99 protein-coding genes, 1 tRNA gene, 1 other RNA gene, 3 pseudogenes and 1 riboswitch (2 of these 105 only partly in view) are annotated in these 113,284 nt (G+C 67.8%); of the genes and pseudogenes, 65 read left to right on the top strand and 39 right to left on the bottom strand.

Annotated elements, in window-relative coordinates; genetic code table 11:
* The 3 genes in view from BW949_RS10295 to BW949_RS10285 are tightly spaced (at most 14 nt apart) and all read left to right on the top strand, a layout consistent with a single transcriptional unit that may run on beyond the window.
* Positions 1-933: the 3' portion of a UDP-3-O-(3-hydroxymyristoyl)glucosamine N-acyltransferase gene (locus tag BW949_RS10295; RefSeq protein ID WP_076365778.1), read on the top strand. 159 nt of this gene lie to the left of the window's left edge; 933 of the gene's 1,092 nt are visible here — the last part of the coding sequence; its start codon lies off the left edge, out of view; its stop codon occupies positions 931-933.
* A gap of 14 nt (positions 934-947) precedes the next feature.
* Positions 948-1,232 (top strand): acyl carrier protein, encoded by a 285-nt coding sequence (locus BW949_RS10290; RefSeq protein WP_076365776.1) that lies wholly within the window; start codon positions 948-950, stop codon positions 1,230-1,232.
* 4 nt (positions 1,233-1,236) lie between these two features.
* Positions 1,237-2,445, top strand: coding sequence for a beta-ketoacyl-[acyl-carrier-protein] synthase family protein (locus tag BW949_RS10285; protein ID WP_076365774.1), 1,209 nt, complete (start codon positions 1,237-1,239; stop codon positions 2,443-2,445).
* 259 nt (positions 2,446-2,704) lie between these two features.
* Here BW949_RS10285 and BW949_RS10280 read toward each other — a convergent pair whose 3' ends face one another.
* The gene (locus tag BW949_RS10280; RefSeq protein WP_076365772.1) at positions 2,705-3,382 is read right to left on the bottom strand and encodes an invasion associated locus B family protein; all 678 of its coding nucleotides are present in this window, start codon (positions 3,380-3,382) and stop codon (positions 2,705-2,707) included.
* A 514-nt stretch (positions 3,383-3,896) separates the two neighbouring features.
* Here BW949_RS10280 and BW949_RS10275 point away from each other — a divergent pair.
* The gene (locus tag BW949_RS10275) at positions 3,897-5,438 is read left to right on the top strand and encodes a helicase HerA-like domain-containing protein (protein WP_076365770.1); all 1,542 of its coding nucleotides are present in this window, start codon (positions 3,897-3,899) and stop codon (positions 5,436-5,438) included.
* A 12-nt stretch (positions 5,439-5,450) separates the two neighbouring features.
* On the opposite strand, the gene BW949_RS10270 is transcribed toward BW949_RS10275, so the two are convergent.
* The gene (locus tag BW949_RS10270; RefSeq protein ID WP_076365768.1) at positions 5,451-5,735 is read right to left on the bottom strand and encodes a DUF6477 family protein; all 285 of its coding nucleotides are present in this window, start codon (positions 5,733-5,735) and stop codon (positions 5,451-5,453) included.
* Between the two features lie 209 nt (positions 5,736-5,944).
* Here BW949_RS10270 and BW949_RS10265 point away from each other — a divergent pair, with 209 nt between their 5' ends.
* The 4 genes from BW949_RS10265 to BW949_RS10250 all read left to right on the top strand — a co-directional run bounded on the left by BW949_RS10265 (position 5,945) and on the right by BW949_RS10250 (position 9,860).
* Entirely contained in the window at positions 5,945-7,069 is a 1,125-nt protein-coding gene (locus BW949_RS10265) for a DUF6456 domain-containing protein (protein WP_076365766.1), read from the top strand.
* Positions 7,070-7,176: 107 nt separating this feature from the next.
* Positions 7,177-7,773, top strand: coding sequence for a hypothetical protein (locus BW949_RS10260; protein WP_076365764.1), 597 nt, complete (start codon positions 7,177-7,179; stop codon positions 7,771-7,773).
* A gap of 40 nt (positions 7,774-7,813) precedes the next feature.
* Positions 7,814-8,812 (top strand): lipoyl synthase, encoded by a 999-nt coding sequence (gene lipA, locus BW949_RS10255; RefSeq protein WP_097177032.1) that lies wholly within the window; start codon positions 7,814-7,816, stop codon positions 8,810-8,812.
* A 7-nt stretch (positions 8,813-8,819) separates the two neighbouring features.
* On the top strand, positions 8,820-9,860 hold the full coding sequence (locus BW949_RS10250; RefSeq protein ID WP_076365760.1) for a DUF475 domain-containing protein: 1,041 nt from the start codon (positions 8,820-8,822) through the stop codon (positions 9,858-9,860).
* 41 nt (positions 9,861-9,901) lie between these two features.
* Here BW949_RS10250 and BW949_RS10245 read toward each other — a convergent pair whose 3' ends face one another.
* The 8 genes from BW949_RS10245 to BW949_RS10210 all read right to left on the bottom strand — a co-directional run bounded on the left by BW949_RS10245 (position 9,902) and on the right by BW949_RS10210 (position 21,822).
* Positions 9,902-11,119 (bottom strand): glycosyltransferase family protein, encoded by a 1,218-nt coding sequence (locus BW949_RS10245; protein ID WP_076365758.1) that lies wholly within the window; start codon positions 11,117-11,119, stop codon positions 9,902-9,904.
* A 41-nt stretch (positions 11,120-11,160) separates the two neighbouring features.
* Complete coding sequence (locus BW949_RS10240; protein ID WP_076365756.1) at positions 11,161-11,937, bottom strand: HAD-IIB family hydrolase; 777 nt, start codon at positions 11,935-11,937, stop codon at positions 11,161-11,163.
* A gap of 109 nt (positions 11,938-12,046) precedes the next feature.
* Positions 12,047-13,789, bottom strand: coding sequence for an alpha-amylase family glycosyl hydrolase (locus BW949_RS10235; RefSeq protein ID WP_076365943.1), 1,743 nt, complete (start codon positions 13,787-13,789; stop codon positions 12,047-12,049).
* A gap of 948 nt (positions 13,790-14,737) precedes the next feature.
* Positions 14,738-17,056 (bottom strand): ATP-dependent Clp protease ATP-binding subunit ClpA, encoded by a 2,319-nt coding sequence (gene clpA / locus BW949_RS10230; protein WP_076365754.1) that lies wholly within the window; start codon positions 17,054-17,056, stop codon positions 14,738-14,740.
* Positions 17,057-17,261: 205 nt separating this feature from the next.
* A complete protein-coding gene (locus BW949_RS10225; RefSeq protein WP_083947711.1) occupies positions 17,262-18,494 on the bottom strand; it encodes an HPP family protein in 1,233 nt (410 codons plus the stop codon).
* 133 nt (positions 18,495-18,627) lie between these two features.
* The gene (gloB, locus tag BW949_RS10220; RefSeq protein WP_076365750.1) at positions 18,628-19,398 is read right to left on the bottom strand and encodes a hydroxyacylglutathione hydrolase; all 771 of its coding nucleotides are present in this window, start codon (positions 19,396-19,398) and stop codon (positions 18,628-18,630) included.
* A 577-nt stretch (positions 19,399-19,975) separates the two neighbouring features.
* The gene (locus tag BW949_RS10215; protein ID WP_076365748.1) at positions 19,976-20,767 is read right to left on the bottom strand and encodes an inositol monophosphatase family protein; all 792 of its coding nucleotides are present in this window, start codon (positions 20,765-20,767) and stop codon (positions 19,976-19,978) included.
* A gap of 149 nt (positions 20,768-20,916) precedes the next feature.
* Entirely contained in the window at positions 20,917-21,822 is a 906-nt protein-coding gene (locus BW949_RS10210; RefSeq protein WP_076365746.1) for a LysR family transcriptional regulator, read from the bottom strand.
* A gap of 91 nt (positions 21,823-21,913) precedes the next feature.
* On the opposite strand from BW949_RS10210, the gene metF reads away from it, so the two are divergent.
* The gene (metF, locus tag BW949_RS10205) at positions 21,914-22,780 is read left to right on the top strand and encodes a methylenetetrahydrofolate reductase [NAD(P)H] (RefSeq protein WP_076365744.1); all 867 of its coding nucleotides are present in this window, start codon (positions 21,914-21,916) and stop codon (positions 22,778-22,780) included.
* Between the two features lie 225 nt (positions 22,781-23,005).
* Here metF and BW949_RS17575 read toward each other — a convergent pair.
* Positions 23,006-24,179, bottom strand: a pseudogene (locus BW949_RS17575) (type III PLP-dependent enzyme).
* A gap of 226 nt (positions 24,180-24,405) precedes the next feature.
* Between BW949_RS17575 and BW949_RS10195 the strand changes: the two are divergent.
* Positions 24,406-24,837, top strand: coding sequence for an Lrp/AsnC family transcriptional regulator (locus BW949_RS10195; protein WP_076365742.1), 432 nt, complete (start codon positions 24,406-24,408; stop codon positions 24,835-24,837).
* A gap of 84 nt (positions 24,838-24,921) precedes the next feature.
* Here BW949_RS10195 and BW949_RS10190 read toward each other — a convergent pair whose 3' ends face one another.
* A complete protein-coding gene (locus BW949_RS10190) occupies positions 24,922-26,904 on the bottom strand; it encodes a lytic transglycosylase domain-containing protein (RefSeq protein WP_076365740.1) in 1,983 nt (660 codons plus the stop codon).
* A gap of 322 nt (positions 26,905-27,226) precedes the next feature.
* Between BW949_RS10190 and dapA the strand changes: the two genes are divergently transcribed.
* Positions 27,227-28,099, top strand: coding sequence for a 4-hydroxy-tetrahydrodipicolinate synthase (gene dapA, locus BW949_RS10185; protein WP_076365737.1), 873 nt, complete (start codon positions 27,227-27,229; stop codon positions 28,097-28,099).
* Between the two features lie 113 nt (positions 28,100-28,212).
* On the opposite strand, the gene BW949_RS10180 is transcribed toward dapA, so the two are convergent.
* Positions 28,213-30,681: a heavy metal translocating P-type ATPase gene (locus BW949_RS10180; RefSeq protein WP_076365735.1), complete on the bottom strand. Its 2,469-nt coding sequence runs from the start codon at positions 30,679-30,681 to the stop codon at positions 28,213-28,215.
* 175 nt (positions 30,682-30,856) lie between these two features.
* Between BW949_RS10180 and BW949_RS10175 the strand changes: the two genes are divergently transcribed.
* The 6 genes from BW949_RS10175 to rfbA all read left to right on the top strand — a co-directional run bounded on the left by BW949_RS10175 (position 30,857) and on the right by rfbA (position 35,349).
* A complete protein-coding gene (locus BW949_RS10175) occupies positions 30,857-31,060 on the top strand; it encodes a YgaP family membrane protein (protein WP_076365733.1) in 204 nt (67 codons plus the stop codon).
* A gap of 167 nt (positions 31,061-31,227) precedes the next feature.
* Complete coding sequence (locus BW949_RS10170) at positions 31,228-31,851, top strand: L,D-transpeptidase (protein WP_076365731.1); 624 nt, start codon at positions 31,228-31,230, stop codon at positions 31,849-31,851.
* A 102-nt stretch (positions 31,852-31,953) separates the two neighbouring features.
* A complete protein-coding gene (gene rfbC, locus BW949_RS10165; protein WP_076365729.1) occupies positions 31,954-32,517 on the top strand; it encodes a dTDP-4-dehydrorhamnose 3,5-epimerase in 564 nt (187 codons plus the stop codon).
* Positions 32,517-33,632, top strand: coding sequence for a dTDP-glucose 4,6-dehydratase (gene rfbB, locus BW949_RS10160; RefSeq protein ID WP_083947710.1), 1,116 nt, complete (start codon positions 32,517-32,519; stop codon positions 33,630-33,632). The genes rfbC and rfbB overlap by 1 nt, the downstream gene beginning before the upstream one ends.
* Positions 33,629-34,486 carry a dTDP-4-dehydrorhamnose reductase gene (gene rfbD, locus BW949_RS10155; RefSeq protein ID WP_076365727.1) on the top strand — a complete coding sequence of 286 codons (858 nt, stop codon included), beginning with the start codon at positions 33,629-33,631 and terminating at the stop codon, positions 34,484-34,486. Before rfbB ends, rfbD begins: the two co-directional genes overlap by 4 nt.
* A complete protein-coding gene (gene rfbA, locus BW949_RS10150) occupies positions 34,483-35,349 on the top strand; it encodes a glucose-1-phosphate thymidylyltransferase RfbA (protein WP_076365725.1) in 867 nt (288 codons plus the stop codon). Before rfbD ends, rfbA begins: the two co-directional genes overlap by 4 nt.
* Before the next feature lie 93 nt (positions 35,350-35,442).
* Here the strand turns inward: rfbA and BW949_RS10145 are convergent, their stop codons facing one another.
* Both BW949_RS10145 and BW949_RS10140 read right to left on the bottom strand, forming a co-directional pair.
* Positions 35,443-35,871 carry a hypothetical protein gene (locus BW949_RS10145; RefSeq protein WP_076365723.1) on the bottom strand — a complete coding sequence of 143 codons (429 nt, stop codon included), beginning with the start codon at positions 35,869-35,871 and terminating at the stop codon, positions 35,443-35,445.
* A 110-nt stretch (positions 35,872-35,981) separates the two neighbouring features.
* Positions 35,982-37,184 (bottom strand): pyridoxal phosphate-dependent aminotransferase, encoded by a 1,203-nt coding sequence (locus BW949_RS10140; protein ID WP_076365721.1) that lies wholly within the window; start codon positions 37,182-37,184, stop codon positions 35,982-35,984.
* Between the two features lie 79 nt (positions 37,185-37,263).
* Between BW949_RS10140 and BW949_RS10135 the strand changes: the two genes are divergently transcribed.
* The 3 genes from BW949_RS10135 (at position 37,264) to BW949_RS10125 (ending at position 38,835) form a co-directional block, all read left to right on the top strand.
* Positions 37,264-37,653 carry a helix-turn-helix domain-containing protein gene (locus BW949_RS10135; protein WP_076365719.1) on the top strand — a complete coding sequence of 130 codons (390 nt, stop codon included), beginning with the start codon at positions 37,264-37,266 and terminating at the stop codon, positions 37,651-37,653.
* A 10-nt stretch (positions 37,654-37,663) separates the two neighbouring features.
* The gene (locus BW949_RS10130; RefSeq protein WP_076365717.1) at positions 37,664-37,954 is read left to right on the top strand and encodes an FAD assembly factor SdhE; all 291 of its coding nucleotides are present in this window, start codon (positions 37,664-37,666) and stop codon (positions 37,952-37,954) included.
* A 383-nt stretch (positions 37,955-38,337) separates the two neighbouring features.
* Positions 38,338-38,835 (top strand): MarR family winged helix-turn-helix transcriptional regulator, encoded by a 498-nt coding sequence (locus BW949_RS10125; RefSeq protein ID WP_179747543.1) that lies wholly within the window; start codon positions 38,338-38,340, stop codon positions 38,833-38,835.
* 790 nt (positions 38,836-39,625) lie between these two features.
* Here BW949_RS10125 and BW949_RS10120 read toward each other — a convergent pair.
* Complete coding sequence (locus tag BW949_RS10120) at positions 39,626-40,102, bottom strand: RrF2 family transcriptional regulator (protein WP_076365715.1); 477 nt, start codon at positions 40,100-40,102, stop codon at positions 39,626-39,628.
* Between the two features lie 162 nt (positions 40,103-40,264).
* On the opposite strand from BW949_RS10120, the gene BW949_RS10115 reads away from it, so the two are divergent.
* The 10 genes from BW949_RS10115 (at position 40,265) to tsf (ending at position 53,161) form a co-directional block, all read left to right on the top strand.
* Positions 40,265-41,593, top strand: a complete 1,329-nt coding sequence (locus BW949_RS10115; RefSeq protein ID WP_076365713.1) for an NAD(P)/FAD-dependent oxidoreductase — start codon at positions 40,265-40,267, stop codon at positions 41,591-41,593.
* An 18-nt stretch (positions 41,594-41,611) separates the two neighbouring features.
* The gene (locus BW949_RS10110; RefSeq protein WP_076365711.1) at positions 41,612-41,971 is read left to right on the top strand and encodes a DUF5368 domain-containing protein; all 360 of its coding nucleotides are present in this window, start codon (positions 41,612-41,614) and stop codon (positions 41,969-41,971) included.
* 199 nt (positions 41,972-42,170) lie between these two features.
* On the top strand, positions 42,171-43,214 hold the full coding sequence (locus BW949_RS10105) for an SLAC1 anion channel family protein (RefSeq protein WP_076365709.1): 1,044 nt from the start codon (positions 42,171-42,173) through the stop codon (positions 43,212-43,214).
* Between the two features lie 446 nt (positions 43,215-43,660).
* Positions 43,661-45,490: an ABCB family ABC transporter ATP-binding protein/permease gene (locus BW949_RS10100; protein ID WP_076365707.1), complete on the top strand. Its 1,830-nt coding sequence runs from the start codon at positions 43,661-43,663 to the stop codon at positions 45,488-45,490.
* Positions 45,491-45,826: 336 nt separating this feature from the next.
* Complete coding sequence (locus BW949_RS10095; RefSeq protein WP_076365705.1) at positions 45,827-46,474, top strand: tetratricopeptide repeat protein; 648 nt, start codon at positions 45,827-45,829, stop codon at positions 46,472-46,474.
* Positions 46,475-46,617: 143 nt separating this feature from the next.
* The gene (locus BW949_RS10090; RefSeq protein ID WP_143524439.1) at positions 46,618-47,868 is read left to right on the top strand and encodes an outer membrane protein assembly factor BamB family protein; all 1,251 of its coding nucleotides are present in this window, start codon (positions 46,618-46,620) and stop codon (positions 47,866-47,868) included.
* Between the two features lie 256 nt (positions 47,869-48,124).
* On the top strand, positions 48,125-49,609 hold the full coding sequence (gene der, locus BW949_RS10085; protein WP_076365701.1) for a ribosome biogenesis GTPase Der: 1,485 nt from the start codon (positions 48,125-48,127) through the stop codon (positions 49,607-49,609).
* Positions 49,606-51,207, top strand: a complete 1,602-nt coding sequence (locus BW949_RS10080; RefSeq protein ID WP_235816269.1) for an alpha/beta fold hydrolase — start codon at positions 49,606-49,608, stop codon at positions 51,205-51,207. The genes der and BW949_RS10080 overlap by 4 nt, the downstream gene beginning before the upstream one ends.
* 176 nt (positions 51,208-51,383) lie before the next feature.
* The gene (gene rpsB, locus BW949_RS10075; protein WP_076365699.1) at positions 51,384-52,145 is read left to right on the top strand and encodes a 30S ribosomal protein S2; all 762 of its coding nucleotides are present in this window, start codon (positions 51,384-51,386) and stop codon (positions 52,143-52,145) included.
* Positions 52,146-52,282: 137 nt separating this feature from the next.
* Positions 52,283-53,161 carry a translation elongation factor Ts gene (tsf, locus tag BW949_RS10070; protein ID WP_076365697.1) on the top strand — a complete coding sequence of 293 codons (879 nt, stop codon included), beginning with the start codon at positions 52,283-52,285 and terminating at the stop codon, positions 53,159-53,161.
* 195 nt (positions 53,162-53,356) lie between these two features.
* Here tsf and BW949_RS10065 read toward each other — a convergent pair whose 3' ends face one another.
* Positions 53,357-55,057 carry an ABC transporter permease gene (locus BW949_RS10065; RefSeq protein WP_076365695.1) on the bottom strand — a complete coding sequence of 567 codons (1,701 nt, stop codon included), beginning with the start codon at positions 55,055-55,057 and terminating at the stop codon, positions 53,357-53,359.
* A gap of 137 nt (positions 55,058-55,194) precedes the next feature.
* Here BW949_RS10065 and BW949_RS10060 point away from each other — a divergent pair, with 137 nt between their 5' ends.
* Positions 55,195-56,073 (top strand): hypothetical protein, encoded by an 879-nt coding sequence (locus tag BW949_RS10060; protein WP_076365693.1) that lies wholly within the window; start codon positions 55,195-55,197, stop codon positions 56,071-56,073.
* A 104-nt stretch (positions 56,074-56,177) separates the two neighbouring features.
* Here BW949_RS10060 and BW949_RS10055 read toward each other — a convergent pair whose 3' ends face one another.
* The 7 genes from BW949_RS10055 to BW949_RS10025 form a co-directional block, all read right to left on the bottom strand.
* A complete protein-coding gene (locus tag BW949_RS10055) occupies positions 56,178-57,116 on the bottom strand; it encodes a 2-hydroxyacid dehydrogenase (RefSeq protein WP_076365691.1) in 939 nt (312 codons plus the stop codon).
* 58 nt (positions 57,117-57,174) lie between these two features.
* Entirely contained in the window at positions 57,175-58,314 is a 1,140-nt protein-coding gene (gene rodA, locus BW949_RS10050; protein ID WP_076365689.1) for a rod shape-determining protein RodA, read from the bottom strand.
* A 20-nt stretch (positions 58,315-58,334) separates the two neighbouring features.
* The gene (gene mrdA, locus BW949_RS10045) at positions 58,335-60,281 is read right to left on the bottom strand and encodes a penicillin-binding protein 2 (protein WP_076365687.1); all 1,947 of its coding nucleotides are present in this window, start codon (positions 60,279-60,281) and stop codon (positions 58,335-58,337) included.
* 15 nt (positions 60,282-60,296) lie between these two features.
* Complete coding sequence (locus BW949_RS10040; protein ID WP_076365685.1) at positions 60,297-60,836, bottom strand: rod shape-determining protein MreD; 540 nt, start codon at positions 60,834-60,836, stop codon at positions 60,297-60,299.
* Positions 60,833-61,771 (bottom strand): rod shape-determining protein MreC, encoded by a 939-nt coding sequence (gene mreC, locus BW949_RS10035; RefSeq protein WP_076365683.1) that lies wholly within the window; start codon positions 61,769-61,771, stop codon positions 60,833-60,835. The genes BW949_RS10040 and mreC overlap by 4 nt, the downstream gene beginning before the upstream one ends.
* 259 nt (positions 61,772-62,030) lie before the next feature.
* Complete coding sequence (locus tag BW949_RS10030) at positions 62,031-63,068, bottom strand: rod shape-determining protein (protein WP_076365681.1); 1,038 nt, start codon at positions 63,066-63,068, stop codon at positions 62,031-62,033.
* A gap of 191 nt (positions 63,069-63,259) precedes the next feature.
* Positions 63,260-64,879 carry an FAD-dependent oxidoreductase gene (locus BW949_RS10025; protein ID WP_076365679.1) on the bottom strand — a complete coding sequence of 540 codons (1,620 nt, stop codon included), beginning with the start codon at positions 64,877-64,879 and terminating at the stop codon, positions 63,260-63,262.
* Between the two features lie 229 nt (positions 64,880-65,108).
* Positions 65,109-65,200: riboswitch (glycine riboswitch) on the top strand.
* Positions 65,201-65,353: 153 nt separating this feature from the next.
* Between BW949_RS10025 and gcvT the strand changes: the two genes are divergently transcribed.
* From gcvT to gcvP, 3 genes are all read left to right on the top strand, one after another.
* Positions 65,354-66,481 (top strand): glycine cleavage system aminomethyltransferase GcvT, encoded by a 1,128-nt coding sequence (gene gcvT, locus BW949_RS10020; RefSeq protein ID WP_076365677.1) that lies wholly within the window; start codon positions 65,354-65,356, stop codon positions 66,479-66,481.
* Positions 66,482-66,491: 10 nt separating this feature from the next.
* Positions 66,492-66,845, top strand: a complete 354-nt coding sequence (gcvH, locus tag BW949_RS10015) for a glycine cleavage system protein GcvH (RefSeq protein WP_076365675.1) — start codon at positions 66,492-66,494, stop codon at positions 66,843-66,845.
* A 216-nt stretch (positions 66,846-67,061) separates the two neighbouring features.
* Positions 67,062-69,896, top strand: a complete 2,835-nt coding sequence (gene gcvP / locus BW949_RS10010) for an aminomethyl-transferring glycine dehydrogenase (protein ID WP_076365673.1) — start codon at positions 67,062-67,064, stop codon at positions 69,894-69,896.
* A gap of 32 nt (positions 69,897-69,928) precedes the next feature.
* Here gcvP and BW949_RS10005 read toward each other — a convergent pair whose 3' ends face one another.
* Positions 69,929-70,141 (bottom strand): hypothetical protein, encoded by a 213-nt coding sequence (locus BW949_RS10005; RefSeq protein WP_076365671.1) that lies wholly within the window; start codon positions 70,139-70,141, stop codon positions 69,929-69,931.
* Positions 70,142-70,216: 75 nt separating this feature from the next.
* Between BW949_RS10005 and trxC the strand changes: the two genes are divergently transcribed.
* Positions 70,217-70,651: a thioredoxin TrxC gene (gene trxC, locus BW949_RS10000; protein WP_076365669.1), complete on the top strand. Its 435-nt coding sequence runs from the start codon at positions 70,217-70,219 to the stop codon at positions 70,649-70,651.
* A 175-nt stretch (positions 70,652-70,826) separates the two neighbouring features.
* Here the strand turns inward: trxC and BW949_RS09995 are convergent, their stop codons facing one another.
* From BW949_RS09995 to BW949_RS17570, 3 genes are read right to left on the bottom strand one after another with little or no spacing between them, the layout of a single operon-like run.
* Complete coding sequence (locus BW949_RS09995; protein ID WP_076365667.1) at positions 70,827-72,122, bottom strand: citrate synthase; 1,296 nt, start codon at positions 72,120-72,122, stop codon at positions 70,827-70,829.
* A gap of 60 nt (positions 72,123-72,182) precedes the next feature.
* Positions 72,183-73,583: a glutamate--tRNA ligase gene (gene gltX / locus BW949_RS09990; protein ID WP_076365665.1), complete on the bottom strand. Its 1,401-nt coding sequence runs from the start codon at positions 73,581-73,583 to the stop codon at positions 72,183-72,185.
* Between the two features lie 55 nt (positions 73,584-73,638).
* Positions 73,639-73,770 (bottom strand): hypothetical protein, encoded by a 132-nt coding sequence (locus BW949_RS17570; RefSeq protein WP_268875848.1) that lies wholly within the window; start codon positions 73,768-73,770, stop codon positions 73,639-73,641.
* A 1,239-nt stretch (positions 73,771-75,009) separates the two neighbouring features.
* Here BW949_RS17570 and BW949_RS09985 point away from each other — a divergent pair.
* Positions 75,010-77,241 carry a ComEC/Rec2 family competence protein gene (locus BW949_RS09985; protein ID WP_235816268.1) on the top strand — a complete coding sequence of 744 codons (2,232 nt, stop codon included), beginning with the start codon at positions 75,010-75,012 and terminating at the stop codon, positions 77,239-77,241.
* 43 nt (positions 77,242-77,284) lie between these two features.
* Here the strand turns inward: BW949_RS09985 and BW949_RS09980 are convergent, their stop codons facing one another.
* Positions 77,285-77,758 (bottom strand): SspB family protein, encoded by a 474-nt coding sequence (locus tag BW949_RS09980; RefSeq protein WP_076365663.1) that lies wholly within the window; start codon positions 77,756-77,758, stop codon positions 77,285-77,287.
* A 210-nt stretch (positions 77,759-77,968) separates the two neighbouring features.
* Here BW949_RS09980 and ssrA point away from each other — a divergent pair.
* Positions 77,969-78,318: a transfer-messenger RNA gene (ssrA, locus tag BW949_RS09975) on the top strand.
* 224 nt (positions 78,319-78,542) lie between these two features.
* Here ssrA and cowN read toward each other — a convergent pair.
* The 3 genes from cowN to BW949_RS09960 form a co-directional block, all read right to left on the bottom strand.
* Positions 78,543-78,821, bottom strand: a complete 279-nt coding sequence (gene cowN, locus BW949_RS09970; RefSeq protein ID WP_076365660.1) for a N(2)-fixation sustaining protein CowN — start codon at positions 78,819-78,821, stop codon at positions 78,543-78,545.
* A gap of 86 nt (positions 78,822-78,907) precedes the next feature.
* Positions 78,908-79,588, bottom strand: a complete 681-nt coding sequence (locus BW949_RS09965; protein WP_076365658.1) for a Crp/Fnr family transcriptional regulator — start codon at positions 79,586-79,588, stop codon at positions 78,908-78,910.
* A gap of 106 nt (positions 79,589-79,694) precedes the next feature.
* Positions 79,695-80,726 carry a patatin-like phospholipase family protein gene (locus BW949_RS09960; protein ID WP_076365656.1) on the bottom strand — a complete coding sequence of 344 codons (1,032 nt, stop codon included), beginning with the start codon at positions 80,724-80,726 and terminating at the stop codon, positions 79,695-79,697.
* Between the two features lie 349 nt (positions 80,727-81,075).
* Between BW949_RS09960 and BW949_RS17565 the strand changes: the two genes are divergently transcribed.
* Positions 81,076-84,054, top strand: a complete 2,979-nt coding sequence (locus BW949_RS17565; protein WP_076365654.1) for a calcium-binding protein — start codon at positions 81,076-81,078, stop codon at positions 84,052-84,054.
* A gap of 114 nt (positions 84,055-84,168) precedes the next feature.
* Here the strand turns inward: BW949_RS17565 and BW949_RS09950 are convergent, their stop codons facing one another.
* Positions 84,169-84,669 (bottom strand): hypothetical protein, encoded by a 501-nt coding sequence (locus tag BW949_RS09950; RefSeq protein ID WP_076365652.1) that lies wholly within the window; start codon positions 84,667-84,669, stop codon positions 84,169-84,171.
* Between the two features lie 564 nt (positions 84,670-85,233).
* Between BW949_RS09950 and BW949_RS09945 the strand changes: the two are divergent.
* A pseudogene (locus BW949_RS09945) lies at positions 85,234-85,477 on the top strand (transposase); the annotation flags it as partial.
* 618 nt (positions 85,478-86,095) lie between these two features.
* A tRNA-Ser gene (locus tag BW949_RS09940) sits at positions 86,096-86,185 on the top strand.
* A 299-nt stretch (positions 86,186-86,484) separates the two neighbouring features.
* Here the strand turns inward: BW949_RS09940 and BW949_RS09935 are convergent.
* On the bottom strand, positions 86,485-87,411 hold the full coding sequence (locus BW949_RS09935) for a GIY-YIG nuclease family protein (protein ID WP_235816267.1): 927 nt from the start codon (positions 87,409-87,411) through the stop codon (positions 86,485-86,487).
* 49 nt (positions 87,412-87,460) lie between these two features.
* Here BW949_RS09935 and BW949_RS09930 point away from each other — a divergent pair, with 49 nt between their 5' ends.
* The 5 genes from BW949_RS09930 to BW949_RS09915 are packed head-to-tail and all read left to right on the top strand — an operon-like array spanning position 87,461 to position 93,522.
* Entirely contained in the window at positions 87,461-87,640 is a 180-nt protein-coding gene (locus BW949_RS09930; RefSeq protein WP_076365648.1) for a type II toxin-antitoxin system Phd/YefM family antitoxin, read from the top strand.
* Positions 87,641-87,682: 42 nt separating this feature from the next.
* Positions 87,683-89,257, top strand: coding sequence for a type I restriction-modification system subunit M (locus BW949_RS09925; protein WP_076365646.1), 1,575 nt, complete (start codon positions 87,683-87,685; stop codon positions 89,255-89,257).
* Entirely contained in the window at positions 89,254-89,937 is a 684-nt protein-coding gene (locus BW949_RS17185; protein ID WP_200805139.1) for a restriction endonuclease subunit S, read from the top strand. The genes BW949_RS09925 and BW949_RS17185 overlap by 4 nt, the downstream gene beginning before the upstream one ends.
* A complete protein-coding gene (locus tag BW949_RS17180; protein ID WP_200805138.1) occupies positions 89,915-90,502 on the top strand; it encodes a restriction endonuclease subunit S in 588 nt (195 codons plus the stop codon). Before BW949_RS17185 ends, BW949_RS17180 begins: the two co-directional genes overlap by 23 nt.
* Entirely contained in the window at positions 90,499-93,522 is a 3,024-nt protein-coding gene (locus BW949_RS09915; protein WP_076365644.1) for a type I restriction endonuclease subunit R, read from the top strand. Before BW949_RS17180 ends, BW949_RS09915 begins: the two co-directional genes overlap by 4 nt.
* Positions 93,523-93,540: 18 nt before the next feature.
* Here BW949_RS09915 and BW949_RS09910 read toward each other — a convergent pair whose 3' ends face one another.
* From BW949_RS09910 to BW949_RS09895, 4 genes are read right to left on the bottom strand one after another with little or no spacing between them, the layout of a single operon-like run.
* The gene (locus BW949_RS09910; RefSeq protein WP_407947263.1) at positions 93,541-93,924 is read right to left on the bottom strand and encodes a hypothetical protein; all 384 of its coding nucleotides are present in this window, start codon (positions 93,922-93,924) and stop codon (positions 93,541-93,543) included.
* 26 nt (positions 93,925-93,950) lie between these two features.
* Positions 93,951-95,273 carry a recombinase family protein gene (locus BW949_RS09905; RefSeq protein ID WP_076365640.1) on the bottom strand — a complete coding sequence of 441 codons (1,323 nt, stop codon included), beginning with the start codon at positions 95,271-95,273 and terminating at the stop codon, positions 93,951-93,953.
* Positions 95,270-95,725 (bottom strand): DUF2924 domain-containing protein, encoded by a 456-nt coding sequence (locus tag BW949_RS09900; protein WP_076365638.1) that lies wholly within the window; start codon positions 95,723-95,725, stop codon positions 95,270-95,272. Before BW949_RS09900 ends, BW949_RS09905 begins: the two co-directional genes overlap by 4 nt.
* A complete protein-coding gene (locus tag BW949_RS09895; protein ID WP_076365636.1) occupies positions 95,722-95,925 on the bottom strand; it encodes a hypothetical protein in 204 nt (67 codons plus the stop codon). Before BW949_RS09895 ends, BW949_RS09900 begins: the two co-directional genes overlap by 4 nt.
* 159 nt (positions 95,926-96,084) lie before the next feature.
* Between BW949_RS09895 and BW949_RS16840 the strand changes: the two genes are divergently transcribed.
* The 15 genes from BW949_RS16840 (at position 96,085) to BW949_RS09820 (ending at position 108,354) form a co-directional block, all read left to right on the top strand.
* Entirely contained in the window at positions 96,085-97,323 is a 1,239-nt protein-coding gene (locus tag BW949_RS16840) for a hypothetical protein (RefSeq protein WP_076365634.1), read from the top strand.
* Positions 97,292-98,221 carry a hypothetical protein gene (locus tag BW949_RS09885; RefSeq protein ID WP_076365632.1) on the top strand — a complete coding sequence of 310 codons (930 nt, stop codon included), beginning with the start codon at positions 97,292-97,294 and terminating at the stop codon, positions 98,219-98,221. Before BW949_RS16840 ends, BW949_RS09885 begins: the two co-directional genes overlap by 32 nt.
* Before the next feature lie 108 nt (positions 98,222-98,329).
* The gene (locus tag BW949_RS09880) at positions 98,330-98,923 is read left to right on the top strand and encodes a sigma factor (RefSeq protein ID WP_076365630.1); all 594 of its coding nucleotides are present in this window, start codon (positions 98,330-98,332) and stop codon (positions 98,921-98,923) included.
* Positions 98,924-98,936: 13 nt separating this feature from the next.
* Positions 98,937-99,293, top strand: a complete 357-nt coding sequence (locus BW949_RS09875) for a hypothetical protein (protein ID WP_083947703.1) — start codon at positions 98,937-98,939, stop codon at positions 99,291-99,293.
* Positions 99,294-99,391: 98 nt separating this feature from the next.
* Complete coding sequence (locus BW949_RS09870) at positions 99,392-99,685, top strand: hypothetical protein (protein ID WP_076365933.1); 294 nt, start codon at positions 99,392-99,394, stop codon at positions 99,683-99,685.
* Positions 99,685-100,203 (top strand): hypothetical protein, encoded by a 519-nt coding sequence (locus BW949_RS09865; RefSeq protein ID WP_083947702.1) that lies wholly within the window; start codon positions 99,685-99,687, stop codon positions 100,201-100,203. Before BW949_RS09870 ends, BW949_RS09865 begins: the two co-directional genes overlap by 1 nt.
* Positions 100,204-100,304: 101 nt before the next feature.
* Positions 100,305-101,162 (top strand): ATP-binding protein, encoded by an 858-nt coding sequence (locus BW949_RS09860; RefSeq protein WP_076365628.1) that lies wholly within the window; start codon positions 100,305-100,307, stop codon positions 101,160-101,162.
* 21 nt (positions 101,163-101,183) lie between these two features.
* The gene (locus BW949_RS09855) at positions 101,184-101,933 is read left to right on the top strand and encodes a hypothetical protein (protein ID WP_076365626.1); all 750 of its coding nucleotides are present in this window, start codon (positions 101,184-101,186) and stop codon (positions 101,931-101,933) included.
* Positions 101,934-102,015: 82 nt separating this feature from the next.
* Entirely contained in the window at positions 102,016-102,246 is a 231-nt protein-coding gene (locus BW949_RS09850; protein WP_076365624.1) for a hypothetical protein, read from the top strand.
* Between the two features lie 140 nt (positions 102,247-102,386).
* Complete coding sequence (locus BW949_RS16835) at positions 102,387-102,614, top strand: DUF6511 domain-containing protein (RefSeq protein WP_097031834.1); 228 nt, start codon at positions 102,387-102,389, stop codon at positions 102,612-102,614.
* Positions 102,615-102,624: 10 nt separating this feature from the next.
* Positions 102,625-102,834 (top strand): hypothetical protein, encoded by a 210-nt coding sequence (locus BW949_RS09840; protein WP_076365620.1) that lies wholly within the window; start codon positions 102,625-102,627, stop codon positions 102,832-102,834.
* The gene (locus BW949_RS09835; RefSeq protein ID WP_235816266.1) at positions 102,831-103,724 is read left to right on the top strand and encodes a hypothetical protein; all 894 of its coding nucleotides are present in this window, start codon (positions 102,831-102,833) and stop codon (positions 103,722-103,724) included. The genes BW949_RS09840 and BW949_RS09835 overlap by 4 nt, the downstream gene beginning before the upstream one ends.
* Positions 103,721-104,470 carry a hypothetical protein gene (locus tag BW949_RS09830; protein ID WP_076365618.1) on the top strand — a complete coding sequence of 250 codons (750 nt, stop codon included), beginning with the start codon at positions 103,721-103,723 and terminating at the stop codon, positions 104,468-104,470. The genes BW949_RS09835 and BW949_RS09830 overlap by 4 nt, the downstream gene beginning before the upstream one ends.
* Positions 104,467-105,786, top strand: coding sequence for an ATP-dependent DNA helicase (locus tag BW949_RS09825; RefSeq protein WP_076365616.1), 1,320 nt, complete (start codon positions 104,467-104,469; stop codon positions 105,784-105,786). Before BW949_RS09830 ends, BW949_RS09825 begins: the two co-directional genes overlap by 4 nt.
* Before the next feature lie 9 nt (positions 105,787-105,795).
* On the top strand, positions 105,796-108,354 hold the full coding sequence (locus BW949_RS09820) for a VapE domain-containing protein (protein WP_076365614.1): 2,559 nt from the start codon (positions 105,796-105,798) through the stop codon (positions 108,352-108,354).
* Positions 108,355-108,425: 71 nt separating this feature from the next.
* Here the strand turns inward: BW949_RS09820 and BW949_RS16830 are convergent, their stop codons facing one another.
* The gene (locus BW949_RS16830) at positions 108,426-109,469 is read right to left on the bottom strand and encodes a glyoxalase superfamily protein (RefSeq protein ID WP_143524438.1); all 1,044 of its coding nucleotides are present in this window, start codon (positions 109,467-109,469) and stop codon (positions 108,426-108,428) included.
* Between the two features lie 459 nt (positions 109,470-109,928).
* On the opposite strand from BW949_RS16830, the gene BW949_RS09810 reads away from it, so the two are divergent.
* The 5 genes and pseudogenes from BW949_RS09810 to BW949_RS17350 all read left to right on the top strand — a co-directional run.
* A complete protein-coding gene (locus BW949_RS09810) occupies positions 109,929-110,450 on the top strand; it encodes a crossover junction endodeoxyribonuclease RuvC (RefSeq protein ID WP_076365610.1) in 522 nt (173 codons plus the stop codon).
* Complete coding sequence (locus BW949_RS09805) at positions 110,447-110,647, top strand: hypothetical protein (protein WP_076365607.1); 201 nt, start codon at positions 110,447-110,449, stop codon at positions 110,645-110,647. Before BW949_RS09810 ends, BW949_RS09805 begins: the two co-directional genes overlap by 4 nt.
* Entirely contained in the window at positions 110,640-111,065 is a 426-nt protein-coding gene (locus tag BW949_RS09800) for a DUF6362 family protein (RefSeq protein ID WP_076365605.1), read from the top strand. The genes BW949_RS09805 and BW949_RS09800 overlap by 8 nt, the downstream gene beginning before the upstream one ends.
* Before the next feature lie 432 nt (positions 111,066-111,497).
* Positions 111,498-112,874 (top strand): site-specific DNA-methyltransferase, encoded by a 1,377-nt coding sequence (locus tag BW949_RS09795; RefSeq protein WP_076365603.1) that lies wholly within the window; start codon positions 111,498-111,500, stop codon positions 112,872-112,874.
* Positions 112,816-113,284, top strand: a pseudogene (locus BW949_RS17350) (DNA cytosine methyltransferase); its annotated part runs 98 nt beyond the window's last position; the annotation flags it as partial. The gene BW949_RS09795 and the pseudogene BW949_RS17350, both read left to right, overlap by 59 nt.

Here is a 113,284-nt window from a genome sequence, read left to right as displayed (position 1 = left end):
GGCGCCCGCGCGGCCATCCTGTGGGAGGGCGCGGATTGGCAGGGGCTTGGGCTGGCCGGCGCCATCTTCGTGGCGCGCCCGCGCATGGCCATGGCCGGGCTGAGCCGCGCCTTCGATCCCGGCCCCGAGATCGCGCCGGGCATCCACCCGACCGCCGTCATCGACCCCGGCGCCGAGATCGGCATCGGCGCGGCCATCGGTCCCTTTGTCGTGATCGGGCGCGGCGCGCGCATCGGCATGGGGGCGCGGATCGGCGCGCATGTCTCGGTGGCCGAGGGCGCGGTGATCGGCGCGGATTGCCTGCTTCATCCGGGCGTGCGCATCGGGGCCCGGGTGCAGATCGGCGCGCGTTTCATCGCCCATTCGAATGCCGTGGTCGGCGGCGACGGCTTCTCCTTCGTCACGCCGGAAAAGAACGGCATCGAGATGATCCGCGAAACCCTGGGCTCGCGCGAGGAGATCCGCCCGCAATCCTGGACCCGCATCCATTCGCTGGGCACGGTCGAGATCGGCGATGATGTCGAACTGGGCGCCAATGCCACGGTGGACCGCGGCACCGTCCGCGCCACGGTGATCGGCGCGGGGACCAAGCTCGACAACATGGTGCATGTGGGCCACAACGTGCTGGTCGGGCGCGACTGCCTGTTCTGCGCGCAGGTGGGCATTGCCGGATCCACCCGGATCGGCGACCGCGTGGTGCTGGCCGGGCAGGTCGGCGTGTCGGACAACATCTTCATCGGCGATGACGTCATCGCCACCGGCGCGACCAAGGTCTTCTCGAACGTGCCGGCGGGGCGGGTGATGATGGGCTCGCCCGCGGTCAAGATGACCAGCCATATCGAGGCCACGAAGAACATCCGCCGTCTGGGCCGTTTGTTCGCAACCGTGGCCGAGCTTCGTGAAACCGTTGCAAAACTGAGCGAAAAGGCCTGAACGGGAATCGGATCATGGGGACCAACGTGCAAGACCGGATCATTGCCATCATTGCCGAACAGGCTGTCGTCGAGCGTGCCGACGTCACGCCCGAGACCACGCTCGAGTCCCTGGGCATCGACAGTCTGGGGCTGGTCGAGACCATCTTCGCCATCGAGGAAGCCTTTGATATCTCGGTGCCGTTCAATGCCAACGAGGGCGAGCGCAACGATATCGACCTGACCTCGGTCGGCGCGGTCGTGCGCGCGGTCGAGGATCTGATCGCCGCCAAGGGGGGCGCCAGCGCGGCCTTTGCCTGATCCCATGCGGCGCGTCGTCATCACCGGAGCGGGCAGTATCAACGCGCTGGGGCGCGACATTGCCGAAACGAAACAGGCCATGGCCGAGGGGCGCTGCGGGATCGGTCCGCTCGATATCCGTGATGTCGACCGCCTGTCGATCCGCATCGGCGCGCAGGTGCGCGACTTTGACCCGGCAGCGCATTTCGACCGCCAGAAGCTGGGCCTGCTGGACCGCTTTGCGCAATTCGGCCTGATCGCCGCGCGCGAGGCCGTGGCCCAGGCCGGCATCCGCTTTGACGGGGCGGCGGGTCTGCGCGCGGGCGTGGTGATGGGCACGGCCGGGGGCGGGCTTGGCACCTCGGACGACAGCTACCGCGCCGTCTACGAGGAAGGGAAGAACCGCGTTCACCCCTTCGTCGTGCCCAAGCTGATGAACAACGCCGCCGCCAGCCATATCAGCATGGAATTCGGGCTGATGGGCCCGTCGTTCAGCGTGGCGACCGCCTGTTCCAGCTCGAACCACGCCATGGGTCTGGCGATGCAGATGATCCGCGCCGGCATGGTGGATGTGATGCTGGCGGGGGGCTCGGAATCCATGCTGTGCTTTGGCGGGATCAAGGCCTGGGAAGGGCTGCGGGTCATGTCGAAGGACGGCTGCCGCCCCTTCAGCGCCGAGCGTAACGGCATGGTCCAGGGCGAGGGCGCGGGGGTCTTCGTCTTCGAGGAGCTTGAGCATGCCCGCGCCCGCGGCGCCGAGATCCTGGCCGAGGTGGCGGGTTTCGCCATGAGTTCGGATGCGGGCGATATCGTCATGCCCTCGGCCGAGGGCGCCGAACGCGCCATCACCGGGGCGTTGCGCGATGCGGGGCTGGACCCCGCCGATGTCGGCTATATCAACGCCCATGGCACCGGCACCGCGGCCAATGACAAGACCGAATGCGCCGCCATCGCGCGGGCCTTCGGCGCCCATGCCGATCGGGTCATGGTGTCCTCGACCAAATCCATGCATGGCCATCTGATCGGGGGCACCGGCGCGGTCGAGCTGATCGCCTGTCTCCTGGCGCTGAACGAGGGCATCGTGCCGCCCACTATCGGCTATGGCACGCCCGACCCGGAATGCCCGCTGGACGTGGTGCCGAATGTCGCGCGCGAGGCGCGGGTGGATGTGGCGATCTCGAACGCCTTTGCCTTTGGCGGGCTGAACGCGGTGCTGGCGCTGCGCCGCATCTGAACCCCGGATCTGAACGCAAGCCCCTGCATATGCGTGACGCCGTGCCCGCTTGCGCGACCCTTGGCGCGGGTGATTCGCCGCACGCCCTTTCTGAAATGGGGACAATGCCTGCGGAATGCGGGCAATGTTTCCCATTCGTTGTTTCGCAAATGGAAACGGTTTTCTGCGCCCTGCCGCCCGCCCCAATGCAAGACACCGCCCCGAGGGGGCGGTGTCGCAGGGTGTGGGCCAGTGGCCCCATGTGCCTGGTTCTGTAGGCTCAGTTCTGGGCGGGTTGCTGCGCCTTGGCATTGGCGGCCACGATCGCATCGAAGCCCGCGGTGAACCCGGTCAGCGAGACCTTGAGGTCCACTTTCTCGTCGGGGGCGGCCAGCGGCACGATGGTCAGCGTGGCGACATTGCCGCGCTTGAAGCCGTTGATCTCGGCCTGGGTGAAGCCGATGCGCGCCACACAGCCCACGCGGGTGCAGAAGGTGAACGGATAGACCTTGGGTTCGGAATTGTCGACGCGCATGGTGATGTTGCGGGTCAGCAAGGTCTCGAGCGGGGTGACGATGGTCGCGCCGGCCGCGGCCTGCTGGCCCCCCGGCAGGTTGAACAGGCTGATCTCGGCCACGGAATTGCCGGCCTCGTCATTGAGAAGCTGGTAAAGCTGGCAGGGGTCGTTGCCATCGGCGGTGCGCACGCATTGCACCTGCCAATCGCCTTTGGTTTCGGCCACATAGGGCGTGCCGGGCGCGTTCGGATCGGCTTCGGCGGGGGCGGCCTCGGTCGCAACTTCCGGCGCGGCGGTCTCGGACGGGGCGGCCTCGGGGGCGGCGGTTTCGGCGTCTGCGGTCGCCTGGTCTTCCGCCGGCGCACCCGCATCCTGCGCCTGGGCGGTTCCGGTCAGGGCCAGCATCAGCGCGATCGCAAGGGGTTTCGAAAACTCTGCCATGGTGTCCTTCCGTTCGGAACGTTTGGTGAAGATGGCCTTAGCACGCGGACCCGGCGCTGTCAGGGCCAAAACACCCGTGCCCGTGGGCGGGTGCGGAAAGCTGCCCAAGGACGCGCGGGCAGGGCGGCCGCCGCGTGCCGCGGCGCGATTGCCGCCGCCGCTGAAGGCGCGACACCCGTGACCGGCGGGCCCGCCAAAAGAAAAAGGGCCGGCAAAGCGACCCTTTTTCGTCTTCTCCCTGTCGGACTGCCGACTTCTTGACTGTGCAGACGCTAGCCAGCCCCGCGCGTGGCGTCAACAGCAATCAAATCTGACTCTTCGGTTCGGAAAAAAAGACCGCGCTTCAAAGCGCGGCCAGTCTGACAGGGAGGAAGTTCGCCCGGCCCAGATGGACACTGGACCGGACCCCTCCTCTATGGCACGAAATGGTTAACAACTCCTTCGACCGCAGGGGCGGCGCCGATCCGGGCCGGCCTGCGGGACGGGGCGCGCGCATGGCCGTGGGGGGCAAGACATGACAGGCAGCATCTTCGTCGGGGGCGGGGGGGCCGGTCATGCCGAGCCCCAGGCGCTGCTTCTGAAATACGCCAACCGCCACGGGCTGATCGCGGGGGCCACCGGCACCGGCAAGACGGTCACCTTGCAGATCCTGGCCGAGGGCTTCTCGGCGGCGGGGGTGCCGGTCTTCCTGTCCGACGTGAAGGGCGATCTGGCGGGGCTGGCGCTGCCGGGCTCGGATCAGGCCAAGCTGCACCCGGCCTTCATGGCGCGCGCCGCGACCATCGGGCTCGAGCTTGCCTACACGGCCTTTCCCGTCGTCTTCTGGGATCTCTTCGGCCAGCAGGGCCATCCGATCCGCACCACGATCACCGAAATGGGGCCGCTTCTGCTGGCGCGTCTTCTCGACCTGACCGAGGCGCAGGAGGGCGTTCTGAACATCGCCTTCCGCATCGCCGACGAGGAAGGCTTGCCGCTTCTGGATCTCAAGGATCTTCAGGCGATGCTGGTCTTCGTGGGCCAGAACGCGCGCGAGATCGGCTTGCGTTACGGCAATGTGGCGCCGGCCACGCTGGGGGCGATCCAGCGCCGGCTGATGGTTCTGGAAACGCAAGGTGCGGCGGACTTCTTCGGCGAGCCTGCGCTCGATCTGCGCGACATGATGGCGGTGGGGGCAGATGGGCGCGGGCGGGTCAACATCCTGGCCGCCGACCGGCTGATGACGTCGCCGCGGCTCTATGCGACGTTCCTGCTGTGGCTTCTGTCCGAGTTGTTCGAGGAACTGCCCGAGGTGGGCGACCCCGACAAGCCGCGGCTGGTCTTCTTCTTCGACGAGGCGCATCTTCTCTTTGACGATGCGCCGCGCGCGCTGGTCGACAAGGTGGAACAGGTCGCCCGACTGATCCGTTCGAAGGGGGTGGGGGTCTATTTCGTCACCCAGAACCCCGGCGATGTCCCCGAGGATATCCTGGGCCAGCTTGGCAACCGCGTGCAGCATGCGCTGCGCGCCTTCACCGGGCGCGACCAGCGCGATCTCAAGCGCGCGGCCGAGACCTATCGCGCCAATCCCGCCTTCGACACCGAGACCGCGATCCGCGAGGTCGGCACCGGCGAGGCGGTGACCTCGTTTCTGGAAGCCAAGGGCGTGCCGGGGATGGTGGCGCGCACGCTGATCCGGCCGCCGTCCTCGCGTCTGGGCCCCTTGAGCCCGGCCGAGCGGCGGCTGTGCGTGGCGGCGTCACCGCTGGCGGGGCGCTATGAGGCCGCGCTGGACCGCCAATCCGCCTTCGAGATGCTGGCCGCCCGCGCCGAGGCCGCCGCCCGCGCCGCCGCCGAGGACGCGCCGCGCGCGACCGGCGATGACGGCCAGGGCTTTCGCCAGGCCCGCCGCTACAGCCCCGGCGCCCCCGCGCGCAAGGCCGCGCCGAGAAAGACCCCGGCGCGGCGCGGCGACACGATCGCCGAAGCCTTCGGCAAGAGCTTTGCGCGCCAGCTGGGCAGCAAGGCCGGGCAAGCGCTGGTGCGCGGTGTTCTGGGCTCGCTCTTCAAGGCGCGCTGAGCCCGCCCGCGCTCAGCCGTGCGGGGCCACCAGCCGCGCCTCGCCCATCAGCGCCACCAGGATTGCGATATGGCGGCCGGGGTCATAGCCCGGCCCCGCCCCCTGGCGCGCGATTTCAAGCCGCGCCTCCTCGGCCAGCAGGATCTCGATGGCCTGGGGCGGCGTCGGCACGATCTGCGCCCGCATCAGCCGCTTCAGGTCGCGCCTTCGGTTATAGTCGCGCAACGCAAAGCGCGCGGCCCGGATCAGAAGACGCGGGCGCCGCAGGCTGGCAAGGGTCTGCATGGGATCTGTCATGGTCCACCTCCCGTAAGGGGGACCAGTGAAGCACAACCAAGGCGGGTGTTGCGTTAATCAAATTCTACCGAGCGCCGAGGTAGGCAATATTTAGGATTTGAGAACAATTGTCGGGTTCTGCCCGTTTCTTAACGCACGGGTAATGATTGCAGACCAAGGTTAACGTAAGCTTAAGAACGCCCGCCAATGCACTGAAAACAGGACAAAGGATGTCGTCGCTGAACCGCTCGCCACTGCCGTGGCCGGCCTGGGTTCCGCCCGGCGCGCGCCTCTATCTGCGTCACACCGAGGACGGTCTTCCCATTCGCCAGCTTGCCCGCGAGGAAGGATGTGCCCCCTCGACGGTCTTGCGCCGCATTCGCCGGATCGAGTCCCGGCGCGACGATCCCCTGTTCGATGAGGCGCTGGGGGCCCTGGCCCGGCGGCGTGCACGCAAGGCCCTGGTCTGCCCCAACCCCAAGGGAGACCCTGTGATGAGTGCTCATGCCCGCCGCGAGATGCCCCGCATCGACGAGGAGACCCTGACGCGCGAGGCCCGGCGTATCCTGCGCCGTCTTGCCGAACCCAACGCCGGCCTTCTGGTCGCCCCCGATCTCGACAAGGCCGTGGTCCTGCGCGGCACCGTGCGCACCGCGGTGATGGACCGCGCCGTGGCGCAGGCCTTCGCGCTCAAGGACTGGATCACGGCGGTCCAGAGCGGGCGGGTGACACGCTACGAGATCTCGACGGCCGGGCGCGCCGCGCTCAAGCGGTTTCTCGAGGCCGACGCCCTGGCGCGCAACCCCGGTTTCGCCGAGGCGCAGGCGCATTTCGAGGGCGGTTTCGCCGGCCAGCACCGCGTCTGGGGGATGCGCGACATCCCCGACGAGGCGGGGCGCCCCCCGCGCCGGCTGCGCGCCAATCTGGCCGAAAGCCCGCTGAGCGTGCTGGCGCGGCGGCGCGACAAGGAGGGGCGGCCCTTTCTCAGCCCCGAGCTGGTGGCCGCCGGCGAACGTCTGCGCGAGGATTTCGAACTGGCGCAGATGGGACCGCGCGTGGCCCAGAACTGGGAGCGCTTCCTGACCGCGGGCGAGCGCGGCTGCTACCGCCCCGAGGCGACGGGCGGCGGTGCCGAGCGCGCCCGCGAACGCGTGGCCGCGGCGCTGCGTGATCTGGGGCCGGGCCTGGGGGACATGGTGCTGCGCTGCTGCTGCTTTCTCGAGGGGCTGGAAACGGCGGAAAAGCGGCTGGGCTGGTCGGCGCGTTCGGGCAAGATCGTGCTGCGCATCGCGCTCGAGCGGCTCAAGCGCCATTACGACGACACCTATGGCGGCGCCAGCCCGCTGATCGGCTAGCCCGCGCCGCAAGGGTGGGGGCGCATGGGGCGCCTGTGCATAACTTCGCCTGTGCAGGGGCGCGAGCGCGGGCAATCTGGGCCGCACATGCGGCCCGGAGGCCCCTCATGACCACCCCTGACGCCCCGCCCGCGGCCCTTCCGGTCACACTGCGCCCGCGCTGGGGTGTGCGCACGTGGCGGCTCATGCTCGTGAATGCGCTGTTCACGGCGATGGGGCTCGCGCTTTATCTGAAGACCCGCGCGCCGGGTGATCTGGTGGGGCTTCTTTTCTTTGGCGGGCTTCTTCTGGTCATGGTGGGGGCCCGCCTGGCCGGGCTGCCGCGGCTGAGCCTGGCGCCGGGGCGGCTCGAGTGCCAGTCGCTGCCGGGCCGCCGTCTGGTTCTCGATCTCGACGCCCATGCCCGCCCGGTCCTGGTCCACCGCTCCGATCGCGGCCTCTATCACCCCTGGCTCGAGATCGTGCCGCTGGCCGAAGGGGGCGCGCCGCGCATGCTGTCGATCCGCGCCTTTGCCGACAGCCCCGCCGCCGCGGCCGCGCTGCTGGCGCGGGTCAATGCCGCCGCTGCCGCCAGCCCGCCCGAGACCGTCGAACAGACCAACCGCCGGCGGGCGGTCTGGGCGCGCAGCGCGCTGGTTCTTCTGGTGGGGATGCTCCTGATCGTGCCGGCACTGTCCCTCTGGCTGCTGATTTTCAATCCTTAGGTGATCGGGCGCGAGATTGTATCGCGCGGGGTTTCACACTATGTCGGGCGCATGCCGCAGCGAAAGGACGCCCCCCGTGCGCGATCTGAAGAAACCCGACGAGCGCCACCCCGAAAAGGCCCACCGGCCCGATCAGGCCCAGCCCCGCAAGCCCGCCTGGATCCGGGTCAAGGCGCCGTCCTCGCAGGGCTACAAGGACACGCGCGAGATCCTGAAGTCGAACCGGCTGCACACGGTCTGCGAGGAAGCGGGCTGTCCCAATGTCGGCGAATGCTGGAGCCACGGGCACGCCACCATGATGATCATGGGCGAGATCTGCACCCGCGGTTGCACCTTCTGCAACGTCGCCACCGGCCGGCCCGAGGCGCTCGACCCGTTCGAGCCGGGGCGCGTGGCCGATGCGGTGGCCAAGCTGGGGCTGCGCCATGTCGTGCTGACCTCGGTCGACCGCGACGATCTTGAGGATGGTGGCGCCGAGCATTTCGCCCAGACCATCCGCGCCATCCGCCACCGCGCCCCCGAAGCCACGATCGAGGTGCTGACGCCCGATTTCCTGCGCTGCGGTCCTGCGGCGCTGGAAACCGTCGTGGCCGCGCGCCCCGATGTCTTCAACCACAATCTGGAGACGGTGCCGGGGCTCTATCCCTCGGTGCGGCCGGGCGCGCGCTATTTCCATTCGCTGCGCCTTCTTCAGCGCGTCAAGGAGATCGACCCCGACATGTTCACCAAATCGGGGATCATGGTGGGCCTGGGCGAAACCCGCGAGGCCGTCCTTCAGGTCATGGACGACATGCGGGCCGCCGACATCGACTTCCTGACCATCGGTCAATATCTGCAACCCACGCCCAAGCATCATGCCGTGGCGCGCTTTGTCACCCCCGAGGAATTCAAGTCCTATGAGACCGCCGCCCTGGGCAAGGGCTTCTCGGTGGTCTCGGCCACGCCGCTGACGCGCTCGTCCTATCACGCGGGCGAGGATTTCGCCCGACTGCGCGCGGCCCGCGCCGCGCGGCTCGACGCCGCTGCGCAGAAGGGCTGAGCAGATCATGACTTCCGCATTCGCCTATTTCCGCTGGCCGCTGATCGTCACCCTGGCCGGGCTGGTGCTGGCCTTCTGGCTGGGCCTGGGGTTCTCGGGCAGCTTCGCCGGGGCAATGTCCTTCTTCCTGATCGCCGCGGTGCTGGCGGTGCTGGAGATCTCGCTCTCGTTCGACAATGCCATCGTCAATGCCAACAAGCTTCAGGAGATGACGCCCGCCTGGCAGCGCCGCTTCCTGACCTGGGGCATATTGATCGCGGTCTTCGGCATGCGGATCCTGTTTCCGCTGCTGATCGTGGTGGTGGCGGCGGGGATCGGGCCCTGGCAGGCGGTGGTTCTGGCGTCCACGCAACCGGCCGAATATGCCCGCATCATCGGCGAGGCCCATCTGTCCATCGCCGCCTTTGGCGGGGCTTTCCTGATGATGGTCGCGCTCAATTACTTCATCGACGAGGGCAAGGAGGTCGACTGGATCGCCGCGTTTGAACGGCGTCTGCGACGGCTGGCCTCGGTGCGCGGGCTCGAGGTGGCGCTGGTGCTGGCGGTGACCATGGTCTTCGTTGCCATCCTGCCCGAGGAAAAGGGCCAGACCTTCCTCTTTGCCGCCGTCTCGGGGCTTTTGACCTTTCTCGGGGTCGAGGTGCTGGGCCAGGTGCTCGACCAGCGCGGCGCGGCGGTGGGCACGGCTGCCCGCGGCGGGCTGGGGGCGTTTCTCTACCTCGAGGTGCTGGATGCCTCGTTCAGCTTCGACGGCGTGATCGGGGCCTTTGCACTGACGCAGAACCTCTTTCTGATCGCCATCGGGCTGGGGATCGGGGCGATGTATGTGCGGTCGATGACGCTGATGCTGGTCGAGCGGCGGACTCTGGCGCAGCTGCGCTATCTCGAGCACGGCGCCTTCTGGTCGATCTTCATCCTCAGCGTGATCATGTTCGCCCAGACGCTGTGGCATATCCCCGAGATGGTCACGGGCCTTCTGGGTGCGGGGTTCATCGGGCTGTCGCTGCTGTCCTCGCTCGACCATAACCGCCGCCACAAGGCCTGCTGACAGGGCCTGCGCCCGTGCCATGCATGGCCGGGGGCCGGGGCTCACGGCACGGCGTTGTCCTCGGCCACCGCGCGGCGCAATTGCTCCATCAGATCGGGGTTGGCGGCCTGCACGCGCGACCAGTTCGGGATGAAGGGCGTCTCGGTCGGGTTGTCCAGGAACACCGCCCCCGCCTCGACGATGTTCATGGCAAACAGCTCGACCGTCTGTTCCTCGACATGGCGGTCCACCGACAGCCCGTTCATCTTGGCGTCGTTGTAATACATCTCCATGAGGTCCAGCGCGCGCCGGTAATAGGTGGCCTTGAGCGTGCGGAAGAATTCGGGCGAGAACACCACCCCGTCGGTGGCCAGCTTGCGGAAGATCGCCTTCGAGATGTCGATCGACATGCGCGACAGGCCGGCGGTGGCATCCTCGGCCGACAGCGGCTGATGCTTGTGGTCATAGCGGTCCGAGATATCCACCTGCGCGATCGCGTGCCGCGAAAGGTTCCGCCAGACCTCGGACAGAACGCCGATTTCAAGGCCCCAATCCGACGGGATGCGCATGTCGGGCAGGATCGCCGTGCGCATGGCGAATTCGCCGGCCAGCGGATAGCGGAAGCCGTGCAGATATTCGAGATAATCGCGGTGCCCGCAGCAGCTTTGCAGCGCCAGGATCAGCGGCGTGACCAGAAGCCGGGTGACGCGGCCGTTCAGCTTGCCGTCGGCAATGCGCGGGTAATAGCCCTTGCAGAACTGATAGGGAAAGCCGGGGTTGGCCACCGGATAGACCAGCCGGGTCAGCATGTCGCGCGAATAGGTGACGATATCGCAATCATGCAGCGCCACCACGTCCGAGTTGCGGCAGGCCAGCGCATAGCCCACGCAATACCACACGTTGCGCCCCTTGCCCGGTTCGGACGGATGCAGCCCTGTGTTCTGCATCGCGGCCTGGATCTCGCGCAGGCGGGGGCCGTCGTTCCACAGGATCTCGTGGCGCTGGGGCAGGCGCGCGAAATAGGACCGCGCATGGTCGAATTGATCGGCATCGGCCCGGTCCAGCCCGATGATGATGTGGTTGATGTAGCGCGCTTCCATCAGCTCATCGAGAATGCCGGCCAGCGCGGGGGTCTCCAGCTCGGAATAGAGCGAGGGCAGGATCAGCGTGATCTTGCGGTGCTGGGCGAAAAGTTCGAGCTGGGCCTCGAGCTGGCGTGCGGGAACCTGCGAGATCCCGTGCAGCGTGGCGACGGCGCCGTTCTGATGATAATCGGCCATGTCCAGTCCTTTCGCGGTCTGTCCGGGGCGCGGCGGCGGCGTCAGGTGGCGCCGAGCCGGTCGAGAAGGGCGCCGAGGGCGGTGGCCCAGCCGGCCGGGCCGGGCTGCGCGGCGCGCGTGATATGGGCCGCGGGGCCTTCCTCGCCGGGTAGCGTGGGCAGGCCCGCATGGGCAGGATTGGGGATGACGATGCCATGATCGGCCGTCTCGAGCAGCCCCATGTCGTTGGGTGCGTCGCCAAGTGCCACCGTGGCGCTGGCCTGAAGCGCGCGCGCGATCTCGCGCAGGCGGGCGCCCTTGTCGGCGCCGAAGGACAGCGTCATGAAGCGCCCGCCGCGCGTGGCCGAAACGCCGGCGCGGTTCAGGGCGGTGACGAAATCGGCTTCGGCCGCGGGCGGGCCGCCGAAAAGCCCGGGCTCGGAAAAGTCGCGCCGCGCCGCGGCTTCGGCGGCCTCTGGGGAAAGGCCCGTGCGCGCGGCGATCTCGGCCACCGACCAGTCGGAAAAGCCGCGGAAGGGCGCGCGGGTCTCGGCCCGCACCCGGCGCAGGATCGCCAGAAGCTGGGGATGGCTGCGCGCCTCGGTGACCGCATCGGCCTCGGCCGGTAAAAGGCCTGCGCCGTTTTCCACGATCGCGGGACATTGCGCAAAGCCCATCTGGGCGCGCAGCGGCGCAATCTCGGCCGCCGTCTTCGACGAGGCCAGGATCAGCGCATGCCCGCCCGCGCGCAGCCGCTCAAGCACCGGGCGCGCCGGGCTCCAGTCATAGGTTTCATGGTCGAGAAGTGTGCCGTCCAGATCGGAAAATACCGCGATCATGCCTCTGTCACGCTGTTGCCCCGGTTCGTTGGCAAGCCGCGCGCCGCGCGCGGCCTTGTCCGGGCACAGCCTGTCATGCCGGGCGGGCGGTGAAAACCCGAAAACGGCCCTAGCGGCGGCGGGCGCGGGCCGGGCGCGGGCGGTTGGTGATCCAGCGCGACTGATAGGGGGCCAGGGTGATCTCGCCCATGGGGGCGATGTCCTCGCCGCTCAGCAGATCCCACCAGCTGCTGCCCTCGATCAGGTTCAGCGACATGGCGGGCAGGGACTGCGCCGTGGCGGTCAGGTTCGAGAGCGCGAAGATGGATTGCGCGCGGTCGCTGCTCTGGCGCCAGATGCCGAAGATCTCGTCGCCCAGTTGCAGGGTGAATTGCGTGGCATTGGGATGAAAGGCGGGCTGGCGCGCGCGCAGCCGCATCATCCGCTTGATCTCGTTGAAGATGCGGGTGTGGCGGCTTTTGGGGTCGGCCAGCGCCTTGCGCAGATCGTCGTAATTCCAGCGCGCGCGGTTGATGGCGCGGTTATAGCCCAGCTTCTCGACGCCGGCGTAATCGTTGCCGGTGGCCAGCAGCGCATGGATGTAGAAGGCCGGGATCCCCTCGAGCGCCATCACCAGCGCCTGCGAGCACAAGAACCGCGCAATGCCCAGATCGTCGCGCCCCGCCCGCGTGCCCGAGAGCGCATCGAACAGCGTCACGTTCAGCTCGTAGGGCTTGCGCGAGCCATCGGGCATCGTGCGCCACGACACCAGCCCGCCGAAGCCTTGCACCGTCTCGATCATCTCGGCGATCTCCTCTTCGGGGATCAGCCCCTCGGCCGGGCGCAGGCCGATCCCGTCATGGCTGGCGGTGAAATTCAGATAGGTGCAGCCGGCCTGCGCGGGGGGCATGCCCATCTGCCAGGTCTTGAGATAGCGCGCGGTGCCGAATAGAAGCGCATGCAGGATCAGCGGCGGCGCGGGGAAATTGTAGACGACATGCGCCTCGTTGCGGTTGCCGAAATAGCTCAGGTTCTCGGCATTGGGCACGTTGGTTTCGGTGATCAGGATCACCGGCTCGGCGGCGTAATCGCACAGAAGCCGCATCAGCCGCACGATCTCGTGGGTCTGGGGCAGGTGGATCGAGGGCGTGCCCTCCTGTTTCCAGACGAAGGCCACCGCATCGAGCCGCACCGTGCGCACGCCGTGATCGACATGGGCGCGCAGGATGCGGATGAAGGTTTCCAGCACGTCGGGGTTGGAAAAGTCGAAATCCACCTGGTCGTGGCTGAAGGTGCACCACAGATGCCGCGTGCCGCGGGCGGTCTCGACCGCGCGCAGCAGCGGATGGGCGCGCGGGCGCACCACGGCGGACAGATCGGCGTCGGGGTCGGCCTCGCGGTAGAAGCGGTCATAGGGCGGATGGCCCTGGAGATATTCGGAAAACCACTTCGACTGGCTCGACCCATGATTGAGCACCAGATCCGACATCAGCCGGAAATCGGCGGCAATGCGCTCGATATCGGACCAGTCGCCCAGGCGGATATCCACGGTCTCGTAATCGGTGACGGAAAAGCCGTCGTCCGAGGTGAAGGGGAAATAGGGCAGGATATGCAGCCCCGGAAAGGCGCCCGACAGATAGGTGCGGGCGAAATCGTGCAGCAGCGTCAGCGGGCGATGCGTGCCGTCCTCGATCGTGCCGGCATAGGTGATGACATAGGCGTCCCTGGGCCCCCACATCGGTGCGGTCAGCTTGCGCGCGGTGGTGCGGGGGTGCTGGCCGTCGGGCCAGAAGGCGGCGGCCATGCGCCGGGCCAGCGCCTCGGCATCGGCGTCGGGGTAGATGGCGCCCAGATGGTGCATCAGCCCGGCCATCAGCTTGCGCGGCAGGGGGGCGGCGGCGGGGGGCGGGGACGACAGCGCCGACAGCGCATCCTGCGCCGGGCCGGTCACGATTGGAGCGTTGGTCATGGGGGCAGGTTCGGCCAGCTTCCGCGCGATGGCAAGAGGCGGGCGCGGCTGGCCGGGCGCTTTGCGCGCGCCCTGCCGCGGGATTGGGCGCGACGGGGCCGGGACGCCCGCGGATCGGGCGCGGCGCCCGTGTCAGCGTGTGCGGCTTGGCCCTCTGCGCGGTCCCGCGGGCGCGGCGCCGCCGGGGACAGATCCGGCCCGAACAGGTCGTCTTCGACGGGGGGCGTGGGGGCGCAGGGGCTGTTCGAAGGCCGCGGGGGCGGGGCTGCTTCCGCAAGGCGTGCGGCACGATCGGCGGATCGTGCCACCGTCCCGGCCGGGACGGCACCGGCGGGTTCGATGCCGGACGGGCCCACTGCGGGCCCTGGGCATCGTGGCGGTGAGGCCGCGGCACGGGAGGCGTGCCTGCGGTTCGGGCCTGTGGTGTCGGGCCCGCGCCAGGCGGCGAAAGGGCCGCGCGCGATGCGGGAGGCGGCGCGCATTGGCGGGGCCTATGAAACGGCGCCTTGTCTGACACAGCGGGGCCTATGAAGCGGGGCTTGCGAAACGGGGGGGCATGAAACGGGGGGCCCATGAAAAGGCCACGCACAGGAAAAGGCGGCGCGTCTGTGATCGGGCAGAGGAAAGGGCGGTGCCCGTGCGAGCAAGGCGCGGATGTGAGAGCAAGGCGCGGATCGAAGAGCGGTGCCTATGAGACCGCGGCCAATATGAAAGCGGATACGAAAAGGGCGGAGCCCAGGGAAGGGCACCGCCTTGATCGGGAGGTCGGAGCCGCGGCGCGCGACGGCCTGGCCTCGGATGGCCAATGGCTCCGCTCTGATGGACGCGGGCCGAGGGGCCCGCGCGCGGGGCTCAGCCGGCCGTCAGAAGCGGCGGGCGCGAGCCCGAGAGGCGGGGCTTCTGCGGCTCCTCGATCTCGAGGGCGATGCCCTCCTCGTTGCGCACCACGCGCACCAGGCCACCCTTCATCAGCTTGCCGAACAGCAGTTCCTCGGCCAGCGGCTTCTTGATGTGTTCCTGGATCACGCGGCCCAGCGGGCGGGCGCCCATCTTGTCGTCATAGCCCTTTTCGGCCAGCCAGTCCGAGGCCTCGGGCGTCAGCTCGATCTGGACATTGCGGTCCAGAAGCTGCGCCTCGAGTTGCAGGACGAACTTGTCGACGACCTGCAAGATCACCTCACGCGGGAGCGGGGCAAAGCTGACCACCGCATCCAGACGGTTGCGGAATTCGGGCGTGAAGGTCCGCTCGATCGCCGCGGTATCCTCGCCCTCGCGCCGTTCCCGGCCGAAGCCGATGGCGGCCTTGGCCAGTTCGGCCGCACCCGCGTTCGAGGTCATGATCAGGATCACGTTGCGGAAATCCACCTGACGGCCGTTGTGGTCGGTCAGCTTGCCGTGGTCCATGACCTGCAACAGGATGTTGTAGACATCCGGATGCGCCTTCTCGATCTCGTCGAGCAACAGCACGCAATGCGGGTTCTGGTCCACGCCATCGGTCAGCATGCCGCCCTGGTCGAAGCCGACATAGCCGGGGGGCGCCCCGATCAGGCGGCTGACGGCGTGTTTCTCCATGTATTCCGACATGTCGAAGCGCAGCAGCTCGACGCCCAGGGTGTTGGCCAGCTGCTTGGCGACCTCGGTTTTGCCGACGCCGGTGGGGCCGGCAAAGAGATAGTTGCCGATGGGCTTCTCGGGCTCGCGCAGGCCGGCCCGGGCCAGCTTGATCGCCGAAGACAGCGTCTCGATGGCCTTGTCCTGGCCGAAGACCACGCGCTTGAGCGTCTTTTCCAGATCGCGCAGCACCTCGGCATCGTCCTTCGACACGCTTTTCGGCGGGATGCGGGCGATCTTGGCCACGACGGCCTCGATCTCCTTGGCGCCGATGGTCTTGCGCCGACGGCTCTCCGCGACCAGGTGCTGGGCTGCGCCGGCCTCGTCGATCACGTCGATGGCCTTGTCGGGCAGCTTGCGGTCGTGGATGTAGCGCGCCGACAATTCCACCGCCATGCGGATCGCGTCATTGGTGTAGCGCAGATCGTGGTGTTTCTCGAAATAGGGTTTCAGCCCCATCAGGATCTTGACCGCATCGGCCTGGCTGGGCTCGTTGACGTCGATCTTCTGGAATCGCCGCGACAGCGCGCGATCCTTTTCGAAATGCTGGCGGAATTCCTTGTAGGTGGTCGAGCCCATGCAGCGCAGCTTGCCGCCCTGGAGTGCCGGCTTGAGCAGGTTCGAGGCATCCATCGCCCCGCCCGAGGTGGCACCGGCACCGATCACGGTGTGGATCTCGTCGATGAAGAGGATGGCGTCGGGATGCTCCTCGAGCTCCTTGACGACGGCCTTCAGGCGTTCCTCGAAATCGCCGCGATAGCGGGTGCCGGCCAGAAGCGCGCCCATGTCCAGCGAATAGATCGTGGCGCCCGACAGGATGTCGGGGGTTTCGCCGCGCGTGATCTTGAGGGCCAGCCCCTCGGCGATGGCGGTCTTGCCGACGCCGGGATCGCCGACCAGCAGCGGGTTGTTCTTGCGCCGGCGGCACAGCACCTGGATGCAGCGCTCGACCTCGGGCTCGCGCCCGATCAGCGGATCGACCTCGCCCTTCGAGGATTTGGCGTTCAGGTCCACGCAATACTTGGCCAGCGCCGAGTCGCGGTTCTCCGACGGGTTGGGTTCGGATTTGGCCCCCTCGGCCTCGGCGCCGATCACCGGGCGCGCTTCGCCGAATTCGGGATCCTTGGCCACGCCGTGGGCGATGAAATTCACCGCGTCATAGCGGGTCATGTCCTGTTCTTGCAGGAAATAGGCCGCGTTCGATTCGCGCTCGGCGAAGATGGCGACCAGGACATTGGCCCCCGTCACCTCGGTCCGGCCGGAGCTTTGCACATGGATGGCCGCGCGCTGGATCACGCGCTGGAAGGCGGCGGTGGGCACCGCCTCCGAGCCTTCGACATCGGTGACAAGCGTCGAGAGATCGTCGTCGATGAATTCGGTAAGGGTCTGGCGCAGCTCGTCAAGATCGACGGAACAGGCCCGCATCACGCGCGCCGCATCGGGTTCGTCCAGCAGGGCAAGCAGCAGGTGTTCCAGCGTGGCCAGTTCATGTCGGCGGGCATTGGCAAGCGCCAGTGCACCGTGGATGGCCTGTTCGAGCGTGGTCGAGAACGAAGGCAAGGCGTGCTCCTTTCCTGGTGGCCGATTGTCGCGGGGCCGCAGGTTCAGCGTGACCGCATATGGTTAAAGTTCGGTGGAAACGCCCCGCCTTCAAGGGGGATTCGGGGAATTTCTGCTTATGGTTTACGCTTTGCGCGAATTGTGATCGGCGCGAAGGCCCTGCCGCCCCCTGTCGGGCATCGCTGCGACGGGCTGTCGCATTGGTCTAGCGCGCGGAGGCCGTGTCCGGCGCGGGGGCGTCCTTCGCACCCGGCTGCGTGGGCGGGGGGCCTGCGGGGGCTTCGGGGGACGTGGTTTCGGGGGACGTGACTTCGGGCGGCTGGGGCGCGTTGGGTAGCCGCACCCGGTGGAACATCAACATGAGCACGTCGGTGCGGGTGATCAACCCCAGAAGCCGGCCCTCGGGCGCGCCGGCTTCGGTCACCGGGACGGCCTGTTCATGGCTGCTGCTCAGCCGGGCCAACAGCACGCCGACGGGCAGGTCGGGGGCGACCGGCACCACCGGGCGCGCCAGATCGCGCGCGCGCAGGCCGGGGCGCCCTTCGGACAGCGCGCGCAGCACCGGCCCCTGAAAGATCATGCCCCGCAGCTTTCCGCGTTCGACCACGGGCAGCGATTTCAGATCGTGAAACCCCATCAGCTGCGCGATCTGCACGAGGCGCGTCATCGGCGTGACGGTCAGCAGCACGCGGGTCATCACCTCGTCGCAGCGGGTGGCGCCGAAGCGGGTCTCGGCGACCAGCTCCTCGGCCTCGGCCAGCATCCGGCCCAGGTCGGCGGCGCCGAGGTTGCTTGACTGGTTGAAACGGTCCAGAAGCCCCTCGAGCGCGGCGGTATCCAGGTTGGAGGGCCGGTCGCTGCCCGGTGCGGGCGCGGCCGGGGGCGCCAGCCGGCGCAGCGGATAGACCCGCCCGGTCAGCCGGTTATAGAGCACCGCCAGCGCCACCAGCGCGCCGGTCATCACCGCCACCGGCATCAGCGGGAACCACAGGTCGGGCGGGTGCCCGGCCTCGGCCTCGAGCGAGACGAAGAGCGCGATCGCCGCGCCGGGCGGATGCAGCGCGCGCAGGCTTGACATGGCGATGACGGCGGCGCCCACGGCCATGCCCTGGGTCAGCGGCGGGTCGGTCAGATGCGCCACGATCAGGGCGGCGGTCGCAGCGATGGTGTTGCCCGCCACCGCCGACCAGGGCTGGGCCATCGGGCTGTTGGGCAGACCGAAGGCCAGCACCGCCGTGGCGCCCAGCGGCGCGATCAGATAGATGCCGGTGCCGCGCGGATCGGGCAGCAGCGTCACCAGAAGCGCGGCGATGGCGATGCCGATGCCCGCGCCCAGGCCCGCACGCAGCGCCTCGGTCTGGGCGATCCGCCCCATCGCCGGCCCCAGTGCCGTCAGGCGGCGCAGAAGGGGGCGGGCGGGGGCAGGGGGCGGTGTCATGAGCGCAGGTTTTCCGTGTCGCGGGAGAGATGAGCCAAGCCTAGCATTGCGCGCGCGCAGAGGCGACCCCGCGGGGCGGGCCAGGGTGAAGACATCGTTGACCTTGGCCCGCTTGGGCCCCCTTCAGGGGCCCTCAGAACCGGTCCTTGCGGGCGCGCAATTCGGCCAGGACGGTGCTGTCGTCGGCCTCGGGGCCCATCCCGATGGCGGCGCGCAGGCCGGGGTCGGCGGTGCGCAGATAGGGGTTGGTGCGCAGCTCGAGCGCCAGCGTCGCCGGCAGCGTCGGCTGCCCCTCGGCCCGCAGCGCGCGCACGCGCGCCATCCTTTCCAGAAGGTCGGGGTGGTCGGGCTCGAGCGACAGCGCGAAACGGCCGTTGGCTTCGGTATATTCATGCCCCGAGCAGATCTGCGTGTCGCCGGGCAGCGCCGCCATGCGTGACAGCGTGTCCTGCATCTGCGCCGCGGTCCCCTCGAACAGGCGCCCGCAGCCCCACGACATCAGGCTGTCGCCCGAAAAGAGCAGCCGCGCCTGCGCGAAGTGATAGGCGACATGGCCGATGGTGTGGCCCGGCGCATCCATCACCGTGACCTGCTGCATGCCCACGGCCAGCGTCTGGCCCGGTTCGACCGCATCCGACAGAAGCGGCAGACGATGGGCATCGGCCGCCGCCCCGATCAGCCGCGCGCCGGTCGCCGCCTCGAGCATGGGCGCCCCGGCGGTATGATCGGCATGGTGATGCGTCAGCAGGATATGGCTCAGCTTCCAGCCGCGATCATGCAGCGCGCGCAGGATCGGGGCGGCTTCGGGGGCGTCGATCAGGGTGGTGGTGTCGGTGCCGTGGTCATGGAGGAGCCAGGCGTAATTGTCGGTGCGACAGGGGATGGCGACGAGGGTGAGGGACATTCGGAACGGAATTCAGCTTGAGGGGCCGATGGGGCGCCGGGGGGCGCTCGTGCGGCCGGGAGGGAGGGTTTCCGCCCAGAGCTAGCGCGAACAGCCCGCCATTGCCAGCGGCGCGGGGCCGCAGCCGCGGACGGTCTGTGGAAGGGCGCGCGGGGGGAGGGTGCGCCGGAGGGAGGGCGAGAGAGCGCAGGCCCGCGTGTGGGGCTGCGGGGACCGGCGTGCGCGTGGGGGGGGAACGGCTGGCGCAGGTTCCGCCCGGCGGTCGGGTGCGCATCACCGGCGCGCGCGTGGGCGGGGACACGAAATCGCATCCACGCTGACTTCGGCCCCCGTTCGGGCATCACCTTCGCGCGCCTGGGCGGGGAGTCGGGGGCAAGACGCGGGCGGTCCGGTCCCCCGCAAGACGGAGAGCCGCGCGGACGCGTAGCCGCTGCCGCGCCGCCCTGCCGGTGTGGGGGCCCGCCAGTGTTGGCCCGCCAGTGTTAGGCCCGCCAGTGTTGGGCCGCCTGGGTGTGGGCCCGCCGGTGTGGGGGTCTGATAGCGTGTGGGGGCGCTGCCCGGGAACGGGGCGGCGGGGTCAGTCGGCCTGACGGATGATCTTGCAGAGCGGGTCGAACAATTCGGCATTGGCCGCGATCACCCCGCCCGAGGCGAAGATCTCGCGCCCCTCGCGCACGGGGCCGATGAAGCCGCCCGCTTCCTTGACCAGAACCAGGCCCGCGGCCATGTCCCAGGGCTGGATCCCGCGTTCCCAATAGCCTTCGTAGCGGCCGGCGGCCACATAGGCCAGGTCAAGCGCTGCGGCCCCGAAGCGACGCACGCCGGCACAGGCGGGCATCAGCCGCGCCAGATCCTGAAGCGTGGCGGGCAGGGTGGGGCGCCCGGCAAAGGGAATGCCGGTGGCAAAGATCGATTCGATCATCCTGTTCCGCCCCGACACCCGCAGCCGCTGTTCGTTGAGAAACGCGCCCGCGCCCTTTTCGGCGACGAACATCTCGTCCTTGGCGGCGTCGAAGATCACCCCGGCGACGATCTCGCCCTTGTGCTCGAGCGCGATCGAGATTGCCCAATGCGGCAGCCCGTGCAGGAAGTTGGTGGTGCCGTCCAGCGGATCGACGATCCAGCGGCGGGTGGGATCCTCGCCGTCGGCCTCACCGGTTTCCTCGCCCAGCCAGCCATAGGAGGGACGCGCGCCGCGCAGCTCTTCCTTGATGATGCGTTCGGCCTCGCGGTCGGCGCGGGTGACGAAATCGCCCGCCGCCTTGGCCGAGACCTGAAGGTTCTCGACCTCGCGGAAATCCTTGACCAGGGTGCGGCCGGCCTTGCGGGCGGCCTTGATCATCAGGTTGAGGTTCGCGCTGCCTTGCATCTCTCACGGTCTCCGATCCTTGAAAGCGGCTCTATAGGGGGTCTTGGGCGTCTTGGAAAGATCGTGCGGGGGGGCAGGGTGAAAAACTGCCCCTGCGCGATGCGGCCCGATCACGCGGCCCCCTCATGCCCCCCGATCATGCGTCCAGATCATGCCCGTTGCAGCTTGACCGGCTCGCTGCGCGCCAAGCGCAGGAAATGGGCCATGTAGGGCAGGGTGGCATCGGCGTCGCGCGTCGCGGCATAGAGCCTGCGCCGCAGCCCGGTCCGGGTGATCGGACGGGTGATGTAATCGGGCTGGGTCTTGACCTCGCGCAGCACCCAGTCGGGCAGCACCGCCACCCCCCGCCCCGAGGCCACCAGAAGCAGGATGACCGCCGTCATCTCGACCTGCCGCACGCCCCGCGGCTCGACCCGCGCCGGCCCCAGCAGCTCGGTGAAGACATCGAGCCGCTGACGCTCCATGGGATAGGTCAGCAAGATCTGGTCGCGGAAATCCTCGGCCGTCACGTAATCGCGCGCGGCCAGCGGTGAATTGGCGGGGGCCACCAGCATCGGCTGATAATCGAACAGCGGATGAAAGGTCAGCCCGGCGCTGTCCTCGGGGTCCGACGAGATCACCAGATCCACATCCTCGCGCAAGAGCGCGGGCAGCGCGCCAAAGGCCAGGCCGGGGCGGATATCCACATCGACATCGGGCCAGGCGCGGCGGAACTGCTCGAGCACCGGAAACAGCCAGTCGAAACAGGCATGGCATTCGATGGCGATATGCAGCCGCCCCGTCTTGCCCATGCGCAGCGCCTCGAATTCGGCCTCGGCGGCCTCGATCTCGGCCAGCACCACCTCGGCCAGACGCAACAGCCGCTGCCCCGCCGCCGACAGCCGCAAGGGCTTGGAACGGCGCACGAAAAGCTCGACCCCCACCTGGTCCTCGAGGCCCTTGACCTGATGGCTCAGCGCGCTTTGGGTGATGTGCAGCATCTCCGCCGCCCGCGCCAGCCCCCCGGCCCGGTGGATCGCCTGAATGGTCCGCAAATGCCGCAATTCGAGATGCATCTTGAGGTGCGCCTCATCATCATTTTCAATATTATGAGTTTGTCTCACGAAGGCGTTTCTGGCACAAGAGGCCATCGCAAAGGGGAAAGCCATGTCCAGACCGCGCGTCAGTTTCGAATTCTTCCCGCCGCAAACGCTCGATGCCTCGTTCCGTCTGTGGGAGACGGTGCGCGCGCTGGCGCCGATCGGGCCCGAGTTCGTCTCCGTGACCTACGGGGCCGGCGGCACCACGCGCCAGCTGACCCATGAAGCCGTGACCACGATCGGCAAGAATTACGGGCTCGACGTGGCCGCGCATCTGACCTGCGTCGAGGCCACCCGCGCCGAGACCATGGAGATCGTGAACGCCTATGCCGAGGCCGGCGTGACCCAGATCGTGGCGCTGCGCGGCGATCCGCCCAAGGGCCATGGCGCCTTTACCCCCCATCCCGAGGGCTTTGCCTCCTCGATCGAGCTGATCGGGGCGCTGGCCCGCGACGGCCGCTTCACCATCCGCTGCGGCGCCTATCCCGAGCCCCACCCCGAGGCCCGCGACGCATCGGCCGATGTCGAATGGCTCAAGCGCAAGATCGACGCCGGCGCCTCGAGCGCGATCACCCAGTTCTTCTTCGAGGCCGAAACCTTCCTGCGCTTCCGCGATGCCTGCGCCGATGCGGGCATCCACGCCCCGATCATCCCCGGCATCCTGCCGATCCAGTCCTGGGCGGGCACGAAACGCTTTGCCGAACGCTGCGGAACGTCGGTTCCGGGCTGGGTGGAGGCCGCCTTCGAGACCGCGATCCGCGATGGCCGCGAGGAGACGCTGGCGCTGGCGATGTGCACCGAATTGTGCGACCGGCTGTTGGGCGAGGGCGTGGAGGATCTGCATTTCTACACGCTGAACCGGCCCGGCATGACGCTCGATGTCTGCGCCGCGCTGGGGCTGGCGGCGCCGGGCGCGCTGGAAGCGGTGGCCTGAGTCTTGAGGGCCTGAGTCGAGAAGGTTTGAGTCGAGAAGGCTTGATAGGGCCGCATCTGCGCAACCAAGAAACAGGAAAGGGGTCGCTGCGGCGGCCCCTTTTCGCATTTGCTGGCCTGTTGCCCCTGCGGGGACGGATGTCCCCGAATGGCAAGGGCCGCCCCTGATGTCGGGGCGGCCCGTTTGAAATGGAGGCTCCAGCGGCCCTGCGGCCGTGGGGGCGCCTCAGGCGGCGCGGGCGCTGTCGCGCGCCCAGGCGGTGTCGAGCGACAGCGCCGTCACGATCACCATCTGGCCAAAGCCGTTGAAGCGCGTGTTGGTCGCGCTGCAATAGGCGCCCATGCCGTGGAAGACCACATGGTCGCCCTCGGCCAGATCCGCGGGCAGCATCACGTCGCCCGGCAGACGGTCCACGCTGTCGCAGGTGGGCCCGAAGACGATGCGCGGCAGCGCCTCGGCGGTGCGGGCCACGCCCTCGGGCGAGATCACCTCGATGCGGGTGATGTTGCCCACCAGCGGCAGTTCGGCCAGCCCGCCATAGATCCCGTCGTTCAGGAAGACGTGCTGGTCGTCGCGCAGCGCCTTGACCGTGGTGATATGGGTGAAGGCATCCGCCACGAGGCCGCGGCCGGGCTCGCAGACCAGCGCCGGGCGGTCGGCGCCGAAGGCCTCGGCGGCAACGCGGTCGATCAGCGCGAAGATGGCGTCCAGCTGGGGCAGCCCGTCGTGGGTGCGGTGCGAGGGGAAGCCCCCGCCCACGTTCAGACGCGCGGCCTTGATGCCGGCGGTGCGGCAGATCTCGGCGGCGGTGCGGATATAGGCATCCCAGGCCATCGGGTCGGTGCATTGCGTGCCCGGATGGAAGGTCAGCGACGGGATGAAGCCGGCCTCGGCCACGCGCGCCAGCAACTCGGCCGCCAGATCCGCGGTCGCGCCGAATTTCGCGCCGAAGTTGTAGGCCGCCCCCGCCACCGGCAGCTTGAAGCGCACCGTGATCTCGCAGTTCTCGGTGGGCACCAGTTCGATCAGCTTTTCCAGTTCGGAGCGGCTGTCGACCGACCAGCTTTTCACGCCGGCATTGACGGCATGCAGGATCTCGCCGCGCGCGCACGGGGTTGTTGTAATGCAGCGCCGCACCGGGGGCGAGGCGCGAGATCAGGTCGATCTCGGCGGGCGAGGCCACGTCAAAGCCGCGGATGCCGGCGGCGACGAGGTTCTCGATCACCATTTCTTCCGGGTTCGACTTGACCGCATAGGTCACCATGCCCGGAAAACCCGCCACGAACCGGCGCGCGGTGGCCTGCAGCGCGGTCGGCGCGAACACCAGGACCGGGTGCTGGGGGGATTGGGTGCGGATGATTTCGATCGGGTTGGACCAGATCGTTTTGGACAGTCCCATCGGCGTTCTCCTGTGCCAACAAGACGCATTTGTCTCTTGCCCCGGCGGACGGGTTGGGAGCCGCTTGCGCGTTCAAACCAACCAGGCCAGGTGCGTATGAGCCGCCCTTTCACCTGTTCTACGAGTTTCCGCGATATGAGGCACAAATCTGACGGCGGGAAGATTTGATTTGCGCGAAAATATCGTCATAATGACGAAAATCATGTGAGAATGATAGGTGTTGCCGATGGATGACCTCGATGCCCAGATCCTGCGCCATCTGGGGGGCGATGCGCGGCTGTCGCTGGCGGTTCTGGCGCGGCGGCTGAAGGTGGCGCGCTCGACCGTGCAGGCCCGGCTCGAGCGTCTGGAGAGCACCGGGGTGATCGCCGGATACACGCTCAAGTTGGGCGAGGCCGCGCGCGCGAGCCGCCTTCAGGCCACCGTCCTTCTGACCATCGACCTGCGCATCCAGGCCCAGATCGTGACCAGGCTGAAGGCCATTGCCGGGGTCGAGCGGATCATGTCGACCTCGGGGCGGGTGGACCTGCTGCTTCAGATCGCGGCGCCCTCGCCGGTCGAGCTGGACCGCATTCTCGATGCCGTGGGCGAGATGGCGGGCGTGCGCTCGTCGGAAAGCTTCATCCACCTGACGACCAAGCTTGACCGCACCGTCTGAGGCGGCGCGGGCGGCGTGTCGGGTCCGCGGTGTCGGCCGGTGCGGGGGCCGGGTTCGGGGGCGGGCGCAGCGGGCGGCACCGGTTCAGGGGCGGGCAGCTCCGTGCCCGCGCAGATCCGCGATCGGGTCGAGACGGCGTGCGCCGGTCAGCCGCGCGCGATAGATCGGCAGCGCCTCGAGCACGCGCATGACATAATTGCGCGTCTCCGAATAGGGGATCATCTCGACCCAGTCGATCACGTCCACCGCCCCGTCGCGCGGATCGCCCATCTCGGCCACCCAGGATTTCGTGCGGTTGGGCCCGGCGTTGTAGCCCGCCGCGACCAGCGCCATCGCATCCCCGAAATCATCGCGCAGATGGCCCAGATAGGCCGCACCCAGCCGCGCGTTATAGGCCGGGTCGCGCAACAGCCGGCCGGCGTCATAGGGCAGGGCCAGCTCGTCCGCCATCATCTTCGCCGTGGGCGGCATCAGCTGCATCAGCCCGCGCGCCCCCGAGGGCGAGACCACCTGCGGGTCGAATTCCGATTCGCGGCGGATGATGGCCAGCACCAGCTCGGGCGGCACGCCGTCGGGTGCAAGGCTTGCGGGGTCGAAATCGGGCAGCGGGTAATAGGCCCCGCCCAGCACCGTGCCGCGCAGCGCCGCCGCCTTGGCCACGCGCACCGCCAGATGCGGATGCGCCCAGTCAAGCGCCAGCCGCCCCAGCCGCGCCAGCCCGTCGGTGTCGAGATCCTCGGCCAGTTGCAGGAAGAAACGCTCGGCCAGATCGGGGGCGCCTGCCGCCTGCAACAAGACCCCGGCCTGAAAGCGCGGATCCTGCACGAAGGCGGCGCTGCGCCAGTCGGGCAGGGGGGCGGGTGCCGCCAGATCGGCCGCCAGCGGCAGGTCCAGCCGCGCCGCCGCCAGCTGGCCGTAATAGGCCGTCTGCCAGCCGGCGGCGCGGGCGTATTCGGCGCGCGCGGCTGCGGTCCGGCCCGCGGCCTCGTGCGCGCGGCCCTGCCAGTAAAGCGCGCGCGACAGGCTGATCGGGCTGGACACGGCCGCCTCGAGCGCGCGGAAATGGGTCAGCGCGGTGTCGGTCTGGCCCAGCCGCAGCGCGGCATATCCGGCCAGCCATTCCAGTTCGGCGAAATCGCTGCCGCCGCTCAGATGGTGATGGGCGGCCAGATCATGGGCTTCGGCGGGGCGGCCTTCGCGCAGGGCCTCGCGCGCGAGCCAGGCCCGCAGCCCGGCCCAGAGCGCGGGATCGCCCAGCGCGCGGGCCGAGCGCGAGCGTTCGCGCAGGATCTCGACCGCGCCTGCCTCAAGGCCGTGGCGCGCCCGCCAGCGCGCCCGGTCGCGCGCCAGCCCCGCTGACGCCGCGCGGCTTTCGGGCACCGCCGCGATCAGCGCGTTGACGTCGCCGGTTTCGGTCTGAAGCGCGATGCGCGCCGCGGCCACGGCGGCGGTGTCGGGGCTGGCCAGCACCAGCATGCGCCGTGCTTCGTCGGGACGGCCGGCATCGAGCAGCATCGCCAGCCGCCCGTCGTGATGCGCCGCAAGCTGCGGGCCGGCGGCCTCCAGCATCCGCGCCTGATCCTCGGCCGAAAGCCGCAGGCTGCGCCAGGCGGCGACCAGCACGCGGGTCGCGGCCTCGGGGTCGTTCGTGGCCCTGTGCGCGGCGGCCAGCGCCAATGCGCCCGTGGCGGTCAGGGGCGCGCGCGTGCCGAAGAAGGCCAGCGTCTCGGCGGCGGTGGCGTCGTCCAGGGTGGCCTCGGCCCGGCGCAGCAGCAGGTCCATTCCCGGCCAGTCGGGGTGGCGGCGAACGAAGGCGGTGTAATCGGCAAAGCGCCCCGCGCCCGCGCGCAGCCGCTGCCATTCGATGATGTCGCGCGCCAGCGGCCCCGAGGCGCGCGCCGCCGCCGCCGCCGCGTCCCAGTCGCGCCCGCCCGCAGCCTGAAGCGCGGCGGCCAGCGCGGCCGGATCGTCGGCGCGGGCCAGTGTCGCGGGGAAGACCGCGAGCACCAGCGCCAGCGGGCGCAGGCGGGACAGAAGATGGCGAGAGGATCGGGGTGAACGGGTCATGGCGCTCATGTGGGGATGCGGGGCGGGGCTGTCGAGAGGCGGGGGCGTTTCGGGCGGGCGTCACGGCCGGCATTTCGGAGGGGCGGCGTGTGGGGCAGTGCGGGGGCGGGCAGGACGGCACGGGCCGCGGGGCGTGCGCGCACCGGGGCGGACATCCTTGGTGCCAAGGCGGCGAAAAAGGCGCAAGAGTGAAACTTGGCAAGTCCCGCGCCCTCGTCTAGGTTCCGCGCGATTTCCCGCCCGATTCCGGGCGCCTTTCGGGGGCCGCCGGCCCTCTCCCTCACACCATCGGCTTTCTCGAAGCCCAGATCAGGAGCGTGTCATGTTCAAAGGGTCCTTTCCCGCATTGGTCACGCCGTTCAAGGACGGCGCGCTGGATCTGGACACGCTCAAGAAGCTGGTCGAGTGGCATATCGCCGAGGGCAGCCACGGTCTGGTCCCCGTCGGCACCACCGGCGAGAGCCCGACGCTGAGTCACGAGGAACATCGCCGCGTGATCGAGGAGGTCGTGCGCGCCGCCGCCGGCCGCGTGCCGGTGATCGCGGGGGCGGGATCGAATTCGACCACCGAGGGGATCGAGCTGATCCAGCATGCGCAATCGGTGGGCGCCGATGCCGCGCTGGTGGTCACGCCCTATTACAACAAGCCGACGCAAGCCGGCATGATCGCGCATTTCACCGCCATTCATGACGCCAGCACGCTGCCGATCATCATCTACAACATTCCCGGCCGGTCGGTCGTGGACATGACCCCCGAGACGATGGCCGAGCTGGCGCGCCTGCCGCGCATCGTGGGGGTGAAGGACGCCACCGGCAAGATCGAGCGTGTGTCGATGCAGCGCGCGCTCTGCGGGCCGGAGTTCGTGCAATTGTCCGGCGAGGACGCGACCGCGCTCGGGTTCAATGCGCATGGCGGGCAGGGCTGTATCTCGGTCACGGCGAATGTGGCGCCCAAGCTCTGCGCCGAATTCCAGGAGGCGACGCTGGCGGGCGATTACGCCCGTGCGCTGTCCTATCAGGACCGGCTGATGCCGCTGCATCAGGCGATCTTCCTCGAACCGGGGCTGGCCGGCGCGAAATACGCCATGTCGCGGCTGGGGCTGTGCGCCAACGAGGTGCGTCTGCCGCTTCTGCCGGTGACCGCGCCCACCGCCGCCCGGATCGACGCCGCGATGGCCCATGCCGGGCTGATCTGAGTTCCCGCGCGGGACAGGCGGAACAGGACAGGGAAAGGGCCCCGCGGCGGCGTGCCGGCGGGGCCCTTTTTCGTTGTCCGGGGGCGTCTTGGGGGCTCACGTGTCTTGGGGGCTTATTCGGCGCGGAAGGTGCGCAGGCGCAGCGCGTTCGAGACCACGAAGACCGACGACAGCGCCATCGCCCCCGCCGCCAGCATCGGCGACAGGCCGGGCCCGCCGAAGGGCACCAGCACCCCCATCGCCACCGGCACCAGCGCGGCATTATAGGCAAAGGCCCAGAACAGGTTCTGGCGGATGTTGCGCATCACCGCGCGCGACAGCGCCACCGCGCGCAGCACGCCGCGCGGATCGTCCTGCATCAGCACGACCTCGGCGGCCTCGATCGCCACATCGGTGCCCCCGCCCGGCGCGATGCCGACATCGGCCGCGGCCAGGGCCGGGGCGTCGTTGATGCCGTCGCCCACGAAGGCCAGCGTGCCTTCGGCGCGCAGGGCTTCAAGCGCGGCCAGCTTGTCCTCGGGCAGGGCCTCGGCCACCACCCGCGCGATCCCCAGACGGCCGGCCACCACCTCGGCGGTGGCGCGCAGATCGCCCGTCACCATCGCCACGCCCAGGCCCCGCTTGCGCAGCCCCGCCACCGTCTCGGCCGCGCCCGCGCGTTCGGGATCGGCCAGACCCATCAGCGCCACGGCTTCGCCCGCGACAGCCAGCCAGACGGGCGTGCGCCCCGCCGCGGCCAGATCCGCGGCCGCCGCGGCAAGGGGGGCGGTGGCGATCCCGGCCTCGTCCAGCGCGCGGGCATTGCCGATCAGCACCGCCTTGCCCGCCACCTCGGCCGACAGGCCCCGGCCGGGGGTGGCGGTGACCTTGCGCGCGCGGGGCGGGGTCAGGCCGGCCTCACGCGCGCGGGCCACCACCGCCGCGGCCAGCGGATGCTCCGAGCGCGCCTCGGCGCCTGCGGCCAGCGTCAGCGCCTCGGTCTCGGTCCAGCCGTCGGCCAGGATCAGATCGGTGACGCGCGGCGCGCCTTCGGTCAGCGTGCCGGTCTTGTCGAAGGCCACCCAGCGCGCCTCGGACAGCCGTTGCAGCGCGTCGCCCCGGCGAAACAGCACCCCCATCTCGGCGGCGCGCCCGGTTCCCACCAGGATCGAGACCGGCGTCGCCAGACCCATCGCGCAGGGGCAGGCGATCACCATCACCGAGATCGCCGCGATCAGCGCGGTGCCGAAGGCCGCCCCCGCCAGAAGCCACACCCCCAGCGTCAGCGCCGAAAGCCCCAGCACCACCGGAACGAAGACGCGGGTGACGCGATCGACCAGCGCCTGCACCGGCAGCTTGGCGCCCTGCGCGGCCTCGACCATGGCGATGATGCGCGCCAGGACGGTCTGGCCGCCGGTGGCGGTGACGCGCATCACCAGGGCCGCGGGGCCGTTGACGGTGCCCCCGGTCAGCGTGTCGCCGGGGGATTTGCCGTTCGGGCGGGCCTCGCCCGTCAGCATGGATTCGTCGACCCAGCCGGTGCCCTCGATCAGTATGCCGTCGCAGGGGATGCGCCCGCCCGGCGCGATCAGCACCTCGTCGCCGCGGGCCAGCTCGGCGGCGGGCACCTCGATCTCGGTGTCGCCGCGCCGCAGCCGCACCCGGTCCGGCGTCAGCGCCACCAGCCGCGCGATGGCCGCGCCCGCGCGCCCGCGCGCCCGCGCCTCGAGCCAGCGCCCCATCAGGATCAGCGTGACGATCATCGCCGCCGCCTCGAAATAGACGTGGCGCTGATCGGGCGCGACCAACCCCGGCGCCACGGCGACAAGGCCGGAATAGCCCCAGCCCGCAAGCGCCCCCAGCGCCACCAGCGCGTTCATCTCGGGCGCCCCGCGCCAGAGCGCGGGCAGCCCCGTCGTCAGGAACATCCGCCCCGGCCCGAAAAGGACCGCCGTCGTCAGCACGAACTGGATCGCCCAGTTGAGCGGCGTGCCCAGGGTGGTCTCGATCGCGGCGGCAAAGCCGGGGATCATGTGCCCGCCCATCGCCAGCACGAAGACCGGCGCGGTCAGGGCTGCCGCCAGAAGGAAGCGGCGGCGCAGGGTCTCGGCCTCGGCGGCCTGACGTTCGGCCAGGGTGGGGCCCTGGGTCTCGGGGTCGGGCAGATGGGCGGGATAGCCCGCCGCGGTGACGGCGCGGGCCAGCTCGGAGGGGGTGACCGCGCCTTGGGCATACTCGGCCTCGGCGAGGCCCGTCACCGGGTTCACGCGCGCCGCGATCACGCCGGGGCGGGCGCTCAGCGCGGTCTCGACGCGGGCAGCACAGGCGGCACAGCTCATCCCCTCGACCGCCAGCCGCGCGGTGGCCAGGCTGGCCGGATAGCCCCCGTCCTCCAGCGCCGCGACCAGCGTTTGCGCGCTTGCCGGGGCGCCAAAGCGCACCCGCACCTTGCGCGCAACCAGATTGGCCTCGGCCGCCTCGACGCCGGCAACCGCGCCCAGCAGACGCTCGACCCGCCCCGTGCAGGCGCCGCAATGCATGCCCTCGACCAGAAGCGTGACCTCGGCGCCTGCCGTCTGCGATTCTCCCGCCGTTGCGTCCATTGCGCCCGTTCCCCTTGTCCGGCTCGTCTGCCCCCAGACAGAGCAGGCGGCGCGCCGGGGTCAAGGCCGGTGCCAATGTCGTGAATATATATTCTTGATATTGAATTTGTAGATGCGTGGTGATAACTGCGGTTCTGCAACACCGTTTCAACATTGTTTCGCAAGGAGACCCCCCATGTCCCTCGACCGCGCCGTGATGGCCTTTGCCGGCTCGATGATCCTGCTCAGCCTGCTGCTGGCCTATCTGTTCTCGCCCTATTGGATGCTGTTCACCGCCTTCATCGGGGCGAATCTGATCCAGGCGTCGTTCACCGGTTTCTGCCCGGCGGCGATGATCTTCTCGCGCCTTGGCATCAAGCCGGGCTGCGCGTTCGAATAAGCGCGCAGGGGCGTGGCCCTTTAGCTGCGGGTGCGCTTCCGCGCGCATGGCGGGCGCGGCATCATGGCCGCGCCCGTCTGCATTCTGGCGGTGGCGGCGGTCTGGGTGCTTGCGAGCGGGCGGGGCATTGGGCAAGATTCGGCCAGCCACCCGATCCGGAGACCCAGATGTCCGCTTCCGTCGACCGCCGCCTTCTGCTGAGCGCCGCGCTGGCTGCCGTGCCGCTGGCCGCACCCGCGCTTGTGCCCGCCCCCGCCGCGGCCGAAGGGCGGCGCCCCGCCGCCAAGCCGGCCGTGACGCCCGAAACGGCGCCGCAATGGCCGATCGCGCCGCAGTTCTATCCCACCAAGGTCTGGGTGCGCCCCGAATTCACGCCGGGCAGCATCGTGGTGCTGTCCGATCAGTTCTTCCTCTATCACATCTATGCCCCGCGCCGGGCGATCCGCTATGGCGTGGCCGTGGGCCGGGGCGAGCTGAAATTCCGCGGTCAGGCCGAGGTGGCGCGCAAGGTCGAATGGCCCAGCTGGCGCCCGACCCCGGAGATGATCGCCCGCAGCCCCAAATATGCCCGCTACGCCGACGGCATGCCGGGCGGGCCGCGCAACCCGCTGGGGGCGCGCGCGCTCTATCTGTTCCAGAACGGGCACGATACCGCGATCCGCATCCACGGCACGACCGAACCCGCAAGCATCGGCCATGCCGTCTCGAACGGCTGCATCCGCATGGTCAACGACCACGTGATCGCGCTTTACGACAGCGTTGAACTGGGCACCCCCGTCACCGTCTTCTGAACCGGGGCGGCCTTTTCCCGGCAGGCGGGCCGGGCGGCTTGCCTTGCCGGGGAGGCTGGCTTAACACCGGGCGCGGCCCCGATGTCCAAGGAGTTCTGCGGCATGCACATCGAACGGACCGACCTGCCGGGCGTGCTGATCGTGACGCCGCGCCGGTTCGGGGATGCGCGCGGCTTCTTCGCCGAGACCTGGAACCGGCGCGCCTTTGCCGCCGCGGGGCTGGATCTGCCCGATTTCGTGCAGGACAACCATTCCCTCTCGCACGAGGCGGGCACGCTGCGCGGCCTGCATTTCCAGGCGCCGCCCGCGGCGCAGGGCAAGCTGGTGCGCTGCGGGCAGGGCGCGCTTCTCGATGTCTGCGTGGACATTCGCCGCGGCAGCCCGAGCTATGGCCGCTGGACCGCGGTCGAGCTTTCGGCCGCGAACGGGCGCCAGATCTGGGTGCCGCCGGGCTTTCTGCATGGCTTCGTGACGCGCGCGCCCGACACCGAGATCATCTATAAATGCACTGAATATTATGCGCCCGAGACCGAGGGCGCTGTCTTGTGGTCGAGCCTCGGCATCGACTGGGGCCTTCTTGGCGCGCCGATCCTGTCGGACAAGGATGCCGCCGCCGTGCCCTTCGACCGCTTCGACAGCCCCTTCGTCTGGCAAGAGGAGATGTGATGAAGATTCTGGTGACAGGCGGGGCGGGGTTCATCGGCTCGGCGGTGGTGCGGCTGGCGGTGGGGCGCGGGCATCAGGTGGTCAATGTCGATGCGCTGACCTATGCCGCCTGCCTCGAGAACGTGGCGCCGGTGGCCGACAGCCCGCTCTATGCCTTCGAGCAGGCCGACATCCGCGACCGCGCCGCGATCGAGGCGGTGCTGGCGCGCCATCAGCCCGATGCGATCATGCATCTGGCCGCCGAAAGCCATGTCGACCGCTCGATCGACGGGCCGGGCGATTTCATCGAGACCAACATCACCGGCACCTACAACATGCTCGAGGCCGCGCGCGGCTATTGGATCGGGCGCGGTCGGCCCCAGGACTTCCGCTTCCACCATATCTCGACCGACGAGGTCTTCGGTTCGCTGCCCGCGGACCCTGCGGTGAAATTCACCGAAACCACCCCCTATGATCCGCGCAGCCCCTATTCGGCCTCGAAGGCGGCGTCCGACCATCTGGTGCGCGCCTGGGCCGAAACCTATGGCCTGCCGGTGGTGCTGACCAATTGTTCCAACAATTACGGCCCCTACCATTTCCCCGAAAAGCTGATCCCGGTCATCATCCTCAACGCGCTGGCCGGCAAGCCGCTGCCGATCTATGGCGACGGCTCGAACATCCGCGACTGGCTCTATGTCGAGGATCACGCCGACGCGCTTCTTCTGGTGCTGGAGAAGGGTGCGCTGGGCCAGAGCTACAACATCGGCGGCGAGAACGAGCGCACCAACCTCGAACTGGTGCGCACGCTCTGTGCCATTCTCGATGCCAAGCGGCCGAAGGCGGACGGGGGCTCCTATGCCGATCAGATCACCTTCGTGACCGACCGGCCCGGCCATGACGCGCGCTATGCCATCGACCCGAGCCGCATCCGCGACGAATTGGGCTGGCGGCCCAGCGTGACGGTCGAGGAGGGGTTGGAGCGCACCGTGCAATGGTATCTGGACAACGAGGCCTGGTGGCGCCCGCTGCAGGCGCGCCACGGCGTCGGCCAGCGGCTGGGCACGGGCACGGGCGGCACTGCTGCCGCGGGCACGGGCGTGACGGGCACGGGCGCCACGGGCACGGGCGGGGCATGATCCTGGTCTTCGGGCGCCACGGGCAGCTGGCCTCTGCCCTTCAGCGCCTTGCGCCCGAGACGACGCGCTGTCTCGACCGTTCTGCGGCCGATCTGGAAGACCCCGCCGCCTGCGCCGCCGCGATCCGCGCGGCGCGGCCGCGGGCCGTCATCAATGCCGCAGCCTTCACCGGGGTCGATGCCGCCGAAAGCGCGCCCGAAACCGCCCATCGCGTCAATGCCGAAAGCCCCGCCGCCATGGCCCGCGCCGCGGCCGAACTGGGCGCCCCCTTCGTGCAGGTCTCGACCGATTACGTCTTCGACGGCCGCGGCGACACCCCCTGGACCCCCGCGGCCCCGACCGGCCCCCTGGGCGTCTATGGCGCCAGCAAGCTGGCCGGCGAGGCGGGCGTGCGCGCTGCGGGCGGGGTGCATGCGATCCTGCGCACCTCGTGGGTGTTCTCGGCGGTGGGGCAAAACTTCGTGCGCACCATGCTGCGGCTGGGCGCGACCCGGCCCGAGGTGTCGGTGGTGGCCGACCAGATCGGCGGGCCGACGCCTGCCGACGATCTGGCCGCGGCCTGCCTGCGCGTGGCGCGCGGGCTCTGCGACGACCCGTCGCGCACGGGGACTTATCATTTTGCCGGCGCGCCGGATACGTCTTGGGCAGGCCTTGCCCGCGAGATCTTCGCGCAGGCCGGGATGGCGACCCGCGTCGCGGAGATCCCGACCACGGCCTATCCGACGCCCGCGCGCCGGCCGCTCAACTCGCGGCTGGATTGCCGGAGCACGAATGCCGCATTCGGCCTGCCGCGCCCGGACTGGCGCAAGGGGCTGGCCCGGGTGCTGAAGGAACTGGGAGAGGCACGACCATGACACGCAAGGGCATCATTCTGGCGGGCGGCTCGGGGACGCGGCTCTATCCGATCACGCAGGCGGTCTCGAAGCAGCTTCTGCCCATCTACGACAAGCCGATGATCTATTATCCGATCTCGGTGCTGATGCTGGCCGGCATCCGCGAGATCGCGCTGATCACCACGCCCGAGGACCAGGCCCAGTTCATCCGCCTTCTGGGCGATGGCAGCCAATGGGGCCTGCGCTTCGAATGGATCACCCAGCCCAGCCCCGACGGGCTGGCCCAGGCCTATATCCTGGCCGAGGACTTCCTGGCCGGGGCGCCTTCGGCGATGGTGCTGGGCGACAACATCTTCTTTGGGCAAGGGTTGCCGCGGCTTCTGGCGGCGGCGGATCAGCGCGCAAGCGGCGGCACGGTCTTCGGCTATCGCGTCGCCGATCCCGAACGCTATGGCGTGGTGGATTTCGACGCCGAGGGCCAGGTCCGCGCCATCATTGAGAAACCCGAGGTGCCGCCGTCGAATTATGCCGTCACGGGGCTCTATTTCCTCGACGGCACGGCGCCGGCGCGCGCGCGCGAGGTCCGGCCTTCGGCGCGGGGCGAGCTGGAGATCACCACGCTTCTCGAGATGTATCTCCACGAGGGCAGCCTGTCCGTCGAACGCATGGGCCGCGGCTATGCCTGGCTGGATACCGGCACGCATGGCAGTCTGCTGGATGCGGGGAATTTCGTGCGCACGCTCGAGGCACGCCAGGGTCTCCAGACCGGCTGCCCCGAGGAGATTGCGCTCGATCAGGGCTGGATCTCGCGCGCGGCCCTGGCCGAGATGGCCGAGCGCTACAAGAAGAACAGCTACGGCAAATACCTCAAGTCGCTGCTCTAGGGGGCAGGGCCGGACGGTTTGCCAGAGGCGGTCGGGGCGCGGGCCCTTTCTGCGCAGCCCGTGCGGGCCCGCCGCCCGCGCCTGCGGCGCCGCTCAGTCGTCCGCGCCCTCGGCGCCGGGGCGGTCGCGCATCAGCCGTTCGGCCTTGCGCCGCACCAGCACGCTGCGCAGGTCATGCATGGCCATAAGCAGCGCGTCGGTCACATCCTCGAGCTGGGCATCGGTGGCCTTGGACTGCGCCCATTGCGTGGTCAGGTTCAGGTGATCCACGGCGCGGTGGATGTCGTCGATGTCGCGCTGGGCCAGCAGCGCCACGCGCCGTTCCAGCCAGTCGCGGATCGTGGCCATGTCGCGCGGGCTGAGGCTGCGGTCGCCCTGCGGCCGGATCTCGCCGTTGCGCACGTTGACCACCGCAATCTGGTCCATCTCGATGCGCCGCTGGCGGTTTTCCGTGTCCACCCGGAACACGGCGGCGCCGTTTTCGCGGATACGGAAATAATATTCCGGCAAATCGCCTGACATGATGCGCGGTTCTCCGGTGCGCGGATCCCGACCGGCGGCAACGGGCGCCTGTCACAGCGCCCGGTTGCGGACGGCCGGTCGGGGGATGGTTGGACTTGTGTGACGGACCCTCAGGTCATGCCCTCGCAAAACACCTTGATCCGTGCGCAGGCCTCGGCCAGCACGGCATCCGATGTAGCGTAGCTGATGCGGAAGGCTGGCGAAAGCCCGAAGGCCGCGCCGAACACGACGGCCACGCCGGCCTCGTCCAGAAGGGCCGCGGCAAAGGTCTCGTCGCTGTCGATGCGGGTGCCGGCGGCGGTCGTGCGCCCGATCAGCCCCGCGATCGACGGATAGACATAGAAGGCGCCCTCGGGGGTGGGGCAGTCGATGCCGGGGCAGGCGCTGAGCGCCGACACCACCAGATCGCGGCGGCGTTCGAAGGCGGCGCGGCTTTCGCGGACGTAATCCTGCGGCCCCTCGAGTGCCGCCACCGCCGCCCATTGCGAGATCGCGCAGGGGTTCGAGGTCGACTGGCTCTGGACCTTGGCCATGGCCTTGATCAGCGTCTCGGGGCCGCCGGCATAGCCGATCCGCCAGCCGGTCATCGCATAGGCCTTGGAGACGCCGTTGCACGTCAGCGTGCGCGCGGCCAGGCCCGGTTCGACCTGGGCGGGGGTGACGAACTCGAAGCCGCCGTAGGTCAGGTGTTCATACATGTCGTCCGAGAGCACCCAAACATGGGGATGGCGCATCAGCACATCGGTCAGCCCGCGCAGCTCGGCCGCCGAATAGGCCGCGCCCGACGGGTTCGAGGGCGAGTTGAAGATGACCCATTTGGTCTTGGGCGTGATCGCGGCCTCGAGCGCCTCGGGGGTGATCTTGTAGCCGGTCTCGCGCGGGCCCTCGACGAAGACGGGCGTGCCGCCGGCCAGAAGCACCATGTCGGGATAGCTGACCCAATAGGGCGCGGGGATCACCACCTCGTCGCCGGGATTGAGGGTGGCCACCAGCGCATTGAAGAGCACCTGCTTGCCGCCCGAACCCACGGTGATCTGCGCGGGGGTATAGCTCAGCCCGTTCTCGCGGGCGAACTTGGCGCAGATGGCGGCTTTCAGCTCGGGGATGCCGTCGACGGCGGTATATTTGGTCTCGCCGCGGCGGATGGCCTCGATGGCGGCCTCCTTGATGTGCTCGGGGGTGTCGAAATCGGGCTCGCCCGCGCCCAGGCCGATCACGTCGCGGCCCGCGGCCTTCAACTCGCGCGCGCGCGACGTCACCGCGATGGTGGGAGAGGGTTTCACCCGCGCCAGCGTGTCGGAAAGGAAGGCCATCTGGGGATCTCCGGTTTGAATCTGCCGGACCCATGTCTTAGGCTTGGCCGGACAGGCGTTCAAGCGGGAAGGACAGGTCATGCCGAGCGACACCGAAGAAGGCTGGTATTCCGACGAACAGGCGACGCTGGGCGACCGCCTGGCGGCCGCGCGCGAGGCGGCGGGGCTGAGCCAATCCGAGCTGGCCGCGCGGCTGGGCGTGCGTGCGCGCACGTTGGCGTCGTGGGAAAACGACACCGCCGAGCCGCGCGCCAACCGGTTGCAGATGCTGTCGGGCATGCTGGGGGTGTCGCTGGTCTGGCTCTTGACGGGCGAGGGCGAGGGGGTCGACCCCGAGGAAATCCAGACCCCCGGCGCGGCGGCGGCGCTTCACGAGCTGCGCAGCCTGCGTGCCGAGATGGCCGACATGGGCGTGCGCATCGGGCGTCTGGAAAAGAAACTGCGCACCATTCTGGTGCAGGCAAGCTGAGAGGGCCGGAATGGTCGGGAACGGAACGGAGAGCGCCGAGGCGCGTCTCAAGCGGATGCGCATGCGCAGCTGGCGGCGCGGCACCAAGGAGATGGATCTGGTGCTGGGGCCCTGGGCGGATGCCAGGCTGGCCGGGCTGAGCGCGGCCGAGCTTGAGGTTTATGACGCGCTTCTGGGCGAAAACGATCAGGATATATTTCCCTGGATTCTGGGCACGCAGCCCTGTCCCGAGCGCTATGCTGCGTTGATCGCCGAGGTGGCCGATTTCGCCCGTCGCCGCATGGAGAGCGCCGCGCTCTGATTTCCGTCCCGCAGGGCCTGCGCGGCGGGATGCGGGTGCGGCGGGGCGGATCATGTCAAAACCCCAGTCGGAAGGGCCCGGTGGCTGCGCCCGCGCGCGGCGCCGGGCCTTTTTCGGCTGCGGGCCAAGGGCTTTCGGGGCGGGGAAGGATGAGGTGTTGCGCCACGCTGGCGCGTGGCGCCCGGCGGCGCGGGGCCCCCGCAGCCTTGCGGCCGCGGGGGCCCCGCGCCAGGGGGCGCGCAAGGGGGCCGCGGAATGTCCTGGGGCCATCACGTCAATACGTCTGAACCTTTTCGACAATTGGCGAACATTTTTCTGCGCTTAACCGAAATTTTGTCATTTTCTCGCACCTTCGCTCTTGGAAGCGATGGGCGGAGAACAACATGACGATGCAAAGCACGATTGCGGAGGCCCCGGCGCAGGACTTCCTCGACAGCTACCTTGACAGCCTTTCTCTGGTGGAGCGGCTCCACCGTCTTCTGCTCGATGTCATCAAGGACGAGTTCGAGCGTCTGGGAATTCTCGAGATCAACGCCGTTCAGGCGCTTTTGCTGTTCAACATCGGCGACAACGAGGTGACGGCGGGCGAGCTGAAATCGCGCGGCTATTATCAGGGCTCGAACGTGTCCTACAACCTCAAGAAGCTGGTCGAGGCTGGCTACATGCACCACCAGCGCTGCGAGATCGACCGCCGCTCGGTCCGGGTGCGTCTGACCCCGCGCGGGCGCGAATTGCGTCAGGCGGTCGGCGACCTGTTCGCGCGGCATTCCGAACAGCTGACCTCGCGTGCGGGGATGTCCCCCGAAAATCTCGAGGATCTGAATCGCCGCCTGCGCCGGATCGAACGATTCTGGACCGATCAGATCCGCTACATCTACTGATCCCCCTTGAAATTGATGTTTCATACCTGGTCCGGCGGGATGTGATCCCCCGGATCGGCTGAGCCGCATTGACGTCCTGACCTGCGGTCCGGTTCGGCCGGCCTGTCCCTGTTGCGGGTGCGCCCTTGCGGCGTTTGCGTGATGCCGGGCCGGGCGGTCGGGTGGGGCGGCCGGGTGTGCCCTTGCCGGCTGTGGCTGGACCGTATTTTCGTGCGCCAGATCTTGGTGGGCCGGATTGGGTGGGCCAGAAGCTCGTGGGCCAGGCTCTCGTGAGCCTGAGAGGCCGGCCAGAGATAGAGGGCCAGAGATAGAGGGCCAGAGATGGAGGGCCCGAGGCCAGGACGGGTCGCCGTTCCGGGGGGGGGCGCGAGTGGGGCGGCCCGTGTTCGGAGCCGTGAGAGAGGGGCGCTTGAACGCGGGCGCGCTTGCGCGGCCTGGCCGTATCCGATGCCGGTTCAGACCATGCGGGCGGGGTCGGGGCGCGCTGGACTGGGGCAGGCCGGCCCACGACATGGTGGACGGGGGCAGGCCGGCCCCGGACATGGCGGCCCCGGATATCCCGACCCACGACATGCGAGACTGAGACATGTCGGGCTGGGACATCCACGAGGGGGGGAGGCCGGGCTGTCACAGGTCGGGCTGGGGCAGCGAGGCCGGAGCGCGGTCCAGGCCCGTGCCGCTCATTCGTGCCGCTCATTCCGGACAGAGGCGCTGCCCCTTTCCGCCAGGGAAGACAGTGAGAGCGGGCGGCTTGCGCAGAGCCGGCCTGGGCGGGGACGGTCTGGGTGGGCTAGGCTCCGGCGGGGCCGTCGCAGGCGGGCAGGGGGCGGCCCTCGACCAACTTGAGGATATGGATCAGGCCGTGGTTCTCGGCCACCAGATCCGACAGGTTCACCTTGTCGAGCGCTCCGTAGAAGGCCTCGAGCGCGGCCTCGAGTGCATCGCGGAACCGGCAGGTGCCGATCAGCGGGCAGGTGTTGGTCGCGGCATGGAAGCATTCGGCGAAGGGCATCCCGGTCTCGAAGGCGCGCAACACCGCGCCCACGGTGATCTCGGTGGCCGGCCGCGCCAGCCGCAAGCCCCCCGAACGCCCGCGCTGGGTCTCGACAAACCCCTTCTGCGCCAACGTGTTGACCACCTGCGCCAGATGGTTCTCGGAGGCGTTGCAGACCTCGGCGATCTCGCATTTGCGGACCACCCGCCCGTCGTTGACCGCGCAGAACATCAGTGTGCGCATGGCAAGATTGGTGCGGGTCGTAAGTCGCATAGGCGTCCGATCGGGTCCGGTTCTGTCAGGTGAGGCGTTCTATCTTGAACCGGATCACAATAAAAAGATACATCTTTTTTCTCTATTCAATCCGGCTGCGCTGATATATGCACGAATGCGAATGTCAGGGAGAGACATTCGGTCAAGTCAGGGAGAAGTCGAATGACCGAACGCACCTCTGCGCCGCGCCTGTCGCGCCGGGCGCTGATGGGACTGGGCGCAGGCGCCGCGGCGCTGGGGGCCTTGCCCGTGGCCGCCCCCGCGCAGACGCCCGCACCGGTGAAGACCGCCGCGCGAATCGTGATCCTGGGCGGGGGGGCGGCGGGCACCGCCATGGCCAACCGTCTGGTCCAGCGTCTGGATGGCGCCGAGATCACGGTGGTCGACGGGCGTGCCCAGCATTGGTATCAGCCGGGCTTCACGCTGATTGCTGCGGGGCTCAAGCCGTCGGGCTATTCGGTCTCGCGCACGGGGGAATGGCTGCCCTCCGCGGCGCGCTGGGTCAACGAGGGCGCGGCCGCCATCGACCCCGATGCCCGCCGCGTGACCACCACCGGCGGCGAGGTGCTGGAGTATGATTATCTGGTGCTGGCCTGCGGGATGGTGCTGGATTGGGACGCGGTCGAGGGCTTCGAGAAATCGCAGGTGGGCGCCAACGGGATCGGCGCGGTCTATGCCGGCCCCGAGGAGGCCGCGGCCACCTGGAAGGCGATGGACAATTTCACCGACAAGGGCGGCATCGGGCTTTTCGGCCGTCCCGCGACCGAGATGAAATGCGCCGGGGCGCCGCTGAAATATACCTTCATTACCGACGATTACCTGCGCCGCAAGGAGCACCGCGATACCTCGCAGGTGATCTATACCGCGCATAACGACACTCTGTTCTCGGTGCCGATCGTCAACGAGAAGGTCAAGCTGCTCTTCCGCGAACGCGGCGTGGACACGCGCTGGCACCATGTGCTGCGCGGCGTGGATGCCGGCGCCCGTCAGGCTCATTACGACACCCCCGAGGGCCGCAAGGTTCTGGATTTCGACTTCATCAACGTCATCCCGCCGATGCGCGCGCCGCAGGTGATCCGCGATGCGGGCCTGTCCTGGGCCGACCGATGGGTCGATCAGGGCTGGGCCGAGGTCGACCCCGAGACCCTGCGCCACCGCCGCTATGCCAACATCTTCGCCGTGGGCGATGTGGCGGGCGTGCCCAAGGGCAAGACCGCGGCTTCGGTCAAGTGGCAGGTGCCGGTGGTCGAGGATCACCTGGTCGCCGACATCAACGGCCGCGCCGGCACCGCGGTCTACAACGGCTATACCTCCTGTCCGATGATCACACGCATCGGGCGTGCGATGCTGGTCGAATTCGACTATGAGAATAACCTGACGCCGTCCTTCCCGGGGGTGATCTCCCCGCTCGAGGAATTGTGGATCTCGTGGCTGATGAAGGAAATCGCCCTGAAGCCGACCTACAACGCGATGCTGCGCGGCCTGGCCTGAGCGCGAAAGGACAACGACATGAAGGAATTGACCCTTGCGACGCTGATCGCGGTCTTCGAGGAAATCTATGGCCGCGGCCTGTTCTGGTCGCTGGTGGTGATCTCGGGGATCATCACCGTGGCCTTCGTGGCCGTGCTGATCCGCGACCGCGGCATCGCCTCACGCTGGCTGGTGCGGGCCGAGATCACGGCCCCCCTGGGCGCGGTGGCGGCGGTGTGGTTCGTGCTGTGGTTCACCAATTCGCATCTGGCCGATATTGGCGGGCCGATCGACTGGATCGTGATCGCCTGGATCGCGCTGGCGGGGGGCGGCGGGCTGACGCTGCTGAGCTATACCGCCCAGGCGATCCTGGGCCACGCCCCCCGCGCCAAGACCTGAGGGCTGTCCCTCTCCACGCTGCCGCGGGCCGGGCAAGCGGGTCCGGCCCGCGGCAGATCCACCCCCGGAGCGCGTGCGCAGTCTCCGGGGGTGGCCTTTTGAAGGGCGGCGCTGCCGCCCGACTGCACCAAATGGGCGGGAACGCCCGAATGACCCCATCGGGCGGTCACGCCCAAGGATTAGGATCGACGAGGAAACCATGAGCCAACCTGCCGCATCGGCGTCCCCCGCGGGCGCCCCGGACGCCGCAGCCCACGAGTCGCGGCTGAAGCATTTTCCGATCACCTTCTTTGCCACCTCGATGGGGCTTGGGGGCTTCACGCTGGCGCTCAAGGCCGGCGCGGCGCCGCTGGGTCTGGGCATGCAGCCCTTCCAATACGCGCTCTATGCGACGCTGGGCGTCTTCGGCCTGGTGGCGCTGGTCTACCTTCTCAAGGCGTTGCTGCATCCCAAGGCCGTCTCGGGCGAATGGCACCACCCGGTGCGGCTGGCCTTCTTCCCGACCTTCTCGGTGTCGATCCTGATCATCGCCACCGCGCTGATGAGCGTCTCGCGGCCGCTGGCCGAGATGGCCTGGTGGGCAGGCACCGTGCTTCAGGGCGTGCTGACGCTGGCGGTGATCTCGGGCTGGATCGGCACGCGGTCGTTCCAGCACGGCCATCTCAACCCGGCGTGGTTCATCCCGGCCGTCGGCAACGTGATCGTCCCGGTGGCGGGGGCGCCGCTGGGCTATATGGAGATCTCGTGGCTGTTCTTCTCGGCCGGGATGATGTTCTGGTTGGTGCTGCTGACGCTGGTCTTCAACCGGCTGATCTTCCACGATCCGCTGCCGGGCCGTCTGCAACCGACCTTCGTCATCATGATCGCGCCGCCGGCGGTGGCCTTCATCGCCTGGATGCGCCTGCATGGCGTGGCGCCGGTGACGCCGGGCGCGGTGGGGATGCATGCGGGCGTGGACGCCTTCGCTCATGTGCTGCTGAGCATCGGCTATGTCTTTGCCGCGCTGGTGGTGGTGCAGCTTCCGCGCATTCTGCGGCTGCCCTTCGCGCTGTCCTTCTGGGCGCTCAGCTTCCCGGTTGCGGCGCTGACCATCGCCAGCTTCCTTTACGCCGAGACGGTGCATTCCCAGCCGCATCTGATGATCGCCACCGGGCTTCTGGCGGTGCTGGCGGTGCTGATCGTGACGCTGGTGGTGCGCACGCTGGTGGCGATCCTGCGCCACGAGATCTGCCACCCCGAATGATCGGGGCCGCGTGGGGAAGGGGCCGCATGCCCCTTTCCCGCCGGGGCGCCGTCGGGGACGCCCCATTCGGGCGCCGTCTCCGGGGAGGGGGGCGTCTCCGGGGCGCCACCTCCGGGGCCCTCTCTTCTCTTGCGAACCTGCGCGCCGCTCCTGGCGCCAACGCGTGGCCGGCGCGCCCGGAAATTTCCCCGATCGCACCCGTTTCGGCCGCGAAAGTCCTGCAAGATCGGCGTCTGCGCCCGCGCGCCTGCGGGGCGGTCATCTGGTGCACCAGCGGCGGGCATTGGCTCTGGCGCTTGGGGGCCGCCGCGTCTAAGGTGCCGCCGCTCCGGCGCAAAGGGCCGGGTTCCGGCGCGGGCGGCTCCACCCGACAGAGCCAAGGCCCGCCCGGCCCGTTTCGCCATTGCCGCGCAGCCATAGCCGTTCAGTTCTCGCAAGGATCAGCCATGCCGCCCAGCCAGATCACCCGTTCGGGCCCCGTCACCTCTGACGAACGTGCACGCAGCCTGCGCACGATCCGTTCGGTGGTGCCCTACCTCTGGCCCGAGGATGCGCCCTGGGTGAAGAAGCGCGTCGTGCTGGCGATGCTGGCGCTTCTGGCGGCCAAGATCGTGTCGGTCTCGACGCCCTTCCTCTACAAGGCGGCGGTCGATGCGCTGGCGGGCGAGGCGCCCTCGGGCGAGACGCTCCTGATGCTGGGGGCGGTGGGGCTGACGCTGGCCTATGGGCTGGCGCGGCTGATGACGGTGGGCTTTGGCGAATTGCGCGACGCGCTCTTCGTGCGGGTGTCGCAGCGCGCGCTGCGGGCGCTGGCGCTCGAGACCTTTTCGCATATTCACAGGCTGAGCCTGCGCTATCACATCACCCGCAAGACCGGCGGGCTGTCGCGCATCATCGAACGCGGCGTCAAGGGCGTGGATTTCCTTCTGCGCTTCATGCTGTTCTCGATCGGGCCGCTGGCGCTCGAGCTGACGCTGGTGGCGATCATCTTCGCGGCGGTCTTCAACCTGTGGTACATGGCGGTCGTGGTGGCCACGATCTGGGCCTATGTGACCTTCACCTTCCGCGTCACCGAATGGCGGGTGCAGATCCGGCGGCGGATGAACGAGCAGGACACCGAGGCCAACCAGAAGGCCATCGACAGCCTGCTGAACTATGAAACCGTCAAGTATTTCAACGCCGAAACGCGCGAGGCCGAACGTTATGACGCCTCGATGCGCCGCTATGAAGGCTATGCGGTGCGCACCGGGCAATCGCTGGCGGTGCTGAACTTCGGGCAGTCGATGATCATCACCGCGGGGCTGGTCGCGGTCATGGTGATGGCGGCGCAGGGCGTGCAGGCGGGCCAGTTGACGGTGGGCGATTTCGTCATGGTCAACGCCTACATGATCCAGATCACCATGCCGCTGGGCTTTCTGGGCACGGTCTACCGCGAGATCCGCCAGTCGCTGACCGACATGGGCGAGATGTTCGACCTGCTGCACCAGCCCGCCGAGATCCAGGATGCCCCCGACGCCAAGCCGCTGGCGGTTTCGGGCGGGCGGATCGAATTCGACGATGTGGCCTTTGGCTATGATGCGGCGCGTCCGATCCTGCGGGGCTTCTCGCTGACCGTCGAGCCGGGGCAGAAGGTGGCGCTGGTCGGGCCCTCGGGGGCGGGGAAATCGACCATCGGTCGGCTTCTGTTCCGCTTCTATGACGTGACCGGGGGCGCCGTGCGCATCGACGGGCAGGATCTGCGCGCGATCACCCAGGACAGCCTGCATGCCGCCATCGGGATCGTGCCGCAGGATACGGTTCTGTTCAACGACACCATCCGCTACAACATCGCCTATGGCCGCGACGACGCCACCCAGGACGAGATTGAGGCCGCCGCGCGGGCCGCGAGGATCCATGATTTCGTGATGAGCCTGCCCGAGGGCTATGACACCACGGTGGGCGAGCGCGGGCTCAAGCTGTCGGGGGGCGAGAAGCAGCGCGTGGGGATTGCGCGCACGCTTCTGAAGAACCCGCCGATCCTGCTTCTGGACGAGGCGACCTCGGCGCTGGACACGCAGACCGAGCGCGACATCCAGGTCAGCCTGAAGGCGATGGGCAAGGGGCGCACGGTGCTGACCATCGCGCACCGGCTGTCGACCATCGTCGATGCCGATCTGATCGTGGTGATGGAGCAGGGGCGTATCGTCGAGCAGGGCCGCCACGAGGCGCTTCTGGCGCAGGGCGGCCGCTATGCCGCGATGTGGGCGCGCCAGTCGGCCGAGGAAGATGTCGCCTGAGAAGGGGGCCTGAAAAAGGGGCGGGGCAAAGGGGGGAGCGTCCCGCCGCCCCATCGAGGGGCGCCGGGCCGCCGGGGGCGGGGCCCCCTTGCCCCCCCCCGCCTATTCCAAACCGCCTATCCCCACGCGCCTGTCCTTTCGGCGCGCCGATCCCCCGGAACGTGGGGAAACGCCAGGCTCGGTCGGCCCCTCCCGCGGCGGGATCGCGGCGCGGCGCGGGCGGTGGTAACGGCTTGTGGCCGGGCGTGATTTGCGGTTATGACGACCCCCGAGAGCGCGCGCAGGCGCCCCGGCCGGGGGCATGCGTGCCGCCCGGGAGCCTGTGCGGAGGGGACGATGAGCGAGACCGACAGCTTCATCGAGGAAGTGAGCGAGGAAGTTCGCCGCGACAAGCTGTTTGCGCTGTTCCGCCGCTATGGCTGGATCGGGATCGCGGGCATTGTCGGCATCGTCGGCGCGGCGGCGTTTCTGGAATGGCAGCGCGCGCGCAATGACGCCGAGGCGCGGGCCTTCGGTGATGCCGTCCTGGGGGCGGTTTCCGCCGACGCCGATCCCGGTGCCGCGCTCGAGGCGATTGCGGCGACGGGCGCGCGCGACGGCATCCGCAAGCTTCTGCTTGCGGCCGATCGCATCGAGGCGGGTGACCGCGCGGCGGCGCGTGCTTTGCTCGAGGCGGTGGCGGACGATCCCGCCCAGCCCGAGAGCCTGCGGCAGCTGGCACGTCTCAAGGCGGTGATCGTGGCCGGGCCCGATCTCGCCCCGGCCGAGCGCGACGCGGCGCTGGCGGGGCTGGCGCAGGCGGGCGCGCCCTATCGCCTTCTGGCGCTGGAGCAGCAGGCGCTGGCGCTGGTGGAGGCGGAGCGTCCCGACGCGGCGATCACCCTGGCGCGCGAGATATTGGCCAGTGCCGATGTGACGCCGGACTTGCGCCGGCGGGCGGCAGAGTTGATTGTGGCGCTGGGTGGCGAGGCCGACGCGTCCTGATCGGGCGCGGGTCTTGCCGGCAGGGCTCCGCCGGGCGCGGGGCGGCAGGCGCAGGAAAGGAACGGGCGGTGAAGCGGTTTCAATCCCTGGCCCTCGGGGCCGTGATCGCAGCTTTGGCCGGATGCAGCGGGGGCGACGATCCCTTGCCCGGCATCCGTCTCGATCCGCGTGAGGCGCTGGATCTGGGCGTGAACGAGGCCCCGGCCCCCGCGGCCGAAGCCGCGCGCGTGCCGCTGGCGCTGCCGGCGCCGCAGGCCCGCCCCGACTGGCCTCAACGCGCCGGCGGCCCGGACCATGACATCGGCCACCGGGCGCTGTCGCCGGCCCCGCAGGTCGTCTGGACGGCCCCCATCGGCGCGGGCGAAGGCCGCCGCCGCCGCATGCCGGCCCAGCCCGTCGTGTCGGGCGGGCGCATCTTCACGCTGGACGCCGAGGCGCAGCTGACCGCCACCTCGACCGCGGGTGCCACGCTCTGGAGCGTGGATCTGACGCCGCCGGGCGAGAAGAAGGGCGAAGCTTCGGGCGGCGGCATCGCGGTCGCCGGCAACCGGGTGTTCGTGACCTCGGCCTATGGTGTGCTCGAGGCCTTTGACGCCACCACCGGCGCGCGCCTCTGGGAACAGGATTTCGACGCCCCCGTAGGCGGCGCGCCCACCGTCGCCGACGGCCGGGTCCATGTGCTGGCGCGCGACGGCTCGGTCTGGGCGGTCGAGGCCGGCAACGGCAAGGTCGTCTGGCAGCAGCCGGGTCTGCCGGGGCGGTCGGGCGTCACCGGGGCCTCGGCGCCGGCGGTCAGCGGCGGCGTCGTCGTCTTTCCCTTTGCCACGGGCGATCTTCTCGCGCTCGAGGCCGCGACCGGCGCGCCGAAATGGCAAGGCCGCATCGCCGGGCGCCGCATCGGGCGCGCCTTTGCCGCCTTCACCGACGTGACGGGCGATCCGGTCATCGCCGGCGGGCGCGTCTATGCGGGGTCGTCCTCGGGGCGGACCGTGGCCATCGAGGCCGCAACCGGCCAGCCGCTGTGGAACGCGACCGAGGGCACCTCGGGGCCGGTCACGGTGGCGGGGGGCTCGGTCTTCCTGGTGTCGGACGAGGGGCGGCTCCTGCGGCTTGACGCGGCCACCGGCGACGAGATCTGGGCGGTCGAACTGCCCTATTACGTCAAGGCCAAGATCAAGAAGCAATCCACGATCTACGTGCATTACGGCCCCGTTCTGGCGGGCGGCAAGCTGTGGCTGGCCAGCTCGGACGGGATCATGCGCGCCTTCGACCCGGTGACGGGGGCGCCTGCGGGCCAGATCGAACTGCCCGAAGGCGCGGCCTCGGCCCCGGTCGTCGCGGGCGGCGTGGCCTATGTGCAGGGCGTCAAGGGCGACCTGATCGCCCTGCGCTGAGGCGCGGGCCCCCCGGCCCGCCCAGGTCGCCTGGCCCGCCGAAGCCGCCGTTCCTCCCGGCGCGCAACCGGCCGTGCCCACGCCGCCGCGCCCGGCCCCTGGTGCAGGTCGCGCCCTTTGCGCGGGCCCGCGCGCGCCTCGGGTCTTTGCGGCGCGCGCGTTCCGGTGTAGGACGGACCCTCTGCCCCGTGTGCCTTGCGCACGGGCGTTCGCGCACGGATGGGCCGTGCGCCCCTGATCGTGCGGATTTCGAGCCATGAGTTTTACCCTTGCCATCGTCGGGCGGCCCAATGTGGGCAAATCGACCCTGTTCAACCGGCTGGTGGGCAAGCGGCTGGCGCTGGTCGATGACCAGCCCGGCGTCACCCGCGACCTGCGCGAGGGCGACGCCCGCCTGGGCGACCTGCGCTTCGTGGTGATCGATTCGGCCGGGCTCGAGCTGGTCGAGGACGACAGCCTTCAGGGCCGCATGCGCCGGCTGACCGAACGCGCCGTGGACGAGGCCGATGTGTGCCTGTTCGTGGTCGATGCGCGCGCCGGCGTGACCCCGGCCGACGAGATCTTCGCCGATATCCTGCGCAAGAAGAACGCCCATGTGATCCTGGCTGCCAACAAGGCCGAGGGCCGCGCGGGCGAGGGCGGCGTTCTCGAGGCCTATGCGCTGGGACTGGGCGAGCCGCTGCGCCTGTCGGCCGAACACGGCGAGGGGATGGACGAGCTCTATCACATCCTGCGCCCGCTTGCCGCCGAGATCGAGGCCCGCCGCCCCGGCCCCGAGGTCGATGTCGCCGTCAGCGACGAGGATGCCGAGGCCGAGACCTATCACGCCCCCAGCGCGGCGCGCCCGCTGCAACTGGCGGTGATCGGGCGCCCCAATGCCGGCAAGTCCACCCTCATCAACCGCATCCTGGGCGAGGACCGCCTTCTGACCGGCCCCGAGGCCGGCATCACCCGCGACGCGATCTCGGTCGGCACCACCTTCATGGGCACGCCGATGCGCATCTGGGACACGGCGGGCATGCGCAAGAAGGCGCGCGTCACCGACAAGGTCGAGAAGCTGTCGGTCGCCGACGGGCTGCGCGCGGTGCGCTTTGCCGAGGTGGTCGTGGTGCTTCTGGACGTGGGCATTCCCTTCGAGCAGCAGGATCTGCGCATCGCCGATTTTGCCGAGACCGAGGGCCGCGCCGTCGTGGTGGCGGCCAACAAATGGGATCTCGAGGAGGACAAGCCCGCCAAGCTGAACGCGCTGCGCGAATCCTTCGAACGCCTTCTGCCGCAGCTGCGCGGGGCGCCGCTGGTCACCGTCTCGGCCAAGACCGGCAAGGGGCTCGACCGGCTCCATGCCGCGATCCTGAAGGCGCATGAGGTCTGGAACCGCCGCGTGACCACCGCCAAGCTCAACCAATGGCTCTCGGCGATGACCGAGGCGCATCCGCCGCCCGCGCCGGGCGGGCGCCGCATCCGGCTGCGCTACATGACGCAGGTCAAGACCCGGCCGCCGGCCTTCGTGGTCATGGCCACCCATACCGACGCCATCCCTGAGGCCTACGGGCGCTATCTCGTCAACGGTCTGCGCACCGACTTCGACATGCCGGGCACGCCGATCCGGCTGATCTTCCGCGACCAGGGGGCCAAGAACCCCTACAAGGAACGCAAGAAATCCACCCCCTCGCGGCTGCGCAAGCATGTCGAGGCCGGCGCCACCCGGACGAAAGGGAAACCCCGCGGGGGCAAGGCGTGACCTGGCGCGGGCGGCTCTTGCAACTGGGGCGCCTGCTGGTGGCGCTGATGGCGGCCTATGTGATCGGGGCCGCGGTCTTTCACCTCGAGGCGCCGCGGCAGGGGATTGCGATCACCCCGGTCGACATCGCCGGCACGCCCGCGCGCTTCTATCAGGCCGAAGGGGCGGGGCCGGCGCCGGTGCTGGTCGTGGCGCATGGCTTTGCCGGCTCGGAACGGCTGATGCAGGGGATCTCGCTGGCCGTGGCGCGGGCGGGATATGGCGTGCTGGCCTATGATCTGGCCGGGCATGGCCGCAACCCCAACCCGATGAGCGGCAACCTGACCGAGGTCTCGGGCGCGACCCAGACACTTCTGGCCGAATTGCGCCGCGTGGGCGAGAAGGCCCGGCGCCTGGGCGACGGGCGCATCGCGGTCCTGGGCCATTCGATGGCGACCGACATCGTGATCCGTTACGCCGAGGAAACGCCCGATGTGGCGGCCACGGTGGCGGTGTCGATGTTCTCGCCCGCGGTGACGGCCGAGGTGCCGCGCAACCTGCTGGTGGTGGACGGGGAATGGGAAAGCCGTCTGATCGCCGAGAGCGAACGCGTCCTGCGGCTGCGCGCGGGGCCCGAGGCGGGCGCGGGGCAGACCTATGGCGATCCGTCCGCGGGCACGGGGCGGCGGCTGGCGCTGGCGCCCAACGTCGGGCATCTGGGCGTGCTCTATTCCCCCGCGACCCAGGCCGAGACCGTCGCCTGGCTGGACGCCACCTTCGGGGCCGCGCCTGCGGGGGGGGCATGGCGTGCGGGGGGCGCGCCGGCGCTTGAGGCGGGCCCGGCCCCCGCCATGCGCGCGCCCGATCAGGTGGTGACCAACCGCATGGGCCCCTGGATCACCGCCCTTCTGAGCGCGGGGATCGCGCTGGGCTGGCCTTTGGCGCGGGCGCTGCCGCGGGGCCGCAAGATCGGCGCGGGGCTTTCCTGGCGGCAGCTCTGGCCGGTGATCGTGGTGCCGATGCTGGTGACGCCGCTGCTCTTGCGGGTGGTGCCGACAACCTTCCTGCCGGTGATCGTGGGCGATTACCTGGCCATGCATTTCCTGACCTTCGGCCTTCTGACCGCGGCCATGCTCTGGGCGCGGGGTGTGCGCATGCCCTATGTGCCACCAGGCAAGGGGCGGCGGCTGGCGCTCGCGTCGCTGGCCACGGTGGCCTTCGGCTTTGCCGCGCTGATCCTGCCGTCGGACCGCTATTTCACCTCGTTCCTGCCGGTGCCGGCGCGCTGGCCGTTCATGGCGGTGCTGCTGGCGGGGACCTTGTCGTTCTTCTGGGCGGTGGAATGGGCCACGCGCGGGCGCGGAGCCGCGCGCGGCGGCTATGCGGCGATGAAACTGGCGTTTCTGGTGTCGCTGGGGATCGCCGTCGCGCTGGATTTCGAGCGGCTGATGTTCCTGGCCATGATCGTGCCGGTGGTGGTGGCGTGGTTCATCATCTACGGGATGATCTCGGGCTGGGTCTATCGGCGCACGGGCCACCCCTTCGTCGGCGCCACCGCCAATGCGATTGCCTTTGCCTGGGCGATCGGCGTGACCTTCCCCTTCCTTGCGGGGCATTGAGCGCAAAAGACACCGCCTGCGCGCCCGAAGGGCTTGCCAAGCGCGCCGAAGCGGGTTAAGGCGCGCGCACTTCACAGGCGGGGCCGGGCTGGCCGGGGGAGACATCCCCGTCAGTCCACCGGTTGGGGGCAACCCCTGAAGACCCCGCCGCGGCGCAAACCGGAAAGGAACAGGACATGGCGCTTCCCGAATTCTCGCTGCGTCAGCTGCTTGAAGCTGGCGTTCACTTCGGCCACCAGACGCAACGCTGGAACCCCCGCATGGGCGAGTTCATCTATGGCGAGCGCAATGGCATCCACATCATCGACCTGACGCAGACCGTCCCCATGCTGGACGCCGCCCTTCAGGTCGTGCGCGACACCGTGGCCCGCGGCGGCCGCGTTCTGTTCGTCGGCACCAAGCGCCAGGCCTCGAAGGCCGTGGCCGAATCCGCCGAGAAATGCGCGCAATACTACATGAACCACCGTTGGCTGGGCGGCACCCTGACCAACTGGAAGACCGTTTCGCAATCGATCAACCGCCTCAAGGAGATCGACGAGAAACTGGCTTCGGGCGCCGAAGGCCTGACCAAGAAGGAACGTCTGGGCATGGAACGCGAGCAGGCCAAGCTTCAGGCCTCGCTGGGCGGCATCCGTGACATGGGCGGTCTTCCCGACCTGCTGTTCGTCATCGACGTCAACAAGGAAGATCTGGCCATCCTGGAAGCCAAGAAACTGGGCATTCCGGTCGTGGCCGTGGTCGACACCAATTGCTCGCCCAAGGGCGTGGATTACATCATCCCCGGCAACGACGACGCCGCGCGCGCCATCTCGCTTTACTGCGATCTGGTCAGCCGCGCCGCGCTTGACGGCATGAGCGCCCAGCTGGGCGCCGCCGGCGTGGATCTCGGCGCGCTGGAAGAAGCGCCCGCCGAAGCGGCGGTCGAGGAAACCGTCTGAGCCGGCTTTGGGCCGCGTGCGTGTCCCGCGCGTGGCCTGACCCCCCGCGGCGGGCCGATCCTGCCGCTTGCGTCAAGCAAATGTCATCGGGCGGGGCTATTCCCCGCCTGACCCATAATTTCAGAGGAGATCTTCGGATGGCGATCACCGCCCAGATGGTCAAGGAACTGCGCGAAACCACCGGCGCAGGCATGATGGATGCCAAGAAGGCGCTGACCGAAACCGACGGCGACATGGAAGCCGCCATCGACTGGCTGCGCACCAAGGGTCTGGCCAAGGCCGCCAAGAAATCGGGCCGTGTCGCGGCCGAGGGCTTGGTGGGCGTGGCTGTCGACGGCGGCGTGGGTGTCGCGGTCGAGCTGAACTCGGAAACCGACTTCGTGGCCAAGAACGCCGACTTCCAGAAGCTGGTGTCGGGTGTGACCTGTGCCGCGCTGGGTGTCAGCGACCTCGAGGGCCTCAAGGCCGCCTCGCTGGGCGAGAAGACCGTCGAAGCCACGATCACCGACGCCATCGCCGTGATCGGCGAGAACATGACCCTGCGCCGCATGGTCCGCGTCGAGGGCGAGACCGTCGTCTCCTATGTCCACAATGCCGCCGCCGAAGGCATGGGCAAGATCGGCGTGCTGGTCGCGCTGAAAGGTGCCGACAACGGCATCGGCAAGCAGATCGCCATGCATATCGCCGCGACCTCGCCGGCGTCGCTGTCGGAAGCCGATCTGGACCCGGCGCTGGTCGAGCGCGAGAAGGCCGTTCTGACCGAACAGGCGCGTGAATCGGGCAAGCCCGAAGCCGTGATCGAGAAGATGATCGTCGGCCGCATGGCCAAGTTCTTCGAGGAAGTGACCCTTCTGGGCCAGAAATTCGTCATCAACCCGGACGTGACCGTGGCCCAGGCGGCCAAGGATGCGGGCGTCGAGGTTCTGGCGTTCGCGCGCGTGGCCGTGGGCGAAGGCATCGAGAAGAAGGAAGAGGACTTCGCCGCCGAGGTGGCCAAGACCCTTCAGGGCAACTGAGCGCGCGCGGGGATCTGCCCGCGCCGCCGCGACGCCATGCACCGCCCGCAGCCCCGGCTGCGGGCGGTTTCGTTTGTCGGGGCCGGGGCTGGTGGCGATGCGCTGCAAGAACAGGGCAGGGGGCCAGCGCCGCGTCCAGCCTGTCGCGCGCGTCTCTTCGGGGGGCGGTCTGCGAAAGGGGGCGCGTTTGGGGGCTCAGCCCCGTTCGCGCAGGTTCATCCGCGCCAGCAACGCCGCCGCTGCCAGCCCCACCGCCATGACCAGAAGGGCCGCCGGTGCGGCCTCGCCCAGTTTCTCGAGGCTGGCCTTCTCGTGCATGCGCGTGGCGAGCGTCTCGTAGTTGAAGGGGCGCAGAAGCAGCGTCGCGGGCAATTCCTTGACGCAATCGACGAAGACCAGCAGCAGCCCCGATCCCACCGATCCCGCCATCAGCGGCATGTGCACCCGCCGCAGAACGCCGCCCGGCCCCTGTCCCAGCGCCCGCGCCGCCATCGGCAGCGACGGCGAGATCCGCCCGAAGGCGCCGTCGACCGCGCCCTGGGCAATGGCGAAGAACCGCACCACGAAGGCCAGCACGATGGCAAAGGCCGATCCCGTCAGCAAAAGGCCGGGGTCGTGCCCGCTCAGCCCCTCGATCAGGTCGGCCAGCCCGTGATCAAGGCGGGCCAGCGGGATCAGGATGCCCACCGCCAGCACCGCCCCCGGCGCCGCATAGCCCAGTGTCGTCAAAAGGCCAAGGCCCCGCAGCGCGGCAAATCCGCCGATGCGCATGCCATAGACCATGAAGATCGCGCCTGCCATGGCCGCGGTGGCCGCCAGCCCGCCGGTGGCCACCGTGTGCCACAGTGCGCGCGCCAGACCCGGCCCGAACCAGGCCTCGGGATGGGCCAGCGCCTGCGCGCCGATCACTCCCACCGGCAGCACGAAGCCAAGCGCCACCGGCAGCGCGCAAAGTCCCGCCGCCACCGCCGCCGCCGGTCCCCGCAGCCGCTGGCGCACCAGCGGGCGGGGGTGGCGCGCCGAATGATAATGCCGCGCGCGCGCCCGCCCGGCCTTCTCGGCCCCCGCCAGCAGCGCCACCGCCACAAGGATCAGCGTGGCGATCTGGGCCGCGCCGGCGGCATCGCCCATCTCGAGCCAGGTCGAGAAGATCCCCGTCGTCAGCGTCTGAACGCCGAAATAATCGACCACGCCGAAATCGGCCACGCTTTCCATCATGGCGATGGCCGCCCCTGCCGCCACCGCCGGGCGCACCAGCGGCAGACCCACGCGCAGGAAAACCCGGCCCGGTCCCGCGCCCAATGCACGGGCCACCTCGAAGGCGCCGCCGGGCTGTTCGCGCAAGGCTGCCCGCGCCAGCAGGTAGACATAAGGATAAAGCGCCGCCGCCAGCACCAGCGCCGCAAAACCGCGCGATCGGATCTCGGGAAACCAGTAGTCGCCCGGCCGCGCCCAGCCGAAGGCCGCGCGCAGCCCGCTCTGCACCGGGCCGGCATATTCCAGGAAATCGACCAGCGCATAGGCGCCCACATAGGCCGGGATCGCCAGCGGCATCAGCAGCGCCCATTCCAGCACGCGCCGGCCCGGAAAATCATGCACCGCCACCAGCCAGGCCGGGATCGTGCCCATCACCGCCGTCCCCAGGCCCACGCCCGCGGCAATGAAGGCGGTGTTGCCCAGATAGCGCGGCAAGGGCCCGGCCCAGAGCCGCGGCCAGATCTCGGGGTCGGCCCCCGAGGCCAGGACCAGCACCGACAGGATCGGCGCCAGCACCAGCGCGGCAATCAGCGCCGCGCCCAGAACCCAAGGGCCCGCCCCGCGTCCCAACCCGCGGGCCGGCGCCCTGATGCCCGGCTGCCCCGGCGCGATTTCCTGAGAGAAATGATCGGACGACATGTCGCAGGGGTACAGGAAAGCGGTTTTCCTGTCCATGCATCCGCTGTTAAATAAGTTCAACCAGAACCGGGCCAGGATCCGGGAACGAGAACACGCGCAGGGGACCGGGGCGACCGGGCCGGCAAGGGGTGGGTTGCATGCAGATCGTCTTTCACCTGGGCACGCATTTCTCCGACGAGGGGCGGCTCTTGCGCGCGCTCGCGGCCAATGCCGGCCCGCTCGAGGCCCAGGGCTGCATCGTCCCGCCGCCCGCGCGCTACCGCGAACCCATCCGCGAACTTCTGAACGCGCTGCGTGGTGCGCCGGCCGATGCCACCGCCCAGGAGACGCTTCTCGACACGATCACCGAACATGACGATTTCGCCCGGCTGATCCTCAGCCACGAGAATTTCATGGGCTTTCCGGTGCAGGTCGTCTCGCCCCAGGGCTTCCACGCCCAGGCCGGCCAGCGTCTTCAGGCGCTGTGCAACCTCTTTCCCGGCGCCGAGACCGAGTTCTTCATGGCGCTGGTCAATCCCGCGACCCTGATGCCCGCCATCGTCCGCTTTGCCCAGCGCAAGTACAGCTATGATCAGATCATGGCCGGCCAGCCCCCCGAAGATCTCCGCTGGGCGCCGGTGGTGCGCGAGATGCTCGACGCGATCGGCGGGCGCAAGCTGGTCCTGTGGTGCAACGAGGACACGCCGCTGATCTGGCCCGAGGTGCTGCGCCGCATCGCGCTCCAGCCCCCCGAAGCCGCGTTCGACGGCGATTTCGCCGTGCTCGCCGCGATCATGGCCCCCGAGGGGCTCGAACGGCTCAAGGCCTATCTGGCCAGCCATCCGCCCAAGACCCCCCTCCAGCGCCGCAAGATCGTCTCGGCCTTCCTTGACAAATATGGTCTCCCCGACCGGATCGAGGTCGAGGTGCCGCTCCCCGGCTGGACCGAGGAACTGGTCGAACTGGTCACCGCCCGCTACGAAGCCGACGTGGCCGAGATCGCGGCCCTGCCCGGCGTCGAATTCCTCGCCCCCTGAACGCGTCTTCCCCCGCGCCTCTTTCGAGCTGGCCCAAATATCCCGGGGGTGAATTTGCGCGCGCTTTGCGCGCAAAGAGGGGGCAGCGCCCCCTTCCGCGTGCCTCAATATCCCCGCGCGCGGTCGACCAGATGCAAAAGCGGCAATCCCGCCCGATCCCGCGCAATGTTCTCGGCAATCACCCCCGCCGCCGAAACCGGCCGCGTCTCGGCCGCCACATGCGGGGTCACGGTCACCCGCGGATGCGCCCAGAACGGATGTTCGGGCGGCAGTGGCTCGGTGCGGAACACATCCAGCGTCGCCTGCGCCACCTGACCCGTCTCCAGCGCCGCCAGAAGGGCCGCCTCGTCGATCAGGCTGCCGCGTCCGGGATTCAGGATCACCGCGCCCTTCGGCAGCATCGCCAGCCGCCGCGCGTCCATCAGATCCACCGTCTCGGGGGTCTGCGGCAAGAGAAGCACCAGGATCTCGGCCCGCGCCAGCGCCGCGGGCAACTGCGCGGGACCGGCCAGACACGCCACGCCGTCAATCGCCTTTGGCCGCGCGCTCCAGCCCGTCACGCGGAAGTTCAGCGCCGCCAGCATCCGTGCTGCGGCCGATCCCAGCGCACCCAGCCCCAGCACCGTCACCCCGCGCTCGCGCGCCAGCGGCGGCACGATCCCGTTGCGCCAGACCCCGTCCTGCCCGGCCAGATGCGCGTCGATCCCCAGATGCGCGCGCAGCACATGGCCCGTGACCCATTCCACCATGCCCTCGGTCAGGCCCGGATCGACCATCCGTGTCAGCGGCTGGGTCAGGGTGGGGTTGGCGATGATCCGCTCGACCCCGGCCCAGAGGCTCAGCACCGCGCGCGCCCGCACGAAGGGCGTGAAATCCGACACCGCGCCGCCGGGCGCATAGATCAGGTAATCGACCGTCTCGGGCGCCACCTCGCCGGGCCGGCGCAGCCGTGCGTCGATCCCGCGCGCGGCCAGTTCGCGCGCCAGATGTTCCTCATAGGCGGGCCAGAGCCGGTCAGGCGCGGCAAACAGGATCTCGGGCATGTCGGTCCTTTCGGGGCTCGGGCTCAGGGCTTGGGGTGGGGCAGGGGCGCGGCGCGCCTCAGCGCGGGCGGTGCACATGGGCGCTTTGCACGATGCCGAAGGCCCACAGCAGGATCAACATCGCCGTGCCGCCATAGCTGACCAGCGGCAGCGGCACGCCCACGACCGGCATCAGCCCCATCACCATCGACATGTTGACCGCGAAGAACAGGAAGAAGGTGCCCGCGATCCCGATCGTGACCAGCGACGAATAGCGATCCCGCGCCGACATCGCCGTATGCAGGCAGAAGCCCAGGATCAGCGCATAGAGCATCAGCAGCGAGAACGCCCCCACGAAGCCGAATTCCTCGGCCAGGGTGGTGAAGATGAAGTCGGTGTGCTTCTCGGGCAGGAAGTTCAGCCGGCTCTGGGTGCCCTGCATGAAGCCGCGCCCGCCCCAGCCGCCCGAGCCCAGCGCGATCTGCGCCTGCATGATGTTGTAGCCCGCCCCCAGCGGGTCCGAGCCGGGGTCAAGAAAGGTGTCGATGCGGCGGAACTGGTAATCGTGCAGCAATTGCCAGGGCGTGCCGCGGCTTTCCAGAACGGCAAAGACCAGCCCGCCCACCGCCGCCAGGACGGTTCCGAAATACCACAGGCTGACGCCGGCGGCGAACATCACCACACCGCCGCCCATCAGCAGCAGGATCGCCGTGCCAAGGTCGGGCTGGCGCAGCACCAGCGCCGTCGGCACCAGGATCAGCGCCGCCGCCGCCGCCACCCATTGCGGCTTGGACACCTTGTCGACATCGAGCCAGTCGTAGAAGGCGGCCAGCATCATCACCAGGGTGATCTTCATCAGCTCGGAGGGCTGAAGGCGCAAGGGCCCGATCTCGAGCCAGCGCTGCGCCCCCATGCCGATATCGCCGAACAATTCGACCGCGATCAGCAGCACCAGCGCCACCCCGTAGCCCAGCGCCGACAGGTTGCGCCACAGCCAGATCGGCACGAAGGCCGCCGCCAGCATCACCGCCATGCCCAGGCCAAAGCGCTTCATCTGCGGCTCGGCCCAGATCTCGGGGCGTCCGCCCGAGACGGAATAGAGCATGACAAAGCCCGCCGAGGCCACCGCCGCCAGCAAAAAGACCAGCGGCCAGTTGATGAACAGGATCTTGCGCCAGCCCACCGGCACGGTCTTGAGGTTGCTTTCGAGATAGCTCATCTGCGCTGTCCCCTCCCGCGTCAGGCCCGGCTGGGCGTGGTGTCGGGCTTGAGCCCCGGATCGACCAGATCGAGATCGCGCCGCTCGTTCTCGATGCGCCAGCGCTGGCTGGACGGATAGGCCGAGAGCGGCGGCAGCCCGCCATGCAGCGCAAAGAGCAGGATGTCGCGGGCGATGGGCGCGGCCACCGCCGAGCCGCCGCCGCCATGCTCGACCACCAGCGCCACGGCATAGCGCGGATTGTCCACCGGCGCATAGCACACGAACAGCGCGTGGTCGCGCCGCTCCCAGGGCAGGTCGGCGTTCGAGATCACCCCGCGCGCGCGTTCGGCCGCCGAGATGTTGCGCACCTGCGAGGTGCCGGTCTTGCCGGCCATGCGCATCTCGGCCAGCATGATCTTGGCGCCCTTGGCCGTGCCGCGCGCCGAATTGACCACCATGTCCATGCCGCGCCGCACCGCGGCCAGATGCTCGGGCTTGATGTCGAGCGGCGCGGCCTCGGGGTTCGGGACCTCGACCCCGTCGATCGAGCGCACCACCCGCGGCACGATTTCCCGCCCGCTGGCCAGCCGCGCGGTCATCACCGCCAGTTGCAAGGGCGAGGCCAACACATAGCCTTGCCCGATCGAGGCGTTCAGCGTGTCCCCGATCAGCCAGTCGGTGTCGTAGCGCTCGCGCTTCCAGGCCTTGTCGGGCGCGATCCCCTGCGCCACCGCCGACAGCGGCAGGTCGTGGCGCGTGCCCAGACCCAGCTTGCGCGCCATCTCGGCGATGCGGTCGATCCCCACCTTCTGCGAGATGTCGTAATAGAACACGTCGCAGCTCTGCTCGAGGCTCTGGGTCAGGTTAAGATGCCCGTGCCCGGCGCGCCGCCAGCAGTGGAACTTGCGCCCGCCGACCTCGAGATGGCCGGGGCAATAGACGGTGTCGTCCAGCCCGATCACGCCGGCCTCGAGCGCGGCCAGCGCGCTCACCATCTTGAAGGTCGAGCCGGGCGGATAGAGGCCTTGCACCGACTTGTCGGCCAGTGGGCGGTGATCGTCGTCCTGAAGCGCGCGGTAGTCGCGCGTGGAGATGCCGCGCACGAAGAGGTTGGGGTCGAAGGCCGGTGCCGAACTCAGCGCCAGCAGATCGCCCGAACGGCAGTCGATCACCACCGCCGCGGCGCTTTCATCCCCCAGCCGTTGCAGCGCGTAGTTCTGAAGCCGGTAATCCACGGTCAGCTGCACATTGGCGCCGGGGGTGCCTTCCTCGCGCGACAATTCCCGCATCTCGCGGCCGCCCGAGTTCACCTCGACCCGCCGCGTGCCGGCCTTGCCGCGCAACATCTCCTCGAGCTTGGCCTCGACGCCGGTCTTGCCCAGCTGGAAGCGCGGGATGCGCAGCACCGGGTCGGGATCCTCGATCTTGGACAGGTCGTAATCCGACACCGCGCCGACATAGCCCACCACATGCGCGAAATCGGGTCCGCGCGGATAGAGCCGCGACAGCCCGACCTCGGGGGTGACGCCGGGCAGGGCGGGGGCATTGACCGCGATGCGGGCGAATTCCTCCCAGCTCAGGCGCTCGGCCACGGTGATGGGCGAATTGGGGCTGCGGCGGTGCAATTCGTCGGCGATCTCGGCGGCCTCGTCATTGCCGAGCGCGATCAGACGGCGCAGCCGCGCCAGCACCAGATCCACGTCGCCCGCATCCTCGCGGGTGATGGTGACGCGGTAATTCTGTTCGTTGCCGGCCAGCAGCACGCCGTTGCGGTCGTGGATCAGCCCGCGCGCCGGCGGCAAGAGGCGGATCTTGACCGAGTTGCCTTCGGCCAGCAGGCGGTATTCGTCGGCGCGCTCAAGCTGCATGGCGCGCATGCGCAGCGTCAGCGTGACCACCATCGCCGCCTGGAGCCCGCCCAGCATCAGCCCGCGCCGCGAGATCGTGGCCTGCGAGATGGCGTTGTCGCGTGGCGATCGGCGCATGCGTTCCCCCGTTCCCTAGAGCCGGCGCCCGAAGGCGTCGACCTCGCCCGGCGCGGCGCGGCGCAGACCCAGCAGCAGATGCGACACCCCCACCACCGCCGGATAGGCCGCCACCGTCGCCAGATATTCCAGCAGCGCCAGCCCCAGGGGCGGCTGTGGCACGAACAGTGCGGTCAGGATCAGCCGGTCGGCGACCAGCATCGCCGCCATGACGCCGCTGACCACCAGCCATTCCAGAAGAAAGCCCAGATCGCGCATCCCAGCCTCGCGGGTGCGCAGGATCTCGGTCGCGGCCAGCACGATCGCGGCCCACAGCCCCGGCGGGCGCAGCGTCAGCAGGTCTTCGGTGAAGAAGACCGCCGCAATGGCCAGCGCGGGGACATATTCGGGCCGGCGCAGCAGCCAGGCGAAGGTCAGCGCCAGCATCAGATCGGGGCCGGGCCAGCCGCCCGCGCCCACCGACAAGGGCAGCATCTGCCAGAAGATCAGCACCCCCAGGATGCCGAGATAGAGCGCCTGATGCCACAGCCGCTGGCGGGTGATCGGGTCGATCATGGCGCCGTGCCCCCTGTGGCCCCCGCCTGAGCACCGGCCTGTGCCCCGGCCCCGCCGGTCTCGGCGGCCACGCTCTCGGGCGAGGGCGGGATCAGCGGGCCGGCATCCTCCAGCCGCTCGGCCGGATAGGAGCGCAGCACCCGCAGATAATCCAGCCGTTCGTAATCGGCGGCCAGCCGCACCCGCAGCCGGCGGTCCGAGGCCAGCGCGACCTGGCCCACCAGAAGGCCCGCGGGAAACAGATCGCCGTCGCCCGAGCTGACCACCCGGTCGCCGGGGCGCACCTGGTCGGGATGTTCGATGAATTCCAGCGTCGGCAGCGCGGTGTTGTCGCCCGAAAGGAGCGCGCGTTGCCCCGAGGGCTGGATCGTGACCGGGATGCGGCTTGAGGTGTCGGTCAGCAGGATCACCCGCGCCGTGGTGGCGCCCACCCCCGAGATCCGGCCCACAAGCCCCAGCCCGTCCATCGTCGCCCAGCCGTCCACCACGCCGTCGCGCCGGCCCACGTTCAGAAGCACCGACTGCCGGAAGGGCGAGCCGCTGTCGGCCATCACCACCCCCGAGACCGAGGTCAGCTTGGGGTCGAGCCGCAGCGCGTTCTGCGCCAGCAGCTTGGCGTTTTGCTGTTCCAGCTGAACGGCGGCCTCCTTCCAGGCGCGCATCTGCTGCAATTCGCGGCGCAGCTGCTGGTTCTGTTCGTAGATCCGGCCATAGGACTGGAAGCCCTCGACCATGTTGACCAGCGTCGTCACCGGCGCCATGGCCCAGTCGAAGCTGGGCACGAAGCGGTCCACGAAGGCCACCCGCAGCCGCTCGACGCGCGGGCTGTCGATGCGCCAGGCCAGGAAGATCGCGGTCAGAAGGACAAGCGTCACCACCACGAAGATGCGGCGCAACGGGCGGGCATAGTCGAACTGGTCGTTATCGCGTGCCATCTTGGCCTCGCTCGGGCTTCGCCGGCCGCGGCCGGCGATTGGGCTCGGGATCTGCCGGCCAGGGCCGGCGGAGGGATCGTCCGGCCGCGGCCGGTGAGGGCGCCGCCGGACCGGGCGGGGTCTTGCGCCGCCGCGCCCGACGTCAGGTCACGTCGTCAGGCGCAGCGGAAACGTCTGGCCCCGCCGGCCCCTGACGAGGCGGGCGGGACCAACGGGCCGTTTCGCAGGGGCATCCGGCCGGACCGGCCCCCGCCGCGGATCAGCTGTCGTAGTCGATGACGTGGCGCAGCTGTTTTTCGTATTCAAGCGCCTTGCCGGTGCCCATGGCCACACAATTGAGCGACTGATCCGCGATCGAGATCGACAGCCCGGTCTGTTCGCGCAGCGCCAGGTCCAGCTCGCCCAGAAGCGCGCCGCCCCCCGTCAGCATCACGCCGCGGTCGACGATATCGGCGGCCAGATCGGGCGGCGTCGCCTCGAGCGCGATCATCACCGCCTCGCAGATCTGCTGGACGGGCTCGGCCAGCGCCTCGGCGACCTGGGCCTGGGTGATCTCGGTTTCCTTGGGCACGCCGTTCAGCAGGTCGCGCCCGCGCACCAGAAGGCTGGCGCCGCGGCCGTCATCGGGCATGCGCGCGGTGCCGATGGTGATCTTGATGCGCTCGGCGGTGGATTCGCCGACCAGCAGGTTCTGGTTGCGCCGCAGATAGGAAATGATCGCCTCGTCCATGCGGTCGCCGCCCACGCGCACCGACCGCGCATAGACGATATCCCCGAGCGAGAGCACCGCGACTTCGGTCGTGCCGCCGCCGATGTCCACCACCATCGAGCCCGTGGGGTCGGTGATCGGCATGCCCGCGCCGATGGCCGCGGCGATGGGTTCGGCGATCAGCCCGGCGCGGCGCGCGCCTGCCGACAGCACCGACTGGCGGATGGCGCGTTTCTCGACCGGGGTGGCGCCATGGGGCACGCAGACGATGATCTTGGGCTTCGAGAAGGTCGTGCGCTTGTGCACCTTGCGGATGAAATGCTTGATCATTTCCTCGGCGCTGTCGAAATCGGCGATCACGCCGTCGCGCATCGGCCGCACCGCCTCGATCGAGCCGGGGGTCCGGCCCAGCATCAGCTTGGCGTCCTCGCCCACGGCCAGAACCTGCTTCTTGCCGTCCTTGACGTGATAGGCGACCACCGAGGGTTCATTCAGGATGATGCCCCGGCCCTTGACGTAGACCAGCGTGTTGGCCGTCCCGAGGTCGATTGCCATGTCGGACGAAAAGAGCCCGCCGATACCTGCCATCTTGTCTGCCTCATCCACATAAGAACAAGCGCCCGACTCGGGGGAGGGGCGCGGTTTGCGCACATATAGGCCCGTGGCCGGGGGCGGGGAAGGGAAAATGCCCCCCCGCCGCCTGACGCGGCCGCCGCGTTTCCCGGCGTGCCGCGCAGGGTGGCGGTTATCCGCCAAGGTGCCCGATCGAGCCGTTCGGCCTAGACGTTGCGTTCGGGCGGGAATTTCACGTTGTACTTGGCCATGTAGGGCTCGAAATATTCGCGGAAGGCGGGGAAACCCTCGGCCAGCTTCAGGAAGGCCTCGCGGTCCAGCTCCAGCAGTTTGGTGTCCTCGATCGCGTGAACGGTCGTCTCGCGCCGCGTCGCCCCCAGGATCAGCCGTTCGCCGAAATGCCCGCCGGGGCCGATGATGCGCTTGGAGACCTTGCCGGTGGCGGCGTCCTCCTTGGTCATCTCGACGGCGCCGGAAATCACCATGTAGAACCCGTCCGAGCGGTGCCCGGCCTCATAGACCTTGTCGCCGGCGCGGAAATAGATGTGGCGCACGCCGGGCGGGGTTTCGGTGCGCAGCTGCACCACCGAGCGCGGCGACAGCCCGTCGAGCATCCAGTTCAAGAGCACCTGGATGCGGGTGGCCAGCCCCGGCAGGAACATCAGGTAATAGGAGCGCCACAGCAGCCAGGCCGGAAAGCCGGTCAGCTCGAGGCCCATCACCTGCGCCACGCCGCGCCGCGCCCCCAGCGAGGCCAGCGCCCCGCGCGAGCGATAGGCAAAGGGTTCGAGCGGCGCGCCGTCGATGGCCGCGGCCACGTTCTCGGCCAGGCGCTTGGCCTCGCGCACCGCAAATTGCGCGGTGGGGGGGGCATAGTCGCGCGGGCCCTGCGGCGCATCCGTCAGCGGGATCGACGCGCAATCGCCCAGCGCCCAGATGTTGTCGGTGCCCTCGACGCGCAGCGTCCGGTCCACCTTGATGCGGCCGCGCTCGACCGGCAGGTTCATCCGCCGCACCACCGCCGAGGGCGCATTGCCGATGGTGGCGACGATGGTGCGGGTGTCGATGATCTCGCCCTTGTTGGTGACCAGCTGCGTGCCCGTGGCCGAGGCGATGCCGGTGCCGGTCATGATCTCGATGCCATGCGCCTCGAGCTGGGCGCGCGCATAATCGCCCAGCTTGGGCGACATCTCGCCCAGGATGCGGTCGGCGAATTCCAGCACGATCACCCGCACTTCCTCGGGCTTGATGCCGGGATAGAAGGGCAGCGAGCGGTCGATCAGCTCCTTCATCTCGCCCACGGTCTCGACCCCCGAAAAGCCGCCGCCCACCACGCAGAAGGTCAGCGCGCCGCGCTTGGTCTCGGGCACGCGCGACACCTGGGCATGTTCGAGCTGCTCGATGACATGCCCGCGCAGCCGCCGCGCATCCTCGAGCGTCTTCATCTTGAGCGCATGTTCCTCGAGGCCGGGCATCCGCGACAGATCCACCGACTGGCCCAGCGCGACCACCAGATGGTCGAAGGCGACCTCGGTCGGGCGGCGCTGGATGCCCTGGAAGAGGGTCACGATGCGGCGCTCGAAATCGACGCTTTCCACCACCGCCTTGCGGACATAGACGCCCTTGAGCAGGAAGCGCAGCGGCGAGACCGCATGGGCGGGCGTGATCGAACCCGCGCCGACCTCCGGCAGCAGCGGCTGGAACACGAAGTAGTTTTCCGCGTTGACCAGTTCGATCTCGTAGCCGGCGCCCAGGCGGCGGCGCAGGGCCCGCGCCGCATACATCCCGCCGAAGCCGCCCCCCAGAACCACGATGCGCTTGGTCATGGGCCGATTCTCCTCTGTCACGGGGTCCTGTGTCCTCGATAGCCCCTCGGGGCGCCGATGTCTCTAGCGGTGCGCGGGGCAGGGGGCGGGAAGGGGCCGTGAAATCACCCGCGAAGGGCGGTGTTGCCCCGGCCGCAGCCGGACGCCGGGGCGTCGTCTTTGCGGGCCGATGGGTCGATTTCGTTCCTTCCCTCTTGCCAGCGCCCCCGGTGCCCCTGTAGCAGTGATCGGGTCGGAATCGGGAGAATCCGGGGGCAACCCCGGTGCCGAAGGAGCAACCGCCCCGGTAAACTCTCAGGCGCAAGGGACCGTTCCGACCGAGGACTCTGGAGAGAGGCGCAGCGCGCCCGCCGAAGGGATAACGATCTCAGGCGCCCGCCGGTGCAGGCAGGGCAAGGACAGAGGGGGCATCGACGGCGGCATGGGGCCGCCAGGGATGCCGGGCATTTTCGGCACGACATGGAAGGGGCGGTCATGGCCGGAACGGCGGGATCGGATCACGACGGATTGGCATGCACGGGCCTGCATGGCCTGCATGTGGAGCTGGGCGCCAAGATGGTGCCCTTTGCGGGATATGACATGCCCGTCAGCTATCCCATGGGGGTCTTGCGCGAGCATCTGCACACGCGCGCGGCCGCGGGGTTGTTCGATGTGGGGCATATGGGGCAGGTGATCCTGCGCGGCCCCGACCGGGTGGCGGCGCTGGAACGGCTGGTGCCGGCCGATATCGCCGGTCTGGCCGAGGGCCGCCAGCGCTATGCGCTGTTCACCACCCCCGAGGGCGGCATTCTCGACGATCTGATGGTGGCCAACCGCGGCGATCACCTGTTCCTGGTGGTCAACGCCGCCAACAAGGCCGCCGATCTGGCGCATCTGGCCGCCACGCCCGGCCTCGAGGTCACGCCGGTCACCGACCGCGGGCTTCTGGCGCTCCAGGGCCCGCAGGCCGAGGCGGCGCTGGCCCGCCTGGTTCCCGGCGTGGCCGCGATGCGCTTCATGGATGTGGCGAGCCTTGACTGGCAAGGGGCCGAGCTGTGGATCTCGCGCTCGGGCTATACCGGCGAGGACGGCTTCGAGATTTCCGTGCCGGCCGCGGCGGAACGCGATCTGGCGCGCGCGCTTCTCGATCAGCCCGAGGTGGCACCGATCGGGCTTGGGGCGCGCGACAGCCTGCGGCTCGAGGCGGGGCTGCCGCTGCATGGCCATGACATCGACACCACCACGACCCCGGTCGAGGCCGCCCTGGGCTGGTCCATCGGCAAGGCGCGGCGCACCGGGCCGCGCGCGGGCGGCTTTCCCGGCGCGGATCGCATTCTGGCCGAGCTGGAAACAGGCGCGCCCCGCCGCCGGCTGGGCCTGCGCCCCGAGGGCCGCGCCCCCATGCGCGAGGGCACGCCCCTGTTCGATGCGCCCGAGGGCGGGCGGGCGCTGGGCCAGGTTGCCTCGGGCGGCTTTGGCCCCAGCCTTGAGGCGCCCCTGGCCATGGCGCTTCTGCCCGCAGACATCGCCCCCGGCGCGCAGATCTGGGGCGAGGTCCGCGGCAAGCGCCAGCCCGCCCAGGTCGTGTCGCTTCCCTTCGTTCCGTCCCGTTTCAAACGCTGAGGCTCTTCCGATGAAATACACCGAAGAACATGAATGGCTGCGCCCCGAGGGGGATCTGGTCGTGGTGGGCATCACCGCCCATGCCGCCGAACAGCTGGGCGATGTGGTCTTTGTCGAACTGCCCGAACCGGGGCCGGTCGAGAAGGGCGCCGAGATCGTGGTGATCGAAAGCGTGAAGGCCGCCTCGGATATCGTGGCCCCGCTCGATGGCGAGATCGTCGAGATCAACGAGGCCCTGGCCGAGACGCCCGGCCAGATCAACGAAGCCCCGCTTGAGGCCTGGTTCTTCAAGATCCGGCCCGCCGACCCCGCCGCGCTCGAGGGCTTCATGGACGAAGCCGCCTATAAGGCCCTGATCGGCTGAGGCGCGCCCGCAGTCCCCGTTGCCGGTGGGCCCCGTCGCGCGTGGCCCCCGTCGCGCGCCGCCCTGACGCCGGCGGCGGGGACAGCCCGCGCGCCGTGCCGCCCCGAAAGACCTGTGTCGCGCCCCCGGCCGGGGGCGCGTGCCCTCCGCCTGCATTCGCCGGGGACCGTTCGCACGCGGCCCCGCCCTGTCCCCCCCCGTGCCCGAGGCCATGCGATGACCTTCACGCCCACCGATTATTGCAGCTATGATTTCGCCAACCGCCGCCACATCGGCCCGTCGCCCGCCGAGATGGACGAGATGCTGCGCACCGTGGGCGCCGACAGCCTCGAACAGCTGATCGACGAGACCGTGCCGCCGGGCATCCGCCAGGCCGCGCCGCTGTCCTGGGCGCCCCTGACCGAATTTGCCGCGCTCGAGAAGCTGCGCGCGGTGGCGGCGAAGAACCGGGTGATGACCTCGCTGATCGGGCAGGGCTATCATGGCTGCGTCACGCCGCCCGCGATCCAGCGCAACATCCTGGAAAACCCGGCCTGGTACACGGCCTATACCCCCTATCAGCCCGAGATCGCGCAAGGCCGGCTCGAGGCGCTGCTGAACTTCCAGACGATGGTCGCCGATCTGACCGGCCTGCCGGTGGCCAATGCCAGCCTGCTGGACGAGGCGACGGCCGCGGCCGAGGCCATGACCATGGCCCAGCGCGTGGCCAAGTCGAAGGCGCGGATCTTCTTCGTGGACGAGAACTGCCACCCCCAGACCATCGGCGTCATCCGCACCCGTGCCCGGCCGCTGGGCATTGAGGTGCTGGTGGGCGACCCCGGCGCGATCGAGCCCGAACTGGTCTTCGGGGCGATCCTGCAATATCCGGGCACCTACGGCCATCTGCGCGACTTCACCCCCGAGATCGAGGCGCTGCACGCCGCCGGCGCGGTGGCGGTGGTGGCCTGTGACCTCTTGGCGCTGTGCCTCGTCAAGGAGCCGGGCGCGATGGGGGCCGATATCGCCATCGGTTCGGCGCAGCGCTTCGGCGTGCCCATGGGCTATGGCGGCCCGCATGCCGCCTTCATGTCCTGCCGCGACGCCTACAAGCGCGCCATGCCGGGGCGCATCGTGGGGGTGTCGGTCGATGCCAAGGGCAACAAGGCCTATCGGCTGTCGCTCCAGACCCGCGAGCAGCACATCCGCCGCGAGAAGGCCACCTCGAACGTCTGCACCGCGCAGGCGCTGCTGGCGGTGATGGCCAGCTTCTATGCGGTCTTCCACGGGCCGAAGGGGCTGCGCGCCATTGCCGAGCGAGTGCATTTCACCGCCCAGACCCTGGCCAATGCCCTGCGCGAGGCCGGCGCCCATGTCCGGCCCGGCCATTACTTCGACACGATCACCGTCGAGGTGGGCGTGGGCCAGGCCGGCATCCTGGCCGCGGCCGAGCAGCGCGGCATCAACCTGCGCAAGGTCGGGCGTGACCGCGTCGGCATCACCGTCGACGAGACCACCGGCCCCGAGGTGGTGGCGCGCGTGCTCGATGCCTTCGGCATCCACGAGGCGCCCGAACCCGCAACCGGGCTGGCCTTTCCCGACAGCCTGCTGCGCCAGAGCGCATATCTGACCCACCCGGTCTTTCACATGAACCGCGCCGAATCCGAGATGATGCGCTACATGCGCCGGTTGTCGGACCGCGATCTTGCGCTGGACCGGGCGATGATCCCGCTGGGCTCGTGCACGATGAAGCTCAACGCCGCGGCCGAGATGATGCCGATCACCTGGCCCGAATTCGCGTCGCTCCATCCCTTCGCTCCGGCCGATCAGGCGGCGGGCTACCGCGAGGTGATCGAGGATCTGACCGCCAAGCTGTGCGAGATCACCGGCTATGACGCCTTCTCGATGCAGCCCAATTCCGGCGCGCAGGGCGAATATGCCGGGCTGATGACGATCGCCGCCTATCACCGCGCGCGCGGGCAGGGCGGGCGCAACATCTGCCTGATCCCGGTGTCGGCGCATGGGACCAACCCGGCCTCGGCGCATATGGCGGGGATGAAGGTGGTGCCGGTCAAGGCCATGCCCAACGGTGATATCGACCTCGAGGATTTCGCCGCCCGCGCCGCCGAGGCCGGCGAGAACCTGGCCGCCTCGATGATCACCTATCCCTCGACCCATGGCGTCTTCGAGGAAACCGTCCGCCGTGTCTGCGAGATCACCCATGCCTATGGCGGGCAGGTCTATCTGGACGGGGCCAACATGAATGCGCTGGTGGGGCTGGTCAAACCCGGCGAGATCGGCGCCGATGTCAGCCATCTCAACCTGCACAAGACCTTTGCCATCCCGCATGGCGGCGGCGGTCCGGGCATGGGGCCGATCGGGGTGCGGGCGCATCTGGCGCCCTATCTGCCGGGCCATCCGGCCACCGGCGGCGCCGAGGGGCCGGTGTCGGCCGCGCCCTATGGCTCGGCCTCGATCCTTCTGATCTCGTGGGCCTATTGCCTGATGATGGGGGGCGACGGGCTGACCCAGGCGACCAAGGTGGCGATCCTGGCGGCCAATTACATCGCGGCGCGGCTCAAGGGGTCGTATGAGGTGCTGTTCATGGGCAACCGCGGCCGGGTCGCGCATGAATGCATCCTGGACACACGGCCCTTCGCCGATCACGGCATCACCGTCGATGACATTGCCAAGCGGCTGATCGACAACGGCTTTCACGCGCCCACCATGTCCTGGCCCGTGGCCGGAACGCTGATGGTCGAGCCCACCGAATCCGAGACCAAGGCCGAGCTGGACCGCTTTGTCACCGCGCTTCTGGCGATCCGCGACGAGATTGCCGCCGTCGCCGCCGGCGAGATCGCGGCCGCGGATTCGCCCCTGCGTCACGCCCCCCACACGGTCGAGGATCTGATCGCCGACTGGGACCGCGTCTACAGCCGCGAGGCCGGCTGCTTCCCGCCCGGCGCCTTCCGCGTGGACAAGTACTGGCCGCCCGTCGGCCGGGTCGACAACGCCTATGGCGACCGCAACCTGGTCTGCACCTGCCCGCCCGTCGAAAGCTACGCCGCCGAATGACCCGGTGACGCGCGGCAAAGGCGCCGGGCGTTTCAGCCGATCCTGTCCGGCCGCGTCCTGCGGCCGGGCAGGTCGGCTTCGGTGAAGCTGACGCCATGGGGGGCCAGAAAGGCCGCAAAGCGCGCGATCTTGATCTCCATCGAACAGGTGCCCGCGGCGGTGCTTTCGGCGCGGGCATGGGCGGCGCGCAATTCGGCCTGGCGCGCGGGCGGCAGGTCGCGGAAGGGGATCAGCGGTTCGGTCATGGGGCTCTCGCGGCTCTTGCATTCCGGGCGTCGGGCTCCGATATATTCTGCAACTCGAATATGACGGAGGCAAGAATGTCCGGCGTGAAGATGGTGTGTTTCGACTGTGGGCAGATGAACCGCGTGCCCGCTGACAAGCTGACGGGGGCGGCCAAATGCGGCACCTGCGGGGCGCGGCTGATCTCGGGCAAGGTGGCGGCGCTGGACGGGCCGGTCTTCGAGAAGGCCGCGCGCGGCGACGAGATGCCGCTGGTGGTGGATTTCTGGGCCGGCTGGTGCGGGCCCTGCCGGATGATGGCGCCCGAATTCGCCAAGGCGGCCGAGGCGATGGCGGGCAAGGTGCGCTTTGCCAAGGTCGATACCGAGGCCAACCCGCAGATTTCGGCCAAGATGGGCATCCGCGGCATTCCCGCGCTGATCCTCTATCGCAACGGCCGCGAGGTGGCGCGTGCCGCCGGCGCCCGGCCTGCGGCCGAGATCGTGAAATTCGCGGGCCAAGCGACGGGGTAACCCGTCCGCGTCTTTAAATACTGACGGGGTAACCCGTCGCGTTCTGGAAATATGGACGGGGTAACCTGTCCGCGTTCTTGAAAGGCCGTCGGGGTCACCCGCCCGCGCCGCCCCCAACGAAAAAGGCCCGGAAGTCATGCTTCCGGGCCTTTCGTCCTGGGATCGGGCGCAAACCTCAGCGGTTCTCGACCTCGACATAGGCCCGGCGAGGCTTGCCGACATAGAGCTGGCGCGGACGGCCGATCTTCTGGTTCTCGTCGCCCAGCATTTCCTTCCACTGCGAGATCCAGCCCACGGTGCGCGACAGCGCGAAGATGGGCGTGAACATCGAGGTCGGGAAGCCCATCGCCTCGAGGATGATCCCCGAATAGAAATCGACGTTGGGGTAGAGCTTCTTCTCGACGAAATAGGGATCCTCGAGCGCGATCCGCTCCAGCTCCTTGGCGACCTGAAGGGTGGGGTTGTCCTTGATGCCCAGAAGGCCCAGCACATCGTCGGCGGCCTGTTTCATCACCTTCGCGCGCGGGTCGAAGTTCTTGTAGACCCGGTGGCCGAAGCCCATCAGGCGGAAGGGATCGTTCTTGTCCTTGGCGCGGGCGATGTATTCGGGGATCCGGTCGACGCTGCCGATCTGGCGCAGCATCTCCAGGCAGGCCTGGTTGGCGCCGCCATGCGCGGGCCCCCACAGGCAGGCGATGCCGGCGGCCACGCAGGCGAAGGGGTTGGCCCCCGACGAGCCCGCCAGCCGCACGGTCGAGGTCGAGGCGTTCTGCTCGTGATCGGCATGAAGCGTGAAGATCAGGTCCATCGCATGGGCGAGGATCGGGTCGACCTCGTATTTCTCGGCCGGGACCGAGAAGCACATGTGCAGGAAGTTCGCCGCATAATCGAGATCGTTGCGCGGATAGACGAAGGGCTGGCCCAGCGAATACTTGTAGGCCATCGCCGCGATCGTCGGCAGCTTGGCGATCATCCGCAGCGCGGCGACCTCACGCTGCCAGGGGTCGTTGATGTCGAGGCTGTCGTGATAGAAGGCCGACATCGCACCGACCACGCCGACCATGGTGGCCATGGGGTGGCTGTCGCGGCGGAACCCGCGGAAGAAATAGTGGATCTGTTCGTGCAGCATCGTGTGACGGGTCACGCGGCGCTCGAAATCCTCCATCTGGGTGCGGGTCGGCAGTTCTCCGTAAAGCAGCAGGTAGCAGACCTCGAGGTAATGCGATTTCTCGGCGAGCTCCTCGATCGGGTAACCGCGATAGAGCAGCTCGCCCTTGTCACCGTCGATATAGGTGATGGCCGATTCGCATGACGCGGTGGAGGTGAAGCCCGGATCGAAGGTGAACACGTCGCCTTGCGCGTAGAGCTTGCGGATGTCGATCACGTCGGGCCCGACCGTGGGGCTGAGGATCGGCATCTCGATGGATTTCTCTCCAAAGCGCAACGTTGCGGTCTTGCTCTTGTCGGCCATGTCAGCTCCTTTTGCTCGCCGGCCGGGGGCCGGTGTGACCTTCGCGCGGTGCCGCGCGCGTCAGGACGCCTGATCGGACAGACGTCCCAGACTTTCCTCGCGGCCCAGCACCAGCATCATGTCGAAAACGCTGGGGGTCGCGGTCCTTCCGGCAAGGGCGGCGCGCAGGGGTGCCGCGATCTTGCCAAGGCCCAGTCCGTGCATCTCGGCGATCGTGCCGACCGCGGTCTCCAGCTCTTCACGGGACCAGCTAGCACTTTGCAGGGGCTGCGTCAATTCGCCCAGTATACCACGGGATACAGCATCCAGCGCCTTGGCCGCCTTCTCGTCGATGTCGACGGGCCGGCTGATCGTCGCAAAGCGTGCCTTTTCAACAAGATCGACGAATGTCTTCGCGCTTTGCTTGAGGAAGGGCAGCGCCGCGAAAAGACGGTTTCGTTGCGTCTCGTCCAGGGCGGGGGCGCCGGTTGCGGCCAGATATGCCTCGATTTCGGGCATCAGATCCGTCTCGGCGCTGGCCGACAGGTGCTGGCCGCAGATATTGGCCAGCTTCTTGAAGTCCAGCCGCGCCGGTGCCCGCCCGATTCCCGGCAGGTCGAACCAGTCGCGGGCCTGCGCATCGGTGAAGAATTCGTCGTCGCCGTGGCTCCAGCCCAGCCGGCACAGATAATTGCGCATCCCCGCCGCGGGATAGCCCATGGCCTGGTATTCCTCGAGCCCGACCGCCCCATGACGCTTGGACAGCTTCTTGCCGTCGGGGCCGTGAATCAGCGGGATATGGGCGAAGACGGGGATGTCCCAGCCCATCGCGGCATAGATCTGGGCCTGTCGCGCGGCGTTCGTCAGATGGTCATCCCCCCGGATCACATGGGTCACGCCCATGTCGTGGTCATCCACGACCACGGCCAGCATGTAGGTCGGCGTGCCATCCGAACGTAACAGCACCATGTCGTCGAGCTGGTCGTTACGGAAGGTCACCGGGCCCTGCACCGCATCCTCGATCACCGTGGCGCCGTCGCGCGGGGCCTTGAGGCGGATGACGAAGGGCGCGTCGGGGTGGGTTTCGGGGGCGGCGTCACGCCAGGGGCTCTGGTAGAGCGTCGAGCGCCCCTCGGCCTTGGCCGCCTCGCGGAAGGCGGCGATTTCCTCCTGCGTGGCAAAGCACTTGTAGGCATTGCCGCGGGCCAGCATCTCCTGCGCGACCTCGGCGTGGCGGTCGCGGCGGGCGAATTGGCTGATCGGTTCGCCGTCCCAGTCGATGCCCAGCCATTCGAGGCCCTTGAGAATCGCCGCCGTCGCCTCGGGGGTCGAGCGTTCGCGGTCGGTATCCTCGATGCGCAGCAGGAACCGCCCGCCGCGTCCGCGGGCATAGAGCCAGTTGAAAAGCGCGGTGCGGGCGCCCCCGATATGCAGATAACCGGTGGGAGAGGGTGCAAAACGGGTGACGACGGGTGCGGACATGATCGGTTGTTAACCTTTCAGAAACCATAATGAGCGTAGTGTTCACGAGCGATCCTTAGGCAAGCCCCTCTCGATAGGCAAGGCAGGGGCGGGCAATGGCGGGCAGAACGTCCGCGTCAAGGAAGGTGCGTGTCAGGTCGGGGAACATCGTACCGGCGCGCACCGTCGGGTTTCGTTCGCGCAGCATCGGGCGCGGACGGGTCCGGATCCCGATGGGGGAAGGTGGCTCCTTCGCCCGGACGGACAGGGGTCGGGGCGCGCTGGCAGGCGCGCCCTCCGACGGACCTGGGGCGTCGGACGTTTGGACCGGGGTTGGTGATCTACCCGGTTGGTCCATGACTTTCGGTCCCGCCTCTGGCTCGGGGCGGGACCGGTCTTCCCAAGCCCCGGCACAGGGGGCAGGGCACCACCAGAGCCACGGCGCGCACGCGAAGGCGCGCCCAAGAACACGGAAACGAGGCAGTTTTCATACAGGCAAGATCCCGCGCGGGCGATGGGCGAGCGAAGGAGCCGCCCGGTCCGGGAAAGGCCCCCCCAGGCAGGGGCCGCCGCGGGTCGGACGATCCTTTGCGCGGGGCGCGTTGCGTCATGGCCCCCGGATTGCGGCTGTCCCGGGGCCGCGGGTCCGGCCCTTCGCTGCGCGGACAGGTGTCGGTCGCATGCCGGGCGCAAGACCCGGACGGCCGGCGATGTCGATGTGCCGCCAGAAGACCCCGGACAGGGGCGCGCGGCGGCGCAGCGGCAAGACGTCACGGAAGGCAACGACAGTAAGGACGCAACGGCCCGCCAAGAAGGCCACCCCAAGACCCACTGCCACCAAGCCCCCCGCCCAAGATCCCCGCAGCGGGATGGCGGCCCGGCCTCGGGTGGCAGGCCACGCCCGCGCAAGGTGGCGCCCGCCCGGTCTCCGTCTGCCCCGTGGCTTCCGGCGTCCCGGCTGACGGTCGGCGCTCGGTGCGGTCGAGGGCAGCACCGCGCGCCCCATGGCGCGCAAGGGCAGCACCTCTGGGCCTCGCCCGAGGCACCCCGCAGGGGTTGGCGTGCAGTGCGGTAAAGGGCGGCGCGGCGAGGGCCGGCCATTCGGGCCCCGGCCGTGGCTCTTTCGCGGGCGCGACACCCATGCACCGGACAGGCGGTGATGCGCGGGGGGGCAAGGCCGGCTCTGTGCGGCGGTCTTCTTCTCCGCCCCGCCCAGATCCGCCCCGCCCAGATCCGACCCGCCCAGATCCGACCTGCCCAGATCCGACCTGCCCAGATCCGACCTGCCCGGACCTGCGCGCCCCCCCCCCTCGGCGCGATGGAGCGTCCGACCCGCCTGATCGGGCGGCGCCCGCGATCCCACCCGCGGCGCCTTCCCCCTCACCTGCCGGGGGGGGGCTGCGCTCCGCCATTCGATCCCCATCCCCAAGGCCCACAGGAGCCCGCCTTGCCCGAGGAGAGACCCGCGCCCGCCCTTGCGTCGATGCCCCCGCGGCGCGGGTGGGGGCACGCGCTCACCCGTCTGGGCCGCGCGGCGTTCGACGGCCTGGGCCAGCCGGGTGCGGCTCTGGGCGCGGCGCTGGCGGATCTGGTCCTGTGGCTTCCGGTCTTCCTGGCGCTGGGGATCGGGCTTTATTTCGCCGCGCCTTTCGAACCCGGCCCGGCCTTGCGCTCAGCCCTTTCGGGGGTGCTGATCCTTGGGGTGGGCCTGGGCGTGCGTGCCCCGCCGGCGCTGCGCTTTCTGGGCGCGGGGCTTGCGGTCGTGGCGCTGGGGGTTCTTCTGGGCGGCTGGCGCGCGGGCCAGGTGGCCGCGCCGGTGCTCGAGGGGCGTTTCTACGGCGCGGTCGAGGGCCGGATCGTGGGCATCGACCGGTCCTCGCGCGATCTGATGCGGCTGACGCTGGATCAGCTGCGGCTCGAACGGGTCGCGCCCGCGCGCACGCCCGCGCGCGTGCGGATCTCGCTGCACGGCGATCAGACGCGGCTTCAGCCGGTGCCGGGGATGCGCGTCATGGCCACGGCGCATCTGACGCCGCCCCCCGGTCCCGCGGCGCCCGGTGCCTTCGACTTTCGCCGCCATGCCTTTTTCGACCGGCTGGGGGCGGTGGGCTATACCCGCGTGCCGGTGATGCGCGTGGCCCCGCCCGAGCCGGGCGGCTGGGGCCTGCGCGTGCACCGGACCCGTCATGCGCTGGCCCAGGCGATCCGCGCGCGCATTCCCGGCCAGCCCGGCGCCATGGCCGCGGCGCTGCTGACGGGCGACCGCTCGGGCCTGTCCGAGGCCACGAATGCGGTGCTGCGGGCGTCGAACCTCTATCATGTCATCGCCATTTCAGGTCTGCACATGGGGCTGGTGGTGGGCTTTGTCTTCGGGCTGGTGCGCTATGGGCTGGCGCTGGCGGGGCGCGCGGCGCTGATCTGGCCGACAAAAAAGATCGCGGCGGCGATCGCACTGGTCGCGGCCAGTTTCTATCTGGTGCTGGCCGGGCCCAGCGTCGCCACCCAGCGCGCCTATGTCATGGCGGTGGTGATGCTGGTGGCGGTGCTGATCGACCGGCGCGCGCTGTCTTTGCGCAGCGTGGCGGTGGCGGCGCTGGTCATCCTGGTGATCGCGCCCGAGGCGCTGACCGGCCCCGGCTTCCAGATGTCCTTTGCCGCGACCGTGGCGCTGATCGTGGTGCTGGCGCCCTGGAGCCGGGTGCAGGCGCGGCTGCCTGTCCTGCTGCGGCCGGTGGCGGGGATCGTGATGGCCTCGCTGGCGGCGGGGCTGGTGACGGCGCCGCTGGCGGCGGCCCATTTCAATCGCATGGCCGAATACGGGCTTCTGGCCAACCTGCTGGCGGTGCCGGTGATGGGGGTGCTGGTGATGCCGGCGGGGGTGCTGGCGGCGGTGCTGGCGCCGCTGGGCCTGGCCGAGCCCGCGCTCTGGCTGATGGGGCAGGGCACGGCCTGGATGCTGGGGGTGGCGCGATTCGTCGCGGGGCTCGAGGGGGCGGTGACGGCGCTGCCTGCACCGCCCGGCGCGGTGTTGCCCTGCCTGGGGCTGGGGGCGGTGACGGCGGTTCTGGGGCGCGGGGTCGCGCGCAGCGCCGGGCTGGTGCTGGCGGGGGGGGCGTTCGTGCTCTGGGCCGGGGCGGCGCGCCCGCCGCTCTTGATCGCGCCCGAGGCCGAGCAGGTCGGGCTGATGACGCCCGCGGGGCGGGTATTGTCGCGCGATGGCGCGGGGTTCGTCTCGGAAAGCTGGCTCGAGGCCGATGGCGATGTCGCCAGTGTCTCCGAAGCTGCGGCGCGTCCCGGCTTCACCGGGCCCAAGGGGGCGCGGCGCGCGGTGTTTGCCGGCCGCGCGCTGGTGCATCTGACGGGCCGGCAGGCCCCCGACCGCCTGCCCGAGGTCTGCCGCGACGGCGCTTTGGTCGTGCTGGCTGCCCCCGCGCCCGCGCAGGGGCCGGGCGATTGCGTGGTGATCGACCGCGATCTTCTGCGCCGGACCGGCGCGCTGGCGCTCTGGCCATATGCGGGGGGGCTAGGTTCCCTATCGGGGCCCATGTCGGGGCCCATATCGGGGCGCCGCGCCGCTTCGGTGCCGGGGGTCGGGATCACCAGCGCGACCGAGGTTGCCGGCCGCAGGCCCTGGACGACGCCTGAACGCCCCGCCTCTGAACGTTCCTTGCCGCGCTGAGATTTCCCGCGCCGAGATGTCGGGTCAACCGCGACGACGCGCCTTACTTGCGCCAGGTGTCCAGACTGACCACCTCGGCCTCGCCGCGCGGGGCGGTGTCGTTCTCGGCCGCGGCGGTGTCGGCGCTCTCCTCGTCGTCGTCGTCCTCTTCGTCCTCGTCGGGAAGATGGCTTTCGAAGCGCAGGCCGAATTCGACCGACGGATCGACGAAGGTGCGCACCGCGTCAAAGGGGATCCACAGCGGTTCGGGCGTGTTGCCAAAGTTCAGCGTGACGGCGAAGCCCGCGTCCGAGACCTCGAGATTGTCGAACCAATGCTGGATGACGATCGTCATTTCCTCGGGGTAGCGTTCGCGCAGCCAATCGGCCAGTTCGGCATCGGGGTGGCGCGTGTCGAAGGTGATGAAGAAATGATGCTCGCCCGGCAGACCGTCGCGGGCCACATCCTCCAGAACCTGTTGAATGAGGCCGCGCATCGCCTTGTGCATCAGCTGGCCATATTCGATGCTGCGCGTCATGCCTTCTTCTCCGGCTGGTCCTGCCTCTCCGTCTCCTTCGAACGGATCGAGTGTCAGCATAGGGGATTTGAAACCGATGAAAAGGGGGGGCGGGAAAAGCCGTGCGCGGGGGTGCTGGTCCGGCCCCTCACGACGTTGTGACCCGCGCTGCCGTCGGGGCGGGCTTCGGGGCGGGCGGAATGCGTGGCGCCCCCAAGGCCCGGCCCAGCCCCCCTTGCAAGCCGCGGCACAGCCCCTTATCTTGGGGGTGTTCTTCGGAACTATGGTGATAAACGCGCTCGTAATAAGCGGACTGGACCCGGGGGCGGTACCCGGCGGCTCCACCAATACCCTTGCAGCAGGGATCATGGGGCCGAAACAGGATCGACAGACGTCTAAAGGGGTTATGCTTTCACCCGGTGAGATACCACCGTTATCGGTTCAAAACTTACAGTAGCCAATACCAACGCTGCTCCCCGTGCTCTCGCCGCGTAAGCGGTAGCGAGACGGGAAACCTAAAGCCCCTGTGTGTAGCAACGCAGGGCGGGGCTCGGAGGCGCCTGGCAACAGAAGCCTCCACCTTCCCCCCCCACACACATATCATCCAGATCATCCGACGCGTGCTGGTTGCGAAGCTTGCTGGCATGGTCCGCCGTGGCGGGTGTCTTGCACGAAATGGGGCTTGGGCGGCGCAGGCCCCCCTCGGGGCCTTGCGCGCGGGCGGCGGACCCTCGATGGGTCCGCCGCCCGCTCCCGCCGTCCCGCAGGGTCTCTTGCGCGGGGGGCAGGCGCCGCGGGGGCGTTCTCAGCAGCAATGCTCCTCGAGATGCTCGAGCAGCGCCAGCCCCTCGGCATCGTCGAGTTCCTCGAAAAAGGCATGGAGCGCGTTGATCTGGCTGCCGATGAAATGCAGATCGTCATTGCCCATGCGCGCGCGCTCTTCCAGCTTCTGCTGGAAATAGCCCACCCAGCGCGATTGGCTGGTGGCCATGTGCACGGCCAGGATGCCCATCATCTTGGTGGCCTTGCCGTCGCAATCGAGCCCCATGAAGGTGACATAGCGATCGGGGGTCTGGTCGTTCATCTTCTGCCTCCTTCGGTGTTGCAGTGTCAGGCGGAGTTGGTGTCGCTCTGCCCCGAGCCCTAGCGCGGCCGGCGCGCCCGTTTCTGTCAGCCGGATGACACTGCGGCCATTCTTTCCAGCCGTGCGGCATCACACAGCTTCAGCCGCCGCCGTCCGGTGCGGGCCAGCGTGCCGTCGCGGATCAGCCGGTTGAGAAGCGTCGACAGCGTCTGCCGCGAGGTGCCAAGCCCCGCCGCCAGCGACTCGGTGCTGCCCTCCAGCAGCAGCTCGGGCCCGCCCTGGCGCAGGGCCTCGGCCAGAAGGAACCGCGCCAGCCGCGATTCCACCGGGCGGAAGGCCAGATCCTCGACCAGGCTCAGCGCGCCTTGCAAAATGGTGCCGATCTCGCGGAAGGCCTGCACGCCCAGCTCGGGCTCGCGCGAGACCAGCTCGAGCATGTCGCGCACCGGCCACGAGGTGATCTTGCACTCCTCGACCGCCATGACCCAGGCGCGGGTGTGGCTGACATAAAGGCCGCCGGGGCGCAGATGGCCCAGAACCAGCTCGCGCCCGGCCCCGATCAGGCTGATCCGCGCCAGCCCTTCGGTCAGCACGAAGAAGCGGTTGTCATGCGGCGCCTGTTCGGCGGTCTCGGGGCGGGCCAGCGCGCTGCCGGGGGCATGGCGGCTGACGCGCCCGCGCTCGAGCCGCGACAGCCAGCCGTGCGGCGCGGCCGCGGCCCCGCCGGGGCCGTGCTGCAAAGGGGGAGGGGGGTGGACAGAGCGCATGGCGCATCCTATCGCGGGCGCGCCCTTCGGCGCGAGGGGCGCGCGGTCCGGCGGGGGCACGCGCGCCCCCATCTGCCTGCGCTTCGGGCGCCCGGAATGGGCGATGCTAGCCCAGAAGGCGCTCGATCAGCGGCATCTGCGCCATGGCCGCGGTGTGACCTTCGTCGATGGCGGCCCCGGCGGCGCTGAAATCAAGCACCGACATTTCCTGAAGGGCGAATTCCACCAGCACATGCGGCGGGTCGCCCGCCAGCCGACTGCGGCGGATGTGATCGGTCATCACGTCGATCGAGGTCGAGAGCACCTCGAGATAGCCCGGCGGGCGATGCACGGGATCGGGGCTGGGGCCGAGAAGCTCGCGCAGGGGGGGCGGCAGTTCGGGCATGCCGAGCGACAGCCGCTCGAAGGGCAATTCGGGCAGCGCGCGCGTCAGCCAGTCGAACCGTCCGCCGGGTTCGGGCGTGCCCTTGGCGGGGTCCATGGTCTCGGTCACGGCGCCCTCTGCGGCGGCCTGCGCCTTGACCCCGTCGGGGGGCGCCGCCGCCGCCGCCGCGCCCCGCGTCGTGCCGGGGGCGGAATGGACCACCGGGACGAACCGTCCGGCATTGGGGTCGACGGCGATGACGATATCGGCGCCCATCGCCCGGCAGGCCGAGACCGGCACCGGGTTGGTCATGCCGCCGTCCAGCAGCCAGCGCCCGTCGTTCCAGACCGGGGTGAAGATGCCCGGAATGGCGATCGAGGCGCGCACCGCTTCGGCCAGATCGCCCGAGCGGAGCCAGACCTCGCGCCCGGCGTTGAGGTCGGTTGCCACCGCCAGGAACGGCAGGTCCAGATCCTCGATGCGCGCGCGCAGGCCCAGATCGCGCAACTTGCGCATGGTGGCCGTGCCCGCGATCAGCCCGCCGGCGGCCAGGTTGGGGTCGATCATCCGGCGCACCTGGCCGGGGCTGAGGCCGCGCACGAAGTCTTCAAGGGAATCGAGCGCCCCCGAGGCCGCCATCGCCCCCACCAGCGCCCCCATCGAGGTGCCGCAGATGATGTCCGGCGTCAGGCCATTTGCGTAAAATGCGCGTAAAACGCCGATATGCCCCCAGCCGCGGGCGCCGCCGCTGCCCAGTGCCAGCCCGATCTTCATCGCGTCTTCTCCTGTGTCACCATGCCCTGCATCCGTCGTTCCGTGGCCGCTTTCGCGCCTTTGTTGTGTCGTGTTTCCACCCCCTTGGAGGCGGTTCTTCATCTGCCCTTCCGGGGCCTGGACAGCCCCCGCCCGACGCCCTCGCGGGGCGGGGGCTCGTGCCCCTTATACCCCGGCGCGGCGCCCATATCCCCCCGCGCAGCCTCTCTACACGATCGCGCCATCATAGCCGCTGGCCCCGTCGTGGTTTCGAATTTGTTTGCACTTTTGTCCGAGTCTCGGAAGCGCGGATCGGGCCGCGGATCCGCTGGGTTTTCATGTCCGGTCAGCTTGCACGAAAGGGGTTGGAATGTCGGCGACGGCGGGGATCAATGCGATCAATCTTCAGGTCTGGGCCGAAGACCAGGTGGCGCTGGATCGTCTGGCGGGCACCTATGATGCCAATCGGGCTGCGGATTCGCGCTATTACCTGTGGCATTCCGAATTCCAGACCATCCCGCTGGGCATGGACGGCAACCCCGAGCAATTCGCCGCCCGCCTGCGCGAGGCGCTGCCGCTCGTCAATACGCTGCGGCTGCCCTTCAACCAATATTCCTTCGACGAGACCGGCGCGCTGCACGAACAATACGAACGCTTCCTGCATGCCGCCGCGGAACAGGGCTTTCAGGTCATCTTCGTCTATGCCGGGGGCGATGCCCAGCGCTATGGCGCCGAAGGCGGGGTCGATGCCGATCAGATCCATGAGGCGCTGAGCGGCGATATCTATGCCGGCATGGAAGGCGCCTGGGGCGCGATGATGGACTGGCTGGACGCCAATCCCGATGTCGCCGACGCCGTCTGGGGCTGCGAGCTGGTCAACGAACCGGCCACCTATGCGCGCGGCGCCGATCTGGACGGCGCGGCGGGCGGCGACCGGTTCCTTGAGCTTTACGCCCGGCAGATGGCGGCGCTGGCCGACCTGATCGACGCGCGCACCGATGCCCGCATCCTGGTCGGCGGCTGGCGCTATTCGGCGCGTTTCGACGAGCTGGAGGCCGGCAATCTGGGCGGGCTCAGCGCGATTGATTATCTGCGCGCGCAGATCGGCGATGATCTGGTGTGGTCCTCGCATCTCTATCCCGGCTGGGCGGGGACGGGCGCGGCCGAAACCAGCGACGCGCTGGATGCGCTGCTGGCGGCGCATTACGCGGCGCTGGGCGCCGATGATGTGCTGATCACCGAAACCAACGCCAATGGCGCGCTGGCCGACAACCCGGCCGAACGCGACGGGGCGACCTTCCTTTTCGCGCGCAGCTACGAATGGCTGGCCGAACAGGGGATCGGCGGCACCTGGTTTCCGGGGGTCGAGACGGGCGGGTCGAACTTTGTCGTGATCGACCCCGACGGCGGGCTGCGCTATCTGCATGCCAATTCGCTGGCGCATGGGCTGAACCTCTATTCGCTGGACGAACGCCCCGCCGAACATGCCGGCGACGAGGTGATCGTGACCGACATCGTCGCCGGGCGCGTCCGCAACGAAGCCTATCAGGCGCCCGCGCTGCAATTCGATGCGGTGCAGGGGGTGGGTTTCGGGTTCGGATATGACGGCAACGACGTGATTCTCGGCCATGATGACACCAACGACTTTGCCTATGGCGGGCATGGCGCGGATGTGTTGCGCGGGCTGGGCGGGGATGACCATCTCTATGGCCAATATGGCAGCGACACGCTGGACGGGGGTGCGGGCGCCGACCATCTGTTCGGCGGGGACGGCGATGACGTTCTGGACGGCGGCGCGGGCGATGACCAGCTCAACGGACAGGCGGGGGCGGATGACTTCGTCATCGGTTCGGGCGGGGCGGATACCATCGTTGATTTCCGCATCAGCGAAGGCGACCGGCTGATATTCGAGGGCAGTGTTCTCGACCCTGTGCAGCTGGCCCAGATCGGCGCGCGTCTCGACGCCACCGGCATCGGCCGCGCCGATGACCTTCAGGTGATGCTGCGCGACGGATCGGTGACGCTGCTCGATTTCTTCGCCCTCAACCCCGGGATCGAGGTCGGGCCGGGCGGCGGGGACGTGCCGGCCACCTGGGAAACCCTGGGGATCGGGCCGGCTGGGCCGCCCAGCGTGATCCTTGATGTCGGCAACGATCGGTTTCGCGGGGGCGATGACGCCGAACTCATCGACGGCAGTGCGGGCGACGACAGCATCTATGGCGGCGGCGGCGATGACACGATCCTGGGCGGCGAAGGGCAGGACACGCTGTTTGCCGATCTCGGCCACGACACGCTGATCGGCGGCGCGGGCGATGACATGCTTGTCCTCAGCCGCAGCGCCTCCACCGCCGATGGCGGCGACGGCGACGACACCTTCGTCCTGTCGCTGGTGCGCGGGGCGGGGCATGTCGTGACGGGGGGCGGGGGCGCGGATCGCTTCGATCTGATCGGCGCAACCTACGAACGCGCCGCGCTGGTCACGATCCGCGATTTCGAGATCGGCACCGATCTTCTGAGCATCGACGGCGTGCCGCTGGCCGCCGCCGTGGCCCAGGGGCTGGCCGCCGGCACGCTGGGCTTCCTGGCCATGTCCGACGGCGTGATCATGACCTTCGACACCGCGAACACAGTGTATTTTCAGGGTATGGACTTTGCCGATCTTGCGCTCCATCTGGGGATCGCCCCGCATGTCGCGGCCAGCTTGTCCGACGAAGATCGGCTAACTCAGGTCTTCGTGGGCATCGACGGGCACGCGGCCTCGCAGGTCAGCGACTTCCTGATCGGGACCGAGGGGGCCGATACCATCCTGGGCGGCGCGGGCGATGATACCATCGTGGGCGACGCCGGCGACGATGTGATCCGCGGCGGCACCGGCAACGACCTGATCAGCGCGCGCGGCGGTGCCGACACGGTCGACGGCGGGGCCGGTAACGACGAGATCTTCGGAAACTCCGGCCACAACAGCCTGTTCGGCGGCGCCGGCAATGACACGATTGCCTCGGGGCGCCACGACAGCCTTCTGGACGGGGGGGCGGGCGACGATCTGCTGGCGCTCGACCTGTCTTCGGGGGGCAATCACCGGGCGACGGGGGGCGCGGGCGCGGATGTGTTCGATTTCGGTCGCAATCGCGCGGATCGGCATTCCGAGACCGTGGTGCACGACTTCACGCTTGGCGAAGACGGGCTGCGCTTCGACGGTGTGGCGGGCGCGCAGTATCTGGCGCGCCAGGGGGATGCGGTGCAGCTGGCCGAAATCTCCGGCGGGTTGCGCCTGACCCTGGCGGATGGCGACACGATTCTCTTCGAAGGGGTGGATCTGGCCGGATTTTCAGCCGAATTCCTGATCTGAGGCGCAGCCCATCCATCAGGGCGCGCGGCGTCTGCGCAGGCCGTCAGGCGGGCTCCGGGCGGCACGCCCCCAAGCGCGATCCTCGGGGTGCGTGCAGCGAAACCGGACGGCAGATCAGCGTTTCATGCCGATGATATCGGCGCATTCCTCGATCATGTAGGCAAAGTAGTCGACTTCGAAATCCACGCCGTCGGCCATCGCCCGCGACAGGAATTTCAGCTTGGCCACCGCCTCGTTGACGGTTTGCGGCTCGGTCTCGAAGATCACGTTCTGCACGGTTTGCAGCTGGAAGCGATAGATGCGGATCTCGCCTTCCAGCTCCTCGATCTCCAGCAGCTCGGGGGCCGCGGGGTCGTGAAACAGGCGCGGCAGCGTGGTGCGCCCCTCGGCCGCCTTCATCGCTTCGGAATGCGCGCGGCCGATGCGGGCATAATAGGCGCGCGACAGGTCTTCCTGTTCGGCCAGGATTGTATCGCATTGATGTTCGATGAACTGATGACGGGCGATGATCTCCGTCAGGGGAAGCTGCGCGTAGGGGCCTTCGTCCTCGATCTCGACGACCTGATCGAGCTGCGCGGTTTTCATCGCTTCGGTGATGTTGCCAACCATTTCCATGTCCGGTTCCTTTCCGTGTCCGTCCCGAGCCTCTGCCAAGGCCTGATGGACACAGTTAACTGTCGCCGATGGGCATAAAGATGGAGTAACCAAGAATTCGGCTCCACATTGCTTAATGCGGCGTTAATCAAGGTAAACAATTCCTGCGCATCACCCCTGATTGATCTCCTTTTGTAAACAATGTTTTAAATCAGTATGTTGCGGGATTTTTGCCGAAAATCTGCCGGCTGGGCTTGACAGACGGGCGCCGCCAGAGCTTGCGCGTGTTAAGACATAATTAACCAAGAGGACCGAAATCGGGCCGTGGCGCGGGGGCGCCCTGCAATTCAGGGCATTTCCACCGAACCCGCGCAGCCCGCCGTCGGCGCCGCCGCGACTCGGTCTTCCGTCGGTCGATTCGTCGTCACCCGAGCGCCACGCATGCGGCCCCGTGGTCGGCTCTTGGCGGGGCAGGGCGCGCGCCCCTTTCGTCACCGACTGGGGCGGGCGTCCCGGAGCTTAGGCTCAGGGCCCATTGATTTCGGCTGGAGAGGATGATTCAGCGTTCGCAAAACGAGCGGTGACATGCCTGATCTCTTCTGGCTGACCGATGCGCAGATGGCGCGTTTGGAACCCTGTTTCCCGAAGTCCCACGGAAAGCCACGCGTTGACGACCGGCGCGTTCGGAGCGGGATTATCTTCATCAACCACAATGGCTTACGCTGGCGGGATGCGCCGAAAAGAATATGGTCCGCATAAGACGCTCCACAACCGCTGGAAGCGGTGGCGCGACACGGGCATCTTTGCTCAGATGATGGCCGGCCTGGCGCCGTGTCGCAACCAGATACGACCGATGCCCAAAGGCCTTCTTCTCTGCCATCGCTCTCGCCGCAACCGTCATCTATTGGCTATGTGTCCTGAGCCTTGTCGGCTGACGGCTTTCATTGCGGTTGTTTCCGAGATTTTTATTAATTTTTCAGTGGGTTACGGTGTTTCTATTTCGCCGGGTTTGTTGCAGAATGCCGGAAAGCGGGGGGGAAGCGCCGACTGCAAAATCCTGTGTCACGAAATTATTAAATGAAATCAATATGGGGTTCGGCCAAGGTGTGGGGTGTTTTCCCCACACCCCGCACCTTCCGAGGGCTCATTTCGTTCCGGCCAGAACGTCCCAGAACTGTCCGGGATAGTGTGGGGACTGCTGATCACTTCCGGTAACAAAGCCCACGAAAGGGCGTTACGGGAAAAGTGAAAGACAACACCGGCCCCGGCTGGAGCGGCGTTTCCGGACGCGGGGCAGGGGGCCGTCTCCCAGTACGCCCGACGAGGCAGACGTCGCATGGCATCCCCCGCCGCGCGAAAGCCCGCGAAATCATGCGCTTGTCTTCGCTGGCACGCGTTCATCAAAAAGTGCTTGTTCGCCCGTCACTTGATGAATATACGGGTCAGCGGAGACGTGGCCGAGTGGTCGAAGGCACACCCCTGCTAAGGGTGCAGGCGGGAAACCGTCTCGAGGGTTCGAATCCCTTCGTCTCCGCCACTTGCCCCTGTGAAAGTGTTCTCTCGATCCGGCCGTGGCCGGATTTTTCCGTTGTTTTCGAGGGTTATGCGGGTGGGGCCGAGCACTGGCTCCGGCGCGAGGAGGCGTGGAAGCGGTCTCTCAGGGCCGATATTCTCCGGACCTGTTGACTGCACGAATTTGGTGAATTTCTTGCAAGCCACTAAAAACGCTATGCTTTCTAAGCCACGCAGCTGAGCACTTCGATTTCAGGGGCGCGCTACAGAAGGAACAGAAATCGGACTCCGCCGCCTTCAGCCAACCGTTCCTGTCGCGATGTCTTAGCTCGCCTCCCAGTCCGCGTAGGTGCGTCCGTCCGGAAGCTTCCAGAGAATTCGACCGTTTGCGCTCGTGCCGATGACGGTCGCAGCTGCGGCAGATGCGGATGTGAAGCTGTAGCCGCTCGTGAAGATGAGGAAATCACCTTCTTCGCGAAGGACGCCCTTCTCGATGAGGGTGTTCCTGAGGGTGGCCGTACCTCTTGGTATCGTTCTCGTCGTTCGGACCCTCGCCTTGGATCCGGCAGTGATCACGAAGTCCCCTGAGGGGCCGATCTCCATCTCCGCTGCGAAGCCCTCGCCGCGAAAGAAAAAGCGAGGGCTCGCGTGGGCTTCAGCCGTTGGCAACGCCTGCTCCGGCACCTGTTCCGGGGCGCGCCCCCGGATTTCACGAAACAAATCCCAGCCAAGAGCACCGACCAGCGTTTTTGTCTGATCCACGAACTCGTTCATGGCGGCACGGTCGGGCAGCGGCAACTTGCCGGCATCGTCGGAGGGTGTCCGCGTATTGGGAAGGGTCCAGCGAGGATTGCTTCCTGCGCCGCGGATCAGGCAGGCCTCGACATAGCGAGCGTGGCTCTTGGTCAGGTTCTCGTCCTTGCTGATCAGGACGACCGTATCGGTCCAGAAACCCTTGGCGTCTCGCCCTCCTTCGTTGGAGTTGTGATACGACAGGCGCGCGCCGACACCTTCCGACTCGCCGATGTAGGAAAGCTGACGATCCTGCGCGTCCTCGTCGGCGCCGATCAGTATGTACACGCCGGGCCGCTCGATCTCGGGGAAGGCCTCGCGGACCCGTCGCAGCTGGTTGCGGCGGAAGGCGATGGCCTGGATCGTCGACATCGAAATCTGCGCCACCCGAATGCCGTTCGGATCGCCGTCGAGCAGGAAGATGTTGATCGAGCGGGGTTTCACATATTCGCCTTGCATCCATGGCCACTTTGGCCACTATTGCCTGATCGTTAGCAGGTGGTACACCATGCAGGCAATATCAGCCAAGGACGCGAAGTATAATTTCGGCAGGCTGATCGACATGGCGCGGGCTGAACCCGTAACCGTCGAAAAGCATGGCCGGGCGGTCGTCGTCGTGCTGGCAGTTGAAGAGTATGAGCGATTGAAGGCAATGGAAGCGGGGCACAATGATCAGTCGAGCAAGTAAGGGCGGGGCTTTCGGCTCGACATCAGTTGTGGGTTCCCGGCCGTGAGTGACGCCAGCGGGATCGAACGTGCCGAGTTACACAAGACCATCTGGCGCATCGCCAACGACCTGCGCGGCAGCGTCGATGGGTGGGATTTCAAGAGCTACGTCCTCGGGATGCTGTTCTACCGTTTCATTTCGGAGAACCTGACGAGCTATCTGAACGAACAGGAGCGCCGCGCGGGCAGCCCGAATTTCGACTATGCGAAGCTGGGAGATGCGGAGGCCGAGTTCGGCCGCGCGGAGACCGTGAAGGAAAAGGGCTTCTACATCCTGCCCTCGGAGCTGTTCGCCAATGTGCGAGCACGGGCGCGTCACGACGCCAACCTGAACGAAACCCTTGAACGCATTTTCAGCCATATCGAGGGCTCGGCCCTTGGTGCCGACAGCGAAGACGACTTCAAGGGGCTGTTCGACGATCTTGACGTCAACAGCAGCAAGCTTGGCCCGACCGTTGCCCGGCGCAACGAAAAGCTGGTCGGCCTCTTGGACGCCATCGGCGATTTGCCGTTATCGCGCGCCGGCTTCACAGGCAACAGTATCGATCTGTTCGGCGATGCCTATGAATACCTGATGCAGATGTATGCCTCGACCGCCGGCAAGTCGGGGGGCGAATTCTATACACCGCAAGAGGTGTCCGAGCTGCTGGCCCGCATCACCGTGCTGGGCAAGGCCGAGGTGAACAAGGTCTATGATCCGGCCTGCGGGTCCGGTTCCCTGCTACTGAACTTCGCCAAGGTGCTGGGGCACGACCGGGTACGGCAGGGTTTCTTTGGGCAGGAGATCAACCTGACCACCTACAACCTGTGCCGCATCAACATGTTCCTGCACGATGTGAACTATGAGAAATTCGACATCGCCCATGGTGACACGCTGACCGACCCGGCGCATTGGGATGATGAGCCGTTCGAGGCCATCGTGTCCAATCCGCCCTATTCGATCCGCTGGGCGGGCGACGCTAATCCGCTGCTGATCAACGACCCGCGCTTTGCGCCTGCCGGAGTTCTGGCGCCGAAAAGCAAGGCGGATCTCGCCTTCACCATGCATATCCTGTCTTGGCTGGCTGTGAACGGAACCGCCGCCATCGTCGAGTTTCCAGGGGTGCTGTATCGCGGCGGGGCCGAGCAGAAGATCCGCAAATATCTGATCGACAACAACTATGTCGATGCGGTGATCCAGCTTCCGCCGGACCTGTTCTTTGGCACCACGATCGCAACCTGCATCATCGTGCTGAAGAAATCGAAATCCGACAATGCCACGCTGTTCATCGACGCCAGCGCGCTATTCACGAGGGTCGGCAACAAGAACCGGCTGGGGCCTGAGCATCGGCAAGCCATCCTCGACGCCTGTGCCGAGCGCAAGGACGTGGCCCATTTCGCGCGGCTGGTCGAGAATGAAGGGATTGCCGAAAACGGCTATAACATCTCAGTCTCGTCCTATGTCACGCAGGAGGATCGGCGCGAGGCGGTGGATATCCGCGCGCTCAATGCCGAAATCGAAGGCATCGTTGCCCGCCAGGCCGAGTTGCGCCGGGCCATCGACGCCATCGTGGCCGATCTGGAAGGGGCCGGGGCATGAGCCGGATCGACGCGCTGATTGCGAACCTGTGCCCGGATGGGGTGGAGTTCAAAGCCATCGGCGAATTTGGCGAGTTGGTGCGCGGCAACGGCATGCCGAAGTCCGATTTCGTGGAAGCCGGGGTTGGCTGTATTCATTACGGTCAAATCTATACCTACTATGGAGCGTGGGCTTCGGAGACAATTTCGTTCGTCCCGGCCGAGAAAGCAGCCCGATTGGCCAAGGTCGATCCCGGCGATCTGATCATCACCAACACCAGCGAGAACCTCGACGATGTTTGCAAGGCCGTTGCCTGGCTGGGGGATGAGCAGATCGTTACAGGAGGACACGCCACGGTACTGAAGCACGGGCAAGATCCGAAGTATCTTTCCTACTATCTTCAGACGCCGCATTTCTTTGGAGAGAAGAAACGGCTTGCTACGGGAACCAAGGTCATCGACGTATTGGCAAAAAGCCTTGCGAAGATCAAAATTCCCGTCCCGCCACTCGAGATTCAGCAGGAAATCGTTGCAATACTTGATAAATTTACTAAGCTGGAGGCGGAGCTGGAGGCGGAGCTGGAGGCGCGGCGGCGCCAGTATCGTCACTACCGCGATGCCCTGCTCAGCTTCGAAGCAAGCAGCAAGCAGCAAGCAGCAAGCAGCAAGCATAAGGTGGATGGCCTTGGGCGCAATAGGTAAATTCGTACGCGGTCGCCGGTTCACCAAGGATGACTATGTCGTCGAGGGGATCGGCTGCATCCACTACGGAGACATTTACACCAGCTATGGCACCGCCACGACGCGAACGGTTTCCCATGTCCGGCCGGAAATGAAATCGTCGCTCCGGTTCGCGCAGCCGGGCGATGTGATCATTGCGGCGGTCGGCGAGACGGTTGAGGACGTTGGCAAGGCCGTTGCGTGGCTCGGGACGGACGAGATCGCGATTCACGACGATTGCTTCACTTTCCACCACTCGATGAACCCGAAATTCGTTTCATATTGCTTTCAGACCCAGGCCTTCAACGCGAAGAAGGACCGTTATGTCGCCCGGGCGAAGGTCAAGCGTCTGTCGGGTGAGAGCTTGGCGAAACTGGAAATCCCCGTCCCGCCCCGTGAGGAGCAGGACCGCATCGTCGCCATCCTTGACCGTTTCGATATGCTGGTGAATGACCTCTCCAGCGGCCTGCCGGCCGAGATCGTCACCCGCCGCCGCCAGTATGAGCACTACCGCGACCGGCTGCTGACCTTCCCCGAGGCCGCATGAGTGAAACCCCCGCTTCGCCGCGCTATGAGCCCATCGCCCTGTCCGGCGAATCCACCGTCGTCGCCGAATTCCTGCCCGATCCTCAGGATGCAGCAGCGACGGGCTATCAATCCGAAGCCGAGCTTGAACGGGCCCTGATCCGGCAGTTGCAGGCACAGGCCTATGAGCGTCTGCCGATCACATCGGAAGCCGACCTGATCGCCAACCTGCGCCGCCAGTTGGAGCGGCTGAACAAGGTCACGCTCTCGGACGCCGAATGGAACCGCTTCTTTACCGCCAGCATCGCCGGCGCCAATGACGGCATCCTGGAAAAGACCGCACGCATCCAGGAGGACCATGTGCAGGTCCTCAAGCGCGACGATGGCACCAGCAAGAACATCACCCTGATCGACAAGGCGAATATCCACAACAACGCGCTTCAGGTCGTCAACCAGTATGAAACCGAAGGCGCGAGGTCGAACCGCTATGACGTGACCATTCTGGTGAACGGTCTGCCGATGGTCCATGTCGAGCTGAAACGCCGGGGCGTGGACATCCGCGAGGCGTTCAACCAGATCAACCGCTACAGCCGTGACAGCTTCTGGGCGGGTTCGGGTCTGTTCGACTATGTCCAGCTTTTCGTCATCTCGAACGGCACGCTGACCAAGTATTATTCGAACACCGTACGCGACGGCCATCTTGCCGAGAGCCGGGGGAAACGGTCCCGGCAAAAGACCTCGAACAGCTTTGCCTTCACCAGTTGGTGGGCGGATGCGGCGAACCGCCCGATCACCGATCTGGCCGGCTTCACCCGGACCTTCTTCGCTAGGCATTCGATCCTGAACATCCTGACCCGCTATTGCGTGTTCGACGTGGACCGCAAGCTACTGGTGATGCGACCCTATCAGATCGTCGCGGCGGAACGCATCCTGCAACGCATCGGCACCGCCACCAATCACCGGCAGTTGGGCACGATCGCGGCGGGCGGCTATATCTGGCACACCACTGGCAGCGGCAAGACGCTGACCAGCTTCAAGGCGGCGCAACTGGCGCGCGGCCTGCCCGCCATCGACAAGGTGTTGTTCGTGGTGGACCGCAAGGATCTGGATTACCAGACCATGCGCGAATACGAGCGGTTCGAGAAGGGCGCGGCCAATTCCAATACCTCGACCGCCGTGCTGCAACGGCAGTTGGAGGACCCCAACGCCCGTATCATCATCACCACCATCCAGAAGCTGAGCCGCTTTGTGGTCAAGAACCGCAAGCATCCGGTCTATGACGCGCATGTGGTGGTGATCTTCGACGAATGTCACCGCAGCCAGTTCGGCGACATGCACACCGAGATCACCAGAGTTTTTCGGCGCTATCACCTGTTCGGATTCACGGGTACACCGATCTTCGCCGAAAATTCCGCCAGCGGGGGCAATCCGCTGAGGCGCACGACCGAACAGGCTTTCGGCGACAAGCTGCACACCTACACGATTGTCGATGCGATAAACGACAGGAACGTGCTGCCCTTCCGCATCGACTATATCAACACGATCAAGGCCGGGACGGCGATCCGCGACAAGCAGGTATCCGCCATCGACACGGAACGCGCCCTGCTGGCGCCCGAGCGGATTTCGCAGATCGTCGGCTATATCCGCGAGCATTTCGACCAGAAGACCCGCCGGGCCAGTTCCTATCGCCATGATGGCAAGCGGCTGGCCGGGTTCAACTCGCTGTTCGCGACGGCCTCGATCGAGGCGGCCAAACGCTATTATCTGGAGTTTGCCGCGCAGCAGACGGGTTTGCCCGAGGCGCAGCGGCTGAAGGTCGGGCTGATCTACAGCTTTGCCGCCAATGAAGACGATGAGGGCGGCCTGCTGGGCGAGGAGGAGTTCGAGACCGAGGGGCTGGACCAGTCCTCGCGCGATTTTCTGGATGCGGCGATCAAGGATTACAACGCGCTTTTCGGCACCAGTTTCGATACCTCGGCCGAGAAGTTCCAGAACTATTATAAGGACCTTTCGCAGCGCCTGAAAAAGCGCGAGCTCGATCTGGTGATCGTCGTCAACATGTTCCTGACCGGTTTCGACGCCACCACGCTGAACACGCTCTGGGCCGACAAGAACCTGAAGGCGCATGGATTAATCCAGGCCTATTCGCGCACCAACCGCATCCTCAACTCGGTCAAGACCTACGGCAATATCGTTTCCTTCCGCAACCTGGAACAGGAAACCAACGACGCGCTGGCGCTGTTCGGCAACAAGGACGCGAAGGGTATCGTGCTTCTGAAGCCCTACGGGGAATATTACCAGGAGTACCAGAAGCGGGTCGAGGAACTTCTTGCCGGGTTCCCGCTAGGCAGCGCGATTATCGGCGAGGTCGCCCAGAAGGCATTCATCAAGCTATTCGGCTCGATCCTGCGACTGAAGAACATCCTTGTCGCGTTTGACGATTTCTCCGGAAACGAGATTCTGAGCGAGCGCGATTTTCAGGACTATCAGAGCCTGTATCTGAACCTGCACGCCGAGTTCCGTGCTGCGTCGGCGGCCGACAAGGAGGCGATCAATGATGACGTGGTGTTCGAGATCGAGCTCATCAAGCAGGTGGAGATCAACGTCGATTACATCCTGCTGCTGGTCGAGCGATACCTGAAGAAGAAGGGCACGGGCGAGGACAAGGAAATCCGCGCCACCATCGACCGTGCGGTCAACTCGAGCCCGTCCCTTCGCAACAAGAAGGATCTGATAGAGCAATTCGTCGACACCGTTTCCACAAAGGTCAGGGTCGATGCGCAATGGCAGGCCTTCGTGGCGGCGAAGAAGGCTGAGGAGCTGGAACGCATCATCGCGGAAGAGAACCTGAACGCGGAGGCGACCCGCAGCTTCATTGACAGCGCCTTCCGAGATGGCAGCGTGCCCGCCACCGGTACGGCGATCACTAGGATCCTGCCGCCGGTATCGCGATTCTCCAAGAACAATGGCCATGCGGCCAAGAAACGAACCGTTCTGGACAGGCTGGCGGCTTTCTTCGAGCGATATTTTGGTCTGGCCTAAGGATTTGGTCACCGCGTTTCAGTCGGCGGACGTAGAGTTCACGGCGCATCGGTCGAGTGCGATCCGCTGTTCCGTCCACGGCGCAGGGAAAGATCCCATCAGCCGGGCGAGTGTTACCCCCGGCCCCTGCTGCCCGTCGAGGATCGCCTCGACGAGATCGGGGGCCAGCTGCGTCAGCCGAAGAACCCGTGCGAGGTAGGAAACCGCAATGCCCTCGCGTGCAGCCAATTCGGCGACCGTGACGAAATCCCCGGATTCCAGCATCCGCTTCCAGCGGAACGCGCGCGCCAGTGCCTTGACCAGCGTGTTATCCGGCTTGGGCGCTTGTGCGGCGCCCTGCGGCAGCACCATCTCCTTCCGCCCGCCGCGCTTCACGACGCGGAACGGGACATGGATGGTCATGGTGTCGGGGACAGAAGTGTTCCGAGTCATGCGGCGGCTCCGGCATCGGCGGTGATTTCACTCGCCAGCGCCGCCAGCCCGTCCATGCGCAGGCGGACGTTGAGACCGCTGATGCCGATATCGACCCGTTCGACCAACAGGGCCACAATTCGCGCCTGTTCCGCCGGGAACAGTTCATCCCACAACGGATCGAGCTTCTGGAGGGCCGCGCGAGCGTCGGCCTCGGTGATTCCGTCGTCCTGCGTCCGCGCTGCCTTCCACGTGCCCGCGACAATCTCGGGTTGGCGGAAGACGGCACGCAGTTGGTCGATGACGGCAGCCTCGATCTCGCCCGCAGGCACGCGGCCGATGGGACACGCCCCCGCTCCGTGCTTCAGAACCGTCTGGCTGACATAGTAGCGGTAAAGTTTGCCGCCCTTGCGGGTGTGTGTCGGCGAGAACGCGGCGCCATCGGGACCGAAGAGAAGCCCCTTCAGCAGCGCGGGCGTTTCGGCCCGGGTGCGGGCGGCGCGTTTGCGGGGGCTTTCCTGCAGAATGGCGTGGACGCGGTCCCACGTCTCGCGGTCGATGATTGCATCGTGCTCGCCGGGGTAGCTGTCGCCTTTGTGGACCGCCTCGCCGAGATAGGCGCGGTTAGAAAGCATCCGGTAGAGGTACTTCTTGTCGATCCGATTGCCACGCGGGGTGCCAATGCCCTGTGCGCCTACCTCGCGTGCCAACAGCGTGCAGGAGCCGATTTCAATGAACCGAGAGAAGATCCAGCGCACATGCGCGGCGTTGTCCTCGTCGACCAGCAGCTTGCGGTTTTCCACCCGGTAGCCGAAGGGCGGCACCCCACCCATCCACATGCCCTTCTTCCGACTGGCGGCGACCTTGTCGCGGATGCGCTCGGCCGTCACCTCGCGCTCGAACTGGGCGAACGAGAGCAGGATGTTCAGCGTCAGCCGCCCCATCGACGTGGTCGTGTTGAACGACTGCGTGACCGAGACGAACGTCACGCCGTTCCGGTCGAATACCTCGACCAGCTTGGCGAAATCCGCGAGCGAGCGGCTGAGGCGGTCGATCTTGTAGACCACGACCACATCGACCAGCCCGTCCTCGATGTCTTCAAGCAGCCGCTTCAATCCGGGCCGTTCCAGCGTGCCGCCGGAGATGCCGCCGTCGTCATACTGATCGCGGACCAGCACCCAGCCCTCGGACCGCTGGCTGGCGACATAGGCCTCGCAGGCCTCGCGCTGGGCATGCAGGCTGTTGAACTCCTGCTCCAACCCTTCTTCGGAGGACTTCCGGGTATAGACGGCGCACCGCAGCTTGCGGACGACCTTCGATTTTTCGGGCGGCTTCGTCATGTCCGCCCCCTGTGGTTCTTGAGGCCGAAGAATACCCAGCCGTTCCAGCGCGTGCCGGTGATCGCGCGGGCGATGGCGGACAGCGACTTGTACGGCCGCCCCTGCCATTCGAAACCATCTGCGGTGACGGTCACGACGTACTCGACGCCCTGCCACTCGCGCAGGAGGCGCGTGCCGGTGATGGGGCGGTCGCGGTCGAGGCGCATGCCGCGCTTCTTCTTGTCGCCGCCGTCCAGTTCTTCGCCCAACCTTTCGAGACGCCGGATCGTCTCGGGCTTCAACCCGCCATAGGCAAGTTCCTGGATGCGGTAGGCCAGGCGGGATTCAAGGTAGCGCCGGTTGAACGGTGGCGGCTCGCTGTCGAACAACTCGCGCCACTGCTGCTTCAGGTCGGGCGTCGGCGTGGTCTTCAGCACCGCCAGTCGCGCGGGGATGGGATCGTGGGTCGTCATGCGGTCTCCGTTGGGTTCGGGGTTGCATGACGGCATCGGTCGGCCGGATAGTGTAGGCGAATTTCTCCGGCATCTTCAGAAGGTTCACTCCGTTCTCGCCGCATCAGCCGCACCAGCCCGAGGGCGAGCAGCCCGCATAACTCGGCGCGACGCTCGGCGGCGGTCATCTGGTCGGGCGGCAGTGGATTGGGGCGTTTCATGCGAGCAAGTCCGTGTTGGCTTGCCCTGCCTCTACTCAAGCGCGCCGGAAAACGTCCCGCAGGGAAAATGGCGGTTACGCAAAAGGCCGGACTCGACTCATGGTTGATCCATCGGGTAGAACATAATCAGAACAGGCCGACCGTTTGCGAGGTATTCCCGTGGGTTCCGATCTCAAGAAATTTGTTAATCCGAAGTTTCTCAAAACCATTGATCCGGCCCTGATGCGGGTTTTGTTCGTTCGGCACTTCGGCGAGGATGAACTGCCTTTGGCATTCGAAGGAGAGGCCCCAACCATTAGGGCAGCTCTGGCGGCGCATTTCGAAGGAACCGTTGCTGGCTGGAACGCCGGTATGGTCGCCGATTTGCATCGCGTTGCCGAGCTTGGAACCAGCGAGGGCATGCAGCTTATTCTGAACGAAGCCCGTCGTCGTGGCGTGGTTCTCTATCCCGAGCCCGACCCTGACGAAGCCGAGGCAGCGCCCATTCGCCATGATCCCAAACACGTCGCGCTTCACACCTACCTGCTGCATCACCGCGTTTTCGAGGCTGCAGCCGATTTTCATGCGCTACGTGCGCCGACATCGCCTGCAGAGTTCCGCGGGCCAGAGCGGGACGTGGGTGCGGACCTGACCGAAGAAATGACCGAGGCTTTCAAGGCTGCGGTGATCAATCTGTTTTCGCAGGACCTGCAGGGGCAATATTGCCGCCTTGGGCCCTATGAGGAAGATGGCGAAATCAACCTGGTGATCAGCCACGGCGCGCAAGTCACCACGACGCCGGTGGTCACCGGCGACCGGGAAGAAATCATTACCCTCCGCGCGGTCAAATATGCAGTGCTGCGTTACTCCCCGGTGGAAGGGCGCCTGTTCGTGGGCGGTGTGGTCAAGGCGCAGCAAGGCGAGATCGCCGAGCTTTTCGCCCGGCATATCCTAAGGCGGCCGGGGTTCTTCTCGGGGCGGGACGCGCGCGATCTCTATACGCTCGATCCGATCAGCGATGCCGGGCCCGATTTCGCGTTCCAGCATCGCTATGACGAGACTATCAAGGAGGTTCGGATCGTTGCCGCCGCCGCTGACCTCTTCGAGCGGGATGAGGAGGATCAGCGCTGGCGTCATGTGCGCAGTTGGGAATCGAAAGACGCGTCCGGCGGCGCGTTGACCCATTTTCGGGGCAGCGAGGTGCGGTTCGGCCGGGGCTGGCGCTTGGGCGAGATCACCTTCCGGGTCGCCTTCGAAACGGGCGCAAAGCGGCCGGCACAAGTTACGGTGCGGCTGAAGCCACCAGGGACGCTCGCCTTCCGCCGGACGCGGTTCGAAAAGGCGATCCACACGCTGGTTCAGCGCAATGGGCTCGAGAAGGACCGCGATGCTGGCATGGTTGTGGACGCGGCTGAGTGAGGGCGGCGCCCGGGTCTCGATCTCGGGCCGGGCGTTGGGCCGCTTTCCCGCAAGCGATGTCGAGCGCCTCTTGCGGGCGCAGGTGCTGATCGAGGAACGTAGGGCCGATACCTGGTCGGTCTGCGCGGAATGTGATTGCGGGCTTGATGCGCGTCCCATCGAACAATTGGACGGCGCGTTCCGTGTCTGCTGCCCGCACGATCCTGCCGAAGACGTGATCCTGCAGAAAGACGATCTGCGCCGCTTTTCGGTCGATGTCGACCGGCTCGTGGCCCGGATTACAGCCAGCGGGAATCTGGGCGGTGCAGTTGCCTGCATTGCTGACGGCGTCTGGCTATTGGGGGAGACCCCATCCGGGCATGCCGTGGTCCTGTCATTCGATGCCGACAATCTGGTTGCGCCGGGCGCGGTGATGACGATCAGGGCGGCCGTGGGACCGAAGCCGATCATGGCAATCGTTCACGACCTTTCCGCGGCAATCGCTGTCAGGTTGCGGGAGGTTGAGATCGAGCCCCGCGAAATTGCGGCGGTTTTCAAGCCGGGGTCGGATGGCACGGAACGCCTCGTCCTCGATCCGCCATCTTCAGTGCCGCGCCTTGTCATGACGCTTTCGGCGCAATCGGTCACTCTCGACTGCCGTCGGCTCGACCTGCCGACTCAGATGTTCGCGCTGTTTCGTCTGCTGATCGAGCAATCAGTCAAGCGTGATCCAGTCCTGAAAAAGCAAGAGATCGAGACGCAGATGGGCCGTCCCGCCAATGAAATCGCCCGCGACCTGCGCAACGCGATCGTCTCCTCCGGCCTGTCAGAGGCGCAGGCGAAATCGCTGGTCGCGACGGTTCGCGCGCGCGGCTATCGGCTCGGCCTCGACCCTGGCGAAGTGGTCATCGAACCCTGAGGCCGTCCCACACAATCCGCACATAACAAACACACGGCAATCACACCGGCAGCAGCGCGCTGAACGGCACATTCGGAACAACAGCAACATGTTCCGAGGTGCTCCCGAATGTTTCCGCCGATTTCCCCCGATGACCTTGCCACGCTGATCGACGAAGCGGCCTTTGCCGCGCGTCGCCTGCATCGCAAGCTGATGCTGCCTGCCGCCGATCTCGACGATCTCCGCCAGGACCTGCTGGTCGACCTGATCTGCCGGCTGCCCGGCTTCGACGCGCGCCGCGGCAGCATCGGCGCCTTCGCCAACATCGTCCTGCGCAATCAGTCCTCGCGCATTGCGATCCGCCATCACCGCCAGCGGCGCATGCAGGGCGGCACGGTGCTCTCGCTCGACGCCCCGGTTTCTGGCGCGACCGAGCCGCTCGGCTGCCTGCTGGCAGAAACCGATGGTCTGGCCGCCTGGTATGGGCAGGACCGCTCTGCCACGGACGACGCCGACACAATCCACGATCTCGCCCGGGTGCTGGGCGGCCTGCCGGAGGAGGCCCGCGGGCTTTGCGTGGCACTTGGCACCTGCGCTGTCGCAGAGATCGTCGAGCGCAGCGGCACCTCTCGCTCCGCCCTCTACCGTCACATCGCCCGCCTGCGGCTCGACCTCGCCATGCGCGGGATCGGGGCCGAGTGGGACGGTTCGAAAGCAGCGTGAGTAGAGGACCGACATGGAGATGATCGTCATGCCGCTTACCGAATTCACGCCCGCAAAGGCCCGGCCGCTCACCGACATCGAGTTCTGCGCCTGGATCGGTCAGGCCATGCCGGGCGACCGGCTCGAGTATCATCGCGGGTTTCTCGGAATCGACACCACGGCGGTGATTTCCACCCTGCCGGAACCGGAACGCCGCAGGCTCGGAGCGCTGGCCAGTGCCGCCCACCGCGCCTTCGAGGCCGCGCTGGTGCATCTGGTGCAGGTCCGCGTCGGCCCCGACCGCTTCGCCTATCTGGCCATCGCGCGAACCAAACCGCGCCATGCGCCGATCCCGTTTTCCCAACTCATCGCGACAGAGGAGGCCGCCTGATGCGCGCCACGCTTGCCTGGATCGGGGATCGGCTTCCGCCCTCCCTCTACTTCCTTCTGGCCGGAAATTCGGCCCCATCCCTCAACGGAGACCACGATATGACCGAGACCAACGGCCCGCTTGCGCGCCTGCGCAAGGCTTTCCGCAGCCTTGAGGATCTGCCGGAGGTGATACCCGTCGCCTGGCGTCCCGGCGATGCCACCGATCCGCTGCCCGTCGAGACCGCGAGTGTCGACGATATCGCCATCGCGATCGTCGCCGCGAATGCCGAACTCTCGGCGGCCATCCAGCGATCCTCAGCGCTGGAAAAGCTCCACCGTCTGGCGCGTGAAGCCGGGGCTGTCGGCACGGACCGCGCCCTAGATGCGGCGCTGAAGCGGGAGGGGCGCTGATGGCCATGCCGTTCCCCAGCACCGACGCGCCGACCGAGGCCCGCCTCGACAACCTGCCAACGTTCGACGACCTCGACCAGCTGTCCATCGGCGAGATCGCCGACATGCCCGCTGCGCTGCTTCTTGCGCTGCAGGACGAAGCAGCGGCCGAGAGCGCCCGGGTCAAGCGCCTGAAGGACCGTTTCGAGGCGGCACTGGCGCAGCGTTATGGCGCCGCGACCGAGGCCGAGCGGTCTGGACAGGGCAAGACCTCCGGCACGGTCCGGATCGAGGATGCGGGCGTGGTGGTCATCGCCGATCTGCCGAAGAAGGTCACCTGGGATCAGGACCGGCTGGCCACCATGGCAACCCGGATCCGCGAGGCCGGCGACGATCCGACCCAGTATCTCGAGATCGCCTATCGCGTGCCGGAACGCCGCTTCGGGGCCTGGCCCGACGCCATGCGCGAAGGCTTCGCAGCCGCCCGGTCCGAGACCACCGGCAAACCCGTGTTCCGGCTCGAGACCCGAGACCGGTGACGCGCGGCGGCGGGACGCCCGAGCGGCAACGCCGGGCAGGTTCCCCTTCGGCACCCGGTCCCCCCCGCCGCCGCGCCCCTTGCAATCCTTCGGAGAACCCCATGGCCTTCCGCATCATCACCGCCGACGAACGCCTCTCGGCCGCCGAGAACAAGACCTCGCTCGCCATCTTCGGCCCACCGGGCGTGGGCAAGACCACGCTGCTGAAGTCTCTGCCTGCCGAGGAAACCGTCTGCCTCGACCTCGAGGCTGGCATGAAATCGGTGCAGGACTGGCGCGGCGCGTCGATCCCGGTGCGCAGCTTCACCGACTTCCGCGATCTGGCGGTGCTGATCGGCGGGCCGGACCCCGCGCAACATCCGCAGTCCTGGTACGGGACCGAACGGCACGCGTGGCTGCAGGCCCAGCATCGCGACAGCGGCATCGAGGCCTTCCTCGCCGCGCGCCGTATCGTCTTTGTCGACTCGATCACCGATCTGACCCGGCAGGCGATGGCCTATGCCCGCCAGCAGCCCGAGGCCTTCTCGGACCGGACCGGCAAGCCGGATGTCCGCGGCGCCTATGGGCTTCTGGGGCGTGAGGTGATCCAGGCGCTGAAGCACCTCCAGCATGCACGCGGCAAGACCGTGATCTTCGTCGGCGTGCTGGAAAAGGTGACCGACGACTTTGGCGCCGTCACCTGGCAGCCGCAGATGGAAGGCAGCAAGGCGGGGCGGGAATTGCCCGGCATCGTGGACCAGGTGGTTTCGATGCACCTCTTCGCCCGCGATGCCGAAGGCGGCTGGGTGCTGGACGAGACCGCCACCGACCGCCGCCTTGTCTGCAAGTCCGGCAATCCCTGGGGCCTTCCCGCCAAGGACCGTTCCGGCCGCCTCGACCTGACGGAACCGCCCGACCTCGGCGCGCTGCTCGCCCGGATCGACGGCCGCGCCCCCCACCAATCCGCTTTCGCCTCCTGATCCCTGAAAGGACATGATCCCATGAGCTACGATCTGAATGACGCCCAGCCGCAGATGGCCCCCATCGGCGAACTGATCCCGGATGGCACCTTCGCCAAGGTGCGGCTGACGATCCGCCCCGGCGGCGTGAATGGCGCGACGCCGATGGATGCGGGCCTGCTGAAGGCCTCGCAGTCCAGCGATGCGCGCATGCTCGACTGCGAATTCACGGTGGTCGAAGGCCCGCATGCCCGCCGCAAGTTCTGGCAGAGCTTCACCGTGGCAGGCGGAAAACTTGACGAGAAAGGCCAGTCCATCGGCTGGAAGATCTCGAAATCCACGTTTCGCGCCATGGTCGACAGCGCTCTCGGGCTCGATCCCCGCGACGAAACTCCGGCGACCAAGGCCAAGCGGGTGCTGCCCGGCCTCAAGCATCTCGACGGCCTCGTCTTTGCCGCCCGCATCATGGTGGAGCCCGCCTCGAACCCGCAGTATCGCGACCAGAACCGCATCGCCAACGTCGTTCTGCCCGACGAGCCGCAGCATGCCGCCGTCATGCGTGGTGAAACCGTCCCGCCGGAACCCGTCAACGCCCCGCCGCGCAAGGCCGCGAGCGTCGCGGCGCCGGGCTGGCAGGCGCCGCCTCCGGCATGGGGCGCGGCAGCGCAGCCCACTGCGACGGCCGCTCCGACCTGGGGCGCACAGACCGGACCCGCTGCACCGGCCACGCCCCAAACGCCGGCACCCGCAGCACCGGGCACCCCGGCGATGCCCGCGTGGCTCAATGGCTGAGGTGCGGCGAAAGCGGCGGTCAGGTGGTTCCGCAGGGTCGCCTGCCGCCGAGCCCGATGGGGCTGGGCCGGCAGACCGGCCCATGACCCCCGACGAATGGCAGGCGCATGTGACGCGCGCCGCCGCGCTGGAGATCGGAACATGGCTCGAGGCCCGAGGAAGACTGCACCAACCCATCGCAAGCCTCACCCTCGGCGACCTCGATGCCATGGCCAGCAACGCGATCTCGCGCTGGATCGTGATGCAGACCGAGAAGCTCCAGCGGGCGGGATGGCCGCCCGAAGACCCGATCGCGAATTTCTTGCTCGGGTAGCGCTCTGCGCCGTTTGCGCGCGGGAGGCTCGCGGCTTCGGCTACGTCCACCGCCTCCAGCATGATCGCTATCCCTATCACCGCTTCTGCTCGCTCCGCTGTCAGGACGTGGGCAGCGCAATCGCCCAAAGGATGAATGGCATGATCGACAAGACCGCCCGCGAGGCACAGGCGATCCGCGATGCGCGGGCGCTCTTTGCCGAAGCGCTGACCGACCTCGGGCTCATGGAGCCCTTCTTCCATCGCACCGCCGCCGATATCGACCGGCTGATCGAGGCGGCCGTCACCGGCTATGTGGACAGCATGCTGGCGCAGGGCGCGCGCAAGGAGCGGACCGGCACCGCCCATGACGATCCGATTCCGTTCTGAGAGGGCCGTCATGATCGATCTGAACAATGAGACCGCCCCCTGGAGCGACCTTCTTGCTGCCGCGACGGCGAACGCCATCACCGATTTCGAGGTCGAGTTCTGCGAGAGCCTGTGTCAGAAGCTGGAGACATTCGGCGCGCGCGCCCGGCTGACCGAGGCCCAGCATCACAAGCTGACCTGCATCGCGCAGGCTGGCGGGTTCTGGGAGCGCGACCAATGATCGACCTGAACCACGGCTCCGGCTGCCTCTATGGCCAGGACGCGCCGCGTCCGCCGATCGCTGCTGCTGTTTCGGCCGCTATCGATGCTGCCCTGACGGCGCGCAATCGCGCCGAGCGCCCCCGCACCTATGTCAGTTCCTCGGGGCTGGGGCGCGACTGCCTGCGCCAGATCCAGTTCGACTATCTCGCTGTCCCCAAGGACGAGGGCCAGGAGTTCGAACCGCGCATCCTGCGGATCTTCGAGGCTGGCCATCGGGCCGAAGACATTGTCGCGGGCTGGTTCCGGATCGCCGGATTCGATCTGCGCACCGAACGCCCCGATGGCCGGCAGTTCGGCTTCGAGGCCATGGCGGGCCGGTTCAAGGGGCATATCGACGGCTGCTTCGTCTCAGGCCCCGTGGCCATGGATTATCCCGCGCTTTGGGAGAACAAGGCGCTCGGCGCGTCGAGCTGGAAAGATGTGGTCAAGCGTGGCGTCAGCATCGCGCGCCCGGTCTACGCCGCCCAGATCGCGCTCTATCAGGCCTACATGGACCTGCCCAACCCGGCGCTCTTCACCGCGCTGAACCGCGACACGATGGAATTGCACACGGAACTGGTGCCATTCGATGCCCGCCTTGCGCAGAAGATGTCGGATCGCGCGGTCGCGGTCGTACAGGCATCAGAGGCTGGTGAATGGTTGCCCCGGGCGGCGACCGAACCCACGGCCGTCGTCTGCCGGGGTGGCATGACCGGTGGCAAGTGGCATGCGCCCTGCGCATGGGCGGAGCGGTGCTGGGGTGAGCGGCGTCCCGGAAACGGTGAGGCGGAGAAGGAAAGGCTCCAGTGGCGCGTTTCCCCGCCGAACGGGGAGCGTTTCAGCCGCGAACGGGCGGAGCCCAGGCGATGATCCCGGACGCCTATGATCTCAAGCGAATCGTCCGCGCCCATCGCGCGCGCTTCTGGCTGCCGGACCTGCTCGAAGGGTTCGAGTTCGCACCGGTCTGGCGCTTCGCCGATCAGGCGCAGTTCGATTCCGACGACGTCGATGCGCTGGCCCGCCGCCTGGCGGCCGGTCCGCAACGGTTGCCGCACCCCGAGACGATTTTTGAGTTGGCCGACCGCAGTCGGACCGTCCGCAGCCAGATCGTCTATGCCCGGCAGCGCGACGATGGCATCGAGGCGGTCTGGCTCGCCCTGTGGCGCAACCCCAGACGCTGGACCGATATCCATGCCCATGTCCGGATCGCGGATGGCGGCATCGCGGAATTCGCCATCAATCCTGCGCTCCGCGATGCAGGGCTGGCGGAACAAAGCGGTCAGGCGGCCGCAGCCATCGTCTGGCGCGGGCTCGCGATCATCGCATCGGCAGCGAGCATCAGCGAACGCCAGATCGCCCCGGTCAGGCGCGAACCCTTCGCGCGGGATGGCGTGCGCGGCTGGACCTGGCATCAGGTCACCATCGATCCGGCCCGGCTTCGCACCGCATCCGAGCGGCTCGGTGGCAGTCATGCCAGCCCGCGCTGGCATCTGCGCCGGGGGCATTGGCGCCAGTTGCCCGATGGCCGGCGCATCTTCGTGCGCCAATGCGAAGTGGGCGATCCCGCGCGCGGCGGGGTGGTCAAGGACTATGCGGTGGAGGCGCGGAAGACATGACGGAATTTACCCCATCGGTGGCGCAGGCCGCCGCCATCGCCGAGGTCCGCGACTGGTTCGAGAACCGCACCGAACAGCAACAGGTGTTCCGGCTCTTTGGCTATGCCGGATCGGGCAAGAGCACGGTGCTGAAGTTCGCGCTCGATGAGCTCGGCTTGTCGCCCCACCGCGGCGCGAAGGACGGCACCTGTGTGCCGGGTGTGGTTACCGCCACCTTCACCGGAAAGGCGGCGCTGGTGCTGACCCGCAAAGGCACGCCTGCGCGCACCATCCACAGCCTGATCTATTCTGTGATCGAGGCCACGGAAGCGGAGATCGAGGCCGCAGCGCAGAAGGTCCGCGAGGCCGAGACCGCCGCACGGCGCCTCACCGGCTTTGATCGCACAACGGCCGAGGCCGCGATCGAGGCCATGCGGCAGGCGCTCTCGGCGATGAAGCATCCCCGTTTCGCCCTGAACCCGCAGAGCGATGCAGCGGATGCAAGGTTGATCGTCCTCGACGAGGTGTCGATGGTGGGAGAGGAAATGGCGCGCGATCTGATGAGTTTTGGCAAGCCGATCCTTGTGCTGGGCGATCCGGGTCAGTTGCCACCCATCAAGGGCGAAGGCGCCTTCACCCGGGACGCCCCCGACGTGATGCTGATCGAGATCCACCGCCAGGCAGCCGAAAGCGCGATCATCCGTTTGGCCACCATGGCGCGAATGGGCGAGCCCATCGGTTTTGGCACTTACGACACCCACGTCGCCAAGATGCGCAAGGGCGACATCTCTCCGGAACAGGCATTGCGCGGCGGGCAGCTGATCTGCGGGCTGAACGCGACACGGTTGCAAATCAACAATGCGATGCGCGCGGCGGCTGGCCTTCGCGGGACGTATCTGCCCACTGGCGCGGCTGAAAAGATCATCTGCCTGAAGAACGACAATTCGCTCGGGCTTATCAACGGCATGTTCCTGACCCTCGAGGATATCGTCGACGAGGGCAGCCTCTATTTCTCGGCCGTTGTGCATGACGAGGACGGGCGCCGGGTCTCCCCCTTCGACAGCGACGGCCGCCCCGGGCGGCTGCGCATCTACAAGGGGCATTTCGAGGATCACATCGCTTACGACGCCAAGCGCCATGACCGCGACTGGCGCGAAAAACGCAAGCTGACCGAGGCGACTTTCGGCTGGGCGATCACCGCCCACAAGGCGCAAGGGTCGCAGTGGGAGAATGTGATCGTCTGGGATGACGGGCTGGGACGCAGCGAGATCGACCGCCGCCGCTGGCTCTATACCGCCATCACCCGCGCTGAGCGCGGGCTCGTCCTTCTGGCCTGAGGGGGCGCGATGATCGATCTCAACGATGTCGGCACGCCGAAAGCACGCCACGATCTGGCGGCCGTAAAGGACCGGCTGGCGGCGACCGCAGTCGACTGGCTCCCCGGCATCTTTCCCGAGGCGCGGCTTGCGCGCGACCGTCGTAGCCTGCGCTGTGCCGACCTGTCCGGCCGCCCGCCGCGCAAGGATGGGTCGTGCACCATCCATCTCGACGGGCCATATGCCGGCTGGGGGTTCGATTATGCCACCGGCGAAAGCGCCGGGCCCATCGATCTGATCGCGCAGGCAACCGGGCTCTGCGATGGCGCGCTCTTCGACGAAGCGGCGCGGATCGCCGGGATGGATCATCCCGCGCCCCGAAACGCGCCACGCGCGAAGCCCGATCATACCGGCGAGATTGCCCGGCTGATCGACGGCGCGCAGCCGCTCTCTGGCACGCCCGGCGAAACCTACCTCCGCATCCGCGGCGTTGCCGATTCGGGATGCCCGGATCTGCTGTTCCACCCCGACCTGCCGGATTTCGACACGCGACGCGGTTGGCCGGGGTTGATCGCACTGCCACGCCTGGCGGATGGCACCCGCACGCAGGGTATTCACCGGACCTTCCTGCTCGACGACGGCAGCGCCAAGGCGCCTGCCGGGAAGAAGATGCTGGGATCGGTAGCGGATGCGGCCGTGCGCCTGTTCGCCATGCCTGCGGACGGCCACCTCGGCATCGCTGAAGGCATCGAGACGTCATTGGCAGCACATACCCTGTTCGGCACCGCCGTCTGGGCGGCGCTCTCTGCCGATGGTCTCGCGCGGTTTCAGTGGCCGGCGGGCACGATACGTGTCACCATCTACGCCGATGCTGGCGACGCAGGTCGTCAGGCCGCTGCGACCCTGTCGGATCGGCTGAACCGGGCCAACATTCCGAACGAGATCGTGGTCCCGCTGCATGGCGATGATTTCAACGACGATCTGATGCGCGGAGCGCGTGCGGCCGACTATCGCCCGAATATTTCGGTTGACGAGCCGGTTGGACCTGAGACCATGACGACCGTGGCGGCTTCGGCGCCTGGCGATCCGGACGCGCTGCTTGCCGCCGCCGAGGCACTGACCAACCCGCCCGAACTCGCCGCGCTCTCCAGCCTTCTCGGCCGTCTTGCGCTGGCTCGGCTCGATCCGCTGCCCGAACGCCAGATCCTCGCCCGGATCAAGACCGCGACCGGCATCTCCATGTCGATCCTCGACAAGCAGTTGACGGAACTGCGCCGCCGCGTACATGCGACGGGCGATCCGCAGGGCAGGATCGCGCGTCCCGCCTGGTTTGGGCGGCTGTGTCAGGATCTGTCCGGCACGCCCGAGCGCAACGAGGCCAATGTGATCATCGCCCTGTCCTCGGATCCGGTCTTTGCCGGGCTCCTGGCCTTCGACGAATTCGCGCAATCCATCGTGGTTCGTCAGCCGCTGCCATGGGATGACCCGGCCCTCCGATTTCCGCGACCATGGGATGATGCCGACGATGTGCGCACCGCCGAATGGCTGCAGTTGCGCGGGCTGAACGTCGCCCCGATGGTCGTCAGCCGGGGTGTCGGCGCGGTGGCCCGCGACCTGCGCACTCACCCAGTCCGCGACTGGCTCGACACCCTGAAATGGGACGGCACGCCCCGGATCGAGACCTGGACCAGCACCTATCTCGGTGCAGCGCCGACAGCCTTCCATCACACCATCGGCGCGCTTTGGCTGATCTCTGCCGTGGCCCGGATCTACCGACCGGGCGTGAAGGCTGATCATATGTTGATCCTCGAAGGCCCGCAGGGCGCGCGCAAATCGACGGCAATCAAGGTGCTGGCGGGCGAGGACTGGTTCACCGACGAGCTGCCCGAGCTTGGGTCCAAGGATGCTGCCATTCACATGCAGGGCGTCTGGATCGTGGAAATTGCCGAGCTCGACGCCATCGGTCGGGCCGAGGTCTCGCGCATCAAGGCGTTCCTGACCCGCACCACCGACCGCTTCCGACCGCCCTATGGCCGTTACACCGTCGAGGTGCCGCGCCAATGCGTCTTCGCGGGAACCGTCAACCCCGACACCTATCTGCGCGACGAAACCGGCAATCGCCGCTTCTGGCCGCTACGCTGTGGCAGCATCGACATCGCCGCAATCGCCCGTGACCGGGACCAGATCTGGGCCGAAGCCGTCCACCGTTTCCGCGACGGCGCAATCTGGTGGATCGACGATCCGGCGATCTTGGCCGAAGCCGCCGCCGCGCAGGAAGCACGCTATCAGGCGGATGCTTGGGACGCGCGGATCGACCGCTGGCTGACGCACGACACCCGCAGCGTCAATCGCGGCCACGCGGGCTGGGATGATTGGCAGGATGAAGAGTTCGAACGTCCCGAGCCGATCCACGACGTGTCGGTGGGCGAAATCCTCGAAGGCGCGCTCGGCATCGAGCCCGCGAAATGGACCAAGGGCGACCAGATGCGCGTGGGGGCCTGGCTGAAATCCAGAGACTGGGAGAAATATCGACGCCGGTCAGACAAGGCGCGCGAATGGCGCTACAGGAAGCCGGTAGCGAACGACTGACCGCAAATCAGATGGCATGGTGTGGGCGGCCAGTTTCGGCCGCCCCGTTTTTAGGCATCGTCCTGACACCCTCAGCGATAGATGCGGAGGCTCTCGATTAGCCCGAGCGGATCGGTGCTGCGCGCAATTTCAATCGTCAGCCCACCACGTCCCTTCACAACGTCGTGCCTGACGTTCGTGATATTGGTTGTAGCATCGACGAAGTATTCCCGGGTCTGGAAACGCTTCTTTTCCTTGGAATGCCAAAGGCAGGTCAGTTCGTCCTGGTCGACATACTTCGCCTGCTTGATGTCCGCGATGAAGGGCTCGTAGAACGCATCAGGATGAGTGTCGAAGCCCAGTCGCTCGAGCCAGATCAGGATTGCGGCAAATGATGCCGGTCGCAGGCCCGTGAAGCCGTAAACCGATGTATCCCGCACTTTCGGGCGCCTGAACCGCGAGACCGCTGCGATCCCCGAGATTTTCAGCAGGTTCTCCGATCCCATGTCGAAGATCATACCACCAAGACTTGCGTCGAGCGTATCAAGCCACCCTTCGACCGAAACGGTTGCAATAACCTCGTCCTTCAGAAGAGCATTGGTTTGGGCACGCGTCTTGGCTGAGGCTTGCGTGTCGCGCGCTCGCTCGAGCCCGTGCCAGAGTGCTTGAAGGACACGTTGCTCCACATGGTTCGTTGGCAGGGCTGGCGACTTTGCGGTCTCTGAAGGTGTGCCAGACGGGATTGGCATCGCAGGAGCATTCCCATTTGGATTGCCCGTGAGAGAAGTGTCGCTGGTTGGCACGCCGATCAGCGAGTTCAGCCGCCCCCAACTCTGTTCGCCATGGACGCGGGCGATGAGTTCCAGGGCTTGGCTGTGTCCGATCATGAGATCCGGAGCGAGAGCCGATCTCAGGCGCTTCGCCTGGGCCTTGGCAATGTCGGAGGTGGCCGGAAGGCCGGTGAGTTGTTCATTCATGGCAAAACCTCTGCCTGAGGGTCGTCGAAGTCGAGGGCTCGGTCCATTGCCGCCACGAAGACCCTTGGGAAAGGTTGCCTTGTCGCGATTTTCGATGCGCATGTTCTTCATGGGGAAACCCCGGACCGGAACGGCCATGCGCAGCACGTCGTTTAACATGGGCGTTGGCGATGCCTCGCACAAGGGGGTGATCGTGCCGAGTTGTCGAAGGTCGTCGCAACAACCGCCTCTGGCGGCCGTCTTCACGTTTCGGGATGGCCCTACCTCATTCTCTGACCCTACCTGACGGCTAGGTAGGGTCAGAGAAAACCCAAAAATTTCAATCGTGTCCCTACTGGCCCTACTTGGTGCACCGACTTCCTTCCCTTTGCTATATGCATGTATGTCCCTAGCCGGTTTCGTCCCTCCTTATGCGTCGTAGGGAAAAAGGTTGGGACGAGTAGGACCAGTAGGGACAGCTTTGAAATCAAACGACGATTTGTGGCCCTACCTTGATCAGAAGTAGGACCAGGTTGGGTCACCCGTCGGCAGGGCGCGTTTTCCTTGACCCGGCGCGCCTGACATGATTCCCTGCTTTTGACCAAAGCCGAAGGCCCACAATTCAGGTGAGCCTTCAAAATGACGCCGACCATCCAGACTGCGGACCTGCACCTCGAACCGGGGTGCAATTCTGCGTCCTGCATCCTTGCCCTCGACCTCGGGACGACAACAGGTTGGGCTTTGCGCAGCCATGACGGCCTGATCACGTCCGGCACGACATCCTTTCGCCCCGGACGTTTCGACGGCGGCGGCATGCGGTATCTTCGGTTCACCAACTGGCTGACCGAGATCGACCGGCTATCAGGCCCCATCGCCGCGATCTGGTTCGAGGAAGTCCGCCGCCATGTCGGCACGGACGCAGCCCATGTCTATGGCGGGCTGATGGCCACCCTCACGGCATGGGCTGAACTCCGCGGCATCCCCTATGAGGGCGTTCCGGTTGGCACCATCAAGCGCCATGCCACCGGGAAGGGCAACGCCGACAAGGTAGCGATGATTGCGGCCGCGCGGGCGCGCGGGTTCAGCCCCACCGATGACAACGAGGCGGATGCCATCGCCATCCTGCATTGGGCAATCGAAACGAACGGGGGTGTCGCGTGAGGTGGTATCCCCGAGGCTATGGTGGCACCCGCCGTGATCCAGATCGCGTCAAGCAGGAAGGCTGGCACGAGCATGGTCTGCTGGCCGTCTCCATCGATGACCCGCGTCTCACCTGGCCGGAGCAGGAACTGGTCCGCCAACTGGGTGAAAAACTCTACGGCCCGCGTGTCGAGCCAAGGGAGATCGCCCATGGCTGAGTGGACCCCTGCCATTGTCGAAGCGCGCCTTGAGAGCGCTGCCGATGTTTTCCGGTCGCTGCCCGAGGTGAAGCCACAGGGCTACTTCAACGCTTGGCCTGAGTATTTCCACAGCTTCGCCGATCAGGTCGGTCAGGAACCCCGGATGCGACGGCCGAAGCCCGGCCCGCGCGACATCACCCAAGCCGACGATGCGCTGCTGTGGTTGCGCTGGCTCGACCCGGCCGACGCGCGCCTTGTGTGGCTCCGGGCGAACCGCAAGCCATGGAAGCCGATCTGCTGGGAGTTGGGCATCAGCCGCGCCACCGCCAACCGCCGATGGCAGTATGGCATCGCGGTCATCGTCTGGCGGCTGAACGGCAAGCGAGTGCCGTCGAAGCGATCTATGGATTTCGTGGTGGCGAAGGTGACGCACTGAACCTGTCAATAGCCGTCGCGTGGGCGAGACACTTTCAAGCGAGACACCAGACGCCAAGACAGATCGCGTCCAGGACGCTACAGATTCAATATGCTCGGGAGAGGAGCGCGCAGGCAGAGGCCGCGTCGCTGGCTTCCGGGGTCCAGCGAGGGGACCAGTGAGGGTCCGAACTGCCAAGCCTTTGATATCTTGGTTCCTTCCTGGGCGTTTTCGTATGCTGGCGGGCGAAGCGCGGGACATCGCCAGCGACAGGGCCGGATTTTTGGGAAGCCACCCGGAAGCCGGAGCCACCCACGCCCCGCGCAAACACCAATGAACGCTGGCCTTCCGACCGGACACCGCTGGTGGCCGCTGGACCCCGTATGGAGTCCAGCCCGGCATCCGGAGTCCGGAAGCCACCGGCATCCACCCGACCGAGGAACTTTGCCCACCATGACGCTGAGCTTCGCCCCGGACGCGATCGAGATGTGGCCGCTGGGCAAGCTCCAGCCCTACGCGAAGAACGCGAAGGCGCACGGGCCGGACCAGGTTGCGAAGATCGCCGCCAGCATGGCCGAGTTCGGCTGGACCGTGCCCTGCCTCGTAGCCGAAGATGGCGAGCTGATCGCGGGCCATGGCCGGGTGCTGGCCGCAACGCAGCTCGGGCTGACCGAAGCGCCGGTGATCGTGCTTGGACACCTGACCGAGGCGCAGCGCCGGGCATATCGCATTGCGGACAACAAGCTGACCGAACTCGGCACCTGGGACGAGGCGCTGCTGTCGGCGGAACTGAACGACCTGCTGGCCGAGGATTTCGACCTGTCGCTGGTCGGGTTCTCCGACGGCGAACTCGACAAGCTGCTGGCTTTCGTACCGGAGGGGGACGGTGAAGAAGGTGGCGCTGGAGGCTCCGTGCCGCCGGTGACCATCCCCGAACCGCCGCGTAACCCGGCCTCGCGCACCGGCGATCTGTGGATCCTCGGCGAACATCGATTGCTCTGTGGCGACAGCACCAGCGCTGCTGACGTGCGCCGCCTGATGAATGGCGAGCGGGCGATCCTGTTCGCCACCGATCCGCCGTACCTCGTCGACTACGACGGCTCGAACCACCCGACGCGGAACAAGGATTGGTCCGCGTCCTACGGCACGACCTGGGACGACAGCTCGCAGGGCGCGGAACTATACGACGGTTTCATCGCCGCCGCCGTGGCCGAGGCCATTACCGAGGACGCCGCCTGGTACTGCTGGCACGCCTCCCGCCGCCAGGCGATGCTCGAGGCCTGCTGGGAGAAAGCGGGTGCCTTCGTCCATCAGCAGATCATCTGGGTGAAGGACCGCGGGGTTCTGACCCGCTCCCATTACCTCTGGAAACACGAGCCCTGCTTCATGGGCTGGCGCCGCCCGAACCGCCCGCCTAAGGTGGCCGAGCAGACGCTGCCCTCGACCTGGGAGATGGCGTCCTTCGCGAAGGACGAGCGCCCGGATCATCCGACGCCGAAGCCCCTCGATGCCTTCGGTATCCCGATGCGCCAGCACGTCGCCCGCGGTGGGCTCTGCTATGAGCCGTTCTCCGGCTCCGGTTCGCAGATCATGGCGGGCGAGGCCAACGGCCGCCGCGTCTTCGCGATGGAAATCAGCCCCGCCTATGTCGATGTCGCCTTGGAACGGTGGCAGGCCGAGACCGGCCGCGACGCGATCCTCGATGGCGATGGACGGACCTTCGCGCAGGTGAGGACCGAGCGGCTCGGCGACGACGCCGACGCCCCGGCCGATGCCCCGGCAACGGACGCCGCCCCCGAACCCGCGCGAAAGCGCAAGACCGCCGCGTGACATGCATGACCTGGCTTTACCTTCCTCCGGACGCGCTTCCGGGGCCGGAGACGCATGCCTTTTCGGTCTCTCCCTCTGCTCTGGCGCGGGCGGTCTCGACCTCGGGCTCGCCATCGCCATCCCCGGATATCGTGCTGTGGGCCATGTCGAACGGGAAACCTACGCCGCAGCCACTCTCGTGGCGCGGATGGAAGACGCGTCCCTGGATCAGGCTGTTGTCTGGGACGACGTTGCTACCTTCGACGGCCGCCCATGGCGCGGCACGGTGGACATCGTCACTGCGGGCTATCCGTGCCAGCCGTTCTCCGTCGCGGGCAAGCGCCGGGGCGCGGACGACCCGCGCCACCTCTGGCCGCATGTCGCCCGTATCATCGGCGAATGCGAGCCGCCCTTCGTGTTCCTCGAGAACG

Origin of the sequence: Phaeovulum vinaykumarii, assembly GCF_900156695.1 — a bacterium.
In the GTDB taxonomy this organism is placed as follows: Bacteria; Pseudomonadota; Alphaproteobacteria; order Rhodobacterales; family Rhodobacteraceae; genus Bieblia_A; species Bieblia_A vinaykumarii.
This window is presented reverse-complemented; position numbering and strand designations above follow the sequence as displayed.

What these genes read in the sequence shown, in the direction of transcription:
- BW949_RS10290 (WP_076365776.1), top strand. Translation starts at nt 948, where the DNA reads ATGGGGACCAACGTGCAAGACCGGATCATTGCCATCATTGCCGAACAG.
- BW949_RS10285 (WP_076365774.1), top strand. Translation starts at nt 1,237, where the DNA reads ATGCGGCGCGTCGTCATCACCGGAGCGGGCAGTATCAACGCGCTGGGG.
- BW949_RS10280 (WP_076365772.1), bottom strand. Translation starts at nt 3,382, where the DNA reads ATGGCAGAGTTTTCGAAACCCCTTGCGATCGCGCTGATGCTGGCCCTG.
- BW949_RS10275 (WP_076365770.1), top strand. Translation starts at nt 3,897, where the DNA reads ATGACAGGCAGCATCTTCGTCGGGGGCGGGGGGGCCGGTCATGCCGAG.
- BW949_RS10270 (WP_076365768.1), bottom strand. Translation starts at nt 5,735, where the DNA reads ATGACAGATCCCATGCAGACCCTTGCCAGCCTGCGGCGCCCGCGTCTT.
- BW949_RS10265 (WP_076365766.1), top strand. Translation starts at nt 5,945, where the DNA reads ATGTCGTCGCTGAACCGCTCGCCACTGCCGTGGCCGGCCTGGGTTCCG.
- BW949_RS10260 (WP_076365764.1), top strand. Translation starts at nt 7,177, where the DNA reads ATGACCACCCCTGACGCCCCGCCCGCGGCCCTTCCGGTCACACTGCGC.
- lipA (WP_097177032.1), top strand. Translation starts at nt 7,814, where the DNA reads ATGTCGGGCGCATGCCGCAGCGAAAGGACGCCCCCCGTGCGCGATCTG.
- BW949_RS10250 (WP_076365760.1), top strand. Translation starts at nt 8,820, where the DNA reads ATGACTTCCGCATTCGCCTATTTCCGCTGGCCGCTGATCGTCACCCTG.
- BW949_RS10245 (WP_076365758.1), bottom strand. Translation starts at nt 11,119, where the DNA reads ATGGCCGATTATCATCAGAACGGCGCCGTCGCCACGCTGCACGGGATC.
- BW949_RS10240 (WP_076365756.1), bottom strand. Translation starts at nt 11,937, where the DNA reads ATGATCGCGGTATTTTCCGATCTGGACGGCACACTTCTCGACCATGAA.
- BW949_RS10235 (WP_076365943.1), bottom strand. Translation starts at nt 13,789, where the DNA reads ATGGCCGGGCTGATGCACCATCTGGGCGCCATCTACCCCGACGCCGAT.
- BW949_RS10225 (WP_083947711.1), bottom strand. Translation starts at nt 18,494, where the DNA reads ATGACACCGCCCCCTGCCCCCGCCCGCCCCCTTCTGCGCCGCCTGACG.
- gloB (WP_076365750.1), bottom strand. Translation starts at nt 19,398, where the DNA reads ATGTCCCTCACCCTCGTCGCCATCCCCTGTCGCACCGACAATTACGCC.
- BW949_RS10215 (WP_076365748.1), bottom strand. Translation starts at nt 20,767, where the DNA reads ATGCAAGGCAGCGCGAACCTCAACCTGATGATCAAGGCCGCCCGCAAG.
- BW949_RS10210 (WP_076365746.1), bottom strand. Translation starts at nt 21,822, where the DNA reads ATGCATCTCGAATTGCGGCATTTGCGGACCATTCAGGCGATCCACCGG.
- metF (WP_076365744.1), top strand. Translation starts at nt 21,914, where the DNA reads ATGTCCAGACCGCGCGTCAGTTTCGAATTCTTCCCGCCGCAAACGCTC.
- BW949_RS10195 (WP_076365742.1), top strand. Translation starts at nt 24,406, where the DNA reads ATGGATGACCTCGATGCCCAGATCCTGCGCCATCTGGGGGGCGATGCG.
- BW949_RS10190 (WP_076365740.1), bottom strand. Translation starts at nt 26,904, where the DNA reads ATGACCCGTTCACCCCGATCCTCTCGCCATCTTCTGTCCCGCCTGCGC.
- dapA (WP_076365737.1), top strand. Translation starts at nt 27,227, where the DNA reads ATGTTCAAAGGGTCCTTTCCCGCATTGGTCACGCCGTTCAAGGACGGC.
- BW949_RS10180 (WP_076365735.1), bottom strand. Translation starts at nt 30,681, where the DNA reads ATGGACGCAACGGCGGGAGAATCGCAGACGGCAGGCGCCGAGGTCACG.
- BW949_RS10175 (WP_076365733.1), top strand. Translation starts at nt 30,857, where the DNA reads ATGTCCCTCGACCGCGCCGTGATGGCCTTTGCCGGCTCGATGATCCTG.
- BW949_RS10170 (WP_076365731.1), top strand. Translation starts at nt 31,228, where the DNA reads ATGTCCGCTTCCGTCGACCGCCGCCTTCTGCTGAGCGCCGCGCTGGCT.
- rfbC (WP_076365729.1), top strand. Translation starts at nt 31,954, where the DNA reads ATGCACATCGAACGGACCGACCTGCCGGGCGTGCTGATCGTGACGCCG.
- rfbB (WP_083947710.1), top strand. Translation starts at nt 32,517, where the DNA reads ATGAAGATTCTGGTGACAGGCGGGGCGGGGTTCATCGGCTCGGCGGTG.
- rfbD (WP_076365727.1), top strand. Translation starts at nt 33,629, where the DNA reads ATGATCCTGGTCTTCGGGCGCCACGGGCAGCTGGCCTCTGCCCTTCAG.
- rfbA (WP_076365725.1), top strand. Translation starts at nt 34,483, where the DNA reads ATGACACGCAAGGGCATCATTCTGGCGGGCGGCTCGGGGACGCGGCTC.
- BW949_RS10145 (WP_076365723.1), bottom strand. Translation starts at nt 35,871, where the DNA reads ATGTCAGGCGATTTGCCGGAATATTATTTCCGTATCCGCGAAAACGGC.
- BW949_RS10140 (WP_076365721.1), bottom strand. Translation starts at nt 37,184, where the DNA reads ATGGCCTTCCTTTCCGACACGCTGGCGCGGGTGAAACCCTCTCCCACC.
- BW949_RS10135 (WP_076365719.1), top strand. Translation starts at nt 37,264, where the DNA reads ATGCCGAGCGACACCGAAGAAGGCTGGTATTCCGACGAACAGGCGACG.
- BW949_RS10130 (WP_076365717.1), top strand. Translation starts at nt 37,664, where the DNA reads ATGGTCGGGAACGGAACGGAGAGCGCCGAGGCGCGTCTCAAGCGGATG.
- BW949_RS10125 (WP_179747543.1), top strand. Translation starts at nt 38,338, where the DNA reads ATGACGATGCAAAGCACGATTGCGGAGGCCCCGGCGCAGGACTTCCTC.
- BW949_RS10120 (WP_076365715.1), bottom strand. Translation starts at nt 40,102, where the DNA reads ATGCGACTTACGACCCGCACCAATCTTGCCATGCGCACACTGATGTTC.
- BW949_RS10115 (WP_076365713.1), top strand. Translation starts at nt 40,265, where the DNA reads ATGACCGAACGCACCTCTGCGCCGCGCCTGTCGCGCCGGGCGCTGATG.
- BW949_RS10110 (WP_076365711.1), top strand. Translation starts at nt 41,612, where the DNA reads ATGAAGGAATTGACCCTTGCGACGCTGATCGCGGTCTTCGAGGAAATC.
- BW949_RS10105 (WP_076365709.1), top strand. Translation starts at nt 42,171, where the DNA reads ATGAGCCAACCTGCCGCATCGGCGTCCCCCGCGGGCGCCCCGGACGCC.
- BW949_RS10100 (WP_076365707.1), top strand. Translation starts at nt 43,661, where the DNA reads ATGCCGCCCAGCCAGATCACCCGTTCGGGCCCCGTCACCTCTGACGAA.
- BW949_RS10095 (WP_076365705.1), top strand. Translation starts at nt 45,827, where the DNA reads ATGAGCGAGACCGACAGCTTCATCGAGGAAGTGAGCGAGGAAGTTCGC.
- der (WP_076365701.1), top strand. Translation starts at nt 48,125, where the DNA reads ATGAGTTTTACCCTTGCCATCGTCGGGCGGCCCAATGTGGGCAAATCG.
- rpsB (WP_076365699.1), top strand. Translation starts at nt 51,384, where the DNA reads ATGGCGCTTCCCGAATTCTCGCTGCGTCAGCTGCTTGAAGCTGGCGTT.
- tsf (WP_076365697.1), top strand. Translation starts at nt 52,283, where the DNA reads ATGGCGATCACCGCCCAGATGGTCAAGGAACTGCGCGAAACCACCGGC.
- BW949_RS10065 (WP_076365695.1), bottom strand. Translation starts at nt 55,057, where the DNA reads ATGTCGTCCGATCATTTCTCTCAGGAAATCGCGCCGGGGCAGCCGGGC.
- BW949_RS10060 (WP_076365693.1), top strand. Translation starts at nt 55,195, where the DNA reads ATGCAGATCGTCTTTCACCTGGGCACGCATTTCTCCGACGAGGGGCGG.
- BW949_RS10055 (WP_076365691.1), bottom strand. Translation starts at nt 57,116, where the DNA reads ATGCCCGAGATCCTGTTTGCCGCGCCTGACCGGCTCTGGCCCGCCTAT.
- rodA (WP_076365689.1), bottom strand. Translation starts at nt 58,314, where the DNA reads ATGAGCTATCTCGAAAGCAACCTCAAGACCGTGCCGGTGGGCTGGCGC.
- mrdA (WP_076365687.1), bottom strand. Translation starts at nt 60,281, where the DNA reads ATGCGCCGATCGCCACGCGACAACGCCATCTCGCAGGCCACGATCTCG.
- BW949_RS10040 (WP_076365685.1), bottom strand. Translation starts at nt 60,836, where the DNA reads ATGATCGACCCGATCACCCGCCAGCGGCTGTGGCATCAGGCGCTCTAT.
- mreC (WP_076365683.1), bottom strand. Translation starts at nt 61,771, where the DNA reads ATGGCACGCGATAACGACCAGTTCGACTATGCCCGCCCGTTGCGCCGC.
- BW949_RS10030 (WP_076365681.1), bottom strand. Translation starts at nt 63,068, where the DNA reads ATGGCAGGTATCGGCGGGCTCTTTTCGTCCGACATGGCAATCGACCTC.
- BW949_RS10025 (WP_076365679.1), bottom strand. Translation starts at nt 64,879, where the DNA reads ATGACCAAGCGCATCGTGGTTCTGGGGGGCGGCTTCGGCGGGATGTAT.
- gcvT (WP_076365677.1), top strand. Translation starts at nt 65,354, where the DNA reads ATGGCCGGAACGGCGGGATCGGATCACGACGGATTGGCATGCACGGGC.
- gcvH (WP_076365675.1), top strand. Translation starts at nt 66,492, where the DNA reads ATGAAATACACCGAAGAACATGAATGGCTGCGCCCCGAGGGGGATCTG.
- gcvP (WP_076365673.1), top strand. Translation starts at nt 67,062, where the DNA reads ATGACCTTCACGCCCACCGATTATTGCAGCTATGATTTCGCCAACCGC.
- BW949_RS10005 (WP_076365671.1), bottom strand. Translation starts at nt 70,141, where the DNA reads ATGACCGAACCGCTGATCCCCTTCCGCGACCTGCCGCCCGCGCGCCAG.
- trxC (WP_076365669.1), top strand. Translation starts at nt 70,217, where the DNA reads ATGTCCGGCGTGAAGATGGTGTGTTTCGACTGTGGGCAGATGAACCGC.
- BW949_RS09995 (WP_076365667.1), bottom strand. Translation starts at nt 72,122, where the DNA reads ATGGCCGACAAGAGCAAGACCGCAACGTTGCGCTTTGGAGAGAAATCC.
- gltX (WP_076365665.1), bottom strand. Translation starts at nt 73,583, where the DNA reads ATGTCCGCACCCGTCGTCACCCGTTTTGCACCCTCTCCCACCGGTTAT.
- BW949_RS17570 (WP_268875848.1), bottom strand. Translation starts at nt 73,770, where the DNA reads ATGCTGCGCGAACGAAACCCGACGGTGCGCGCCGGTACGATGTTCCCC.
- BW949_RS09980 (WP_076365663.1), bottom strand. Translation starts at nt 77,758, where the DNA reads ATGACGCGCAGCATCGAATATGGCCAGCTGATGCACAAGGCGATGCGC.
- cowN (WP_076365660.1), bottom strand. Translation starts at nt 78,821, where the DNA reads ATGAACGACCAGACCCCCGATCGCTATGTCACCTTCATGGGGCTCGAT.
- BW949_RS09965 (WP_076365658.1), bottom strand. Translation starts at nt 79,588, where the DNA reads ATGCGCTCTGTCCACCCCCCTCCCCCTTTGCAGCACGGCCCCGGCGGG.
- BW949_RS09960 (WP_076365656.1), bottom strand. Translation starts at nt 80,726, where the DNA reads ATGAAGATCGGGCTGGCACTGGGCAGCGGCGGCGCCCGCGGCTGGGGG.
- BW949_RS17565 (WP_076365654.1), top strand. Translation starts at nt 81,076, where the DNA reads ATGTCGGCGACGGCGGGGATCAATGCGATCAATCTTCAGGTCTGGGCC.
- BW949_RS09950 (WP_076365652.1), bottom strand. Translation starts at nt 84,669, where the DNA reads ATGGAAATGGTTGGCAACATCACCGAAGCGATGAAAACCGCGCAGCTC.
- BW949_RS09935 (WP_235816267.1), bottom strand. Translation starts at nt 87,411, where the DNA reads ATGCAAGGCGAATATGTGAAACCCCGCTCGATCAACATCTTCCTGCTC.
- BW949_RS09930 (WP_076365648.1), top strand. Translation starts at nt 87,461, where the DNA reads ATGCAGGCAATATCAGCCAAGGACGCGAAGTATAATTTCGGCAGGCTG.
- BW949_RS17185 (WP_200805139.1), top strand. Translation starts at nt 89,254, where the DNA reads ATGAGCCGGATCGACGCGCTGATTGCGAACCTGTGCCCGGATGGGGTG.
- BW949_RS17180 (WP_200805138.1), top strand. Translation starts at nt 89,915, where the DNA reads ATGGCCTTGGGCGCAATAGGTAAATTCGTACGCGGTCGCCGGTTCACC.
- BW949_RS09915 (WP_076365644.1), top strand. Translation starts at nt 90,499, where the DNA reads ATGAGTGAAACCCCCGCTTCGCCGCGCTATGAGCCCATCGCCCTGTCC.
- BW949_RS09910 (WP_407947263.1), bottom strand. Translation starts at nt 93,924, where the DNA reads ATGACCATCCATGTCCCGTTCCGCGTCGTGAAGCGCGGCGGGCGGAAG.
- BW949_RS09905 (WP_076365640.1), bottom strand. Translation starts at nt 95,273, where the DNA reads ATGACGAAGCCGCCCGAAAAATCGAAGGTCGTCCGCAAGCTGCGGTGC.
- BW949_RS09900 (WP_076365638.1), bottom strand. Translation starts at nt 95,725, where the DNA reads ATGACGACCCACGATCCCATCCCCGCGCGACTGGCGGTGCTGAAGACC.
- BW949_RS09895 (WP_076365636.1), bottom strand. Translation starts at nt 95,925, where the DNA reads ATGAAACGCCCCAATCCACTGCCGCCCGACCAGATGACCGCCGCCGAG.
- BW949_RS09885 (WP_076365632.1), top strand. Translation starts at nt 97,292, where the DNA reads ATGCTGGCATGGTTGTGGACGCGGCTGAGTGAGGGCGGCGCCCGGGTC.
- BW949_RS09880 (WP_076365630.1), top strand. Translation starts at nt 98,330, where the DNA reads ATGTTTCCGCCGATTTCCCCCGATGACCTTGCCACGCTGATCGACGAA.
- BW949_RS09875 (WP_083947703.1), top strand. Translation starts at nt 98,937, where the DNA reads ATGGAGATGATCGTCATGCCGCTTACCGAATTCACGCCCGCAAAGGCC.
- BW949_RS09870 (WP_076365933.1), top strand. Translation starts at nt 99,392, where the DNA reads ATGACCGAGACCAACGGCCCGCTTGCGCGCCTGCGCAAGGCTTTCCGC.
- BW949_RS09865 (WP_083947702.1), top strand. Translation starts at nt 99,685, where the DNA reads ATGGCCATGCCGTTCCCCAGCACCGACGCGCCGACCGAGGCCCGCCTC.
- BW949_RS09860 (WP_076365628.1), top strand. Translation starts at nt 100,305, where the DNA reads ATGGCCTTCCGCATCATCACCGCCGACGAACGCCTCTCGGCCGCCGAG.
- BW949_RS09855 (WP_076365626.1), top strand. Translation starts at nt 101,184, where the DNA reads ATGAGCTACGATCTGAATGACGCCCAGCCGCAGATGGCCCCCATCGGC.
- BW949_RS09850 (WP_076365624.1), top strand. Translation starts at nt 102,016, where the DNA reads ATGACCCCCGACGAATGGCAGGCGCATGTGACGCGCGCCGCCGCGCTG.
- BW949_RS16835 (WP_097031834.1), top strand. Translation starts at nt 102,387, where the DNA reads ATGATCGACAAGACCGCCCGCGAGGCACAGGCGATCCGCGATGCGCGG.
- BW949_RS09840 (WP_076365620.1), top strand. Translation starts at nt 102,625, where the DNA reads ATGATCGATCTGAACAATGAGACCGCCCCCTGGAGCGACCTTCTTGCT.
- BW949_RS09835 (WP_235816266.1), top strand. Translation starts at nt 102,831, where the DNA reads ATGATCGACCTGAACCACGGCTCCGGCTGCCTCTATGGCCAGGACGCG.
- BW949_RS09830 (WP_076365618.1), top strand. Translation starts at nt 103,721, where the DNA reads ATGATCCCGGACGCCTATGATCTCAAGCGAATCGTCCGCGCCCATCGC.
- BW949_RS09825 (WP_076365616.1), top strand. Translation starts at nt 104,467, where the DNA reads ATGACGGAATTTACCCCATCGGTGGCGCAGGCCGCCGCCATCGCCGAG.
- BW949_RS09820 (WP_076365614.1), top strand. Translation starts at nt 105,796, where the DNA reads ATGATCGATCTCAACGATGTCGGCACGCCGAAAGCACGCCACGATCTG.
- BW949_RS16830 (WP_143524438.1), bottom strand. Translation starts at nt 109,469, where the DNA reads ATGTTAAACGACGTGCTGCGCATGGCCGTTCCGGTCCGGGGTTTCCCC.
- BW949_RS09810 (WP_076365610.1), top strand. Translation starts at nt 109,929, where the DNA reads ATGACGCCGACCATCCAGACTGCGGACCTGCACCTCGAACCGGGGTGC.
- BW949_RS09800 (WP_076365605.1), top strand. Translation starts at nt 110,640, where the DNA reads ATGGCTGAGTGGACCCCTGCCATTGTCGAAGCGCGCCTTGAGAGCGCT.
- BW949_RS09795 (WP_076365603.1), top strand. Translation starts at nt 111,498, where the DNA reads ATGACGCTGAGCTTCGCCCCGGACGCGATCGAGATGTGGCCGCTGGGC.